Genomic DNA, 111,411 nt, shown 5'->3' with positions numbered 1-111,411 from the left:
GACGCTTCCATCACATCATGAGGTACCATGGCGCGCGCGGCAGTGAAGAAGATCGAAACCAGCACGAGCTTGCTCGAAGCTGCCAAGAAGGTGTTGCGCCGCGCCGGCTATGCCGGACTTTCCACTCGCGAAGTCGCTGCAGAAGCGGCCGTGCCCCTAAGCCAGATCCACTACCATTTTGGCTCCAAGCAGAACATGGTTCTGGAGCTGTTCGAGTATCTCAATGCTCAACTGCTCGACCGGCAGAACAGGCTGTTCGAAGATCCATCGCTAAAACTGTCCGAGCAGTGGTCCCGCGCCTGTGACTACCTCGATGAGGATATCGCTTCGGGCTACGTGCGGGTGCTGCAGGAGCTGATCGCGGTGAGCTGGCATGACGCGGAAGTAGCAAAGGTGATCCGAGCCGGCCTCATGGGCTGGATCGACCTGATCGTGGGCGTGGCACGGAGGACCGAACAAATGATCGGGCCGCTCGGCCCGTTCTCGGCCGAAGAGGTCGGCGCGATCGCCGCCTCCAGTTTCATCGGCGGCGAAAGCCTGTTCCTGCTGGGACTGGAGAAAAAAGGCTCGCCGATACGGGCGTCGCTGCGGCGCGTCGGCGACCTCATTCGGATTGCGGAAGGATCTTCACCGGAAAAAGGGTGACAGCATGCGAGCAAAGCTGGCGGACAGCGAGGGTTTCATCGCCCGCGACGGCGTGAAACTCGCTTACGAAAGCTACGGCGCCGGCGCGGAAACCATTCTGTTTATCCCGCCATGGAGCATCGTCCACTCGCGAATCTACAAGGCGCAGCTTCCCTACTTCAGCGAACGTTTCCGCTGCATCGCCTATGATGGCCGCGGCAACGGCAAATCCGATCGACCGGAAGACGTCACTGCCTACACGATCGACAACTACGTCGCTGACGCGCTTGCCGTGATGGACGGCCTCGAGATGGAGCAAGCTATCCTGGTCGGACTTTCGTTCGGCGGGTTGCTCGCTTCCATTCTCGCCGCCTATCATCCGACGCGTGTGCGGGCGGCCATCCTCGCCGGCACGGTCTCGACCATCGGACCTGCGCACCAGGAACGATTTGCGGCCTCGCATTTTCTCGCCGAGAGAGACAGTTACGACGGCTGGAACAAGTTCAACCGTGACTATTGGCTGACGAGTTACCCTGATTTCGCGGAGTTCTTCGTTCGCAACATCTGCAGCGAGCCGCATTCGACCAAACAGATCGAGGACGGGGTCGGTTGGGCTGCCGAGACGGATGGACCAACCCTGATCAAAACCGTCGAAGCGCGAAACATTCCTCCCCAATTCGATGTCAGCGCGGAAATGTATCGCAGCATCCGCTGCCCGGTTCTGTTCATCCACGGCGACAACGACCAAATTCAGCCCTATGAGCGCGCCCGGGCGGCCCACGCCGCGGTGAGCGGCTCGGAGTTCGTAACGATAGGAGGCGGCGGTCATAACCCTCTCGGCCGGTATCCGGCCAAGGCGAACGCGCTGATCACCGACTTCATCGATCGCCGGCTCGCCATCCGCCCGCCTTCACGTGAGGCCTTGCCGCACAGCGCACGCCAGAAGCGCGCCCTCTATCTTTCCTCGCCGATCGGCCTCGGCCATGGCCGCCGCGACATCTCCATCGCCCGCGAGTTGCGCAAGCTTCATCCTGACCTCACGGTGGACTGGCTGGCGCAAGATCCGGTCACGCGTCTGCTGGAGGCCGGGAACGAGCATGTCCATCCGCTAAGTGCAAAGTTGGCGAGTGAAACGCGGCATATCGAGCTCGAAAGCGGCGAACACGAATTGCACTGCTTTCAGGCGCTCCGCCGCATGGACGAGGTGCTGATCAAGAACTTCATGATCTTCCAGGACGCCGTCGAGCAAGGCGCTTACGACATCGTAATTGCGGACGAGGCCTGGGATATCGATCACTACTGGCACGAGCATCCCGAGCTGAAAACGGCAAAACTCGTCTGGTTGACCGACTTCGTCGGCTACGTGCCGATGCCGTCCGGCGGCAAACGTGAGGCGCTGCTGACGGCCGACTACAATGCCGAGATGATCGGGCATATCGAGCGGCATCCTGGCGTGCGCGATCGGGCGATTTTCGTGGGCCACCCTGAAGACGTGGTGCCACTATCGTTCGGTGCGGATCTGCCCCTGATGCGGGATTGGGTACCGAGGCACTTCGATTTCGCCGGCTACGTCATCGGCGAGCACCCCCAAACCTTCGGCAGCCGCCAATTTCTTCGCGAAGCGCTCGGCTACCGGAATGGCGAGCAGGTTTGCATTGTCACCGTCGGCGGATCGGGGATCGGGGCTCACCTGATCAAGCGCGTCTTGCAGGCCTATCCCATCGTGAAAGCCAAGCTGCCGGCGTTGCGCATGGTGGTGGTCGCCGGTCCCCGCATTGATCCGGCGTCGCTGCGTGCGCCGGAGGGCGTCGAGATACGGTCGTTCGTCGCCGATCTGGACCGGCATCTTGCTGCATGTGACCTGGCGCTGGTTCAGGGCGGGCTCACGACTTGCATGGAACTCGCTGCCGCCGGGACGCCGTTTATCTATTTTCCGCTGCGAAACCATTTCGAGCAGAACTTTCATGTCGCCCACCGGCTCCGCCGCTATGGCGCAGGCATCCAAATGGACTTCGCTTCGTCGACCCCCGATGTGATTGCCGACGCCATGATGTTGGCCATGTCGAGGCCGGATAGACCGAAACCGGTCGAAGCCGATGGTGCGAGACGCGCAGCCGCCATGATCGGTGAACTGTTGGCATGACCAGCCCGGAACCGACGCCAGTTATTTCCGATAAACATTGTTCGGATCGAACTGCCGGTCGGCATCGACGAACGTCAGCAGCGTACTGCCCCCGGCGGCGTCGATCTTGCGGTAGAAGCAGGAATGCCGCCCGGTGTGACACGCAGCGCCCTGCTGCTCGACGCGAATCCAGATGGCATCCTGATCGCAATCAACGCGCATCTCGACCACGCGCTGGGTCTGACCTGACGTCTCACCTTTTCGCCACAACGCATTGCGGGACCGGCTGAAGTACCAGGCGTCGCCGCTTTCGATCGTCTTGCGCAGCGCTTCCTCGTTCATGTGCGCGACCATCAGCACGTCGCCGGTCGCGGCATCGGTCGCCACGCAGGTCACGAGACCGGACGCGTCGAACTTGGGCTGGAAGGTCAGCCCCTCTTCGCGTTCATTGATCGTTGCGGATGTGGACACGATAGGGCCTCGCGGAGAAATTTCGGCGAGGCTACCGGTTGGACCCTCGCACTAGGGACAGGAAACGCTGCTGCTCCGCCGGGTTGTCGCGGAACATGCCGGTGAACCGGCTGGTGAACGTCATCGCGCCATGCTTGGCGACGCCGCGCACCGACATGCATGTATGCTCCGCCTCGATCAGCACGGCAACGCCGCGGGGTTTCAACACCTCGTCGATCGCGGCAGCGATCTGGGCCGTCAGGTGCTCCTGGGTCTGCAGGCGGCGGGCGAAGATATCGGTGAGCCGCGCCAGCTTCGACAATCCGACCACCCGCTCCACCGGCGTATAGGCGATATGCGCCTTACCGTAGAACGGCATCATGTGATGCTCGCATTGCGAGGTGAACTCGATGTCGCGGACCAGGACAAAATCGTCATAGCCGGCGGTTTCGCCAAAGGTGCGGTCCAGCACCTCGGCCGGGCACTGATGATAGCCCTGATAGAGCTCGTCGAAGGCTTCGACCACGCGGCGGGGCGTATCCAGCAAACCCTCGCGATCGGGGTTTTCGCCGATATAGCTGAGCAGCGTGTGCACGGCATGCTCGGCCTCGGCGCGCGACGGGCGCGGCAGGTCGGCGCGGACGGCAGCGGCCAGGAACTCGGCCGGATCGAGCTCGGCCGGGCGGGCTTCGGGGGCCACATCGGGCGATTTCACTTCGGAAGGCTTCAAATCGGAAGGCTTGCCAGGGCGGAGGGATTTGATCAATGCGTCCATGTCTTCTCCGTTCGACCGGCCTGCAGAGACCGGAGTGTCACCGGGCAGACGGGGCGGTTTTGCCGCCGGGCGCCTGAGTCCCATCCAAACACGCGGACAGCCGAACTGGTTTCCATGTCTGGTCCATGTCCGTCCGCCTACGGCAAACGGCCGGGCTGTTTTTCCGCCGTTCCTGTCCATATATAGGACGATGAAACCCAGCCGCCAAGGGCGCTCGGATCGCCGCCCGGGACACCGATTCTCATGCTGAACGACATCTACAACAAGCGGATCATTGAATTGGCGGGCAATATCCCCCGCCTCGGTCGCCTTCCCGACCCCCACGCCAGCGCCACCGCCCACTCCAAGCTGTGCGGCTCGACTGTCAAGGTCGACCTCAAGATGGACGGGCCCGTGGTCAGCGACTTCGCCCATGACGTGAAGGCCTGCGCGCTCGGACAAGCCTCCTCCTCGATCATGGCAAGCCATGTGGTGGGCTCGACGGCCAGCGAGTTACGTGAATTGCGAGAAACCGTGCGCAAGATGTTGAAGGAAAACGGCGGTCCCCCGCAGGGCAAATGGGCCGACATCGCCCTGCTGGAGCCGGTTCGCGACTACAAGGCCCGCCACGCCTCGACCATGCTGACATTCGACGCCGTGGTCGACGCCATCGGCCAGATCGAAGCCAAGGCAAAGCAGCCGGCGCAGGTGTAGGCCCAGTACTGCCGTCGTACCCCGCGAAATGCGGGGTATCCATTACGCCGGGAATTCTCGATTTATCACCACCGCCACGGCGGACTGGATCATCCGCTTTCGCGGATGATGACACCGTCTGTTGGGATGCAGCCTATTTCTGTTGCGGCTGAGCCGGCTGAGCTGGCTGCGCCGGCGCAGCGCCGCCGGTCGGAACCGCGGCTTCGGCGGTCTTGGTCGACTTGCCCGCCTGCGACTGCGCGTCGCCCTCCGTCACGGAACTGACGAAGCGATCCTGCGGCTTGGAAGGTTTTGCTTCGGCCATCGGCACCGACGCATTGTCCTGCGGGAACACATCGGCGACCGCATCGGTCGTGACCAGATTGGCCAGGCGCAACTCGCCGCGCGACAATTCGTGCAGATCTTCCCACGGCGGCACGCTGAGCGCGAGCGACAGCAGATCGCCGGTGCCGCCCATGTCGAAAGTGTATTTCGTGAGGCGGCCGATGTCGCGTTGCACGATCATCAGATCCTGCGCGCTGTAGCTGGCGGCCCTGGCGTCGTCGGCGCGATCGCCCATCCATATCTGGTGCACGCGGACATGTGCGGCGGGCGGCACGTAACGTGTCTTGCCCGACAGCAGCAGGAACACGCACATCGACTCGCAATGGGCTTCCGGCACGACGCGCACGCGTTCGCCTTGCGGGGTCTTCGTGCGCACCGTGGTGCCAACGGTCGTCAGCGCGCCGAGACTGCGGAACCGCCGGCCAAGCGCGATGGAATCGTTGACCGAGCCGCCGCTGGAATCCAGCACAATGGTCGCGCCGGCGAGCTGGCGACTCTTGGCGAATTCGTCGAACTCCCGCGGACTATCCGCTGTGACGATGCCGACGGCCGAGACCCAGCCCCTGCAATCCGGCTGGCATGCATTCCATTTGAAATGCATCGGCTGTTTGCGTTCTTCGAGGGTACCACCGGCATACGCCGAGTTACCCAGCATCGTGATCGCGCCCGGCAATGCGAGACAAAAGGCGGTGGCACCGAGAAGGGCCCAGCCGCGAATTTTCAGCGACGTCTCAAACCTCAATTTGGTTCCTTCCCCCAAGCCCCGTTTACGACTAGTGGCAATGGCCCCGTTTTAGCGCGAGATGATTCTGTCATCGATCCGTATGAAAACGGTAACTGTGCTGACGTGTGTCGTCCATAATACCTTGGCTTGGTACGCCGCATTGCAGTGCGATAATTCCTAAGTGTGGCTAAATATCTGCAGGAATTGAGTTCCTTGCTTGGGAACCCCCGCAAGACTACGTATATTGTGCTGCATGGCATCGGCAGGTCCTTCATCGTCACAGCAAAAACAATGCACGGATTGTGCCAGCATCGCCCGTCGTCTGCCGCGCAATGCGGGACGCACGCTGATATGGATCTATCGGCATTCGCTGTCGCTGCTGGTCGGCTACAACTGCCGGCATCTGCCGACATGCTCGGTGTATGGCGACGAAGCGATCGAACGTTTCGGTTTGTGGGGCGGCGGCTGGATGACGCTGGCGCGGCTGTTGCGCTGCCATCCCTGGGGCACGTCCGGGATCGACAACGTGCCGCTTACGACGCCCGCGGGTGCGCGATGGTACCTGCCGTGGCGCTACGGACGGTGGCGCGGCGTCAACGCTTCCTGAGTACGACGCTTGCAGCGATTGCGGCTTAGCGCCAGACGAAGAACCCACCGCCCCATGGCTGTGGTCCGCCCCATTGCTGCGGTCCGATATTCGCAGGCGGCCGCGGCCTGCGTGGGCGCGGTGGCGGTGGCGCCTCCGCCGACGCCGTGGCGTCGATAGCGGGCGATCCATCGTCCGGCAATCTCACCGACAGCAGCACATTCGTTTCCGGCGTGCGCCAGCGATAGCCGATGCCGAAATCGACCGGCTGTGCGCGGCGGAAGAGTGCCGCATAGGACTCCTGGTAGCGTCCCGGGAATTCGTCGATCGGTCCGAGATAGCGGCCGAACGGGAACAAGCGCCATTTCTTCGTGCCGTAATAAGTCAGCGGAATTCCTGAATCGTCCTGGATGATGGTGGCGCTGTTGTTGAGCAGGAAGTTACGCACGGTGGTGAAGTTGCCGGAGTGCAGCAGATAGGACGCGCTCTTGATCAGGCTGTTGCCGGGCGCGAGCGTCGCACAGAATTTCAGAAAACCGCTCGCCTTGACGCCGGAGTTGGAAAGATCGGTCGAGAAATAATACAGCGTCTTTTCCTGACCCTCGGGGCCAGCGAAGATGATGCGCACGCCGCGCACGGCGTTTGGCCCAGGGTTTTCGCCTGCGAAATACGCCGCGCCAGTGTCGTCCAGCGAGATCGGGCTGACCTCCCTCACAGTCATGCCCGAGCGCGCCAGGAACACGTAGAGGATCGGCAGCGTGCCGCTGATCTGGCCCGCCTGCAGATCGGTCTTCATCTGCTTGGTGATGAAGAAGCTGAAGCTCAGGATCGATTCGAGCGAGCGCTCGACATTGTAGAGCGCCGACGCGATGCCGCCGCGCGGCAGTCTTGTCAGATCGGGCACCGAGCCGACCGGCTCCAGCGCGCTCAGCACATAAGTCGACGCCTTGGAATAGAAGGCGTTCGCATAGATGAAGTCCGGACCTGAGAACATGTAGAACATGGTCGGTCGCGGCGCCGCCAGATTGGTGTCCGCCCAGGCGCGGATCCGCGACAATTGGCGCTGCTCGAGCTGGCCGAACGCGGTGTCGAAGAATTTGGCGTGCCGTTGCCAGGCAGGATCTTTGGTAAGCGGCGCCAGGGCTGAGTCCGCCGAGGGCATCAGGCCAGCGAGAAATTTCGCGGTGTCGTCCACCGTTGCGGTTTGGGCGCGGACGGCAGCCACGGCCGCCAGCAGCATGACAGCAGCAAGCATCGCCGTTCTCAGACAATGCAGCATGCTCATTCGCGGCCCGTTGCGGCCACGGCGACTTGATCTGCCCGCTTGCGGAAGACGGCGTAAATCAAGAGACCTGAAAACATGATCAAAAGACCCAGCAGCGACTGCAAGGGACGTTCGGTCAAGAGGTAGTACATCATGAACCCGGTCACGAGCAGGAAAACCACAGGGGTTACCGGGTATCCCCAGGCACGGTAGGGCCGTGGCAGGTCGGGCTGCGTGATGCGCAGCTTGATCACCCCGAGCACGGTAAAGAACGAGCAGAACAGCAGCGCGAACTGGATGAAGTCGAGCACCGCCTCGAAACTGCGCGTAAGCAGCATCAGGCTCGCGACCGTGAGCTGAAACAGAATGGCGTAGGCCGGCGCACCGCTGGCCGACCGGCCGGCGAACGGCCGCAGCACCGGAATGTCCTCGCCCATCGTCATCATGACGCGCGGCCCGATCCACATCATAGCGCTGATCGAGGAGATCAGCCCGAAGCAGATCATCGCGCCGACGATGCGGCCGCCGAGCTCGCCGAAGATGTAGCTGCCGGAGATGCGGGCGACGTCGAGCTGGCCCGCAAGCTTGTCGATCGGCGCGGTATGCAGGAACACGGCGTTGAGCGCGACATACAGCACGAGCACGATCAGTGTTCCGACCAGCATCGCCCGCGGCACGTTGCGCTCCGGCAGCCTCACCTCGCCGATAATGTAAGTTGCCGCGTTCCACCCTGAGAACGAATACATCACGAACACCAGGCTGATCGCGAACGGTGCGCTGACGATATGGCTGAAGTCGGACGCCGATGGCGCAAACGAAACCGGCTGCGCGGTGCCGATAACGAAGCCGCAGACCAGGAAGGCTACGATCAGCACCACCTTCAGGATGGTGGCGACCAGTTGAAAGGTCGAGGAGTGCCTGATGCCGGCGAGTTGCACCAGCGACACCAGCCAGACCACGCCGACGGCAAGCGCCAGAGGCGGCGCGTTGGGAAATACCGACTTGCCGTACTCGCCGAACGCCATGGCGGCGAGCGCAACCGGCGCGGCGAAGCCGACGGTTGCCGACACCCAGCCCGCCACAAAACCAAAGGCCGGGTGATAGGCCCGGCCAAGAAAATTGTATTCGCCGCTCGAGCGCGGAAACATCGCGCCAAGCTCGCCGTAGGAAAACACCCCGCACAACGCGACGATGCCGCCGACCGTCCACAGCAGCAGGATGGAAAAGCCCGAGGGGATGTCCTTGACCTGAAAGCCGAGGCTGGTGAAGACGCCGACACCGACCATATCGGCAACCACGATGGCAATCGCCACCAAGGCCGAAACGCTGGAGCCGCTGCCGGACCGCGAGCCGGGCCAAGCCGGGCTTCCCGTTTCTGATGCCGCCATCTCGGACCGTACCTTCAGCGCCCAGCCGCGAGCTCATCGTGCAGGCTGACGCTCCTCAATTCAAGCAATGTTAACAAGGGTTTAAATTGAGACACAAAATAGGTTGCATGATACCTCCAGGTGCACCGTGCCATTACTGGATTGCGAAGACATCGTGGCGGTCCCACAATCGCGACATGATTGCATGGTCTGCTCAGGGCTTCCGGATGCGGGAGTTTTCCGGACGCTTAACGTCGCCTAAACGCGTGCGAGCTTACGCCGGTTGACGGTGGATCTTGGGGCATTGGGGTGGATGGTCGGAGCTAATCCGAATTTCCCGACAGTTGATCGCGCCAGCCGGGCGACGTGTCCGGCCATGCCGCGCCGTGCGCTGCCCCTTCGATGGCACTGGGCCGCGATGGCCGCGCTGGTCGTGCCGCTATCCTTCGCCCTGGTTCAATGCGGCAACGCGCCGACCCCGGAAATGCTGGCGGCGAACACGGATGGCGCCAAATCCCGGGCCGCCAAGCCGCAGGCTTCCGCCGACACGTTCGACGACCGTTTCCCCCAGCCGCAATTCGCCGACCGTTTCCCGACAGCGGATGAAAGCCTGCCGCAAGTCCAGCGCCAGGTCGCACTGGCGCCGCAGCCGCGCGCGGTGCGTACCGAGCCGGTGCGGGTCGCCTCGCTGACGCCAACGCTGACGCTACCCCGCAATGAGCGTGAAGAGCTGACCACGCTGGTCAGCATGAAATCCTCCGCCTTTCCCTATTTCGGCACCAATCCGCGCTCGGAAGAACCGTTCCTCAACATCGTCAAAGGTGACCGCAAGGGCCATCGCAGCTACAGCGGCAAGGTCTACTGGCAGGACGAGACCTACAACGACAGCCGCGTCCTGGTACATGTGCCCGAGACGTTCGATGTCAGGAAGCCGGGCGTGATCGTGGTGTTCTTCCACGGCAACGGCGCGACGCTGGAACGCGACGTCCGCGACCGCCAATTGGTGCCGCAGCAGATCTCCGATTCAGGCGTCAACGCCGTGCTGCTCGCCCCGCAAATGGCCGTCAACGCCGCGGACTCCTCGGCCGGCAAGTTCTGGCAGCCGGGCGGCTTCAAGCGGTTCATCGAGGAGTCAGCAAGCCACCTTGCCCGCCTCCACGGCGATCCGAAGTCGGCGCAGGCGTTCGCCAACATGCCGATCGTGATCGTCGGCTATAGCGGCGGCTTCCTGCCGACCGCGTGGAGCCTCGAGGTCGGCGGCCTTTCCAACCGGGTCCGCGGTGTGTTCCTGCTCGATGCCGTCTACGGCGAACTCGACAAGTTCGCTTCCTGGATCGAGAAGAACCGGACCGGCTTCTTTGTCAGCGCATACACCCGCTACACCAAGCGGCACGATCTGGAGCTGATACAGATGCTCCGCGACAGGGGCATCACCGTCACCGAGAGCATGGACGGGCCGCTGCGTCCCGGCAGCGTCGTGTTCGTGCAGACGCCTGATGGCGTTACCCATCGCGATTACGTGACGCAGGCCTGGACCGAGCATCCGGTCAAGGACGTGCTGATCAAGATGGCCGCGACGCCGGCTTTGACCCGGGTTGCGAGTGTCCCCTACGCAAACCGGTAACGGCTTCGCCGCCGCGATTAGACCTTCCTGGGTTCAGGATCACCTGTGGGCCGTGCCAAGATGAGCCGTGCCAAGAAAAGGACGCGATACCGGATTATTTGTCATCGCTTGTTATGAGTTTCATTGATTTGACGGCGCTGATGCCGAGCGGCTCCGCGCACGTCGCCGTGACGGAGAAGCATTCTTTCCCGGACGATGGGGCCAGATGTTTGCCTCGCGGCCCTGCCATCATAGCCTATTTCGCGAAATTGCCCGATTGCAGGGGCCGAATCCCCTGCTATACCCCTGCTTTCCCGCTTACCTGCGCTCGTTCGCAGGAGTGAGCTTTAGGAGACGCCAATGCCTGACAGCAATGCACCCGCATCGGGGTTCCAATTTGGCCTTGCGAATTTGAAACCGGCCGAACCCGTGCAAAAAATCACCCTCACTTTCCCCGACGGCGCGAAGCGCGACTTCGCCAAGGACACCACCGGGCTCGACGTCGCCAAGGGCATATCGCCCTCGCTCGCCAAGCGCACGGTCGCGATGGCGCTGGACGGCGTGGTCGCCGATCTCAACGATCCGATTTCGCACGATGCGAAGATCGAACTCATCAGCCGCGAAGACCGGCGCGCGCTCGAACTGATCCGGCACGACTGCGCGCACGTGTTGGCCGAAGCGGTGCAATCGCTGTGGCCAGGCACGCAGGTCACGATCGGCCCGGTGATCGAGAACGGCTTCTATTACGACTTCTTCCGCAACGAGCCGTTCACGCCGGAAGATTTCGCGGCGATCGAAAAGCGGATGCGCGAGATCATCGCGCGCGACAAGCCCTTCACCAAGGAAGTCTGGGATCGCGAGAAGACCAAGCAGGTGTTCCGCGACAAGGGCGAGGCCTTCAAGGTCGAGCTGGTCGACGCCATTCCGGGCGACGAGCCCATAAAAATCTACTTCCAGGGCGACTGGTTCGACCTGTGCCGCGGCCCGCATATGAGTTCGACCGGCAAGATCGGCAACGCCTTCAAGCTGATGAAGGTGGCGGGCGCCTATTGGCGCGGCGACGCCAACAACCCGATGCTGACGCGCATCTACGGCACGGCATTCGCCAGGCAGGAAGAGCTCGACGCCTACCTCAAGCAGATCGAGGAAGCGGAGAAGCGCGACCACCGCAAGCTCGGCCGCGAGCTCGATCTCTTCCACTTCCAGGAGGAAGGCCCCGGCGTGGTGTTCTGGCACCCGAAGGGCTGGACCATTTTCCAGGCGCTGATTGCCTATATGCGCCGCCGCCTGACCGGCGACTATGACGAGGTCAACGCGCCGCAGATCCTCGACAAGGTGCTGTGGGAGACCTCGGGCCACTGGGACTGGTACCGCGAGAACATGTTCGCGGCGCAGTCCGCCGGCGACGAGGCCGAGGACAAGCGCTGGTTTGCGCTGAAGCCGATGAACTGTCCGGGCCATGTCCAGATCTTCAAGCACGGCCTGAAGAGCTATCGCGACCTGCCCTTGCGTCTGGCCGAGTTCGGCGTAGTGCATCGCTACGAGGCGTCCGGCGCCATGCACGGGCTGATGCGGGTGCGCGGCTTCACGCAGGACGACGCGCATGTGTTCTGCACCGAAGCCCAACTCGCCGAGGAGTGCCTCAAGATCAACGAGCTGATCCTGTCGACCTACGCCGATTTCGGCTTCGAGGGCGAACTGACAGTCAAGCTCTCGACCCGGCCGGAGAAGCGCGCCGGCACCGACGAGATGTGGGATCATGCCGAGCGCGTGATGGCCACCGTGCTGGCGGAGATTCAGGCCAGCGGCAGCAACCGCATCAAGACCGAGATCAATCCCGGAGAAGGCGCGTTCTACGGGCCGAAGTTCGAATATGTGCTGCGCGACGCGATCGGCCGCGACTGGCAATGCGGCACCACGCAGGTCGACTTCAACCTGCCGGAACGGTTCGGCGCGTTCTATATCGATGCCGACGGCTCGAAGAAGGCGCCGGTGATGGTGCATCGCGCGATCTGCGGCTCGATGGAGCGTTTCATCGGCATCCTGATCGAGCACTTCGCCGGCAATTTCCCGCTCTGGCTGGCGCCCACCCAAGTTGTGGTGACGACCATCACCTCCGAAGGCGACGAATACGCCAAGGTGGTCGCGGCTGCCGCGCGGCGGGCCGGCCTGCGCGTCGAGATCGACCTGCGCAACGAGAAGATCAACTACAAGGTCCGCGAGCATTCGCTGGCGAAAATCCCTGCCCTGCTCGTCGTCGGCAAGAAGGAAGCCGAGACCCATTCGGTCTCGATCCGCCGGCTCGGCAGCGACGGGCAGAAGGTGATGCCGACCACCGAGGCGCTGGCCGCCCTCGTCGAGGAAGCGACACCGCCGGACGTGAAGCGGATGCGGGCCGCGGCCTGATCATAATCCGTCTAAATCGGCTTCCGCTGGAGCGGCTGTGCCACTATCTCTGGCACAGCCATTTCCGACAAAAGAGACCCTTGTGCCCGACGCCCTTGAACTCCTGAAGATCCGCCGCTCGATCAAGCCCCGCGAGATGAGCGGGCCCGGCCCGACACCAAGCGAACTCGAGACCATTCTGACAATCGGCGCGCGGGTGCCGGATCACGGCAAGCTGACGCCGTGGCGCTTCGTCGTGTTCGAGGGCGACGCCCGCGCCCGGGCCGGCGATATCATTGCGCAGGTGTTTGCAAAGAAGAACCCGTCCGCCCCGGCCTCCGATATCGAGGTGGAGAAGCGCCGGCTGATGGACGCGCCGCTGGTGATCGCGGTGGTAAGCTTTACAAGGCCGCACCCGAAGGTGCCGGGGTGGGAACAGGAATTATCCGCCGGCGCCAGCGCGATGAACATCGTCACGGCGGCGACGGCGCTTGGTTACGGCGCCTGCTGGCTGACCGGCTGGTTCGCGTTCGACCGCGACGTGCTCGATGGGCTCGGATTGAAGGCGGATGAAAAACTCGCCGGCTTCATCCACATCGGCACCCCCTCGAAGCCGGCCGAAGACCGCCCCCGCCCGGCGCTGGCGGACATCGTGACGCGGTTCTAGGGCTCACGCCGCCTTCGAAGCCCGCTTATCGAACCCGGACAGCAACGCGGCGAGCTCGGATGCCGGTTTTGCTGCGCTGAACAGAAAACCCTGCACCTCGTTGCAGCCTTCGGCGCGCAGCCAGTCGAGCTGGTCCATGGTCTCGACGCCCTCCGCCGTCGTCGTGATGTTCAGGCTGCGCCCGAGGCCGGAGATGGCGCGTACGATCGCGACGCAATCGGTACGCTCGGCAAGGTCCTTCACGAACGAGCGGTCGATCTTGATCTTGTCGAAGGGAAAGCTCCTGAGATAGCTGAGGCTCGAATAACCGGTGCCGAAGTCATCCATGGATATGCTGACGCCGAGCTCGCGAAGCTGATGCAGGATCGCCAGATTGGCTTCGGTCTCGGCCAGGAAGACCGACTCGGTGATTTCGAGCTCGAGCCGCCGCGGCGACAGGCCGGAATGCGCCAGCGCCGAAATCACCGCCTGAACCAGGTTGCGGCTGCGGAACTGGACCGGCGACAGGTTGACGGCGACCTTGACGTCCTCCGGCCAGTTCACGGCCTCCGAACAGGCCTCGCGCAGCACCCACTCGCCCAGTGCCACGATCAATCCGATATCCTCGGCGACCGGAATGAACTCGGCCGGAGAGATCATGCCCTGTTCAGGATTGCGCCAGCGCAACAGCGATTCGAACCCGCTGATGCGGTTGGCGGCAATATCCACCAGCGGCTGATAGTGCAGTTCGAATTCGCCGCTCGCGAAGGCGCGGCGCAGGTCGCGCTCCATGTCGCGGCGCTTCTGCGCCTGGCGGTCCATCTCGCGCTCGAAGAAGCGATGAACGTTGCCGCCATCCGATTTCGCCCGATAGAGCGCCATGTCGGCGTTGCGCATCAATTCCTCGCAGCTTGCACCATCGCCGGGCGACAGCGCGATGCCGACGCTGGCGCCGACGACGACCTCGATGCCATCGAGGTCGTAGCGCGCGCTCAACACACTGATCAGTCGGTCGGCAAAGTCGCTCACCTCGTTCGGCGACACCTCGGAGACCAGCACGATCGCGAATTCGTCGCCGCCAAGCCGGGCGACGAGATTGTCGCCGCGAATCTCTGACTTCAACCGCTCGGCCACCTGCTTCAGCAGACGGTCACCCATCGGGTGACCGAACGAGTCATTGACGTTCTTGAACAGGTCGAGATCGACACACAGCACTGCCACGCGCCTGTTGCCGGGCGCAGCGCGTTCGAGCGCCTGGCGAAGACGCTCCTGATAGAAATCGCGGTTCGGCAGATTGGTCAGGCCGTCGTGATGGGCCATGTGAGCGATCCGCGCCTCCGCCGCGCGGCGCTCTGTAATATCGACCACGGCCACCAGATAGCCGTCGTGTCCGTCGAAGGCAACGCGCCGTCCAAACGTCAGCACATGGATTTCGCTGCCGTCGGCCTTGAGATGCCGCCAGTCGCGGCTCGAATTGTAGATGTCGCCGAGCTGCCGCAGCGCCTGGCTGTGGCTGGCCCATTCGTCCTCCGGCCAGATCTGGCGAAGCTGCATCTGCAGGAATGTTTCGCGCGCGTAGCCGTAATGGCGCACGGCCGCGTCGTTGACGCTCAGGAATTGAGTCGTTTCGGCATCGAACACCCACATCGGCATCGGATTGTTGTCGAACAGCAGGCGGAACGAAACTTCGCGTCGCTTCAGCGCCGTAACGTCGGAAACCGTCAGCGAGAGCATGTCGCCGAACACCGTCGCGCCCAGTCGCAGGCAACGGTCCTCGCTATCGATTTCGATCTGATCGCCATTGCCGCTGATGACGATGTCGCGAAGGCGACGGATCACCTCCGGCGTGCCCAGCAGGTTTCCGCCCGCGGCAAGCCGTCGCCATAACAATTCCGTCGACGGCTGCCGCAATAGCCGCGCCGCTCCCTGATTGAGGTGAACGATCTGAAAATCGGACGGGCGGCCATTCGCATCGCGAATCGCAGCCAGCGACAGCATGCCCTCGTCGGTCGCAGAGAAGATCGTGTCCAACAGATTGAATTGCGCATCGCGCTCGTTGACATAGGCGCCGATCAGGGTTCCGCCCCAGCGCGACGACGTCGGCAGCGCCAGCACGTCATAGGTCCGAACCAGCCCATCGCGCACGCAATGCGCCGTGGCGAGGTACGGACGGTCGTTCTGCAGCGCGTTGGATGCCGCCTCGCCGAGCGCGGTCGCGCAATCCGGCGGCAATGCACTTAAGGAAATGTCCCAGCGATCATCATTCAGCCATTGCTGGACGTAGCGGCCGGTGTGCGAGATGGAGAGCGTGTCGTTGTCGTTCCGAAGCAGAACGACGTGATCCGCCAGCCGGCCGAGGCTGCCGAGCATGACGTCTTCATAGCGTGGCAGCTTCTCGCCCGGACGCAACGCAGCCTGCCATTTGCGCTTCAGGACCGGGACGTCGGCGAACATCTCGGTGTTGAATTTCTCCGGCGATTTTTTCGATGATCTGGCCGCAACCATAACTGCCCCACTACGCGCGCGCCGCGCACTCAATCCTGGGGCATCCAATGCAGCCGGGTTTAAGACCGTGTAAAAAATTACGGCAGCGGTACGTCGATGCGGCGATTATGACAGTTCTAAGTTGTGCGATGGTTAGTGCGTATTAGAGACTATGACAGTCGAACGCTGAGACTTTCGAAAACGTCGTGGTCTAGCGCGCCACGACCTCGACCTCGCCGTCGACGCCGTTGACGACGTTGAAGGAGCGCTCGAACACCTTGCCTTCGTTCTTGGCAATCGCGCGGTACTCGCCTTCGGACAGCACCACGCGCGGAAACGCGCCGATCGATTCCTTGATGACGTCGCCGCCCGGCGTGATCACCGACCATGCGGTGTTGGCGAGCGCCTCGCCGCCCCTGTCGCTGACCAGCTTCAGCGTAATCACCGCCGCGCGGTGGGAGACGGTCACGTCCGTCAGCTTGCCGGCCTGAACGCGGATGTCGGAGCGGACCACCGAATTGGCATCGCCATAGTTGGAGATGATGTAGTAGGTGCCCTCCGGCAGCAGCGCGACGTCGCCCGCGGCGACGTTCGGAAGCAGCGGGGTGCGTTCGGAGCCTTCGAATTGGCTGCCCTTGTAGATCGCGAACGAAATCTGGTTCGGGGGAATCTTGCTGGTGCCGACGCGGCCTTCGATGCGCAGTCCGCCGGCCGGAAGCACGAAAGCCACGCGGTCCGTCTCGGCTTTCAGGCTCACCGCCCGCACCGCGCTGACCAGGCCGAGAGCCACATGGACGACGTAATTGCCGGGCGGCAGCACAATGTTCGGGGTCGCGCCGCGCTCCTCGCGGATCAGCTTGAACGTGCCGGTATCGTCGGGCTTGTCGGCAAATACCCGCCACACCAGCCCGCCGTTGATAACAGGCAGATCCTTACCGTAGCGCGCCGTCAGCGATAGCACCGCCTGGCCAGCGGTCGCCGCACCCGGCGGCGGTACCACCGGTGGCACGGCCGTGACCTGCGGCTGAACGATGGTCGGCTGGTTCAGCGGCGCGGGAAGCGGTGGAATCGCCCCCGTCCCCGATGGGGGCGCCAGATTCATGGCAGGCCCGGTCTGGGTGTCCGGAACCACGGCGGGCGGCACCGGTGGCGGGCGGTCCGAGAACCACTGCGCCGAGACCGGGGCCGGAAGAAGCAACGTAACCAGCGTGAAGGCGATCGCCAGCGCCGGGAAAGGCCATCTGCCCCGCCCGTAGCCTACGATACCGTTGCCGCCCGAAATCATCGCCATGCTTTTCACTTAAAACGCGGCAAATTCAAGCCTTCGTGGCCGAAGTTTGGCGAGCGGCGCTAGCTAGCGGAACCCACACTGGGACCCAATGTTAATCCAGCGGTCGTGGTCCAGTCACATTCCCTGCCTAGGCCGGCATTTCGCCGGGCATAAACCATGCATCCGGATTAGAGTGGACAATTCTGGCGCGGCCGCGCCGCGGCGGTTATCGTTGGAGCCGGAGGGCTTGCGTGTTGGATAGCTGGATGGGCCGCGGCCAAAAAGGCTCCGGTGCTGACGACAAGGTGGGGCTCGGCAGTATCCGCCGGCCGGTGATCGGACTGGCGCTGGGTGGCGGCGCCGCACGCGGCTTTGCCCATATCGGCATCGTCCGGACGCTGGTGGCTCACGGGATCATGCCCAACGTCGTGGTGGGAACGTCGATCGGCGCCGTGGTCGGCGGCGCCTTTGCTGCCGGACATCTCGACACGCTGGAAGAATGGGCACGCAGCCTGCAGCCGCGAACGGTCCTCTCCTATCTCGATATCCGCCTGAACGGTTCGGGCCTGATCGGCGGCGCCAAGCTTGCGGCCCAACTGGAGGCGGCGCTCGGCCAAAGCCTGATCGAGGATCTGCCGGTGAAATTCGCCACCGTCGCGACCGAAGTGCGCACCGGCCACGAAATCTGGCTGACCCACGGCCCAATGGTGGACGCGATGCGCGCCTCCTACGCGCTGCCGGGAATATTCTCGCCGATCCTCGTTGGCGACCGGTGGCTGGTCGACGGCGCCCTGGTCAATCCGGTGCCGGTGTCGGCGGCGCGCGCGCTCGGCGCGGAAATCGTGATTGCCGCCAATCTCTCCAGCGATGTCTTCGCGCACTCCACGACGATCTATTCCCACGGCCCGACGCCTGGTGTTTCGGTGTCGGTGATGCCGGAAGCGCTGCCCGAACCCGAGCCGCGTAAACGCGGCATCGGAAAATTCTTCTCCGCCGAGCGCACGATGAAGCGTGAATTCTTCGGTGGCGGCGGACGTCCGGGCATCTCCTCGGTCATGGTCGATGCCTTCAACATCATGCAGGACCGCATCACCCGCGCTCGGCTTGCCGGTGATCCGCCGGACCTCCTGATCTCGCCCCGCGTCGGCAAGATCGGCTGGTTCGATTTTCATCGCGCTGACGATCTGATCGCCCACGGCGTGAAAGCGGCCGAGCGGGCGATCGACTCGATCCAGGAGGCGATCCATATCCTGGCGCCGCCGCAGATCGAAGCCGAGAAGGCGCTCGAAAAGCCTGACAAGGAATAGCGTAGCATTCTCAAGCGAAGCTTGCCCTCGGACGTGATCCGAGGGTGGTCACCGGCTCACGCCAAGAAAACGCGTCAAAATAAGCTTACGCCGTCTTGATGTAGTCGCGCAGCGCTTCCTGCTCGGCCTCATATTCCTGGACACGGCGCTTGACGATGTCGCCGATCGATATCAGCCCAACCACCTTGCCCTCCTCGATAACGGGCAGATGCCTGAACTTGCCGAGCGTCATCATCTCCATGATCCCCGCGACAGTGTCGGACTGCCGGCAACTCACGACTTTGCTCGTCATGACCTCGCTGACCGGCTCCTCGAGCACCCTGGCGCCGCGCTCGCCCAACACGCGGACAATATCGCGCTCCGAAAGGATCCCCTCCACGCTTCCCTGGTTCATCACCAGCACGGCGCCGATCTTGCGTTCGCCAAGGATCTTGATCGCGGCCGAAAGCTTGGCATCCGGCTCGATGCTCGTGATCTGATGGCCCTTGGTGTCGAGAATTGAACGTACCGTCATTGTCGCCTCCCTGAATCCGTTCGTGCCCAAGGGGCCGGACTTGTTCGTGAGCTTCAATCAACAGTTCCGCGCCGGTTTCGTTTCAGGCCGCGGTTTGCAAGCGCGGCTGTCATCCACGGCAGCGGCATTGGCTTGCGTTACAACCAGTGCGGATGATGAATGAAATCGGCCCTCGCCGCAAGCGGCGATCAGACGCGGCCAGATTCGTCCGGCCATGAAGCATCCGCGGTATGCGGCGTCGCACGCGGTACCGGATCGAACAGCGAGAACAACATCAGGCCGGCGAGAAATCCGCCGATATGCGCCTGCCAGGCAACACTGGCGCCTTCCGTGCCGATCGAAATCGACCCAAGGCCGAAGATGATGTTGACGCCGAACCACACCGCCAGAAATCCGAGCACGCGCGCGTTGCGCAACGCCCGGGAAAGCGACAGCGCCGGAACCTTCGCGGCGGCATCCGCATCGCCCCGGTGGAACGAAAGAAAACTTCCCCGCACGAAGGCAAAGCGGATGGCGGCGGCCATGGCGCCGGATACCGAGGCCGAGGCGCCGATCATTGGCGCGATCGCGTGTTCATGGGTGACGAGATGTGCCACGGCGCCGGCCACGGCCGTCACCGCCATGAAGACGAAGAACCTGACGGCACCGAACCGGCGCGCCAGCGCGCTGCCGAACGGCAACAGCCACAACAGGTTGAAGCCGATATGGCTGAGATTGGCATGCAGCAGCGAATAGGTGACGAAGGTCCATACCTTGGCGCCGGCTCCGCCGGGAAAGGTGATGTTGAGTAAGGTGGAGTCGTAGCGCTTCGGAATGAAGCCGAAGACGTCGATGGTCCAGTTCTCCAGCTCAACCGGCAGCAGCACCCGCAAATGAATCGCAGCGATCAGCGCGATATAGGCCGTGAGCGCGGCCGGTAGCGTCAAGATCGGCTCGTGCGGGGCGTCCGGCGGCTCGACCGGGGATGAGTAAGACTGGGATTCCAAGGGGTCCAGGACCTTAGCTGGCGGCTTCGAGTCGTATGGGCCCAGATAGGCGGCTTTGCCCGCCCTGTGCAAGCGCACAATCGGCGGGAGCCAAGCGGATTCTGCAGTGCACGGGCCCCGGCTCCGCGTCGCACCGCCAAGGGGCGCTGCGCCGCGTCCGGGAGACTGCAAAAAAGAAAAAGGGAGAGCTCTGAGAAAGCCCTCCCTTGTCTTGCTGGCCTTTTCGCGCCCGGAGCCGGGATCACATCCCCGCCCCTCCCCGCGCGATGACCAAACTGTTTGATGCCACCTGTGTACCAACCGCGCCGGACAGATAAGCCGGCGCCGCCTGATGCGTTCCACATTACGCGCGCCGCAGCGCCACCGCCAACCTCATAGTTAATTTAACGTTAACAACGCAAAGCCGCGCCCCACGCGGCCAAATCGCGTCCCCGGCATGGACGCTGCACGGCCTGTCCTGCACAACGAACAAGGGAAGGCGTGTTGCGCAAAAGCGGGACAGATGTGTCCCGCCAAGGCAAGCCGGGGAAAAGGTAAGCATGAAACACCCATCGAGCCGCGAGTTCTTCGCCTATTGGGACGCGAAACGCGGCGACGCGCGGGCTCCGGACCGTAGCGAGATCGAACCCGGCGCGGTGCGCGAGCTGCTCGGCGACATCTTCGTGCTGTCCTACGACAACGAGGCCGGTTATCCGTTTCGTGTCGCCGGAACACGGGTCTGCGCCCTGCTCGGCCGCGACATGAAGGACTCGAGTTTCTCGGCGCTGTTCACTCCGGACAGCCGCCGCGAGATCGAGGAGATCATCAGCTACGTCGCCGAAGAAATGCTGGCGGCGATTGCCGGCCTCACCGCGACTTCGCAAGACGGTACGACGGCGCATCTTGAGTTGCTGCTGCTGCCTTTCAACAACCGCGCGCATGCGCCGATCAGCCTGACCGGATTGCTGGCGCCGTTCGAAAGCGATCTCGGCACGATCAGGGATTTCAAGGTGACGTCGTGGCGCTATCTGCATCGGCCGCAAAAATTCGTCCCGCGCGCCTTGCGCAAGCTCGCGATCGCGCGCGGGTTCATGGTGTATGAGGGCCTGCGGTAGTCACGAACCGTCGGGCATGTCGAAACGCTGCAGCACAACGCATGGTCGCGTGATCATGCTCGAAATCGACCCACAAAAAGCCTCCAAAAAAAGCACGGCCAAGCATTGCCTAAATGCGAGGCGTCAGGCAGGGTCGAACTACGACGTGGAGCCGGGCCACATCCGCTGAATGAGACGCACCGAGAGAACATCTCGGAGGCGCGTCCTCGCCGTAACCTCGGAGATCCCTAGTATGCCGTTCAAGAGACTGATGCTTGCCGCCGCAATTGCCACTGCCGCGGTGGCGACGCAGGCCCATGCCGACGCCCTCGATTCGATCATGAAGTCCAAGGTGATCAAGATCGCCGTGCCGCAGGATTTTGCGCCGTTCGGCTCAGCCGGGCTCGATCTGAAGCCGCAGGGCTACGACATCGACATGGCCAATCTGATCGGCAAGGAACTTGGGGTGAAGACCGAAATCATTCCGGTGACCAGCGCCAACCGCATTCCCTATTTGCAGACCAACAAGGCCGACCTGGTGATTTCCAGCCTCGGCAAGAACGAGGAGCGCGAAAAGGTCATCGACTTCTCGATCGCCTATGCGCCGTTCTTCTCCGGCGTGTTCGGCACCAAGGCGATCACGGTGACGAGCGCAGCCGACCTCAAGGGCAAGACCATCGGCGCCACCCGCGGCGCGATCGAGGAGCAGGCACTGACTGCCTCGGCGCCGCCGGACGCGACCATCAAGCGTTTCGAGGACAACAACGCGACCATCGCGGCCTTCGTGTCCGGCCAGGTCGATCTGATCGCCACCGGCAACACAGTCGCGGCCGCGATCGCCGAGAAGGTCCCTGCCCGCGCGCCGATGCTGAAATTCGTGATCAAGGACAGCCCCTGCTATGTCGGGCTCAACAAGAACGAGCCGGCGCTGCTCGCCAAGGTCAACGAGATCATCACCAAGGCGAAGGCATCTGGCGAGATCGGAAAACTGTCGGAGAAGTGGCTGAAAGCACCGCTGCCGCCCGGCTTCTAAGCGCACTTTTGTTTTGACGCGCTTTCTTCACGCGAACCGGTATCCACTTCGCTTGAAACGCTATGAGGCTGGGCAGTGTCCTACAAACTGCAATTCGCCGAACTGCTGCCCTACTGGAACGTGCTGCTGTATGGGCTGGTCTTCACGATCGTGCTGACGATCGTGTCGACAGTCGTCGGCATCGCGGTCGGCACTGCGGGCGCCGCGGCGCGCACCTTCGGTCCCGGCTGGCTGGGCCGTATCGTCGCTGTGTACGTGGAATTGATCCGCAACACGCCGTTCATCGTGCAGTTGTTCTTCATCTTCTTCGGCCTGCCGGCGCTCGGGTTGAAACTCAGCGAGACCATCGCCGCCTTCCTCGCCATGGTGATCAATCTCGGCGCCTACTCGACCGAGATCATCCGCGCCGGCATCGAGGCGGTTCCGAAGGGCCATATCGAGGCCGGCCTGAGCCTTGCGATGAGCAAATGGGAGGTGCTGCGCCACATCGTGCTGAACCAGGCGTTCCGAAAAATCTATCCGGCGTTGTCGTCGCAGATCATCATCGTGATGCTGGGCTCGGCGGTGGTGTCGCAGATTTCGGCGGAAGACCTCACCTATGCCGCGAACTATGTAGCGTCGCGAAACTTCCGCAACTTCGAGGTCTACCTGTTGGTCGCGCTGGGCTACCTCCTGCTGGCGATGCTGACGCGTTCGCTCTTGCGGGCGCTCGGCCGCGTCATCTTCAAGGCGAGGTGAACCATGCTGCAGTTCAGCTTCTGGGACATCCTCTCCAACCTCTTGATCGCCACGCAGTGGACCATCGTGCTGTCGCTAATCGCCTTCTTCTGCGGCGGCATCGTCGGGCTGGTGCTGCTGTTCATGCGCACCTCGCGGATCGCGCCGCTGGAATGGTTCACCAAGATCTACATCGAGTTTTTCCAGGGTACGCCGCTATTGATGCAGTTGTTCCTGTTCTTCTTCGGCATCGCGCTGTTTGGCGTCGAGGTTTCGCCGTGGATGGCCGCGACGCTGGCGCTGACGTTCTGGACCAGCGCGTTCCTGACCGAGATCTGGCGCGGCTGCGTCGAAGCGATCCCGAAGGGCCAATGGGAGGCCTCCTCCAGCCTCGCCCTCAGCTACATCGAACAGATGCGCTACGTCATCCTGCCACAGGCCTCGCGCATCGCGGTGGCGCCGACGGTCGGGTTTTCGGTGCAGGTGATCAAGGGCACCGCGCTCGCTTCGATCATCGGCTTCGTCGAATTGACCAAGGCCGGCACCATGCTCAACAACGCGACCTTCCGGCCGTTCCTGGTCTACTCGCTGGTCGCGCTGATCTATTTCTGTCTGTGTTTCCCGCTGTCCTGGTGGGCGAAGAAAATCGAAGGCCGCCTCAATGTCGCTCGTTAGCATCCGTGACGTCAGGAAGAGTTTTGGCCCGAATGAGGTGCTGAAAGGCGTCTCGCTCGACATCGCCAAGGGCGACGTGGTGGCAATCATCGGGCGCTCCGGCTCCGGCAAGAGCACCCTGCTCCGTTGCATCAACGGCCTGGAGACCTATCAATCCGGCAGCATCGTCGCTGATGGCATCGAGGTCGCCGGCGCCAACACCAACCTGCGCGAACTGCGCCGCCACGTCGGCATGGTGTTCCAGCAGTTCAACCTGTTTCCGCACCTGACGGCCGCCGAGAACGTTATGCTGGCGCCCACCGTGGTCAACAAGGTGTCGAAGGCCGAGGCCCGCGCCACCGCCGCCGAAGTGCTGGCGAAGGTGGGTCTGTCGGAAAAGATGGACGCCTATCCAAGCGAGCTTTCCGGCGGCCAGCAGCAGCGCGTCGCGATCGCGCGATCGCTGGCGATGCGGCCGAAAGTGTTGCTGTGCGATGAGATCACGTCCGCCCTCGATCCCGAACTGGTCAACGAGGTGCTGCGCGTGGTCGAGCAATTGGCGCGCGAGGGTATGACGCTCATTCTGGTGACGCACGAGATGCGCTTCGCCCGCGACGTCGGCACCAAGCTCGTCTTCATGCATCACGGCAAGGTGCATGAGGAAGGCGTGCCGAAAGAGGTCTTCGCCGCCCCGCGAACCCCGGAACTGCAGCAGTTCGTCGGCCAGGTCGGTTGAGTTTCGGCCTCAGCGTCCGGTAAACACCGCCGCACGTTTCTCGAGGAAGGCATTGCGCCCTTCCACCGCGTCCGCACTCAGACGAATTTCCGCCTGCGTTTCGATCTCGCGGCGGAACTGGTCGGCATAGGTGGCGTGTTCGCTCTCGTCGATCAGGCGGCGCGTCGCGACCAGCGCCCGCGTCGGGCCATCGGCGAGCCGGCGCGCCAACTCAAGCGCCCCGTCACGAAGCGCCGCATCGTCGAATACTTCGCGGACCAATCCCCACTCCTTCGCGAGATCGGCAGACAGCGGCTCGTTGGTCATCATCAATTCGAGCGCGCGTTGCCGGCCGACGAGGCGCGGCAACAGCCAGGTCGAGCCGAGATCGGGGACCAGCGCGATACGGCTGAACACCTGAATGAAGCGAGCCGAACGTGCGGCAACAATCATGTCGCCCGCCATCGCAAGGCTGAATCCGCCGCCCGCCGCCACGCCGTTGACCGCGACCACGACCGGCACGCGGCATTGGCGCAGCGCGCTGAACGCCGGCCAGTAATATTTCATCACGCCGGCCGCGATGTCGTCGCCCAGGATTTGCGCTGCCTTGAGGTTCTGGCCCGAGCAGAAGCCACGCCCGGCGCCCGTCAGCACCAACGCCCTCACCTGCGGATCATCGTTGGCTTCACCAATGGCAGTGGCAAGGTCCCCCAGGAGAGCGGGCGTCATCGCGTTCAGGGTGTCGGGCTCGTCCAGTATCAGCACGCGGACCTTGCCGTCGCGCTCTCGCTTCACTCCCGGCATCTATTCCTCCGCCTGCTGACGTTTTGGGGCCGGCCCGGCCGGGCCTGACAGACCCTTCTGAACACGATCGAGCAGGATCTCAACCAACTCGTGCAGAAGTGAACTGCCGCCGCCTCAAGCGGCTGCACATACCCCCTTATACGTAACCTAGCCAGCGCCAGTACGTCGCAGCAAGCAGCATCACGAGCGCCAGCGCGATCACGGTCAGCACCAGACCGGTGCGGACAAAATCGCGCGCGCTGAAGGTGTCGGTGCCATAGGCGACCATGTTCTGCGGCGCGTTCACCACCAGGATGAAGCCAAAACTCACCACGAACTGCAGCAGCATGGTCATGCCGACCACGTTGATGCCCTGCGTCGCCACGCCCTTGAGTACGGCAATGACGATCGGAATCATCGCCGAGGCCAGCGCAGTGGCGCTGGCGAAGCCAAGATGAATCACGACTAGGAACAAGCTCATCACCGCGAGAATGAAGAGCGCCGTCGCATTCTTCAGACCGAATGCATTGACGACGACGTCGGCGAGCCATGTCGCCGCGGTAGTCTGCAGCAGCGCGGTGCCGAGGCTGATGCCGATACCGAACAGCACGATCGTGCCCCATGGAATCTTCGGCTGCGCCTCCTTCCAGGTCATGATGCCGAGGCCCGGCAGGAACATCAGTGCCACCGCCGTGACGGTCGTTGTGCTGGTATCGAATTTGTGCAGCACGCCTTCGGTCGCCCAAAACCCGATCAAGGTGATCGAAAGCAGCAGCAGCTTGATCTCCGATGGTTTCATCGGCCCGAGTTCGGACAGCGACTTGCGGATGCCCTCGCGGCCGCCCGGCACCTGCGCAACTTCCGCCGGCATCATCCGCGTCATCACGAAATACAGCGCAATGCACATCAGGACGGCAAACGGTCCGGCGGCAATCAGCCAATCCAGCCAGGTAATCGTCCTGCCGAAGGCCTTTTCGATAAATCCAATGGCCACCATGTTTTGCGCGGCCGCGGTCTTGATGCCGACATTCCAGATGCTCGCGGTCTGCACCGTCGTGATCATCAGCATGCCGGCAAAGGCGCCGCGCCTGTTGACGCCAAAGGCGGCGATGATGCCAAGCGTGATCGGCACCAGGCAGGCCACGCGTGCGGTGGTCGATGGCACCATCAGCGCGATCACGAAGCCGACCACGATGGTTCCGATCACGACATTTCTGGTTTCGGTACCAACCCGCGACAGGATGGTGAGCGCAATGCGCCTGTCGAGCCCCGTTGCCGTCATCGCCGCCGCCAGGAATAGCGCCGCCGCCACCAGCACCAGCGCAGTGTTGGCAAAGCCGCTGAACGCAAGACCAAGCGCTGCGCTCGTGCCCATCAGCACCTTGGGATTGGCCACGCTCGGCGCCAGCCCGAGCAGGAATGCCATCAGTGCGGCGATCACGACCGCCGATACTGCGTAGTCGATCGCTTCTGTCATCCAGATAATGACGGCGAAGCCGAGAATGGCGAGCATGCGATGGGCCGCGATCGGCAAACCCGCAGGCGTCGGTAACAGGAGAATGGCGGCAAGCACTGCAACGGCCAGCAGCAATCCCCAGTTGGTCCTGATCCAACTCTGGCGGCCGTCGCCTACGACAGTGTCGCCTATCCGTTCTACGATGGCCATGCGCGCTCCTCCCCAGAACAGCACAATCGACCGGGATCAGCGCTGCCGTTTTGCGCTGGATCAAGCAGCTAATGACCCGCACTGACACGGACTGCCCTCCGGCGGAGCCAACCGGGTTTCTCGCGTCTTTTTGATCTCGCGCAAAGTGCCGCTAGCCCGGCGTCCTTACCTATGTGTAACGCGCCGAGGATTTCCCAATGCGAAACGCTCCCAGCCTGTCGATCTCACCGGAAAAAGTGTTCTTTGTCGTCGCAAAGTCGCGTCAATCCGACAGTACGGCGACCGAGCTCGATGCCAATTCAGCATCTGCCGACGACGACGCCGTCCACGGCTTTGAGGATCACAGCAGAATAACCGATCGCTCGGAGCTCTCCGGCTTCATTCGCGGATTGAATGTGGATGAGCAGGTCGATCTCGTCGCCCTGATGTGGCTCGGCCGCGGCGACGGCGACCTCGACAGTTGGAGAGACCTGCGCTCGGAGGCTTCGCGCGCCCACAATAGCCGCACGGCGCGTTACCTGATCGGGACACCGATGCTTGCCGATTATCTGGAAGAGGCCCTGTCGCAGTTCGGCAAATCCTTTGAGGACTTCGAAGCGCCGCTCTGACCCTGTGCGACCCCAAATTATCCAGGAGCATTAAAAATGACCAAGATGAAGATCGGCACCGGCGACTGGATCGTTGTCTGCGACGGACGCAAGGCACTCATCCTCGAAAATCTCGGTGATCGCGTGTTTCCAAACCTGCACGCCAAGGAAGTGTACGAGCAGACGGACCTCTCCACGCATGCGCAAGGAAGCGACGCTCCCGGTCGCATACAGCAGTCGAACGGCAGCGCGCGAAGCTCGATCGAGCAGACGGACTGGCACGATGAGCTGGAGCGTTCATTCCTGAAGACTTTGGCGGACCGGTTGGACGCTGCCGTCACGACCGGCGAAACCTCGGCCCTGACGATGGTCGCCTCGCCCCGTGCGCTGGGCATGATAAGGTCGGATTACTCGGCGGCGGTTCGGAAGGCGCTTCACGGGGAGGTCGCCAAGGACCTGGTCAAGATGCCGGTCTATGAGATCGAGAAGCAGCTTTTGGCGTGAATGGCCGGAGGCCCTGTTGTAACGCCGCAACGGAATGGCGGCGGCATGGCCCATGCATGGTGAAGACCCGCGTTTGATGCAACCGGCGCTAACACATCGTTAACCCTGCCGGCCTTAGGGTCTTCCTGACGCCGAAGGACCGGCTGTCTGGTGGCGAAGATGTCGTTTGCGCAAAAGAAAACTACCACTGTGCCGTCCGCGGAGGAGCGGCGGCGCTTCCAGCGCGTCAAGGTTCACTTGCTCGGCCGCTACATGCTGCCGGATCGTCGCGAATTTCCTTGCCAGATTATTAACATGTCGCCGGGTGGACTGGCGCTGCTGGCGCCCGGCATCGGCAATGTCGGCGATCGCGTGATCGCCTATCTCGACCATATCGGCCGCGTCGAGGGCAAAATCACCCGCATTATCGACAACGGCTTTGCCATGACGGTCGGCGCCACCGCGCGCAAGCGCGACAAGCTCGCCGCCCAGCTCACCTGGCTCGCCAACCGCGATATCCTCAATCTGCCCGAAGACCGCCGCCACGACCGCATCGTGCCGCGCAACCCGATCGCGCTACTGACCCTCGAGGACGGCAGCAAGATGACCTGCCGCATCATCGACCTGTCACTGTCGGGCGCCGCGATCGCCGCGGAGAACCGTCCGCCGCTGAAATCGCTGGTCATGCTCGGCAAGGTGCAGTCCCGCGTGGTGCGAAACCTCGAAGAAGGCTTTGCGCTCGAGTTCGTCCACGAGCAAGTCGCCGAGACGCTCGAAGACGCGGTTACCGCGCGGTAAAGCGCCAGCCGCCAAAAATCCCTGATTTTTCAGCCCCAAAGGCGGTATCCGCGTTACCGGATGCCGCCTTTTGGCTGTCCGGCCCCGGCCAAAGTCGGTTAACGCGGGGCGCTTTAGCCCGCGCATCCCCTGCTATTGCAGCGCCACAGACGTTAATCCGTAAAATTTGAATCAATAGCAGTTGTTTCAAATTTTATTCGAATTCGATTCAAGTATAGATCGAATTCACCGCTAGCTTTACTAGTATTCACGTCAAATGTACTTGCCTGACTTAGCGGCGGCGCAAATCCTTTGTGCGAAACGTGGTCCCAACAAGAAACGGGGGCCACGATGTTGTTCAGGGGACAGGGGAAGGGACTGGCGGTCATCGCCGTCCTGATAGGGATGAACGCTTCGATGAGCGTCTCGGCGAAAGCCGGCGACGTGCTCTATGCCAGCCTGGGCGATACCGCGCGATCGCCGATCGGCTGGGTCGAATTCTGCGCCGAAAACGTGGGCGAGTGCCGCGGCGGCGCTTCACAGCCGCGCGACATCGTGATGTCGCAGACGGCGTGGCGGGATCTGCTGCGGGTCAACAAGTGGGTCAACGAGGCCATCAAGCCGATCACCGACATGGATCATTGGGGCGTGATCGAGAAATGGTCGTTGCCGACGGACGGTTACGGTGACTGCGAGGACTATGTGCTTCTGAAGCGCAAGATGTTGATCGACGCCGGATGGCCGCGCGAGGCGCTGCTGATCACGGTGGTGCGCGACAAGAAGGGCGAAGGCCACGCAGTGCTGACGGTGAAGACCGACAAGGGCGAGTTCGTTCTCGACAACCAGAACGAAAACGTCCTGGCCTGGACCGAAACCGGCTACCGCTTCGTCAAGCGTCAGTCGCAGAGCGACCCGAACGTATGGGTCTCGCTCGGTGACAGCCGCCCGGCGGTCGCCACCGCCTCGTCACGCGATCGATAACGAGAGAAGGAATTTACCAACCCGCGACCCGGTCACATCCCCACCCCTCCCCGTCCCAGACCGGTTCGCGCGCGGCCAGGCTTCCCCCAAAGCCTGGCCGCAACTTTTTCGGGGTGGTGGTCGCTTGTGACCTACGCCGCCAGCGCCACGCGTGAGGTGGATTTTTGCCGCATCGGCTTGCCGCCGGGTGGTCCCGACGGTTTGGGGTCGAGCATCGAGAGCGCTTCGAGCACCTCATCGATCGTCACGATTCGGCTCGTGCCCGCCAGCTCGCGCAGCGCAGGATTTGAAGCGACCGCCGCCGCATCTGAAGCCCAGGACGCCAGGATCGCGCGCTTTTCGGCGAGCGAAAGCGTCCTGTCGGCGACCACGTCGCGCGGGTGATCGAACACGGCTCCCGGATGCAGCACGGCATTCAGATCAAACACATTATCTGTCTGGTCGATCATCAGCTTGTCCTCCCCAAAGATGGACACGCTTCCCGCCCGACATGTTCGGGCGGGAGCCTTTGGTCCCTTTGCGAGGCGTGGCGGGCTTTAAGCCGCCTTCGCCTCGATCTGCTGAACGTTGCTGGGCGCAGCGCCATCGATGGCAATGCGGCGTGGCTTCATCGCCTCCGGGACTTCCCGGAACAGTTCGATCCGCAGCAGGCCGCGCTCGAACGACGCGCTCTTCACCTGCACATGATCGGCAAGGCTGAACTGGCGCTTGAAGGGACGCGCGGAGATGCCCTGATAGAGATATTCGCGCTGGTCCTTCTCGGCCTTGCGGCCTTCGATCGTCACCGTGTTCTGCTCGGCGGTCACGGAGATCTCGTCGACTGCGAAGCCGGCGACGGCCAGCGAGATCTGATAGCGGTCTTCGCCCAGCCGCTCGATGTTGTAGGGAGGGTAGTTATCCTCGCCGGCGCGTTGCGCGGTTTCGACGAGGTCGAAAAGGCGGTCGAAGCCGATGGTCGAGCGCCAGAGGGGTGAGAAATCGTATGTGCGCATAGCCAAATCCTCCATGGAGCAAGTTGGATACGAGCGGCACCGGACACGACCGGTGCCCGTCTCAAGGCCGGGCCCATCAGGCGCCCGGACCGCCGCCCAGCGGCGGCAGCAAAAAAATTAGAAAACGGCCTTTTGGTTTCAAGGGGGACCTACAAAAATTTTGGCCGCCTGCTGGCTCGTCCCAAACGATGTGCAATGATGGCCCGGCCTCATCAGGAGAGACGCCGTGGCCCACCGCGAGATCGACGCCATCCGCGCCTTGCTGGGCTCTAAGCCGCGGCCTGTCGGATGGTCAGAGCGGCGGCAGCGCCTCGACGAGGTCGGATCGACCTGGCCGGTGGCATCCGACGTGGAATGCCAGCCAGTCGATTGCGACGGCGTTGCCGGCGAGTGGTCGATCGTATCAGGCAGCGAGAAGTCGCTGGTGCTGCTGTATTTCCACGGCGGCGGATACTGCTCCGGCTCGATTGTCAGCCACCGCCGCCTGGTGACGGAGGCCGGGCGCGCCGCGGGTATGCGGACTCTCGCGATCGAGTACCGGCTTGCCCCTGAACATCCCTACCCCGCCGCCCATGAAGACGCGCTAACAGTGTGGCGTTTCCTGCGCCGGCAGGGCATTGCGGCGACGAGCATCGCGGTCGGCGGCGACAGCGCCGGCGGTAACCTGACGCTCGGGCTGATCAACCGGCTGCGCGCGGCAGGCGAACCGCTGCCCGCCTGCGCCTGGCTGCTTTCGCCGTGGACTGATCTCACCATGTCCGGCGAAACGCTGGCCACCAAGGACGCCATCGATCCGCTGATTCACAAGGCCTATCTGGTTGAACTTGCGGACGCCTATACGCCGCCATCCATCGATCGCCGTGATCCGCTGATCTCGCCGCTATTCGCCGATCTCATGGGCATTCCACCAGTCCTGATTCAGGTCGGATCGGCCGAGACGTTGCTGGCCGACGCCACGCGGCTTGCCGAGGCCGCGGGGGCGGCCGATGTCGATGTGACGCTGCAGATCTGGCCACACATGATCCACGCCTGGCCGGTCTGGAACGCCCATCTCGAAGACGGGCGCCGCGCGCTGGCCTGTGCCGGGCAATTCCTCCAGTCGCACGTCCGATAGAACCTGAACACCCAGCTCTCGCTGGTCGCGGCAGAAAAGCCTGATTCCCAAGGGTTTGGCCGGAATCCCTCACCCGCCCAGCAAATCCCGGGTTTTAGCGGCAGCGCGCCTGTGCTATTTGAGGGGCATTGAAATCACGTCCGGATTTGGAGTCGCATGCTCGAACTCGCCCCCCGGAGTGCCAGCCCCGTCGCGCGTTTCGGCGGTCAGCCGATTGGGATCGCCGCTGCGGCTCTCGTCATTGTCGTGCTTGGAGTAAGCTTTATCGCCCTGTGGCGCGCCTATACGGGCAGCGCTCCCGAGACCGATCGCGCGGCCGCGACCCGCCAATTGCAGGCGCGCGCCGCGCAAGCGTCCGAGCAACTTGTCGAGAAGGCCAAGGGCTTGGAAGCGACCCAGCAGGAATCGATCGACCAGTTGCAGGTGGTGCAGGATCAACTGCTCACCGTGCGCCGCCTGCTCGCGGCTCAGCAGGCCGACACCAGGAAGCTTTCCGAGCAGGTCGGAACGCTGACGGAAGCGATCGACGGCTTACGGCAATCCTTTGCCAGCGCGCAGGCCTCCGAACCCACCGCCGCTCCCGCGCCGCGCAAGCGATCAGCCAAGGCCAAGCCCCGCTCGAACAGGGCAGCAAACCGCAGCCGCGCCAAAGGGCGCGGCTGACAGGACTGGACGACGGCTGGCGATGATGCCCCGCTCAGGGGCTGATGCCAGCACGCCCTTGCTGGAACATTTTTCCACTTTGTGAACTGGTTCACATATCCCCGCGAGAATCCCGGGCATCCTGTAATTCACCGGATGGCGTGAGCCGATTTCAATATCCGGGGCTGGCAAGGTCGTTGACGGTATACTGCGTCGACGGCCTTGTTCTTTTCGGGGCTTCCGTCAACTACCGCAGCCACATGATCTTCAATAGCTGACCGACGCCTGCAATGACACGCGCCAGGCCCCGGCGCGGCTGTGCAGCCCGTCGGTCAGCGCCCTCGCCGCCAGCAGCTTGGAGTTAAAGTTCGACCCGGCCGCAAAGTCGAATCCGGCCCCGATTGACGACAGCGTGGTGTCGCGCCGGAAAAACAGATCGCGTCCCCAGCCGACATCGGCCAGCAGGAACGGCGCCAGCATGCCCGGCATCCAGGAGAGCATGCTGGGAATCGAGGCGTAGAGCGAATTGCGCAGGATCAGGGCCTGGTCGACAACGCCGTCTTCGGTCACATAACCGCGCACGGCGCTCATCCCGCCGAGCGCGATGCGTTCGGTATCCGGTAGCGGCTTGGACGAAGCGAGCACGGAGACTTCCGATTTCAGCGACAGACCCTTCGGTAGCGGCGTCACGCGGCCAAACTCGAGGGTGACGAAATTGGTTTGCACGTCGGTGACGCGTCCATTGGTGAAGGCGCTCCAGGCTTGCGAATTGTTGCCGGACAGAATGGCTCCGGGATTGGACTTGAAGCGGATATCGAGGTTGTTGGTGCCGAGATTGTCCGACCAGCGCCCGTTCCATCCGACCACCAATTGCGCGACGTCGGCGCTGCCCTCCGCGACCCGCGTACCATCGAAGATGGTGGTGCGGAGCTGGTGCTTGAGTTCGACGCCGCCAAGCAGATCGCCGGCCGCTGGTGGCAGTAAATCGGACAACGCGGTTCGAACGATTGCCGATGCCTGACTGGTTTGAGTCTTTATCCGGAATAGATTGTTCGGCCGCTCATTGGTCAGTACGTGATCGCCGACGACTTCGAGGCTCGTGCGCAATCCGAGCGGGGTAAGCAACCGCCCCGCCTGACTGACATACTTGGCGTCGTCGGGCCGGCTGAACAGTCCGTCGTCGACCCAGAAATTGCTGCTGCCGGTGAGTTGATAGGACGCAAAGATATCGGCTGATGGCGCCGCGCTGCCGCCGACATAGTAGCGATTCCGTTCGGTCAACAGCGTGCCGCTGTTGGCATAGCCGGCGTAAACCTGCCATGGCTTGCGATCCGTCACCTGGATGTTGACGTCGGTCATGCCGAGGTCCTTGCCGGGGCCGAACACCGCTTCGACCTGCCGGAACGGATTGCGGTTGGCCCAGTCGAGGTCGGTCTCAAGCTTGCGGGCGTCGATTTCCTGTCCGGGGACGAGCCGGATGCGGCTTTGCGGGTAGCTCTCGGGTGCCGCCCCCGTAACCTTGATGCCGGCAACCTTGAAGAGGATCACGCGTAGCTGGAGCACGCCGGACGATACTTCCTGCGGCGGCAGCGTGACCGATACGAACGGTCGTCCGGCCTCACGGTAAGCCGCAGCCACCGCCGCCTGTACTTCGGCAATCAGCTTGCGGCTCAGCGGCCGATCGAGAAACGGCGTGAGTGGCTCGCGGACCGCGGCTGCGTCGATGCCGCTGGCCTGATCGACATCGATGCCACTCGCGCCGCTTCGCGGCTTCACGCTGGCATTTGGCCCGATCAGGACGATGGCATGAACGTTCACGCCGAGCGGCGTTGCATCATCGCTCCTAAGCAGATCGTCGGTGCCGATCTTGATCGCCGGTGTGCGACGTGGCGGCTCCGGCGGCAGATTGCGCTCCACCACCTGCGCCTGCGCGACGCCGCCAGATGCGATTGCAAGAACGCAGACCATCAGCAGCGCGCAACGCCTGCCGACTCCGTGCTCATGACGCGCGGACGTTCGCACTCGTGTCGCGCGCGATCCGAAATGTCTGGTGAGTGCCAGCATCATGATCACCGGAGCCTGTCAGAGCTTCGGGATATCGACATGTAAGTTCGCATGAGGCTGCACGTTCCGACGTTCTGTCGCACACGGCGAACAATGAATAAGTCAACCAATATGGTTTATGGATTAAGAACGGTTTAAGGTTGAGTTCCACGTGTGGCAGAACTGCAGCGTGTACGGTTGAGTTACTCACGATTTCACCAACTACTGCGTGTACCGAGACCATCGCCCGTGTACAGCCGCCCGCCCAGCGGTTAGCGTCACGCTCAACTTCAATTGTCGACAAAGGCTGGCAGGCGATCGCGATCGTTCATCGCGCCGACGAAACGGGCGCGTGTGCCAATCCGCCGGTTGTTGGGATGGGGAAGCTCGAGGCACTGCCGGGATTTGCAGATGATCGCGGGAGACGATGGCTCGGCGCTGACGGGCTCACGCATCTGCTCGAGCGGCTGCGGCGCAGGCAGAGGCACCCGCGATTTCACATAGGAGCCGAGCCCTGCAGTCGGCACGCGAGTGGGCGTTGACGCAGCGACCGCTGGCGTAACCGTGAGGTTCGCGCCAACAAAGGTGAAGGCGTAATTCGATGAGGCCGCCAGCGTTCCCTGCGTGATCCCGTAGATGCCAGCATCGCTGGAGACTGTCGCCGACGTTGCCAACGCGCCCGCCAGCGCGTCGCCATTGACGAGGCCGAGGCCACCGACCTGATAGGTCAGCGCGGGATTGGCATCGCCATAGGCACGGCTCTTGGCGTCGGCCGTCACCGTGATGGCGCGCGGCGTGACCGTCAATGTGCCAGGTGCATCGACAAAACGATAGGCCTGCCCCGAGACGCTGACGGCGCTGCCGCCACTTGCGCTGATTGCATAGGTGCCGACGTTCGAAGTCGCCGTCGCCGCCGTCGATACCGAAAGGCCGGTGATGATCGCGGCGGCATCGCCGGCATGCAGGCCATAGATCGAATAGGTCAACGCCGGGTTGGCGTCGCCATAGACACGCGATGCGTTGTCGGGCGCGACTCTCAGCACGTAGTTGACGCCGTAGAGCTGCGGATAGTAGCCGATGCTCGGCGCCGACCAGACGGTTGCGAAATCCCAGCCCGCGTAGGTCGACGCATAGTTTGCCGGATTCTGCATCTGGCTGGAGGTGAGGCCAGTGATGCCGGCGCTGCTGCCGCTTCCGACCGCATTCACCCTTCCGGACGTATCGGTGTCCCAGTAGGACGACGTGATGGCCCCGGTGCCGGTAACCGATCCGACCAAGCCGCCGGCGGCTGCGGCGCCGGATGTAGAGACCGCATTCGCAGCGCCGATCGCGTACGTCTGCGCGACCGTGCCTGTACTGCCGTGGTTGCCGATCAATCCGCCGGCCATCGCTGATCCGGCGGTGGAGGTAGCACTGGCCGCACCGGTCGCGTAGGACTGTGTGACGGTGGCAGCACCGACGAGCCTACCGATCAATCCACCCGCTGCCGTGGTGCCGGCAACCGACGTCGCGCTGGCCGCACCGGTCGCGTAGGATTGCGTCAGCGTAGCCGTGCTGCCGTTGCTGCCGATCAGCCCGCCCGCCGAAGTGGACGTCGCCGCTGCGGACGTGGATGCAACGTCTACGGCACCGGTCGCATAGGACTTCGTAACGACTCCGGAGTTGCTGCCGACCAATCCGCCCCCGAATACGGAGGCGAGGGTCGCCGACGTAACGGTGACGGCTCCGGTCGCGTAGGAGTTGCTGACGGAAGCGCCTACCGGGTTGATGCCGAGCAGCCCGCCCCCGAAACCTGTAGCGGTCACGGCTCCGGTCGCATAGGAATCGGCGATGGTCGACCCACTGCTGTTGTATCCGACCAACCCGCCGACCCCCTGGCTGCCGCCACTAACCGCTCCGGTGGCATAGCTCCTGAAGATGCTGCCGTTGTTCTGACCGGCGAGGCCGCCGGCGCGCGTGCCGCCGGTGCCGGCCATCGCATTGCCGGTCGCGTAGCTGTCCTGGATCGTGCCACCGTTATTCCATCCCGACAGACCGCCCATGGAAGAACTGATGGCGGTCGTTCCGGCGACGGTGACGGCTGCCCAGCTAATGGCAAGGCTTCCCCCATTCTCACCCAGGAGTCCGCCGCCGTAACTGTTCGCCGTGACGGTGCCGGTCGCGGAAGCATTGCTGACGGACCCCTTCGCCAGGCCAGCCAAGGTACCGACGCGCGCCGCGCCAGCGATGGTTGCGGTCTGCAAGCTCACATTGCGTAGCGCGGCGCCGGCTGAGGTGTATCCGAAAAGACCGACATAGTTAGTCGATGGCCGGTTGATCATCAGGTTTGAGATCACATGACCCTGCCCGTCGAAGTTGCCGGTAAACTGGTTGGACAAATCGCCGATCGGCGAGAAGCCGGCCGACGACCACATGCCGGGATATTTTCCGCCGACCGCCGCAAGCGCGGGACCGAGATCGATGTCGCTGGCCAGTGTGTAGCTCGCGCCGAGATTCATCGCCATCAACTGAAGCTGGTGCGCGTTGGTTATGGTGGTTTGGTATTCCCAGCGGCCGAACGGCCTGGTCTGGCCGTCGACCATGAACCAGCCGGTCGTGTCCGTTCCCGGAAAGCTGAAGCTGCCGTAGGCGCTCTGCTTGAAGGCGTAGTTGGCCGCGGCTGATTGCGCGGGGTCGCTGGTCACGGCCGTCACGCTGCCCGAGCCGCTGCCGATGCCGGACGCCTGCCCGCTCGTATAAGTGTCCCAGTAGGACGCCGTGACGGAGCCGCCGTTGAAGCCGACCAGCCCGCCGACATAGCTCGGGCCGCTCACGGCGCCCGTCGCATAGATCTGTGAAATCGAGCCGGCGGTCAAGTTGCCGCCGAGATTGGTGACATTGTTCAGCCCAACGGCGCCGCCAACGTAGAGCGGTCCGCTCACGGCGCTGTTCGAATAGGCATTCGACACGGTCTGAAAGTTGTAGCCGACGAGACCGCCGGCGCCGGCCTCGGTGGCGGTGACCGATCCGCTCGAGTAGACATTCGTGACCGTCCCGTAGTTCGAGCCGACGACCGCGCCGACAGCCGTCCTTCCGGTTACGGTCGCACCGATGACGCCGACATTGCTCACCGTGCCGGCAGTGCCGAGATAGCTGATCAGCCCGACGTTTTGGGTTATCCGATTGATGAAGAGGCCTGAGATCGTGTGGCCCAGGCCATCCAGGTTTCCGTTGAAGGTGACGCCGGCACCGATCGGCTCGAAACCGGCGCCGCTATTCCAGCCGGACGTGATGCCGGCATCGATGTCGCGGCCGAGCGCATAGGTGCCGGCCAGGCTGTTCTTCATGTTCTGCAGGTCGTAGACGGTGTTAACCAGCATGTAGGTGTTGAGCGTGCCGCCGCCGGTGACGTTGCCGCTGAAATTCGTCTGCGTCGGCGCCGTATACTTAGTGGCGTTGACGGTCGAATTGCTGCCGGTCGGATTGTAGAAGATCGAGACTATCCCCGCCGTCGATATCTGGCCGCCGCCGAACGTCGCGGTGCCGGTGCCTGTGCCGGCATTGTCGGCGCGCAGCACGACACCGCCGCCGCCGGTGCTCGCGATGTTGGCGTTGACCGCGATGTTGCGATAGGCGCTGAGCGTCAGCGTCGCGTCGGTCGACCAGTTGATGCCGCTTGCCACGGTGATGTCGCCATAGCCGCCGGTGCCGGACGCGTTCGTCTCCTGGGTAACGTTGCTGCCCGCGTTGAGCGTGGTCGCGATGGTGCCGGCAAGCGTCGCATCGATCGTGAGATCGACGGGATCGAGCAACCAGGTGCCGCCGCGGCCGGCATTGATGCTGCCGCCATTGAAGTTGAGCGTATGCCCCGAGGTCTCAATGAAGCCGCCGCGCAGACCATTGGCACTGATCGCGCCGGCAAACGACGTTGTGCCGTCCGACCACACCACCACATTGCCGCCCACGCCCGATGTGCCGTCTGCGGTGATCGTCGCACCCGCCTCGACCGTCGTGGTCTGCGCATTGGTGATGGTCTGCGGCAGAAACTTCAGCATGGCGTCCGATCCGCCGGCGCGGTCGCCACCGATCACCACGGTGCCGCCCGATGTTCCGCTGGCGTTGATCCTAGCGCCTGACGTGAGCGTGACATCCTTCCCCGTCACTACGACGGTGCCGCCTGCGCCGCCGCGGCCTTTTGCAGTGATGGTGCCGCCAACCACGACCTTGTCGGCGCCGACGACGACGTCGCCGCCGGTAAACGCGCGCCGCCCGGCGACGGCTGCGCGCGCCGGCGCAGCGTCTGCCTGAATGCGCCGCGCTACGACCTTCTGCGTCACGTTGACCGAACCGCCCTCGGCGGTGAGGAAAATTCGTCCGCCCTTGCTGGCAAAACCCGTTGCCGAGATCGCACGCCCAGTGTTGCCCGCGAGCGCATAGACGTTGCCGCCATTGGCGCGCAATTCCACTTCCGCGGCGCGGACGGCGCCGCTGTTGCGGATCTCGCCATTCTGCGCCGGACGCCGCACCAGCACCTTGCCATTGCCGAGCGAGCCGTCACTCAGCAGCACCTCACTGCCGGAGGCCATCGCGGCGGTGCCATTGCGCGCGGTCAGCGAGCCGTCGTTGCGAACCTGGCGCGCGATCAGTACGACGTCGCCGTTCGAAGACCCGATCTTGCCGAGATTAACGACCGAGGCCTTGCTATTGCCGCTGAAGGTCAGCGATCCGCCGGCGCGGAAGTCCGCATCCCCAACATCGAGCGTCGAAGCGACGAAACTGCCGCCGGTCTTGACCACGCCGGTCGGTCCGACCACGATTCCCGACGGGTTGACGAGATAGACCGAGCCGGTCGCGGACACCACGCCGTTGATCGACGACGGCACATTCCCGGTCACACGGTTGAGTGTCGCACCGCTGCCGTTGTTGAATTGGACCTGGTTGCCCTGCCCGACCGAAAAGCTTGACCAGTTGACGATGCCGGTGCGGCTCGATTGGGCAACTGTCAGATTGGTCGGCGACGTCCAGCCGATCGCAACGTTCCCGCTCACCACCGTTCCGCCGGCGGGCAGCGATTGCGCCATCGACGGCTGCGCGCAACCCAAGCCCCACAGAAGCACGATCGAGCTGGCGGAAGCTCGAAAATCGCTGGTGCACGACTTGATGGCCGATGAGAGACCCGACGCAAATGAGACCATCAATCGAACCACCATCCTCGACAGGGCGCGGCACTGCAGGCTTCCCGCCTCCCCAAGTTCTTTGTCAGATATGCAGCGGTTCCATGCACGCGCGGCAAAGTTCCATATGCTTATCTAAGGATGTATCAATTAATATGCGCAATTTATCGGAAAATTGCGATGGATGGCTGGTGATGGCAGGCAGCAGGGATCGCGCGCAGTACACGACTGCGCGCGATGTTGTCGAAGTCGACTATTCTTGCCGTGTCACAAGCGCTGTCCTGTGACCGGACGTCGCTCGGGCATGGTTTTTAGCAGCCGCGGCAAATGCCCTTTATCTTCCGATCGACCGTCTTGTTTTCTTCGTTGATCACAGCGTCATCGGTTGAACTGCCCTGTCTGGCCGAGCCGGTCGTCACGCCCCGGCCTGACGACTGGGCGGTGCCGGCGGTATTGGTGCCAGGCGGGGGCGGCTGCGCGAGTCCGGACGGATTTGCCGCGCCGCTCGGACCGGCATTGTTCAACCCACCGGGAGTCGTGGGACTTGGCGACACGCCCGTGACACCTGGCGTACCCACACCGGCCGAGCCTGCGCCCGGAGAGCCTGTGGTGCCGGGGCTGCCGGAGGACGCTCCGCCGACGCCCTGTGCAAATGAAGTGACCGGCGATATCAGGATTGTGATTGCCGCGACAGCAGCGGCTGCAGAAGCCAGCTTCATCGGAAAATCTCCTTTTGAGAAGCAACGACAGCGCCCTGGCCTTGTTCCTGCCGGAACGATTCCACTGCCGGATCATTCATTCACATCCGCTCGACGGCCGGAGTGGCCACGCTTTGCGCAAATTGATCGCCTTCGACGACGACACGCACGACAAGCTGAAACAGCTTGCACGTGACCGGATGGCGACATTTCAGGAACTGGCTGACGAAGCCTTTGCGGACCTCTTGAAGAAGCACGGCATCCCCATCGACCTCAAGGACGCGCTGCGGAAAAGCGCAGCCGCTTCGAACGCAGCGATGCCGAAAAGAACCAGATCGAAAAACCGAAAGGCGGCATCATGAATTCCGACCCCGACCCTTTCGAGCAAGGCCAGCGCGCCGCGCGCCAGAACATTCCGGCGGAAGCCAATCCATATCGGGATGGCAGCGAGGAGCATGCGCTCTGGGCCGCCGGCCATGAAAAGGTCGCCGGCCCTCGCGAGGCGAACAAGGGCGACGGTATCTGAGCAACGCGCTCGCGCCAACACTCGATTTGCTGCGAGGGCTCAGCCGATCTTCTTCAGTCCGTTTTTGAACCGCGGCCCGTTGAGCGCGTAGAATTTCGCAGCACTTCCCATCGCCGTCACCTGCTCGGGCGACAAGGTGCGGATCACGCGCGCGGGCGAGCCGATGATCAGGGAATATTCGGGATATTCCTTGCCTTCGGTGATGACCGATCCCGCACCGACGATGCTGCCGCGGCGTATCTTCGCGCCGTTCATGACGATCGAACCCATGCCGACCAGCGCGTCGTCTTCGAGCGTGCAGCCATGCAGGATGACGTTGTGACCGACGGTGCAGTTCTTGCCGATCGTGAGCGGAAAGCCGCGGTCGGTATGGCAGGTGGAATTGTCCTGCACGTTGGAGCCCTCGCCGATCTCGATCCACTCATTGTCGCCGCGCAGCACCGCGCCGAACCATACGCTGGCCGAATTCAGAAGGCGCACCTTGCCGATCACGACGGCGGTGTCTGCGATGAAATAGTTTCCATTTGCGGGGAATTCAGGCCCCTGTCCGTCGAGTTCGTAGATCGCCATAACAAAAGGTCTCCGTTAGAGCGTTTTCGAGCGAAGCATGCCTCGGACTTGATCCGAGGGTGGATCCCGGTTCGCGTGAAGAAAACGCGTCAAAACAAAGTCTGGAGCTCCGTTCCGATTCAATCGGAACGGAAGAGGCTCTGGCGGAGACCTTGGCACAGCCCCAGGCAGCGGATCAAGCGAACAGGCCGCAAGCCTCAGGCCAGCACGCCCGCGGCTCGCAGCGTCATCAGGAAGAACGTGCCGGACATCAAGCTCCAGAAGCCTGAAAGCACGGTCGCCATCATCACGAATTCGAAGCGGCGGCGCTCGATCTTCGCGCCGCGCAGCGTGTTGCGCATGATGATGAAGGGTGCGGCGAAAACCAGAAACGGCACGGCCGCAAATGTCTTCGGCGCCACGCCTTCCCCAAGCAGCCCGAATCCCGCCGGCCGCGCTGCCATCGCCTGATAGCCGCTGGCGAGCGCGCCTGCGAGCGCAAAGCCGATGCACAGGGAGAACAGGGAATTCAACGCATCGGGCGACATGACAACTTCCCGTACTCGACGAACCGTGCCCTGCTTTCGCAAAATTGGCCGGCGGCCGCCACAGTATCCTTAAGGAAAGGTTAACAGCGAACCGCCGGGACCTCGTTTGCGCATGGCTGCAGGGCCCGGACTCCCGTGAAATCATGCGGAAATCGCGCTGCCCATGGCATATTCGCGGGATGATTCGCGTAAGCTCTCGGGATCGTGCCCGAGCCTCGAACCCGACCGATGCCTCGTTCATGACCCTGCTTTCGACGGCCCAGCACCTTGCCCGCGACACCCACAGGGATCCGCGCTCGCAAATGATGCTCATCATGGTCGTGGTATCCATCACCGCGGGCGCCATTGCCTTCGTCGCTTATTTGCTGTGGCCAACCTGGGTGGCGCGGCCCGCCAGCGCTCCGGGCCGGTTGCCGGTCAGCGTCGGCGCCACGCTCTTCAACGTGCCGACAGCAGCGATCCGCCGCAAGATCCAGCGCCACTCCGGGCCGCAGGAGCGGGTCGATCTCAGTTTCGTCTTCCCGTCGCTTGAACCGCCGGATGCGCCGAAGCACGTCAGCGCCGATACGATCGAAGAGAAGGTGCAGCCGATCGACCGTATCTTCCTGTCGATATCGGCTCACCACGACACGCTGGCGCCGGACACACGGGTGCGCACGATCTATCCGCGCTACCTCGAACAGAGGGCGACATCGATCGACGACGGATTGACGACGCGCGCCTTCCGCGACGGATCGCCCTACGCCAACGAGGACCTGTTCTCCGCCGGCGCACCGAGCCTCAACGCGCGCTGCACCCGCGACGGCCTGACTCCCGGCATGTGCCTGAGCGAGCGTCGCGTCGACGGCGCCGACCTGACGTTCCGCTTTCCGCGGAGTTGGCTGTCGCATTGGCGCGACGTCGCGAACGCGATGGACCGTTTGACCGCGCAGATGCGCGGGCCGAAGGGCTAGCGGCGGAGCGAATCGTCAACGTCCTTGCGGCGCCCGGCCGAGTCCAGCGCGATAGCGTAAACATAGGCATATCTGGCCTGTGCCGGATCGAGTTCACTGGCACGCCGAAGTTCACGCAGCGCTTCATCGGACCGCTTGGCGCGAACGAGGGCAAAGCCAAGCGCGTGGTGCAGCCCCGCATCTTGCGGCGATGTCTCAATCGCGGCGCGAAGCACCTTGCTCCCCTCGCCGTCGCGCCCGGCTTGCCGCAAGAGATGGCGGTCGAGATTTGACCACGCAGGCGTCCCCTCCGCGAGCTTCAGAGCAACGCCAGCCCTGTGAGCGTCAGGGAGGTTGTCGAAAATCTACGCCGCATGAGGCCTTCCCTGATCCCCTGTGCATTATCAATGGTTCAACGAGCGGCCCAAAATGAACTGCCGGATGCACCCAGGCTCAGTTCGGGCGCCTCTTCTTGCTCGCGCCGACGAGGCTTATTGCGGATGCTGCGTTAGGGCCGTCGGTCATCTGAAGGCAGACGAGCAGATCAACATAGCTTTCGTTGCCGGCCGCCGCAGCCTCGCCGTGGCAGCGAGCCTGGATCGAAGCGGAATATCTCGACCAAATCGGCGCCAATTGCTGTTGGGCCGAGTGCTCGTCGCTCATGCACTTGTCGAAGCTTTGCGGCAAGGCGAGCCCCATCGCCTTGTCGGCATCTACGGAACCTCTGCAGGTAGCCGCAACGTCAAGTTTGGGTACCTGGTCGGAGGCCTGGACCAGCAGTCCAACCCCTGCCGCAAGTCCTAGAATGGCTGCATGCATGGCAATTCCTTTCCGGAAAAAGCGCGGTCACTCGGCTCTTCCGTGTGCAGCTATCGCTGCAGCGGAAGAGCCGGCAACAACTTAATAGCAAGGCGGATATGGATAGTAGCCACACCTCGGCCGAACTACCGGCGCAACAACGGCGCCGCCAACGACTGCTCCGCCAACGACGGCGCGCCGGGTAGTCCGCCTCGCTACGCCAGCTACGCTGCCGGGAGTCGCAGGACGACCTACCCGTGCTTGAGCCTCCTCTACACCAAATGAAATTCCGCCCTTCGACGGTGGTTCAATTGTCAGGAATGTTGCCGAAATCAGAGCAATTGCAGTTGTCGCAGCAAGCCTTGAAGCAGATACTACATCGACTGGGGTGCTTCCAAGTTTCTTTCCAAGCAGGTTTTCGTCGGGCTACTACTATCAGCAAATCACGGACGATTTTGGCCAGCACCCGCTGTTGGGCGGTTTCCGGTCGCGCGTCGTCGGCCTCGGCCCGCAAGTCGGGTTTCTTTTCCCGGTCGGGGACCTGCAGGGATATCTGAATCTCAAAGGCTACGGTGAGTTCGCCGCCGAAAACAGGCCGTCCAGTTGGAACACCTGGTTGACGTTCTCGATTTCGCCAATGGCTCCCGCGGCCATGACGCCGAGCCGGCACCTGGTGAGGAAGTAGATCAAGCCGAAGCGCATGGGCGGCGCGGCTGCGCCCTCACCCGACGTCGGCGAGATCTTCCTCGAGGATCGCCATCTGAAACTGGAACGAGCGATCGTCGTCCTCGTCATCGACGAACAGCACGCCGATGAACTCCTCGCCGATATAGACCTCGGCGGAGTCGTCCTTTTTCGGCCGCGGCACGACGCGGATCTTGGGATTGCCGAATACGCGCTTGAGATAGGCGTCGAGCTTCCTGACTTCCTGAACGTCCACAGCAGTCTCCAATCGGATTCTCTAAATTTCCGGGAGGTTTTTAGGACGAGACGGCGCAGACTACCAGCCGTAACTTCACAAATACGGCTGGCAGAATGTGTGGAAAATCAAAGCCCGATCGCGCCGAGCATCTGATCCATGGTGCGCGACGGCTCCGCGCAGCCGGCCTCGCCCACGATCTTGGCGGGAACGCCGGCCACCGTGACATTGTGCGGCACCGGCTTGACCACCACCGAGCCCGCGGCAATGCGCGCGCAATGGCCGATCTCGATATTGCCGAGAATTTTGGCGCCTGCCCCGATCAGCACGCCGCGCCTGATCTTCGGATGACGATCCTCGTTCTCCTTGCCGGTGCCTCCGAGCGTGACACCGTGCAGGATCGAAACGTCGTCGTCGATCACGGCGGTCTCGCCACAGACGAAGCCGGTCGCGTGATCGAGAAAAATGCCGCGGCCGATTTTGGCGGCGGGGTTGATATCGGTCTGAAACACCGCCGACGAGCGGCTCTGCAGATAATAGGCAAAATCCTTGCGGCCCTTTTGATAGAGCCAGTGCGCCAGGCGATGGGTCTGCAGCGCGTGAAAGCCCTTGAAGTAGAGCAATGGATCAATGAAGCGCGAGGTTGCGGGATCGCGGTCGTAGACCGCGACCAGATCGGCGCGGAACGCGTTGCCGAGATCGGGCTCGTCACGCAGCGCCTCGTCATAGGTCTGCCGGATCAAATCGCCCGATAGCGCCGAGTGATCGAGCCGCTCGGCGAGACGATGCACCACCGATTCCTCCAGGCGGTCGTGATGCAGCACGGTCGAATAGATGAAGGATGCAAGCTCGGGTTCGCGGCGGACGATGTCCTCCGCCTCGCCGCGGATGCGGTCCCAGATCGGATCGAGTGCGGCGAGCTTCGACGCTTGCGGATTGACCTGATGCACTGCCATGATTGCTCTCGCAAATTCCCTGATTACGTTGCTATTATAGCACGGCGGGCGGACTTCTGTCCCGGGCAGGCGCAGGTCAGCGTAAACCGCCTCCGAATGCCGTGGGGGTTAGTTCAAGGTGGTCAGCGGTATCAGGAAATCAAGCCGGCGGGCCTGCGACTATTGGTGAATTTCGGCGGACCTGCCATTCGGCGGATGCTGCCCAAATGGGGGGAAGCCACATCAGCACGCAGATTTTGCGGGCGCGTACCGCTGCGAATTCGCGCTCGGCCTGGATCGCCGCCATCGCCATCCCATTGATGTTGCTGGCCCCTGCCCTGTGGAATGGCTATCCCCTGCTCCAGTGGGACACCGGCGGCTATCTGGCCCGCTGGTACGAGGGCTACCTGGTCCCCAGCCGCTCCACCACGTTCGGCCTCTATCTTCACTTCGGCGAGGATTCGAGCTTCTGGATCAACCTCGGGATCAACGCGTTGGCGACGCTGTGGATCCTGCAGTTAACGCTGCGCGTGCTCGGTATCTCCGAGCCGTTGCGGCTCCTGGCCATGAGCTTCGTGCTGGCCCTGACCACCTCGCTGCCTTTTCTTGCCAGCACGCTCCTGACCGACATTTTCGCCGGGTTATCGGTGCTTTCGCTGTTCATCCTGGTCGTGCTTGGCGAGCGGACTTCGATCCCGGAAAAATGCCTGCTGTTCGGCCTCACCGCTTTCGCCGCAGCGACCCATAGCGCGACGCTCGCGGTGCTGCTCGGACTGTGCTGCGTCGGCTGGATCGCGCGTCCCTTTCTGCGCGGGCGGATTTCCGTTTCCGGACTGACGCAGGGCAGCCTGACCATCGTCGCCGGAGCTGCGCTGTTGCTGTCGACCAATTTCGCATTATCCGGGAAGCTGGCGTGGACGCCGGGCGGTTACGGCGTGGCGTTCGCACGGATGCTGCAGGATGGCATCGTCGCGCAGTATTTGCGCGATCATTGCCCGAAGCAGAATTTCAAGCTGTGCCCCTATCGAGACAAGCTGCCGGCCACCGCCGACCAGTTTCTGTGGGGCAACAGCATGTTCAACACGCTTGGCCGCTTTCAGGGACTGAACGACGAGATGCGCTTTATCGTGTTGCATTCGCTGGCCGAATATCCGGCCTGGCAGGCCAAGGCGGCGGCCATCGCCACCGCGCAGCAATTCGTCTACGTCGGGACCGGCGAAGGCACCGACGGCTGGCTCGGCCATACCTACGGCATCATCGAGCGCTTTCTTCCCGCACAGGTAAAGCCGATGCGCGCGGCGCAACAGCAGCGCTGGCACTTCGACTTCACCGCGATCAACCGGATTCACATTCCCGTTGCGCTGGCGTCGATGCTGCTGGCCCTCATCCTGTTCGGCCGCGGCGTGCTGCGCCGACCGTTCGACGATCTCACCTTGCTCGCCGGCACGGTCTCGTTCGCGCTGCTCGGCAATGCTTTCGTCTGCGCCGTGATATCCGGTCCGCACGATCGCTACGGCGCGCGGCTGGGGTGGCTTGCGACCACGGTGGTGCTGATCGCGACCATCAGGCAATTCGCCGGTGAAGACGCGCGCGGCCGCTCATTGCCGTCGCGACAGGAAATCGATGACACCGACCTTGTAGACCTTGTCGCCGACGGCGCGCATGTGATCGCGGTTCGGAATGTCGAGCACCTCGGCGCCCGGAATGATCCTTCCGAGCGCCGCGGCTGAGCCGGCGATTTCATCCCTGGTGCCGACCGCAATCAGGACCGGCACGCGGATCCCGGCGGCTTCATCCGACGTCATCAGCCGCCGCGAGCCGCGCAGACAAGCGGCGAGCGCGCGGTGGTCGGATCGCGTCTGATCGGCGAAGGCGCGAAAGGTGCGGCCGACCGGATCGGTGACGTCCTCCAGCGACGGCGCTTCCAGCGCGATCGCCACGTTCTCGCCGGGACCGCCGCCCTCGATCAGTCCGATCCCGATGCCGCCGAGAATCGCCGAGCGCAGCCGCTGCGGCTGCTCGCGCGCCAGGATCGCCGTCATTCGCGATCCCAGCGAATAGCCCATGATGTCGGCGCGCTCGATTCCCAGATGATCCAGCAGCGCAATGACGTCGCTTGCCATGATCGCAATATCGTAAGCAGCGGAATCGTAGAGCTTTTCGGAATCGCCATGGCCGCGATTGTCGAGCGCGATCACGCGGCGGCCGTCCTTCCTCAGATCGGAAACCCAGGTGGGATAAACCCAGTTCACGTTCTTGCTGGAGGCAAAACCATGCACGAGGACGATCGGATCGCCCTCGCCTTCGTCGAGATAAGCAATTTCGACAGCGCCGTTGTGAAAACTCGGCATCATCAGTTCCATTTTTCGGGGGATCGGAAATGGGCGGCCTTGCAATGACCGCAAGTCTAGCCGCGTGCGGCAGCGCCCGCCAGCGCCGGGGCGGCCGGCAAGCATGCCGCCGCCGCCTCCTTTCTCAAGCGCCGCGCTTTCTTGCGGCGAAGCCACGCTTGGGTCGCCCGCTCGGTGGTCGCCTTGATCGACGACAGAAATCCGAACAGCGCCAATAGCGCACCGAATACCCACATCGTCAGATTGAAAGCGCCGGTTGCCAGCAGCAGCGCGCCGCGGCCGAGCACCTTCAAGATCGCGCGGGTCTGGCCGCCCTTGGATTCGGCAAGCCGCGCTGCGCGGGCGATGTCCTTCGGTCCTTGTGCGATGCGCAATGCGTCGAGCGCGCCACGCGTGCCGGCCTTTTCGCCGACGCGTCCGACATCTTTCGCCAGCCGCACCAGCGCGCCGGCTTTCTCGGCGCGGAACGCTGCCTTGATTGCGCCGATGGTCTGGCCCGGCCGCAGCACCGAGCCTTTCGCGACCGCCTGCTGCAGGACCGGCGCATCGACGACCTCGCGCGCCGAGCGGCCTGCCCATTGAGTCAGCCCCTCGCCCAGCCGTCCGACCTTGCGGGCACTCTTGACCATGCTGAGGCCGGCGCGCAGCGGACCGACACCGCCGACGGAGACGTAGGTCGCGGCGGTCACCGCGAGGCCGACCGTCGCAAGGCCCAGCACCAGCCGGTCCACATCCTCGCCCGTCGCGAGGTGCTTGCCTTCGCGAACAACGTCCCTGATATCGCCGTAGACGAAGAGATCGCCGGCAACCGTACCCGACAGGCTTGCGACATCGTCGGCATTGCCGACCACGAAACCCGTGGCAAAGCGCTTGGCAAGATGCGACGCCGAACCTGCCTCGGTAACGGCATCGCTGACGCGCTTCGATAGTTCGTCGCTGACGCCAATGCGTTTGTCGCGGGCGAGTTCAAGGAAGCTGTTGGCGAGATCGGAATCGCCCTCCGCGAGCGCTGCCTCGATATGGCTGGCGACCAGCGCCTGGTTGGCCCGCAACGCGGAGTTGATCTGGATGTCGGACAGTGTCGCGGGATCGTCCTGCGCGGCCAGAATGGCGCCGGCCTCGCGGGCGTGCGGCCACAGCGCCGCGCACACCGCCACGCTGAGCGCCAGGCATCCCAGCGCCCCTGCCAAAGCCGAACCGAACCGCAATCGCCTCATCCAAAAAAGTCCAATGTTTTCGTCTTTCTCAAGATGGTATGCCGTTTTTAAGACACAACTGCCCCGACGAAAGAAGGGCTTTTCTCCGACGACAAGATTGTGTCGAATTTGCATGAGCAAATGTGCGGCGGGGACATCCCGAATCGGCTCTAGGAATCATCGGCACCCCCCACTATGGTGCGCGGCATTTCGAAGCTGCCGCGTCGCGTTGACTGCGTGCGCTCATCGTTGAAATCCAAGGTGAAGCTGATGTCCGACCATGTCGTCCCGCATTTCCATAACGACGCCGGAGCGTCGGTAATCGAGATCGGCTCGCGGGAATTCATGTGCGTGGGCGCCAAGCCGCCGTTCGATCATCCCCACGTGTTTCTCGACCTTGGCAACGACAACGAGATCATCTGCCCCTATTGCTCGACGCTGTACCGCTTTGCCCCCGACCTCGCCGCAGGCGAAGCCCGCCCGCCCGAATGCGTCCTGAGGGACAAGGTCGCCTGACCTTTCGGTGGCCGCCGCGCGCACCATCATCGTTGCTGGTGCCGGGATCGGGGGACTGACGGCAGCGCTTTCGCTCGCAGCCAAAGGCTTTCGCGTCATCATTCTGGAAAAGGCCGAACGGCTGGAGGAAGCCGGCGCCGGCCTGCAGCTTTCGCCCAACGCCAGCCGGATCCTGGTCGACCTCGGGTTGCGGTCACGGCTAGCGCCACGCGCCGTGACACCCGAGGCCATTAGTATCGTGAGCGCGCGTGCGGGCGGTGAGATCGCCCGCCTGCCGCTCGGCGAGGCCGCCGGCCATCGCGCCGGAGCGCCCTATTGGGTGATGCACCGCGCCGACCTGCAAGGCGCCCTGCAGGCGGCGGTCAACGACCATCCGGACATCGACCTGCGGCTCGGTAGCCAGTTCGAAGACGTGACCTCGCACGCCAAGGGGCTGACCGTGGTGCAGCGCCGCGGCAATGCACGCCAACAGGAGTTGGCGGTGGCGCTGGTCGGCGCCGACGGCATCTGGTCCGCGGTGCGGAACCATTTGTTCCCGGAGGCGCAACCGCAATTTTCCGGCCTGATCGCCTGGCGCGGAACCCTCGATGCGACCACGCTGCCGCGCGAATATACCGCCGCCCGCGTGCAGCTCTGGATGGGGCCGGACGCGCATCTGGTCGCCTACCCGATTTCGGCTGCGCGGCAGATCAACGTGGTCGCTATCGTGCCGGGAACCTGGAACAGGCCGGGTTGGAGCGCACCGGGCGATGCCAACGAACTGAAGAACGCGTTCGCCTCGCAGCGCTGGCCGGCGACCGCGCGGATGCTGATTGGGGCCGTGGACGAATGGCGGCGCTGGGCGCTGTTCACGCTGCCCGATATCGGCGAATGGACCGATGGCGCAATCGCGCTGCTCGGCGACGCCGCGCACGCGATGCTGCCGTTTGCCGCGCAAGGCGCGGGAATGGCGATCGAGGACGCCGCCGTGCTCGCCAAATGCTTGAGCGAACACCCCGGCGATCCTATTGCAAGCATCCCGGCGGCACTGAAGCGTTATGGCCGGCAGCGGCGCGGCCGCGTGCTGCTGGTGCAGCGTGTGGCCCGACAACAGGGACGCATCTATCATCTCACCGGTCCGCTGGCGCTGGCGCGCGACCTCGCCATCAAAGCGATGGGCCCGGAGCGCATGCTGGCGCGGCAGGACTGGATCTATAATTGGCGGGTGTGAGCGAAGTTCGAGGGCTGCAACCGGCAACGTTCTAATTTGCCGACTGGCTTGCCTTCGTACGGCCCTTGGCAACGGGAGCCGCGATCGATGGCGGGACCGGCGCCGGCCTGGCTTCCGGTTTCGGTTCCTGGCACCTGTTCTTCTGCCAGGCCTCATCGGCCAGCTTCGACTGTCCGCGCAACGCGATGTAGTCGTTGCGATAGGCGAGCTCCGCCACCACGGGACCGGCGACGCCGGTTTCGGCCTTGGTCATCAGCCCCTGCAACTCCGCGGTGCGCGCCGCGAGGGTCTTGCGCTCGGTCTCGAGCTGCTTGCAATCGTACAGATCGTATTTGGCGGGATCGGCAAAGGCCGGCGAAATGGTGTCGCTCATGCCGGCGCAACCGGACAGGCCGGCGCCGAGCGCAACCAGCGCCAACGCCGCGAGGCTGCGCGAGAGTAACCGGCGATGGGACAGCGAGTTGGGCATCGGACCTTCGTTACGTGGATTATCTTGAGATTGCCTAAAGCTCGCCGCAGGTAAACACCCCAAGTGTCCGCATTGAGGCTTTGCTTCTGCGCCCCCGCTCACTTAAAGGTGGGGAGCGTTTGGGCCGGAGGTTATCCCCAATTTCACTTCTCCGGAAAACGCGCTAAGTATCTGATCTTCTGGTGAAAGCGGGCGTGGCGAAATGGTAGACGCAAGGGACTTAAGCATTTGAGTGCTCTTGGGGAAACCCAAGCTGTAGAACTGCTCAAATTCGGGGAAACCTTTCAAATGGCAATCCCGAGCCAAGCGCCCGAACCTAACGGTTGGTGCGAAGGTGTAGAGACTAGACGGGCAGCACCTAAAGGCGCGAACGCACCAATGGTGAAGGTATAGTCCAGACCACAAACGAGCCAGCGCGGATGCCCACGCTGGCGAGGCGGCGAAAGCCGTAGCTGGTAAGAAAATCCCTCGGAGGGTGACCTCTGTGCCGGTTCGAGTCCGGCCGCCCGCACCACGCTTCGCCCTGACGGGCTACGCGTGGCGCAGCCACGCTGAGACCGTCAGGGCGAAGCGTGTCCGGCGTAGCTTGAGCGCAGCGAAAGCGAAGACGGACTGGTGAGGCAAAGGGGGCACATGCCGCAAATCCATCTGTTCGAAATGCGCCGGCTGGAAATGCTGAGCAACACCATCTTCGGCGTTGCCATGACCCTGCTCGCCTATGACCTGCCGAAAGCCTCTAGTTTTACGCAAGCGCCCGACTGGCACGACGTGCTTCGCGTCTATGCCCAGCCCATCATAGCGCTGACGATCAGCTTCGTCGTCGCCGGCCTGTTCTGGTTCAGCCATCATCGGCGGCTGGCGATAGCGCCGGAAGCCGGCCGCGGCGTGGTGTTCCTCAATCTGTTCTTTCTGCTGTCGATCATCATCCTTCCGGTGACGAACGGCCTCTACGGCAGCTACTGGCTCGATGGCGTGGTCGCGGTGATCTATGGGATCCACCTGACGGTGATCGCCTCGCTGAACGCGCTGTTGTGGGTTCTGGCGCTGCGGGGACGCAGCGATCCGCAATTGCTGGTGACGGCGCTGTTTCCGGTTGTCGTGTTCGTGATTGGTATCGGTGCAGCCTTCGTCGCACCAAGTGTTGCGCATTTCATCTGGTGCGTGGCGTTTCTGGCACCCTTTGCGGGCTGGCTCGCGGCGCGGCGCGCGGGTTAGTCTAGCGCACCTTCGCCTTGCTCAGCGTGAGCAGCCGGCTCGCCTCCTCCGCAATCGTCCGCTCCATCTTTTCCTGAAATTCCTTGCGCGGCAGGCCCGGCGCGATCGCCGGCAGGAAGGACAGCGTGATGGTGCCGGAGTGCATGATCAGAGTCTTCTTGCCCCAAAACAGTCCGGAATTGCACGCCGCCGGCACGACTGATACGTCGAGGTTGGTGTAGAGCGCCGAGATGCCAGCGGACTGGAATCTCATCGGCTCATCGATCGCCTGGCGGGTGCCTTGCGGAAACAGCAAGACCTGACGGCCCTCGCCGGTCGCGCGCCTGGCTTCATCGACCATCTGGCGCAGCGCATGGCGGCCCGCCGAGCGATCGACCAAAATCATCGGATAGCGTGCGAGGAACCAGCCGACGAACGGCACTTTGCGCAGCTCTTTCTTGGCGACGATGCTGGCGTCCGGGAAAAGCGCGCAGAGCGCCGCGGTTTCCCACAGCGACTGATGATTGCAGGCGATGATGCAGGGACCGTCGGGCACGTTCTCGCGGCCCTGCACCGTGTAATCGAGGCCTACGACATGCTTCATCAGAAACATGATGCCGTTGACCCAGACCTGCGAAACCGCGCGCACAGTCCGGCTGCTGGCATTGAACAGCCACATGAACGGCACCGTCAGCGACACGGCGAGCGTCAGGATTACCACCGCCGTATCGAATATGATCGATCTCAAATAGTGCAACGATTGTCCCCTTGGGCATCCGGTCGCGCCTCCCAATACAGCACTTTTCGGCCGTTGCACAATTCCGTCATCGGCCGGCCGGAATTGGCTCGTTAGGTTCGCCGCATGCTGGCGTCAGAGCAAATCACCATCGCGCCGCATCTTGTGTTCGACACCATCACCGCCGGCACGCCCGGCGCGCCGCTGGTGCTGCTGCTGCACGGCTTTGCGGAATCGATGCATTGCTGGCGCGCGCAGGTGACGGCGCTTGGCGATATGGGCTATCGCGCCGTGGCGCCGAGCCAGCGCGGCTACTCGCCGGGCGCGCGGCCCGATCCACGGGAATTTTCGCACTACCTGATCGACCGCCTGATGGACGACGCCACGGCGATTGTGGCGGCTGCCGGCTATGGCAACGCGCGGTTTCATCTGGTCGGCCATGACTGGGGCGGCAGTATCGCCTGGGGCATCGCCGACCGCCATCCCGAGCGGCTGGCGTCGCTCACCGTTCTCTCCCGGCCGCACCCGAACGCATTCAACCGCGCGCTGGCAACCGACGGCGAGCAGGCGCAGCGCTCAAAGCATCACAAGGCGTTTTTGGAGCCGGACGCCGCCGATGTCGTGCTCGCGAACGATGCCAAATGGCTGCGCGAGCGTCTCGCCGCCAATGGCGTTCCCTCTGATGCGATCGAGAGGCATCTTGCCGTGCTCGGCAACAAGGACGCGATGGAAGCGGCGCTCGCCTGGTATCGCGCACGCGGCGCGATCCGCGGCCCGCTCGGTCCGATCCGCGCGCCGACGCTCTATGTCTGGGGCAACGCCGACGACACCGTCGGCCGCGCCGCCGCCGAAGGCACGGTGGATTTCATCGCCGCGCCCTATCGATTCGAGGTGCTGCCCGGCATCGGACATTTTGCGGCGGATCAGGCGCCGGAGCATGTATGCGAATTAATGCTGGAACATCTCGCCGCGCATCCGGTGTGAGGAACGCACTGCCCATAAAAATGTTGTCATGCACAAAATGGAGCATGACAAATGGCCGACGAACAACACCAGGACAAGCCTGCCGCCACCAGGCGCAAACCGCCGCGGAATGAGCGGCCACCGCAACCGCAGCCGCAAATCCAGCCGCCGCTTCTGAGCGATGGACCCGAACTGATGCGCGACAGCCACTGCTGACGCGGACGGTATCTGAACAAACGAAAACGCGACGGAGGACAACCTCCGTCGCGTTTTTTGTTGTCCGACTTGAACCACCGCGGGCGCCCTACTCGCTCTTGTCGATGTTCCAGAACACCGGAGTGGCCGGACCGTCGACGATGCCCGTGAGCGATTTGCGCCAACCGCTCGGGATCAGATATTGGCCGAGCGGGATGTAGATCACCTGTTCATAGGCCTGCTTCTGGATGTCGGCAGCGATCTTCTTCTGCTCGTCCGCCGAGCCGGAGCGCGCGAACTTGTCACGGAGCTCTTCGATCTTGGCATCTTCGGCCCAGCCGAACCAGCCGCCGTTCTTGCCGCGGCCACTGACCGAAGCGTTGCCCACGGGATTGGAGACGTCGGCGGCGACCCAGTTCGTGAAGAACATGTTCCAGCCACCCTCCTTCGGCGGCTTCTGGCTGGCGCGGCGGGTCACCACGGTCTGCCAGTCAGTGGCTTGCAGGTCGACCTTGAAGCCAGCTTCACGGAGCAATTGCGCCGCAACGATCGGCTGCGCCTTCAGCGTCACGACGTCGCCGGGCGCCATGATCACGATCGGCGTGCCGTCATAGCCGGACTCGGCAAGCAGCTTCTTCGCCTCCGCCATGCCATTGCCCTTGACCAGGCTCTCGGCACCGACGTCGCTCGCCAGCGGCGTGTCGCACACAAAGATCGCGCCGCAGAGCTTCTGATACTTGGGATTGCCAACCAGCGCATCGAGCACGTCCTTCTGCTTCATGGCCATGAAGGCGGCGCGGCGAACCTTGACGTTATCGAAGGGTGGATGAAGGTAGTTCATCCGCCCCAGCGTCTGGAAGCCGAACTTGTTGAGGACGTCGACCTTGATGTCCTTGTTCGCCTCGAGCACCGGCAGCAGGTCGAACGGCAAGTTCTCCATGAAGTCGACGTCGCCCGACTGCAGCGCGTTAACAGCGGTCTGCGCGTCCGGCATGGTGATCCATTCGACGCGATCGACCTTCACCACCTTGCCGCCGGAGGTCCAGCTCGGCGGCTCCTTGCGCGGCACGTAATCCGGATTCTTCTCATAGACCGCCTTCACGCCCGGCTGGAACTCGGCCTGCACGAACTTGAACGGACCGGAGCCAACCTGCTCCTTGATCTGCTGACCGGCCGGTGTTTCCGCAAGCCGCTTCGGCATCATGAACGGGGTGTAGGACGACGGCTTGCCGATCGATTCCAGCACCAGGCCGTAGGGCTCCTTCAGTTTCAGCGCAAAGCTCTTGGCGTCGATCGGCTCCAGGCCCGCGACGAAATCCATCAGCTTCTGGCCCATCGTGTCGTTGCGGCCCCAGCGCTTCAGCGAGGCGACGCAATCCTCCGCCGTGACCGGCTGGCCATCATGCCACTTCAGGCCGTCGCGCAGTGTGAAGGTGTAAGTCAGCTTGTCATCTGAGACTTTCCAGTCGGCCATCTGCGGCTGAATCTTGAAATTGGAATCGGTCGCCAGCAGCGTGTCGTAGACCATGTAGCCGTGGTCGCGTGTGATGTAGGCGGTGGTGAACCCGGGATCGATGACGCGCAGGTCCGAATGCATCACGGCGGTGATGGTCTTCTTGCTGGCGGCCGTGGCCTGCGAAGTCGGGCCCAGCGACGTCAGCGCCGCCGACAGCGCAAGCACCGACAAAGCAGTCGCTATCGTGGGACGTTTCCAACGCATGATGTGGAACATTCGATCTCCTCCTGACGTGAAACTGTTCAAAGTCCGCTGATTCATTATGCATGCGGTTCGTTATTTGGGCGAACTAACACGCTGTAAATCCTGACTATTTGAAGACTTGCATCAAGCGCGCGGCGCGTCAATCCGCTTTGAGGTGACCACCGCGCTGCGGATACCGCGGGACACGCGTTCATGTTTCACTTTACAAATCCGCGCGAGATCATTCTCGTACACCTCGGGGCCGGTGCCCTATCGGTCGAAACCCAAGATTAAGAAAACCAAGAGAAGTCCATGAACCCAGCCAATCTTCCCTTTGATTCCGAGGCCATGCTGCAGGGGCTCCGCGGCTGGGTAGAGTGCGAAAGCCCGACCTGGGACAAGGCTGCCGTGGAGCGCATGCTCGACTTCGCCGCGCGCGACATGGCGATCATGGGTGCGACCATCGAGCGCATCGCCGGCCGGCAAGGGTTTGCCGGCTGCGTCCGCGCCCGCTTTCCTCACCCGAAGCAGGGCGAGCCCGGCATCCTGATCGCCGGCCACATGGATACCGTCCACCCCGTCGGCACCATCGAAAAGCTGCGATGGCGGCGCGAAGGCAACAAATGCTTCGGCCCCGGCATCTTCGACATGAAGGGCGGCAATTACCTCTCGCTGGAAGCGATCCGGCAACTGGCCCGCGCCGCGTTCACGACGCCGCTGCCGATTACGGTGCTGTTCACCCCCGACGAGGAAGTCGGCACGCCCTCGACCCGCGACATCATCGAGGCGGAAGCCGCGCGCAACAAATACGTGCTGGTGCCGGAGCCCGGACGGCCCAACAATGGCGTCGTCACCGGACGCTATGCGATTGCGCGCTTCAATCTGGAGGCCGTCGGCAAGCCGAGCCATGCCGGCGCCACGCTTTCTTCCGGCCGTTCCGCGATCCGCGAAATGGCACGCCAGATTATCGCGATCGACGGCATGACGACCGAAGATTGTACGTTCTCGGTCGGCATCGTGCATGGCGGCCAGTGGGTCAATTGCGTCGCCACCACCTGCACCGGCGAAGCGCTGAGCATGGCCAAGCGCCAGGCCGATCTCGATCGCGGCGTCGAGCGCATGCTGGCGCTGTCAGGCACCAGCAACGACGTCACGTTCACGGTAACCCGCGGCGTCACCCGCCCGGTGTGGGAACCAGATGCCGGCACCATGGCGTTATACGAAAAGGCGCGCGGGATTGCCGCGCAGTTGGGCCTCGAACTGCCCCATGGCAGCGCCGGTGGCGGGTCCGACGGAAATTTCACCGGCGCCATGGGCATCCCGACGCTCGATGGCTTAGGCGTCCGCGGCGCCGATGCGCATACGCTGAACGAGCATATTGAAGTAGACAGCCTGGCCGAACGCGGCCGGCTGATGGCGGGGCTACTCGCGACGCTGGAGTGATGAGTGCAACTGTCATTCCGGGGCGATGCGAAAGCATCGAACTATGGGGCGCTTGCGCCCCGAGAATCTCGAGATTCCGGGTCTGGTGCTAACGCACCATCCCGGAATGACGAAGAGAATGAAGCGCGCGCTCTTACGCACAGTCGCCTAGCTGCATCGCAAAAAACGCAGGCGCAATGGCACGGGACTTGCTGAAATGCTACGCTGGTGGCGCGGAAACCAGGTCTAAGGGCGGCGCTGCCCAATTCACCTACAACTAACGGATCAAGATGCTCGGATATCTGCTTCGTCGCATTCTCGCCGCCATTCCCGTGATGGGCGTGGTGGCGCTGTTTGTGTTTCTCCTGCTGCGGCTGACGCCCGGCGATCCCGCCGCGATTCTCGCCGGCGACAACGCAACGCCCGAGCAGCTCGAGCGCATCCGCACCTCGCTCGGCCTCAATGAGCCGCTCTACACGCAATTCTTCACCTGGATCGGCAAGCTGCTGCAAGGCGACCTCGGCGTGTCCTTGATCTCGAACGTGCCCGTCTTGAAGATGATCAGTCAGCGCGTCGAGCCGTCGATCTCGATTGCCCTTTCCACGATCATTCTGGCTATTGTCGTTGCGGTGCCGCTCGGCGTGATTGCGGCGTGGAAGCACGGCACCTGGATCGACCGCTTCGTGATGGGTCTGTCGGTGGTCGGCTTCTCCGTGCCGGTGTTCGTGATCGGCTATGTCCTGATCCAGATCTTTGCGATCGACCTGCGCTGGGTGCCGGTGCAGGGTTTTCGCAGCATCACGGCCGGCTTCGGTCCGTTCTTCGAGCGCATCATCCTGCCGACCTGCACGCTGTCGTTTATCTATGTCGCGCTGATCGCGCGCATGACGCGGGCCGCAATGCTGGACGTGCTAGGTGAAGATTACGTCCGCACCGCGCGCGCCAAAGGCATCAGCGAGACCGGCGTGCTGCTCCGCCATGCCCTGCGCAACGCCGCCGTGCCCGTCATCACCGTGATCGGCACGGGATTCGCGCTGCTGATTTCCGGCGTCGTCGTCACCGAGAGCGTGTTCAACCTGCCCGGCATCGGCCGCCTCACGGTCGATGCGGTGCTGGCGCGCGATTATCCCGTCATCCAGGCGATGATCCTGTTGACGTCGCTGATCTATGTCACCGTCAATCTCCTGATCGACGTCGCCTACACCCTGCTTGATCCCAGAATTCGTTATTGAGGATTCGCTACTGATGGCGATCGAAACCCTTCCCGAACCGTCAATCCCTGTCACTACGCCGTTCCGGCCGAGACTTGGATTCCTCACGGCGACGCCGATCATCGCGACCGCCACCGTCTGCCTCGCACTCGTCATCGCGATGGCGATCGCAGCTCCCCTGCTTGCGCCGCACGATCCGCAATTGCTGGCGCCGGCACAGCGGCTGAAACCATCAAGCGCGCAGTTCCTGCTCGGCACCGACGCGTACGGCCGCGACGTGCTCTCGCGCATCATCTATGGCGGACGGATTTCGCTCCTGATCGGCCTGGGTGCTGCGGTCTTCTCGATCGGCATCGGCCTCGTGATCGGCCTCGTCTCCGGCTTCTTCAAATGGGTCGACGCCGTGATGATGCGGGTGATGGACGGCTTGATGGCGATCCCTTCCATCCTGCTCGCGATCGCCGTGGTGTCGCTGTCGGGCGCCAGCCTGATGACCGTGCTGGTTGCTATCACGATTCCCGAAATTCCACGCGTGGCGCGGCTGGTGCGCTCGGTCGTGCTATCGGCGCGCGAGGAGCCTTATGTGGAGGCCGCGATCTCGGTCGGCACCAGCCTGCCCAAGATCATGTGGCGGCATCTGATGCCGAACACGGTGGCGCCGCTGATCGTGCAAGGCACTTACGTCTGCGCTTCCGCCATTCTTACCGAGGCGATCCTGTCGTTCCTCGGCGCCGGCATCAGCCCGGAAACGCCGACCTGGGGCAACATCATGGCCGAGGGCCGCGCCTACTTCCAGGTCAAGCCGTCGCTGATCTTCTGGCCGGGGCTATTGCTGTCGATCGCGATCCTCAGCGTCAACCTGATCGGCGACGCCGCCCGCGATGCGCTCGATCCGCGCATGAAACAACGGGAGGCGGGGAAGTGACGGCTTCAATACAATTGAAGCCGTCATCCCGGGGCGATGCGAAGCATCGAACTATGGGGCGCCCTTGCGCCCCTGAGGATCTCGAGATTCCGGGTCCGGTGCTGGCGCACCATCCCGGAATGACGAACCCTGAACATTGTCGCTACGCTCCTCGCAATGACGGTCGACGAAACTGAAATGAAAAACATCATTCTCGACATCGACAACCTCGTCGTCGGCCTTGGCAAAAATCCTTCCGGCCAGCGCATCATTGACGGCGTCTCGCTGCAGGTGCGTGAAGGCGAAACCCTCTGCGTGGTCGGCGAAAGCGGCTCCGGCAAATCGGTGACCTCGCTGACCGTGATGGGGCTGTTGCAGAAAGGCGCGCTGGTGCCCTCGGGCGGCAGCGTCAAGCTGGTCGGCGAGGAACTACTCACCGCCACCGACAAGCGCCTGCGGCAGTTGCGCGCCACACGGATGGCGATGATCTTTCAGGAGCCGATGACGGCGCTCAATCCGGTGGTGCCGGTCGGCCGCCAGATCGACGAAGTCTTGCGCGCCCACACCGATCTCGACGCCCGTGCCCGCCGCCAGAAGATTTTGGCGATGATGGAGCATGTCCGATTGCCGGACGTGGAGCGCATCTTTGCCTCCTACCCGCACCGGCTGTCGGGCGGACAGCGCCAGCGCATCATGATTGCGATGGCGCTGGTGCTCGAACCGAAACTCCTGATCGCGGACGAGCCGACGACTGCGCTCGATGTCACCACGCAGAAGCAGATCCTCACCCTCATCCGCGACCTGCAGCGCGATCATGGCACCGCCGTGCTGTTCATCACCCATGACATGGGCGTGGTCGCCGAGATCGCCGATCGCGTCGCGGTGATGCGCTACGGCCGGCTGGTCGAAACCGGCACGCTCGACAGCATTTTGCGCACGCCGACCATGGAGTACACCCGCAACCTGCTCTCGTCGGTGCCGAGCCTGGTGCCGCGGGCGCCGCGCGCGGAGACCGAAGAGCCGGTGGTGCTGGAAGCCAACGAACTGGGCAAGGTCTATCGCGAGCGTTCCTTCCTCGGAAAGACACGCGAAGTCGCCGCCGCCAAGGACGTCACCCTCACTTTGCGCAAGGGCCGCACGCTCGGCATCGTCGGCGAAAGCGGCTCGGGCAAGTCGACGGTGGCGCGCTGCATCGTCCGCCTGATCGATCCGACCTCCGGCGGCGTGCGACTCGCGGGCCGCGAAATCTCCGAGCTGTCGCGCCGGCTATTGCAGCCGCACCGCAAGAAGATTCAGATCATCTTCCAGGACCCCTACCGCTCGCTCAATCCGCGCGTGACCGTCGGCGAAACCATTGCCGAGGGCCCGATCAATTACGGCATGCCGCGTGCGGAAGCGCTGGCGAAGGCGCGCGATCTGCTCGAACTGGTCGATCTGCCGGCCGATGCAGTGTCGCGCTACCCGCATCAATTCTCCGGCGGACAGCGTCAGCGCATCGCGATTGCGCGCGCGCTCGCGCTCGACCCCGACGTGCTGGTTGCGGACGAAGCGGTTTCGGCGCTCGACGTCTCAGTGCAGGCGCAGGTGCTCGAACTGCTCGACGAAATCCAGAAGCGGCTGGGCATTGCATTGTTGTTCATCACCCATGATCTTCGCGTCGCGGCGCAAATCTGCGACGACGTCGCTGTGATGCAACATGGCCGGATCGTCGAACAGGGCCCGGCCGCGCAGGTGCTGACCCACCCGCAGCAGGCCTATACAAGGGCATTGCTCGATGCCGCCCCCGGCCGCGGCTGGGATTTTGCCAATTTCCGACCGGTAGAGGTCGCGGCGGAGTAAATCAAGCTCACCGTCATTCCGGGGCGATGCGCAGCATCGAACTATGGGGCGCCCCTTGCGCCCCTGAGAATCTCGAGATTCCGGGTCTGGTCCTTCGGACCATCCCGGAATGACGAACTCTCGAATCCATCGCCTTGCTTCGCGTAGCTATTCCGTACCACGCGGCATGCAAAACGGAATTGCTTCACTCCTTGCGCTTGCCACGATGTCCCGCTTAACGTCCCCCAACCAAAAACATTGGCTGAGGCACTATGACCCGTATCGCCGTCGGCGGCTTCCTGCACGAGACCAACACTTTCGCGCCGACCAAGGCGACCTATGCTGATTTTGTTCATGGCGGCGGTTGGCCGGCGATGGCGCATGGACCTGATGTCCTCAAGGTCATGCGCAAGATCAATGTCGGCCTTGCCGGCTTTGTCGAAGCGGCCGAAGCCAATGGCTGGGAGTTGGTCCCGACCATCTCCGCAGCCGCCAGCCCGTCTGCGCATGTCACGACCGATGCCTTCGAGCGCGTCATGAAGGAGATGGTCGACGGCATCGCCAATGCCGGGCCGATCGATGCCGTCTATCTCGATCTGCACGGCGCCATGGTGACCGAGCAGCATGACGATGGCGAAGGTGAAATCCTCGCGCGCGTGCGCAAGGTGATCGGCCCCGATCTGCCGCTGGTCGCAAGCCTCGATCTCCATGCCAACGTCTCGCCCGAGATGGTCGCGCACGCGGATGCGCTGATCGCCTACCGCACCTATCCCCACGTCGACATGGCCGACACCGGCCGCGCCTGCGCCAAACACCTCGCGCTGCTGCTGAGGACCAGGCAGCGCCTTGCAAAAGCGTTCCGGCAACTGCCGTTCCTGATTCCGATCTCCTGGCAATGCACCAACGACCAGCCGACGAGGGGCATTTACGAGCAGCTCGCGGCGTTCGAAAGCGCCGCGGTGCCGACGCTGTCCTTTGCACCGGGTTTCCCGGCTGCGGATTTTCCCCATTGCGGGCCGAGCGTGTTCGCCTATGGCAGGACGCAGGCCGACGCGGACGCCGCCGCCGACAAGATCGTCGCGCTCGTCGAGGGCCATGAAGACGATTTCGACGGCCGCATCTATTCGCCCGATGATGGCGTGCGCCTCGCCATCGAGCTTGCGAAAACGGCGAAGAAGCCGATCATCATCGCCGATACCCAGGACAATCCCGGCGCCGGCGGCGATTCCGACACCACCGGCATGCTGCGCGCCCTGGTGCGCAACCACGCGTCCCGCGCCGCCACCGGCGTGATCTACGATCCGGAGTCGGCCAAGGCGGCGCATGCGGCGGGCGTCGGCGCCACCGTGACGCTGGCGCTCGGCGGCAAATCGGGCATCCCGGGCGATGCGCCATACAAGGAAACGTTCGTCGTCGAAAAATTGTCGGACGGAAAATTCGTGGCGCCAGGCCCCTATTACGGCGGCCGCGACATGGACATGGGCCCCTCGACCTGCCTGCGCATCGGTGATGTCAGGGTCGTCGTGGGCTCCTACAAGGCGCAGCTCGCCGATCAAGCGATGTATCGCTATGTCGGCATCGAGCCGACCGAACAGAAAATCCTCGTCAACAAGAGCTCGGTGCATTTCCGCGCCGACTTCGAACCGATCGCCGAAAAGCTTTTGATCTGCGCCGCCCCAGGCGCGATGCCGGCCGATACCGCAGCGCTGCCCTGGACGCGGCTGCGCCCGGGCATCCGCCTCAAGCCGAACGGCCCCGCCTTTGCCCCATTCGCTTCCTCACGCTCAAAATCCTCAGTCACGGGATAACCAGACATGCCCATCATCGAACGCATCGGCGGCTATGCCGAGGAACTCACCGCCATCCGCCGCGATCTGCATGCCCATCCCGAGATCGGCTTCGAGGAGGTGCGCACTTCCGGCATCGTCGCCGAGAAGCTGAAGGGTTGGGGCATCGAGGTCCATCGCGGCCTCGGCGGTACCGGCGTGATCGGCGTGCTCAAGGGCAAGGGCGATGGCGGCAAGCGCATCGGCCTGCGCGCCGACATGGACGCGCTGCCGATGGAAGAAAATACCAACCTGAAATGGCGCTCGACCATTCCGGGCCGCTTTCACGGCTGCGGTCATGACGGTCATACCACGATACTGCTCGGCACCGCGCGCTATCTGGCCGAGACGAAAAATTTTGATGGCACCGTGCATTTCATCTTCCAGCCGGCCGAGGAAGGCCTCGGCGGCGCACGCGCCATGATCAAGGATGGGCTGTTCGAAAAGTTTCCCTGCGACGAGGTCTATGGCCTGCACAACGCGCCGGATCTCAATCACGGCGAGATCGCGATCCTGCCCGGACCAGCGATGGCAGGCGCCGATTTCTTCGACATCACGATCCAGGGCTATGGCGCGCATGGCGCGATGCCGGAGCGCTCCAAGGATGCGGTAGTGATCGCGACCACGCTGGCCCAGGCCCTGCAGACCATCGTCAGCCGCAACGTCGATCCCTTGAAGTCTGCGGTGCTGTCGGTCACGCAGATCCATGCCGGCTCCGCCAACAACGTGATCCCCGGCGAGGCCAGGCTCGGCGGCACCGTGCGCGCCTTCGACGACGGCGTGCGTGCGCTGATCCGCGAGCGCATGCGCAAGATCTGCGCCGGCGTTGCCGCCACGTTCGAGTGCGAGATCACGGTCGACATCCGCGATACGTTCAGCGTCCTCATCAACGAGGAAGAACAGTCCAAGGTAGTCGAAGCGGTGGCGAAGACCGTGGTCGATCCGGCCAACGTGCTCACGCGCTCGCAGCCGAAGATGGGGAGCGAGGATTTCGCTGACATGATGCAGGTGGTGCCCGGCGCCTATTTCTGGATCGGCCACGACGGCTCGGTGCCCGTGCACAATTCCGGCTACGTCCTCGACGACAAAATCCTGCCGATCGGCGCCAGCATGTTCGCCCGCATCATCGAAACCCGTTTGCCGGTAGGTTAGCATGCATAAGCCAGCCCCCGAGGAAGAGGTCACCTCGCTGCATGACCTCTCCGCCACCGACCTGATCGCCGGCTATCGCGCCAAGCAGTTCTCTCCCTCGGAAGTGCTGGAGGAGGTGATCGAGCACGTCGCGGCCTGGGAGCCGCACATCAAGGCGCTCTATCTGTTCGATCCCGACCGCGCGCGCGCGGTAGCGAAGGCGTCGAGTGACCGCTGGCAGAAGGGTGAGCCTGTGAGCACGCTCGACGGCGTGCCGGTCACGATCAAGGACAATATCGCCACCAAAGGCCAACCGATACCGCTGGGCGCGGCCAGCGTGAAGCTGGTACCGGCAGAAAAGGACGCGCCGCCCGCCGCACGGCTGCGCGAAGCCGGCGCGATCATCTTCTCCAAAACGACGATGCCAGATTACGGCATGCTGTCGTCGGGTCTCTCCAGCTTCCACCCCCTCACCCGCAACCCCTGGGACCCCAGCAAGAATCCAGGCGGCTCTTCTTCCGGCGCCGGCGCGGCGGGCGCGGCCGGCTACGGTCCGCTGCATCTGGGCACCGACATTGGCGGCTCGGTGCGGCTGCCGGCCTGCTGGTGCGGTCTCGTCGCGCTGAAGCCGAGCCTCGGGCGCGTTCCGATCGATCCGCCCTATGTCGGCCGGGTCGCAGGTCCCATAACCCGCACCGTCGATGACGCCGCGTTGATGATGTGCGTGCTGGCGAAGCCGGATCGCCGCGACGGCATGAGTCTGCCGGCTGACAGCAGCATCCACTGGAAGACGCTCGACAAGTCGCCGCGCAAGCTGCGCATCGGCCTGATGCTCGATCCCGGCGTCGGCCAGCCGCTCGAGCAGGAAGTGCGTGACGTAGCCGTCAACGCCGCCAAGGCGTTCGAATCCGCCGGCGCGATCGTCACCGAAGTCAACGGTATCCTGACGCGCGAGATGCTCGACGGGCTCGACAATTTCTGGCGGGCCCGGTTGTGGGACGATCTCTCAAAGCTTTCGCCCGAGGAGCGCGGCAAGACGCTGCCTTACATCCACAAATGGGCAGAAGCCGGCGCCAAACTTTCGGGTGTCGACGTCGTCAGGGGTTTCAACGCCACCATGGCGATCCGCGCCGCGGCAGCAAAGCTATTCCACGAACTCGACTACGTGATCTCCCCGGTGTCGCCGGTGGTGAACTTCCCGGCCGAGTTCGCAGCACCGATCAACGATCCCGACAGACCGTTCGAGCACATCTGCTTTACCGTACCGTGGAATATGGCGGAAAACCCGGCGCTCTCGATCAATGGCGGATACGACGCCAAGGGATTTCCGATCGGCGTGCAGATTATCGGCCGCCGCTTCGACGATCTCGGCGTGCTCGGCATGGCCAAGGCATTCGAGGGCCTGCGCGGTGCGCAGCGGCCGTGGCCGTCGCCGCCGGGCAAGTAACCACCGCCGCGCGCCGATCGTCATGCGCGGGCCTGACCCGCGCATCCATCTTCTTCAAGAGGATGGATTGCCGGGTCAAGCCCGGCAATGACGAGATAGAATTCAAGAACAAGCATTGCAGGAAGGAACACCCCATGGCGTATGAGACCATCACGTACGAGGTCGACGATCAGATTCTCACCATTACGCTGAACCGGCCCGACAAGCTCAACGCCTTCAACGGCACCATGCAGCACGAGCTGATCGACGCCTTCGACGCCGCCGACAAGGACGACAATGTCCGCGCCATCATCGTCACCGGCGCAGGCCGCGGCTTCTGCGCCGGCGCCGATCTTTCTTCTGGCGCCAACACGTTTGACCGCGACGCGCGGCGTGGCCCGGTGAAGCGGCTCGCAAGCGGCGTAGTCGATTACAGCGATCCCATGGTGCGCGATGGTGGCGGCCAGGTGACGCTGCGCATCTTCAAGTGCTTAAAACCGGTGATCGCGGCCGTGAACGGCCCCGCCGTCGGCATCGGTGTCACCATGCAGCTCGCGATGGATATCCGCATCGCGTCGGAGGCCGCGCGGTTCGGCTTCGTGTTCTCCCAACGCGGCATCGTGCCGGAGGCGGCCTCAAGCTGGTTCCTGCCGCGCATCGTCGGCATCTCGCAGGCGCTGGAATGGTGCTATTCGGGCCGCGTATTCCCGGCGCAGGAAGCGCTCGCCGGCCGTCTCGTCAGCAAGGTGGTGCCGCCGGACGATCTGCTGCCGACCGCACGCGCACTCGCCAAGGAATTCGCCACCAAGACCGCGCCGGTCTCGGTGGCGCTGATCCGGCAGATGATGTGGCGAATGCTGGGCGCCGACGATCCGATGGAAGCCCACAAGGTCGACAGCCGCGGCATCTACGCCCGCGGCCGCTCGGAAGACGTCAAGGAAGGCGTCGTGTCATTCCTGGAAAGGCGCCCGGCAGAGTTCAAGAACAAGGTATCGAGCGACATGCCCGACTATTTCCCGTGGTGGACGGAGCGGGAGTATAAATAAGTGCGGTCATCCTACCTGACGCTGTCGTCACCCGCGAAGGCGGGTGACCCAGTAATCCGAGACGATCGTAATTGAGCTGAAGAGCCGCGGCGTACTGGATGCCCCGCCTTCGCGGGGCATGACGGGAAACTACCCCATCACCAGCGCCACCCTGCCGATCGCCTTGCGGTCGATCAACAGCCGCATCGCTTTCGCGTAATCCTCCAGCGGCAGCCGATGCGAGACGTTGGGACGGATTTTTCCGGCCTCCGCCCATTCCGTCAGCGCCTTGATCCTGATCTTGCCAAGCGCGGGATTTCTCCGCACCGCTTCGCCGGCACGGACGCCAAGCACGCTGGCGCCCTTGATCATCAACAGATTGGTCTTGGCAAGCCCGATGCCGCCGGTGAAGCCGATGACCAATAGCCGCGCGCCCCAGTTGATGCAGCGCATCGAGTTCTCGAACGCCTCGCCGCCGACGGGATCGAACACCACGTCGGCGCCCTGCCCGTCGGTGATGCGCTTGACGGCATCACGGAACGGCTCCTTGTCGTAGCGCACGAGATGATCGGCGCCCCTCGCTTTGGCGATTGCAAGTTTCTCGTCGCTTGACGCGGTCGCAATCACGGTGGCGCCGAGCATCTTGCCGATTTCGACGGCGGCAAGGCCCACGCCGCCGCCGGCACCATGCACCAGCAGCACCTCGCCGGCTTGAAGCTGCCCGCGATCGATCAGCGCGTGATAGGCCGTGCCGTGGCCGGCCAGGAACGTCGCGCCTTCGGCGTAGTCGAACGTCGACGGCAGGCGCACGAGCTGCGAGGGCACAGCCACAGCCTCATCGGCATAGGCGCCGTGCCGCATCTTGACGATCACCCGATCGCCCACCGCAACGCCTTCGACGTCATTGATCTCGACGACATCGCCCGCAGCTTCGACACCCGGCGTGAACGGCAGTGGCGGCTTGAGCTGATATTCGCCCGCCGCCATCAAAATATCGGGGAAATTGATCCCGGCGGCGCGAATGGCGACGCGCGCCTGCCCCGGCGCCAGCGGCGGGGAGGCAAAGGTTTCCAGGCGCAGCTTCTCGGGCGAGCCGAGTTCGCGGCAGACGACGGCTTTCGGCATCAGGCGGCCCGTGCTTTCAGGCGCTCCAACGCCTCGCGGATCAGCGGCATCCGGTCGTTGCCGAAGTACATGTCGGTCTTGCCGACGAAGATCGTCGGCGAACCAAATCCGCCGCGCGCCATCACCTCGTCCGTGTTGGTCTTGAGTCGGTCCTTGATCGCCTGCTGGCCGATGCCGTCGAAGAATTTGACGGGATCGACACCGACCTTCTGGCATATCTCCGTCAGCACCGAATCCTTTGAGATGTCCTTGTCGTTGCCCCAATAGGCCTCGAACACGGCGCGCGCGAACGGCACCATGCGTTCGCCAGGTTCGTGGCCGAGCCAGATGCAGCCGCGCATCGCCTTGACGCTGTTCACCGGAAACACCGTCGGCGGCATCTTGATCGCAAGCCCCGCGGACCGCGCCCAGTCGGCGAGGTCCTTCTTCATATAGCGCGCCTTCAACGGCACCGGCGTCTCGCGAGCAGCATAGACGCTCGGGTTGACGGTGTTGAAGATGCCGCCGACCAGGATCGGCCGCCAGCTGATTTCTACGCCGAGTTCTTTGGCGAGCGGCTGGATGTTGTGAAAGGCGAGATAGGTCCAGGGGCTGGAGCAATCGAAGAAGAATTCGAGCATGGGGTTTCCTTTTGTTGGTTCTCGATCCTCATCCTGAGGAGCGCGTCTTCGCGCGTCTCGAAGGATGAGGGCACTGGAGGGGCCTCTCCTCCGCGGCGGCTGCCTTGCGGCCTACCGAAAGCCCCAGTTCCTCTCCGGTATGATCGAGATTTTCCAGGCAATGGCGACTTTTGTTGTTCTGTACCTTGACCATAAGACATGGCAGACAGACGCTCAATCAGAACCGACCGGGAGGCTCCCATGCTGTTTCCAACCACGATCGCAGGCTCCTTGCCGAAGCCGGAATGGCTGGCCGAGCCGAATACGCTGTGGGCACCCTGGAAATCAAAGGGTGACGAGCTCGCCCGCGCCAAGCGCGACGCTACCATGCTGGCGGTGAAGCTGCAGGAGGATGCCGGCGTCGATATCGTCACCGAGGGCGAGCAGGCCCGCCAGCACTTCGTCCACGGCTTTCTGGAGAAGGTCGAGGGCATTGATTTCGCCCACAAGGTCGAGATGGGCATCCGCAAGGACCGCTACAAGGCGATGGTGCCACAGGTGACAGCACCGCTGACGCTCAAGGGGCGTGTCCATGCGGACGAGGCCCGTGTTGCCCGCACCCATACCACGCGCAAACTGAAATTCACCCTGCCCGGTCCGATGACCATCGCCGACACCGTCGCCGACCGATATTACGGCGACAAGGTCAAAATGGCGTTCGCCTTTGCCGAGCTGCTCAACAACGAGGCCAAGGCGCTGCAGGCCGACGGCGTCGACGTGATCCAGTTCGACGAGCCCGCCTTCAACGTCTTCATGGACGAGGTCTCCGACTGGGGCATCAAGGCATTGGAGCGGGCAGCCGAAGGGCTAACCTGCACCACCGCCGTCCACATCTGCTACGGCTATGGCATCAAGGCCAACACCGACTGGAAGCAGACGCTGGGCAGCGAGTGGCGGCAATACGAGGATATTTTCCCGGCGATCGCCAAGAGCCCGATCCAGCAGGTCGCGATCGAGTGCCGCAACTCGAAAGTGCCGTTGGATCTGCTGGCGCTGCTTCCTGGCAAGGTCATCCAGGCCGGCGTGATCGACGTTGCCAGCGACACGGTGGAGACCGCGGAAGACATCGTTCAGGTGATCGAGGCGGTGTCGAAATTCGTGCCGAAGAGCAACATCGTCGCGACCACCAATTGCGGCATGGCACCGATGCGGAGAGATATCGCGGAGGCGAAGCTAGCCGCGCTCGGCGCGGGTGCAAGGCTGGCGCGGCAGAAGTTGGGGTAATGTTCCCTCTCCCGCTTGCGGGGGAGGGTCAGGGTGGGGGCTCTCTCCGCGAGCGCTATTCGTGGAGAGAGCCCCCACTCCAGCTCTCCCCCGCAAGCGGGAGAGAGGGCCCACCGTGCAAGCAGCATCACCTTCGCTTCAACTCGCGCTTGGATGCAGTACCGGGCGATACCCAGCGCTCAACGCGCGCAATGTTGATGGCGGCGTCAGTAGCAGGGCGTCCTCCCTCGCGTCGTCCATCGTTCGATATCCCACCATCGACCATTGCAGTGCCCTGCCCTGCAGGACCAGAAAACTTTCGGCGCCTTGCTGCACCATCGCGCCGTCAGGCAATTGCGCCACCGGCACTGGCAGCGGATGCAGCCGCTTCTTGCCGCGCTCCAGCCGCTCACCATGCAGCACGGCATCGATCTGGCGCGCGCGAATGTTCTTCACGCCATTGCCCTCTTGCCAGCAGCTACGAAAGCGGTTGGCGTCGTCGCGGCGGCAGAAGAAGCATGGGCGGTGCCCGGCGGAGAAGGCGGTCGCCTCGTCGAGAAAGAACAGCTCGGTCCAGCTCCGCTGACCCATCACGGGCCGCCGCCAACCTCTGAACTCGCAGACGCACGTGATCCAGGCCGGGCTCGACCAGCGCTTCTTCAATAAAGTTTTGGTCGCGGGGTCGTGGATGATGCCGCGGTTACCGGTGAACATGCCGCGATGCGGGGTGGCGATGATGTCGCCGGTGGGAGTGACGCGGTTTTGCAGGGGCATCTGTGGCTACCGTCATTCCGGGGCGATGCGCAGCATCGAACCCGGAATCTCGAGATTCCGGGTTCGCCTCTTCGAGGCGCCCCGGAATGACGAACACCTCACGGCCGGATCGGCGGCTGGTACGACAACGCGGTATCCCAGGGAAAATGGATCCAGGTATCCTGCGACACTTCGGTGATGAAGGTATCGACCAGCGGCTTGCCCTTCGGCTTGGCGTAGACGGCGGCGAAATGCGCGTCGGGAAGCAACTGGCGCACCATCCGCCCTGTAGCGCCGGTATCGACGAGATCATCCACGATCAAGAGCCCCTTGCCGGTGCCGCCGCCGAGTTTGGCGACATCGGGGAAGACGCCCTTGAGCACCTGCAGGTCGCCCTGGCTGGTGTGGTCGTAGCTGGCAATGCACACCGTATCGATGATGCGAATGCCGAGCTCGCGCGCCACGATGGCTGCCGGCACCAGCCCGCCCCGGGTAATCGCGACGATCGCATGAAACGGCCCGACCTCGTTGAGCCGCCAGGTCAGCGCCCGGCAATCCCGGTGAAACTGGTCCCAGGACACCGGAAAGGGCCGTCCGGCTCGTGCCTCGGCGCTCGGTTCGTAATTGTTGTCTGCCACGCTGCTTCGCCTGCCTGTCTGCTACCGGGTGGTGACGTTCAATGCCGCCAGCATCTCCTTCACCGCGGCCATCGCGGCGTTGAGCTTGTCGGGATCGCGCGAGCGGACGACGAGGTTGGTGTTCGGCTTCTTGTCCTCGTCCATGAACGGATAGCTGCCGATGATGGTGTCGGGATGGGCGATGGCAATCTCCCGCAACGGCCCCCCGATATCACCTTCACGGGCATTGGCCCGCACCGAGTCCGACAGCATCCGCACCCCCGATTTCAGCTTGGGCGCGACGATGTCCATCATCGCCTGCATGATCGAGGGGATGCCGGCCATGACTATTACATTGCCGAGCTTGAAACCGGGCGCCAGGATGGTGGCGCTCTGGATCAGTTCGGCGCCGTCGGGCACACGCGCCATGCGCAGCCGCGCCTCGTTCAGATCCTGCTCGCTCCATCGCTCGCGGAAGCGCGCCACCACCTCCGGATGATGACCGATCCCGACGCTGAAAGCCTTGGCGACGCTGTCGGCGGTGATGTCGTCATGTGTCGGTCCGATGCCCCCGGTGGTGAAGACATACGTGTAGCGATTCCGCAGTGCATTAAGGGCGTCGACAATGTCGGTCTCATCGTCGGCGACGATGCGGACCTCCTTGAGGTCGATCCCGATATTGGTCAGGTATTCGGCGATGAACCCGATGTTCTTGTCCTTGGTACGGCCGGACAAGATCTCGTCGCCGATGACCAGAATACCCGCCGTGACGATCTCGCTCATGACTTCTCCCCACCTGCCCCGTACTTTGCGCAAGCAACGCATTGAAGTCACGGGGGTTTGCTGCCGAAATAAGCACCCGGCAGCCCTTTTTTAGGGCAGCACGGCCGGCTACCCACACGAAATGCCGCAAGCCAATGCATATCGCGCTGGCCCGAGCCTTGCTACCATCCCGTGAACTCATGCACCGTGCCGCATGGCTTCGAGAGATAGTCGGGATTTATGGCAGTTGCCTTCGATGAAATGAACGGGCCCGGCGGTGACCTCCGCTCGGCCTATCGGGAGCTCTCCCGCTGGCTGAAGGAGACTCCTCCGGATGCCCTGGAATATCGCCGTCAGGAGGCGGAACTGTTGTTCCGCCGGATCGGCATCACCTTCGCGGTCTATGGCGATGCGGAGGCCCAAGAGCGGCTGATCCCCTTCGACGTGATCCCGCGAATCATGTCGGCGAAGGAATGGGCTGTTCTGGAGAAGGGCTTGAAGCAGCGGGTGCGCGCGCTCAACATGTTCCTGCGCGACATCTATCACGGCCGCGACATCCTGCGCGCCAACATCATTCCCGATGACCTGATCTTCCAAAACCCGGTCTTCCGTCCCGAGATGAACGGCCAGAGCGTGCCGCACGATGTTTATGTGCACATCGCAGGGATCGACATCGTCCGGGTCGATGCCGATAACTTCATCGTGCTGGAAGATAACGCGCGGACGCCCTCGGGCGTCTCCTACATGCTGGAAAACCGCGAAATCATGATGCGGCTGTTTCCGGACCTGTTCGCCCGCCACCGCGTAGCACCTGTAGAGCGATACCCGGACGAATTGTTGTCGGCGCTGCGCTCGGTGGCGCCGCTCTCCGCCTCGGCCGAGCCGACGGTCGCGCTGATGACGCCGGGCGTCTACAATTCCGCCTATTACGAACACTCTTTCCTTGCCGACAAGCTCGGCATCGAGCTGGTCGAGGGCCGCGACCTCATCGTCAAGAACGACGAGGTGTTCATGCGCACCACCGAGGGGCTGAAACGCGTCGACGTGATCTACCGCCGCGTCGACGACGATTTCCTCGACCCCCTCACCTTCCGCCCGGATTCGGCGCTCGGCGTGCCCGGGCTGATGTCGGCCTATGCCGCCGGCAATATCACGCTGGCGAACGCGGTCGGCACCGGGATTGCCGACGACAAGGCGATCTATTCCTACATGCCGGAGGTCGTAAAGTTCTATCTCGGCGAAGAACCGATCCTGAAGAACGTGCCGACCTGGCGCTGCCGCGAGCCGAAGGACCTCGCCTATGTGCTCGACAATTTGAGCGAGCTGGTGGTGAAGGAAGTGCACGGTTCCGGCGGCTACGGCATGCTGATCGGCCCGGCCGCGACGAAGGCGACGATCGAGGCGTTCCGCGACAAGCTCAAGCGCGAGCCGGAGGGTTTTATCGCCCAGCCGACGCTGGCGCTCTCGACGTGCCCGACCTGCACCGCCTCCGGCCTCGCGCCGCGCCATGTCGATTTGCGCCCGTTCGTGCTGACCGGCAGCAAGCACGTCACTATCGTGCCGGGCGGACTGACGCGGGTGGCGCTGAAGGAAGGCTCCCTGGTGGTCAATTCCAGCCAGGGCGGCGGCACCAAGGACACCTGGATACTGGACGAATAGAGGGCGAAATTTTCGTATGCTGTCGCGCACCGCCGAAAACCTGTACTGGCTCGCCCGCTATGTCGAGCGCGCCGAATATATCGCGCGCACCATCGATGCGACCTTGCGAGTCACCGCGCTTCCCGCCGCCTATATCGGCAAGACCAATGAGTGGGAATCGGCGCTCTTGACGGCCGGGGTCAGCGCAAGCTTCTACGAGGCCTATCCGGAAGCCACCGAGCAGAACGTCGTCGAATATCTGGCATTCTCGCCTTCCAATCCCTCCTCGATCAAGAACTGCATCGAGGCCGCCCGGCTCAATTCGCGCTCGGTGCGAACCGCGCTGACATCGGAGATGTGGGACACCATCAACTCGGCCTGGATCGAATTGCAGGAGGTCTGGGGCAAGGGCACATCGAGCCGCGAGGAACTGGCGCGGTTTCTCCGCTTCGTGCAGGAGACCTCGCTGCGGTTCGACGGCTCGGCCTACCGGACCATGCTGCGCAACGACGCCTACTGGTTCTCGCGGCTGGGGCTGCATCTGGAGCGCGCCGACAACACCGCGCGCATTCTCGACGTTAAATATCACGTGCTGCTGCCCGAGGAGGAGCACGTCGGCGGTCCCCTGGACTACTACCAGTGGACCTCGATCCTGCGCTCGGTCTCCGCGCTGACCGCCTATCACTGGGTCTACCGCGAGACGCTAAAGCCGTGGCTGATCGCCGACCTCCTGATCCTCAACGACACGCTGCCACGCTCGCTGGCGAGCTGCTACAGCAACCTCGTCCGCAATCTCGACCAGATCGGTGTCGCCTATGGTCGCCAGGGCGCCGCCCAGCGCCACGCCCGCGGCGTCCGCAACCGGCTTGAACACAGCCATATGGACGATATCTTCCAGCACGGCGTCCATGAGTTCATCCAGGAGTTCATCGCGGACAATTCGCGGCTCGGTGAGATCATCACCAAGCAGTATTTGATTTGATGTCGTCATTCCGGGATGGCGCGCAAGCGCCAGACCCGGAATCTCGAGATTCGCGTCCCGGAATGACAGCAGAAATAACGGTAAGCCATGCGCCTGCGAATTGCCCACTCCACCAGCTATCGCTACGAGCCGCCGGCCACGGGCGTGATCCAGATCCTGCGGATGACGCCCGGCAGCCATGACGGGCAGTATGTCGCCGAATGGCAGATCGATGTCTCGACCGACTCTCGCCTCGACATGCACCAGGATGCGTTCGGCAACGTCACGCATGTACTTACCCACGGGCCGATCACCGACCTCACCATCCATGTCGAGGGCCTGATCGAGACCCATGACACTGGCGGCGTGCTGCGCGGCACCGACGAGCGCTTTCCGCCGAGCCTGTTCCTGCGCCAAACCGCGCTGACCGAAGTCAATCCGGCGATGGCGACCTTTGCCCGCGAGCTACGGTCGGAATCCGATGGGGACGTGCTCGGTTTCCTGCATGCGCTGATGGTGCAGATCAACGAGCACATGACATTCGACGAAGACCCCACCCACTCGGGCACCTCGGCGGCGGAGGCGTTCGCGCTCAAACGCGGCGTTTGCCAGGACTATGCGCACATCTTCATCGCCTGCGCCCGATCCGGCGGCGTGCCGGCCCGCTTCGTCTCCGGCCATTTCCTGCGCTCCGACGGCATGATTCACCAGCAGGCAGGCCACGCCTGGGCGGAAGCTTACGTGCCCGATCTCGGCTGGGTCGGCTTCGATGCCGCCAACGGCATCTGCATCACCGACGCCCACGCCCGCGTCGCGATCGGGCTCGACTATCTCGGCGCGGCCCCGGTACGCGGCACCCGCTACGGCGGCGGCACGGAAACGCTGACGGTTGCGGTCAAGGTCGAGCAGGCCGGGCGGCCGGGGCAATGGCAAAGCCAGTCGCAGTCGTAGGCCTCCCCACGTCGTCATTCCGGGGCGCGCGGAGCGCGAGCCCGGAATCCATCGCGACATCAGCTCCGCGGCTAAATGGATTCCGGGCCTGCGCCTGACGGCGCATCCCGGAATGACGGTCACTTATCCAGCCACACGTCCTCGAACCGCAGATCATTATACTGGCTGTTAGCGTGCGGCCGGAAATTCTTCACGTGAGGCTGCCAGCAATTGCCGGCCGAGGAGTGCAGGATGATCGGCCGCGCGGCGTCCTCGACCAATAGCCGTTCAATCTCCCGGACGAGATTCCTGCGCCTTTCCTTGTCGAGCTCGCGCGAGTGCGCCAACCGGGGCGACCATGTTCCGGCGATCCGCTGTTCCGCCCGCTACCGGAGGCCGGCAATCCCAAGGCGCAAACCCAGATCGGGACCATGTACCGCAGGGCGAGGAGGTCTTACCCGCCGGGCGCATGCCGCGCCACGGGGAATTGGGGTTGGATGGCCCCTCGAAATTGGCTACTAGTTGGCGCCGAAAAATCAGGCGCGTTCGGGGATCGGGAATGACCTATTGCTGCGGAATTCTGGTGCGGGACGGTCTCGTCATGATCGCAGATACCCGCACCAATGCCGGCCTCGACAACGTCTCGACCTTCCGCAAGCTCCATATTTTCTCAAAGCCCGGCGAGCGCATCATGGCGGTCGCCAGCGCCGGCAATCTGGCGATCAGCCAGTCGGTGCTGTCGACGCTCACCGAGGGCATGGAAGATCCGCACACCGGCGAGCTCGAAACGCTGATAAACGCGCCAACCATGTTCCAGGCCGCGCAACGCATCGGCCGCGCCATCCGCGCCGTGCACGCCACCGAAGGCGAGGCGCTGCGATCCGAAGACGTCTCCTTCGACGTCTCCTTCCTGTTTGGCGGCCAGATCAAGGGCTCGCGGATGCGGCTGTTCATGGTCTACACCGCCGGCAATTTCATCGAATGCACCACTGACACGCCCTATTTGCAGATCGGCGAGCACAAATACGGCAAGCCGGTGCTGGACCGCGCGATGCATTATGACGTCGAACTGTATGAGGCGCTGAAGACCGGCCTGATCTCGATGGATTCAACCATGCGCTCCAATCTCGGCGTCGGCTTGCCGATCGACGTGCTGGTGGTGCGCGCAGATGCCTGCGAGGCCGACCTCAACCACCGCATCGAGGCCGGCGAGCCCTACTTCCACGACCTGCGTTCGCGCTGGTCGGCGGCCTTGCGGGCGGCACACCAGAATATTCCGAGACCACCCTACAAATCCGAAACAGAAACCAAGAACTGAAGGCGAGGAAACAATGGCCGAAGCAACCAACAAGATCGCGCTCGTGACCGGTGCCGGCACCGGCGTCGGACGCGCGGCGTCGCTGGCGCTGATGAATGCCGGCTTCACCGTGGTGCTGGCCGGACGTCGCATGGAGATGCTGGAAGAAACCAAGAAGCTCGGCGACAACGTCGGCAAGAGCCTGTGCGTTTCCGCCGACATGACCAAGCCCGAGTCGATTGCGGCCCTGTTTCAAAAGGTCAAGGACACCTATGGCCGGCTCGATGTTCTCTTCAACAACGCCGGCATGGGCGCGCCGCCGGTCAATTTCGAGGATCTGAGCCTCGAGCAGTGGCAGGCGGTGGTGAACACCAACCTCACCGGCCCGTTCCTGTGCACCCAGCATGCCTTCCGCATCATGAAGGACCAGACCCCGCGCGGCGGCCGCATCATCAACAACGGCTCGATCTCGGCGCACGCGCCGCGGCCGTTCTCGGCGGCCTATACGTCGACCAAGCACGCGATCACCGGCCTCACCAAAGCTTCCAATCTGGATGGCCGCATGTACGACATCGCGGTCGGCCAGGTCGACATCGGCAATGCCGCGACCCCAATGACCGACCGCATGGTCGCCGGCCCCGGCGTGATGCAGCCTGATGGCACGATGAAGCACGAACCGCGCATGGACGCGAAGGCCGTCGGCGATGCGGTTGCCTACATGGCCGGCCTGCCGCTTGATGCCAACGTGCTGTTCATGACGGTCATGGCGACCAAGATGCCGTTCGTCGGACGGGGCTGACTTTCGTGTCCCGGGCGCGGCGCACCGCGTCCGGGACACGAGTTGGGCTTTCACAAATCGACAAGGTTGGCATAATCGCTCCCCAGGGTTTTCGGGGGATTCATGCTGCAACTGCAATCGGCGTTTGGCGTGCTGGCGTTGCTGGCGATCGCATGGGCATGCGGCGAGAACCGCCGCGCCGTATCGCTCCGTCAGGTGGCGATCGGGCTGGCCGTCACCATCGTCACCGCGCTGGTGCTGCTCAAGCTGCCGCCGGTCGCAAAAGCCTTCGGCGCCATCAACGACGCCGTCGGCACGATCGCGGCAGCTACCCGCGCCGGCACTTCCTTCGTGTTCGGCTATCTCGGCGGCGGCGCGCTGCCGTTCGATCTCAAGGCGCCGGGCGCGGATTTCATCCTGGCATTTCAGGCGCTGCCGATCGTGCTGGTCATGAGCGTTCTGACCACGCTGCTGTTCTACTGGCGCGTACTGCCCCCGATCGTGCGCGGCATGGCGTGGCTGTTGGAGCGCACGCTCGGCGTCGGCGGCGCGGTCGGGCTATCGGCCGCAGCCAATATCTTTCTCGGCATGGTCGAGGCGCCGCTGTTCATCCGCCCCTATTTGGCGCAGCTTACGCGCAGCGAATTGTTCCTGGTGATGACCGGCGGCATGGCCGGCATCGCCGGCACCGTGCTGGTGCTCTACGCCACGTTCCTGGCACCGCTGATCCCCGATGCGGCCGCGCATTTCGTCATTGCGTCGGTGTTGGGCGCGCCGGCCGCGATCCTGATCAGCCTGATCATGGTGCCGGAGACTTCCGACAAGCGCACTGGCGGCTCGCTCGGAGATCCCGACATGCATGCGTCCTCGACCATGGATGCAATCACCAAGGGCACCGCGGCCGGGCTCGAATTGCTGCTCAACATCGTCGCGATGCTCTTGGTGCTGGTGGCGCTGGTTTATCTCGTCAATGCGGTCCTCGGGCTGTTGCCCGAGATCGGCGGCGCCAAAATTTCGCTACAGCGGCTGCTGGGGCTTGTGATGGCTCCGGTGTGCTGGCTGATGGGCCTGCCCTGGCCGCAAGCCGTCACGGCCGGAAGCCTGATGGGCACCAAGACCGTGCTCAACGAGCTGATCGCCTATCTCGACCTCTCGAAACTCGGCACGGACGCGCTCGACCCGCGCTCGCGGCTGATCATGCTCTACGCGATGTGCGGCTTTGCCAACTTCGCCAGCCTCGGCATCATGATCGGCGGCCTCGGCACCATGGCACCGGATCGGCGCGAGGAGATCAATGCGCTGGGATTGAAGTCGATCGTGTCGGGTACGCTGGCGACGTGTTTGATGGGGGCAGTGGTCGGGGTGATGACCTAGCCGTCGTCCTGTCATTCCGGAGCGCGCGGAGCGCGAACTCTGGTGCGCAATTGCGCACCTAAGAATCTCGAGGTTCTCAGGTGCGCAATTGCGCACCATAGTTCGATGCTTCGCATCGCCCCGGAACGACGTGCATGCCGCACTAACCCGCCAATTCCACCGTCTTGAACTCCGCCGGCAAAATCACCTCCAGCAACTCGACGTCATCGGAATAATCCATGATCAGATGCTTGATGCGCGGCGGCTGGGTCCAGGCGCTGCCTTCCTTCATCAGCGTCTCGCCCTGCCCCTCCATGTAGGTCTTCACCCAGCCCTTGAGCACATAGACCATCTGGAATTCGACGTCGTGGTAATGCAGTTTTGAAACTTCCGCCGGGTTGCACGGGCCGATCAGGCGGATGACATGCGCCTGCGCCAGGCCGTGCGTGGCGTCGGCAATCCCGAGGTCGCGGTACTGTGCGTAAGCGCGCAAGCCGTCGGCCTTGAAATCTTCTTCGCGGTGATGGCTGATGGCGATGCGCTGCTTCGGCCGTGCCCTCCTGGCCGGTTTGGCCTTCGACACGCGTCCCTTGGATTTGAGAGCCTTGCGGGCTGGGGATTTGGCTGCCGTCTTGTGGCCCGACCATTTCTTCTTCACGGCGGGCTGCGCCGCGGGTCGTGACGCCACTTTCTTTCTGGCCATTGTCTCCTCCTTTTTTGTTTATCGCCGGAGGCTAACACGAATTCGCCTGCGTAGGGTGGGTTAGCCGAAGGCGTAACCCACCGCAGGGCCGCGGCATGCGGAAGCATGGTGGGTTACGCTGCGCTAACCCATCCTACAGCATCGCAATCAATGCAGCCTGAACACACCGTCGACTGCACGCAACTCAGCCGGCTTGATCAGCCTGGAATGCGCGACCGTTACGGAAAACAGCGGGCCGTCAAGCTTTTCCTGCCAGAACGCGAGGAAGTCCTTCAGCGCCGGGAATTTCGGAAACAGATCGTAGTTCTGCCAGACATAGGTCTGCAGCAATGAAGGGTGATCCGGCATCCGATACAGAATTTGCGCCGTCGTCAGCCCATAACCCAGCACCTGCTTCCGGAAGTCGTCGGAAGCAACTCCAACCCGCGAGACCATGCCAAACCTCCATTGCTGGAAGCGCATTTCACGTGGTGGCCACACACCGAGCCACCCCGGCGGAGATGCGCTCACATGAGAGAAATGTGACGCACGATACCAACCCATCACAAGCCTAAATGTTTAATGAATTGTTGAAAATTCACGCGTTAGCAGCAGCTTACCGCACGTGCTAATGCGGGGTCCCAACATCCCGCCGCCCGGTTAATCATGATTAATGAAATTGGCAGGCGACATATTTGAGTGCCAATTTTTCTGCTAGAAGCCCTTGTCCCCCGAAGAATACTGGCCTAAATCAGCCGCAGCCGGATTGGCACTCGCTGGTCCGGACTGCCAAAATTCCAGAATTCTACAACATTCCCAGACGTTTAGGAGGACTGCATGAACTTCCGTCCGCTTCACGACCGCGTCGTCGTCAAACGCATCGACGCCGAAGAGAAGACCGCTGGCGGCATCATCATTCCGGACAGTGCCAAGGAAAAGCCCTCCCAGGGCGAAGTCGTCGCCGTCGGCCCGGGTGGCCGCGACGAAGCCGGCAAGCTGATCCCGATCGACCTCAAGGTCGGCGACCGCGTGCTGTTCGGCAAGTGGTCGGGCACCGAGGTCAAGATCGACGGCCAGGAACTCCTGATCATGAAGGAGTCCGACATCATGGGCGTCCTCGACGTCACTTCCGCCAAGAAGAAGGCCGCCTAAGACATCGCCTGCCACGCTCACCTTGGGGAGCGCCCGCAAGGCGCCTCCCCGACAGGGTGAGAAACAAAGATCAACTCAGGGAAACCAAATATGTCAGCCAAAGAAGTTAAATTCGGCGTCGACGCCCGCGACCGCATGCTGCGCGGCGTCGATATTCTCGCCAACGCCGTGAAGGTCACGCTCGGCCCGAAGGGCCGCAACGTCGTGCTCGACAAGTCGTTCGGCGCTCCCCGCATCACCAAGGACGGCGTCACCGTCGCCAAGGAGATCGAGCTCGACGACAAGTTCGAGAACATGGGCGCGCAGATGGTGCGCGAAGTCGCCTCCAAGTCCGCTGACGCGGCCGGCGACGGCACCACCACCGCAACCGTGCTCGCGGCTGCGATCGTCCGTGAAGGCGCCAAGTCCGTTGCCGCCGGCATGAACCCGATGGACCTGAAGCGCGGTATCGACCTGGCGGTGGAAGCCGTGGTCGCCGACCTCGTCAAGAACTCCAAGAAGGTCACCTCGAACGAGGAAATCGCCCAGGTCGGCACCATCTCCGCCAACGGCGACGCCGAAATCGGTAAGTTCCTGGCCGACGCCATGAAGAAGGTCGGCAACGAGGGCGTGATCACGGTTGAGGAAGCCAAGTCGCTCGAGACCGAACTCGACGTCGTCGAAGGCATGCAGTTCGACCGCGGCTACATCTCGCCCTACTTCGTCACCAACGCCGACAAGATGCGCGTTGAAATGGACGACGCCTACATCCTGATCAACGAGAAGAAGCTCTCCTCGCTGAACGAGCTGCTGCCGCTGCTCGAAGCCGTGGTGCAGACCGGCAAGCCGCTGGTCATCGTCGCCGAAGACGTCGAAGGCGAAGCCCTCGCCACCCTCGTCGTCAACCGCCTGCGTGGTGGTCTGAAGGTCGCGGCCGTCAAGGCTCCGGGCTTCGGCGATCGCCGCAAGGCCATGCTGCAGGACATCGCAGTGCTGACCGGTGGTCAGGCGATCTCGGAAGATCTCGGCATCAAGCTTGAGAACGTCACGCTGCAGATGCTCGGTCGCGCCAAGAAGGTGATGATCGACAAGGAAAACACCACGATCGTCAACGGCGCCGGCAAGAAGGCCGACATCGAGGCGCGCGTGCAGCAGATCAAGGCGCAGATCGAGGAAACCACCTCGGACTACGACCGTGAGAAGCTGCAGGAGCGTCTGGCCAAGCTCGCGGGCGGCGTCGCCGTGATCCGCGTCGGCGGCGCGACCGAAGTCGAGGTGAAGGAGCGCAAGGATCGCGTGGATGACGCGATGCATGCGACCCGCGCGGCGGTTGAAGAAGGCATCGTGCCCGGCGGCGGCGTCGCCCTGCTCCGCGCCACCGAGCAGCTCAAGCGCCTCAAGACCCAGAACGACGACCAGAAGACCGGCGTCGAGATCGTGCGCAAGGCGCTGTCCGCGCCGGCCCGCCAGATCGCGATCAACGCCGGTGAAGACGGCTCCGTCATCGTCGGCAAGATCCTCGAGAAGGAGCAGTACTCCTACGGCTTCGACTCGCAGAACGGCGAATACGGCAATCTGGTCTCCAAGGGCATCATCGACCCGACCAAGGTGGTCCGTGCGGCGATCCAGAACGCGGCTTCCGTCGCGGCTCTCCTGATCACCACCGAAGCCATGATCGCCGAACTGCCGAAGAAGAACGCCGGCGGCCCCGCAATGCCCCCCGGCGGCGGCATGGGCGGCATGGACTTCTGATCCGACGAAGTCGTCCCGGAAGCGGTGCAGCGCGAAGCGGTGCACCGCAGAGCCGGGATCTCGCTCCACAAATGCAAAACCCCGGCAGAAATGCCGGGGTTTTTGTTTGGGCGGAACCGGACCGCAACGGCGCGGTGTTTCTGCAACGTCACGCTGAAGCAAAACCTTCCCGCCGCTTGAGATATCCCGGTTATGCACAGCGCTGCGTAAAATATACCAGCGTATGCGTTGACAACTTCAAAAAAACTTTGAGCGAGAGTCGCAAACCGAACCGACAGTCCCGCTTCGCCTAGGCAAAGTAACGTCGAGGGCTGGATAAAAATCCTCATCCACAAATCTGATCGAACGCGGAGCGTGAGCTCTCGTGACGCAAGCGAACGTCGCGAGGAATGCTTTCGCTTGGAAAGGTGATGTTGCCGTGAGTGAAAGCGAAATGAAAGCCACGCCGAACGGAACGCATATTTTCGGAATGCCGTGGTTGGACTTCTCGAAGATCGCCGCGCCTGGCGCGGTTAGTGAGCTTACCGAGCGGGGCTTCGCCCGCGCACGTGAAGGCTGCGAAAAAATCAAGGCCGCTTCGGAGGAGATGACGGAAGCGCTGCGCGAAAGCTATTCGAGCAATGCGAGGAGCGCGACCGATTACGGGCTCAAGCTGTTCGAAATCTCAAACGCCAATGCCGCCTCCACGCTCGATTTCTTCATCCATCTGTACGGCAGCAAGTCAGCTACCGACGCCCTTACCTTGTCCGCGGCACAAGCGCGCAAAGCGTTCTACACCGCTTCTGACCAGAACAGGGAATTGTGGGTGCTTGCCCAGAAGCTTGCGACGGAAACGGGTGAGCCGATCAGGAAGCACTTCACCAAGGTTCTCCACCAAGCCGGCTAAAGACCGGCATTCAATCACACCCGAGACTACGTCAAGGAGGGATCCGGCCGGTTGGAACGAGTCCAAGCGATGAGCATGCGGCCCACTACCCGATGCTCGATCAGACGCGGTGCGCGATGCCCCCCAAAGTAACCCGCACCGACAAGTGGCGCACTCCAACCGGCCGGTGCTTTTTTCAAACAAGAAGCCAATCTCAAGGGAGGGCGATATGGGAATGGTCATGGTCAAATGTCCGCGGACCGGACATGCGATTCCCACCGGCATCAAGACTGATCGCGAGAGCTTTAGCCGCAGCGCGGTGTTTTTCTCACGGACCCGTTGCGTGATCTGCCACACCGATCACGCCTGGTTTGCCCGTGAAGCCTGGGTCGACGAGCCGAGCGCCCGTGTGCGGCATCGCAGCGCCAGCACCCCGGCGTGAGCGTCGACACAGATCAAGTGATGATCGCGATGGAGGGGCGCCATGGCGCGCATGCAAGTCTCAACCGACACATCGACCTGGCTGCTGCAGGCAAAGGAATTTCTTGACGAGGCACGACGGCTGAAGCCGGGCCCTGAGCGCGACGAGCTGCGCCAGACAGCGAAGGTGCTGCGCGAGATTGCGAAGCTCGAGGCGACATCCGAGTCAGCGCTCGAACGTGATCGGCCGCAGAGAACCTGATCTGGCGGAGAATCCACCCTTCGATGTGCGTTCCGGAATGCCGCAGCAGCAAGTCGCGACGCGGAAGGTCGAGCGGTCGCTGAAACGCGCTCAGATGACTCCGCCCGATTTAATTCCCGGAATCCGCCGATCTTCGGGCAGAACCGCCGCGCGAGATCTGGCCGAATGGAGCGCGAACATCTCCTCGACTTCGAGATGCATGACGTTGTGGCATTCGCACGCGACCGCCGCGAGCCGCGCCGGATCGATCTCGATCAGGCCTCGTCGATCGGACTTGATCGCTCCGCACGCGCGCAACTTGCGCATCAGGAGCGTCACCGTCGTGCGTCGTACACCGACTATTTGCGATAGCGCCTGCTGGGTGAGCGGGAGCACATCATGGTCGACGCGGTCGCGAAGCTGGAGCAGCCAGCGAGCCATGCGCGCCTCGACCGGGTGAAGCGCATTGCAGGCCGAGCCGAGCTGAAGCTGCATCAGCATCGCCCTGACGTGAATCTGGACCGCGTACCGGATCGCGGGGCTCCGGTTGAAAGCGGCGTGAAATCGCGATGCGGGGATCCGAAAGGCGGTGCCTGCCGCACGAACGATCGCCGTCATATCTGAAGGCGACGGTCCGAGCACCGAAAGCATGCCTACTGCCCCCTCACGCCCGACTACGGCGGAGGCGACCGTGTGTCCGTCCGCCATGTCGATCATTAGCGAGATGGCGCCGCTATGAGGGAAGTAGACGTACTCGATTGCGTCACCCGCCCGCGAAAGGACCGCGTCCTGATTGAGCGCGATCGTCTCAAGCTCGGGCTCCAGCAAATCGAAGTCCGACGCCGGCAATGTTGCAAGAAGGCGATTTCCCATTCCGCGGCGAGGCATCACCGCGGGGAACCCAGGGTAAGGCTTCCGCGATCATCGCCATTTGGCGCGTCGGAGAACGGGAGCTTTAACGCAAGTTCAAATCTGCTTTCTGTATGCGCACTCAAACACACTCTCATTCTAATAAAACCCAAATACTCGGCCGCGAGGCGGACTGCTCGCAGCTCCCCAAGAAGTTAGATGCAAATGGGCCGCCGGACGCAACCGCAAAATGTGCATGGGTAACACCGTAAGCTTACGGGGGACGTACGGTTCCAATTCCGGCGCACGGCAGACAAGGCAAATCACTTCTGATTTTCAGAAATCGCATCAAGCCCCGGGATCGAAAATATTTCGCTTAACGTGCAGGGCAAATCAGTCGCATAACTCCGTCCGTCTCACCCATTGAGGGGCGCTCGCGATCGTCACGAACGTGCGGTGAGATGCGATGGACGCTGATGGCGCAGATGACGTAGGCGCCTGACGCGTACGGCGAAGTCGTGTGGTTCGGGCGCCGCGGTGCTGGCGTTAAGTTTCACGGGGTATCTCGTGGGGCGACGGTGGCAAAAGAGCCGTTCGCCGGGGAGAGCTCGAAGTAAGCCGTAAAGCCATTGCGCAGGGAAGGCCGGGATGCTCCCGCTGTACCTGTATGCTCGTGTGCGCTTTTGCTTTGCGCAATTGCACACGAGACCGCGGGTGCAGCCAGCACCCGGTCTTCCCTGCGCCCTCTGAATGAGAGGCGGGAAGTTGATGGCAAACCTCGGACGCAATGCGCCGCGAGATCGCGAAGTCATATTCAGTGTGTCGTCCCTGCGAACGCAGGGACCCATAATCACAAGTGCGAATTGGGAAATGAAGCTGGAGCCCGCGATCGTATCAACAACCACGAGCAGTGGTTATGGCTCCCTGCGTTCGCAGGGACGACATCCGATGTCGGGCTCTTGGGTAATGAAATCAAATCCGTCCTCGTCACTGCGAGTAGCCGAGCGACGACTTGTCCGCATCCGCCTATTGGACCTTCACCAGCACCGCGAGCCGACGAATCCCCTTGTTGCGATAGGCGTCGAGGAACGCATAGTAGTCCTTGAACGACACGCAGCCGTTGGACTGGCCGCTCGGCCCGAGCATGTAGCTGTGCGCGAGCAGCCCGTCGCGGCCGAAGATTTTTTCTTCGCCGCCGATCGGCGTCAGCCGCAGCGCCGGCACGCCGTGAAACAGCGCCTCGCGCGGCTTCAGTTCGTAAATATGCGGCGGCGTCACGCCCTGCATCCGCACATGCGAATATTTGGGATCGTCCATCTTCGAGCCCAGTCCCGAATGCGCCTCGAGCTGGGTTCCGTCGGGCAGATAGACCTTGCGCGCGGTGATGTCATAGACGGCGGTCTGGCGATCATAGGGCGGCGAGCCGCCCATCATCGGGTTCTGGCTTCGCGTATCGATGATGCTGCCGGTGACGTTGGCGTCGGCGGACGCGAAAGCGAGCAGCGAGTTCTGCGAAGGCTGCTTGCCCCACAGTTTTTCAACCATGGTCTGCTTGTCGTTGGAAGCAATCGACATCACGGCGGCCTTGGCGCGCTGCGCCATGTCGCGAACGGTGGAGCCGGATGCCTTCGCGGTCTTGGCTTCGGTCTCTGCTGGCGCCGGCGCAGGTGCGTTCAAGGCGAGCTTGGTGGCAGGAGCGGAAATCTTCGGCTTCGCCGCCTCCACGGCCTTCGGTGCTTGAACGGCTTTCGGCGCCTCGGCCGGCGGCGAAGCTTCCGCCAGTTTCGTCGGTTCGACGGGCTTGAATTCGGCTGCTCTCGAGGGCTCGCCTTGCGCGGCGGCGGCTGCGAACCTTTCGTTGAACATCAACGAACTCGCGACGTTCTCCGGGGCGGGCATCACCAGCGACTGCTGCGGCAGCGAGGCGAAAATCTCATTGAAGGCCGGCCGCACCGCATGCGCAGCGATGGTGCTCGGGTTGTTGGCGGCGGGCGCCTCGAAGCCCGCGGTGTTCACGGATGGATAAACGCTGGCGCCGAGCACGTTGGTGTAGACGGTCCAGGCGCAGCCCAGCACGAGGCCTGCGATCGCGACACCGCCGAGAAAATATTGGGGAATGCCTTTGCGGGAGGATTTCCCGCGGCTGCGGGCCGCAGGACCGAACGCACGCGTACGCTTACTCATTCACACAACGCCCAGAACAACAATTCCACCAAGTCCCCCTTTGATGCCGCGTCCGGATATGTCCCCGGGCAGCATCTCGCAGAGGCTCCGAGCGTCATTAAGGCGACTTTTAGTTAAATCCGGCTTAAACGCGGGCGGATGTAAGGCGGGCTCAAATCCATGGAACTATTGGAGAAATTTCCCCGCAATGATGCTGGCGTCGGTCCCAATCAGGGACACCTGGCGGTGACGTAACAACCGGATGTCCCATAACGGGCCAAGTTCGGCCTCAATCCATGATTGATCGAACCCGTTCTCGCCCGCCATCGCCACGGCGAACGGACGCCGCGTGTGCTAATAGCTCAGCCGCGGATACCAATCCTTGCCGCGCCCTTCCGGCGTAGTGTCCAAGATGGTCCACAGCGGATCGAAGTCGGGCGCGCCGCGCGGGTCCTGTCCGGGATCGGCGGTCGACGGTCCCATTTCAGCGGACCAGAAATGGCGGATGCTGCCGTCACGGCGGGTGAACACGGTGTAGCCGGGCGCATCGGCATCCGCCGCGCTGACGTAGTCGCGCGTGTAATCGCCCGACGCATCCGAATAGATCCTATGCCGTGTCCAGCCGCGCGCCTTCTTCGCCTCGATCAATCGCGCGATCGGCGAACGCGCCACGAACACGAAGGCGATGCGCTGTTCGAGGTCGGGCAGCTTGCCTTCCCAGGTGCTCATGAAGGACGTGCACATCGGGCACGGCTGCTCGCGCTGCGGGCCGAACATGTAGCTGTAGATCACGAGCGTCTGCTTGTCGCCGAACAGGTCCGACAAGGTCGCCTTGCCGCCCTCGCCTTCGAACACATAATTCTTCGTCACCGCGCCACCCGGCGGCAACGCCCGGCGCAATTCGGCGACCCGTTCGATGTGACGGCGCAGTTCGATCTCCTTAGCCAGCAATTGTTCGCGCGCACGGCGGTATTCGGTGCTCTCGTTGAGAAAGCGCACGTGGCTCGTGCTCGCGAGCTCGACGGCGGGTTTCAGTGCGGAACTGGACATGGCAAACACCTCCGTTGTGGGCGAGTGGTTACAAGACGTTTCGCCACCCGTCGGTCCGACACCTACGCACCGGAAAAACTTCGATGTTCCGGTCGCCGTTTCGGTCCATTTTCGAGCCGTTTCTGCGCTGATTTACCGGATCTTTTTGCCGAACTGCCGACTTCGCCGAACCTTACCCGCCGAAGGCAGACATACTATCGTCTACCACTGGCTTTGCATTGGATCGCGGCGCTTGATACGGTACCGTATCGCCCTGCTCCTCTGTTTCGCCGCACCCCAAAAGGGAGCCGCCATGACAATGCTGGCACGCGCCGGATCGACCGCCTTCGCAGGCGTGCTGCTGTTCGCCGGACCTGCGGCGGCGCAGCCGGCAAAATCAGGCTGCACGTCCGCACCGACGGCCCAGGGAACGCAAACGCTGCATTGCCAGAACGCGATCACGATCGTGGCCGAAAGCGGCGCGAAGTTCGAACTCAGGGATCGCAACCGTGATGGCCAGGTCGATTCCGTCGAACTTAGTAACAAGGCCCTGCTGCTCGAAGTGCCGAAGAAGCCGGGCCGCGTCAGGTTCGAGGTGATGACGCCGCAGGCGATTGCCGCGGTGCGTGGTACCAAATGGACGGTGGACGCCGAAGGCGTCAAGACATCGGTCTTCGTCGTCGACGGCCGCGTGCGCGTGGCGCGGCCCGCCGGCCGCGGCAGCGTCGTACTCGGCGCCGGTGACGGCGTCGATGTCGAGCCGTCGGGCGAGTTGATCATCAAGCGCTGGCCGCCTGCGCGCGTTGCGGCCCTGATGGCAAGATTGGGACAATAGAAGCGAGCGAATGAGCCGTCGACGCCTTCATATTCTGGTTGCGTTGCTTTGCACGGGATTGTGGGCAGGCGCGATATGGCTCGGCCATTCGGCCGGCCATTTGCGGTTTCTCGACCGGCTCGAGTCGGCATTGACCGACGTGCGCACGCTGGTGCGCGGCGTGAAGGCACCGCCGGACCTCGTCACGATCGTGGCGATCGACGACACCGTCGTCAAACTCGTCGGCACCTATCCCCTGCCGCGCGCAGAGATAGCCAAGATCGTCGAGGCGATCACGCGGCTGGAGCCGAAAGTCATCGCGATCGATCTCCTGCTGATCGACAAGGGACCCGCCGATGGCGATGCGGCGCTCGCGAAATCGCTCGCGGCGGGTCCGACGGTGCTTGCAGCGGCTGCGGTATTTTCGAACACCGTTCAGCCTTCCACGGAAAACGATGGACCACTGGCCCGCCTGCCGAAGGCCAGCCGCTTCCTGCTGCCGCTGCCGTCATTCGCCGACCGCGCCGAAGTCGGTATCGCCAATGTTGCGACGGGCCAGACCGGCACGCCGCTCTCGGTCCCGATGCTGTTCCGGACAGACGACAAGATCGAGTTGTCGTTTCCGCTCCGTGTTGCATCCATCGCGATGGGCCAGAAGCTCACGATCGAGCCCGACCGCCTGCTGTTCGGCGACCGGCCGATCATGACCGCTTCCGACTACTCGCTGCCGATTTCCTATTACGGCCCGCGCCACACCATTCGCACCGTCAGCGCCGCCAGTCTGATCGACGGCAGTATCGACAAGGAAGCCATTCAGGGCCGCATCGTCGTCATCGGCGCGACGGCAACCGGCGCCGGCGACTTCTTTCCGACGCCATTCGATTCACTGATGCCAGGGGTGGAAATCATTTCCACCGCGATCACGCATCTGGTCGCCGGCGACGGCATCGTGCGCGACCGACCGGTTCGCATCGTAGAGGCCATCACGACGATCCTGCTCCCGATGCTGCTGGTCGGTTTGCTGGTGTGGCGGCGAAATGTTGGCCTCCTCACAGTCAGCGCGGTGATGCTCGCATGGGCGGCCGCGAACACAGTTGCTTTCGCGCACGGCATATGGCTCGACGCCGCAACGACATTGGCTGCAGCGGTGCTGCCGGTCGTCGTGTTCGGCGCGTTGCAATTGTGGTCGGGCCGGCGCAGCGCGCAGCATCTGGCCATACAAAACAAGCTGCTCGAGCAATTCCAGACGCCGGGCCTGCAGCAATGGCTGAGGCGCGATCCCGATTTCCTGCTGGCGCCTGTCCGGCAGAATGCCGCCGTCGTCTTCGTGGACCTCTCCGGATTTACCTCGCTCAGCGAGACGCTGGATCCGGATGCCACGAGAGGATTGCTGAAGGAGTTTCACGCCCTGGTCGACAAGGAAGTGACGCGATGCGGCGGCGTGATCACGAGCTTCCTGGGTGACGGCGCCATGATCCTGTTCGGCCTACCGGAGGCGGCGCCGGATGATGCGGCGCGCGCGGGGCAATGTTCGATCGCCCTCTGCGTCAAGACCGAACGCTGGATCGCAGCATTGCCGCCGCAGATCGCGGTGCGGATCGGCTTCAAGATCGGCGCGCACTTCGGACCGATCGTCGCCTCGCGCCTCGGCGGCCGCAGCCATCAGCACATCACCGCAACCGGCGACACCGTGAACGTGGCGAGCCGTCTGATGGAGGTCGCGGCCCGCCACGATGTCAGGCTGGCGCTGAGCGATACGCTACGCGTTGCGGCCGAAGGCGCCGGCGCCCGGCTGAAAACCGGGAGCCTTGCCGGCCCCGTCGAGGCGCAGATTCGCGGCAGGTCGGGCACCCTCACGGTATGGCTGTGGCACGGCGAACATCCCACGATGGATCAACGTACGCATCCCGACGCCGCGGAGTGAGACCGGCTTCGCGGCCTACCGCAATTCCGGCGGCGGCGTGCGGTCAAACACGTCGCCCCTCGGACCTTGCATGAGATGAAGCGCATAGGTCTCGATCACGAGCGGGCCGCGCTTGCGTTCGACCTCGCCGATCTTATCGACGCGGGCGAACTTGTCCTGCAACGGAGCATCGTCTCGGAGGACCTCGCGGACATAGAGCAACGGACCGGCGAGTTGCACCGCGTCGGGCTCGCCGATGTTGACCCAGCGGAAGCGCTGGCTGTGCTGCGCCACGCAAGTGCCCTTCGGCAGATGGAAGGCGAGCCAGCCGGTGGTGCCGTAATCCGAGGCGAGCACGCATGTGGCTCCCGTTCGCGCCCTCGCCGCTTCGATCGCTGCGGCAGTTTCGCGCCAGCCGATGCCGATGCTGCGCACGGTGGCATCGCGGCGATAACCTGACAGCACGCCGCTGTTGGCCTGTACGACCAGCAGCACGAACATCAGGACGCCGGCCGGCACGGCCCAGCGCCGGCAGAAATCGACCAGGCGCTGCCAGCGCGGCTTCCACTCGACCAGATGCGCGGCGACGGCTGCAGCGACGACGAATGCAGGATAGACCGGTGCAAACCAGTTGGCCTCGACGCGGGCATGCAGCGAATGCCAGACGAAATAGGCGACGATGATCCAGAACATCACGTTGACCAGCGCGCGCGCCGGCAGCGCGCCGGCCCGGCGGCGGAGAAGCGCGTAGAGACCCATTGCGCCGAGGATCCAGACCAGCGGCGTCGCAAACGCGATCTGGGTCGGAATCAGTTCAGCAATATAGATCGGGCGGAAATCCTCGATCCGCGCCCGCCCCATCTGCTTGATGAAGGAAACCCAGTGGTGCTCGGCGTTCCACAGAATGACCGGTGCAAACAGCGCTAGCGCAACGAGCCCGCCGAGATAGAGCCAGGGCGAGACCAGCCAGTGCCGCAGCTTGGGAACCGCGATCAGCCAGATCAGGATGGCGGGTCCGAAGAATAGCGCAGTGTATTTCGACAGCAGCGCGCAGCCGGCCGCTGCGCCTACCGCCAGCCACCACGCGCCGCGGCCGGTCTGCAGCACCTTGGCGAGCGCAAACAGCAGGAGACTGGACGCCACCAGGAGCGGCGCGTCCGGCGTCACGATCATGGTGCCGACGGCGGCCATCAGCGTGATGTTCAAAAGGATCGCAGACGAGGCCGCCACGCGCCGGCTGCCAAACAGGATGGCGCCGGCCTGGTAGATCGCCCAGCTCATCGGCAGCGCCAGCAGGATCGAGACCAGCCGCACGCCTAACTCGGTATCGCCTGCGATCAGGGTGCCGAGCCGGATCACCACGGCAACCATCGGCGGATGATCGTAGTAGCCGCCGGCAAGATGCTTCGACCACATCCAGTAATAGGCTTCGTCGAAGGTGATCGGCGTGAACGCCGCGGCGATCAGGCGTAGCGCGATCAGCCCCAGGATGGCCAGACCCGTGTTGAGGGCAACCCGCGCCTCGCTCGGATTCATTTTCGAGCCCGTCCGCCGCCCGTCGTCCCCGCGAAAGCGGGGATCCAGTACGCCGGGAAGCCTGCGATCAACCCGATAGGCGGCGGCGTACTGGGTCGCCCGGTCAAGCCGGGCGATGACAGCGAAGTGTGAGCCGCGCGCGTCATCCCATCACTCTTCACGCGAACCGGGTATCCCCCGGATGACGTCCGAGGGCATGCTTCGCTCGAAAAACACTATCCGTCATCGCTTGCGCCAGACGAACAGACCGGACATTGCATAGTTCCAGACCACGCCCATCAGCGCGCCGGCAAGCCCCGCGAGCCACCAGATCGGTTCCTGCTCGAAGATCGAGAACGCCACCCCGACATTGGCAAGCAGGCCGACGCCGCACACCAGATAAAACAGAAGCAGCCCGCGCAGGATCGCAAATCCCTTCAGCCGCTGGTCGCGATAGGTGAGGAAATTGTTCAGAACGAAATTGCTGGTCATCGCGACCAGCGCACCAATGGCCTGCGCCTCAGCAAACCGGGCATTGAAGATTTCGTGCGCGATGAACAGCGCCACGAGATGTACGACAAGGCCGGTTGATCCGACCATTGCGAACAAGAGGAAACGCAGCGACACCACGTCGTGGGTCAGCTTCGCCAGCACCAGGCCGAGAAAATCCAGCGCCACCATGGAATCGAGCTTGCTTTCGCCGTGCTGGCGCGAACCGAAGGAGTAGGGAATTTCGATGGTGCGCAAATTACCCTGCGCAGAGGCGACAATATCGAGCAGGATCTTGAAGCCCTGGGTCGAGAGCTGCGGCGCCAGTTGCTCGAAACGATCGCGGCGAATCATGAAGAAGCCGCTCATGGGATCGGCGATCTCGACCTTCAGCGTGCGCTTGGCGACCTCGGTCGCAAGCTGACTGGCGCCTGCCCGCTGCTTGTTGAAACTGTCGGCGCTACCGCCCTCGATATAGCGGCTGCCGACAACCAGTTCCGCCTCGCCGCTCCGCAGCAGCCCGACCATCTTCGGCAGTTGCGCTTCGTCGTGCTGCAGGTCTGCATCGATCACCGCAGCATAGGGCGCGCTCGATGCCAGGATACCCTCGATGCAGGCACCCGACAGTCCGCGTCGCCCGATCCGGCGGATGCAGCGGACGCGGGAATCCTTCCGCGCCAGCCCCCGCACCACTTCCCAGGTTCCGTCGGGGGAATTGTCGTCGACAAAGACGACTTCCCAGGCGATGCCGGCCAGTGTCGCCACCAGCCGCCGGTACAGCACCGTCACGTTGTCGCGTTCGTTGAATGTCGGGACGACCACCGAAAGCTCAGGCAAACCGGCCTGCGACGGGGTTTCGGGGCCCGGTTTGATGGCGTCATTCATGGGAGCCAGCGTATATCCGCAGCCGCCTCACATGCCAAGGCGGGGTTCCGGAACAGCCACTCAATCGGGGAAAACGGCCTAAGGAAGAGCCCAAAATGCCAACGACCACGAACAGAGGCGCGCGTACATCCGGCGCAGCCAAACTATTCATGGTCGTCCCAGCGCCGGAGCCTTGAAGCGTCAACGTCGCCGTTAGGTTCGATATGGGAACACCGCCCGCGTTCCGCAAGGGGCGGTCCGGTTGTCCTAATTCGGTACTTCCCGAATCACCGGCCCGCGCGGCGCTGGCGCAGCAGGAACCGGCTGCACCTGTACCGGCGCCGATTGCTGGACGCTGGCCGGTTTGGCGGGCTTTCCATATTGGCCGATCGGCCCGTAGGCGACTGCAACCACCATCACGATCGAGGCGACGATGGCTCCCAAAAGACCGGCGAATGACTGCGAATTCATACTCAACGTTCCCCTACGCCTGACCGGGAACTGATATCATGGAAAAAGCGCGCGGAGGAATAGTGCTAGCGTCGACTATCGAGAAAACCCGCCACCAGACCGCTTTTCAAAATCTGACCACGCGAGTGCCCCGCAACTGACAAGCAAGAACCGCGATTAGATCGCAAACATGGCGGAGTCTCGACCTTTGATTTGACAGGGAATAGGGGAAGCAGATGTCGAATACCGATCAGGGCAAGCCGACCGGGAAATCCGGACGGCGCAACCGGAAGGGAGAGCGGGGCAAAAAGGCCGCTCCCCAAGAGAACCCGACCGTGAGCCCAACAGCGAGCCCGGCGCCGGTTGAATTGCAAAGCCCGGATCAGGATCCGCCGCTGCAGCCGGAGCCGGCTCACGCGGAAAGCCCGAAGGTCGATCAGCCGGCCGTCGACGAACCAGCCGTCGCCGCACCGCCCGAGCCGGAGCCGACCGCGGCGCCCTCGCCGGCCGAGCCCGCGCCAGCCGAGGCTGCATCGATCCCGTCCGCGCCAGTCGAACCCGCGGCGGAGCCTGCGCCGGTCAGCCTGCAGACCATCGCGAACGCCTATCGCGACTACACAAGGAAATCGCTCGAGGATTTCGGGTCCTTTGTCGAGCAGCTCAGCGGCGTTCGCTCGCTCGACAAGGCGATGACCGTTCAAAGCGAATTTGTGAAGCGGGCTTATGAGACGTCAGTGGCCGAGTCACAGAAGATCTGCGAACTCCACACCAAACTCGCCAAGCAGACCCTCGAACAACCCTTCAAGGGACTGACGGGTACTATGCGGGCGCCGCACGGCAAGTCCTGAGGTTCACGTGGTCCGGCGCAACCGGGTGGAAGTACAAATGGGTGGAAGCAAAAGGCTCCGGTTTTCCGGGGCCTTTTTTCAGAGGACCACGCCTATGAGCCTGCGCCCTGGCTCTGGTCTCGTCCGCTGCGACAAACTGGCCAATCACGGCCGGTTTGGCTAACATCGCTCGGAGCCCTCCCCCTTTCCGAAGAGTCTTCCCGTGAGCAAGCCCTCGAAGTCGACCGCAACCAGCAGCGGCAGCATCTATATCGGTATCGGCGGCTGGACCTTCGAGCCGTGGCGCGGCGTATTCTATCCCGAGAAGCTGGCGCAGGCGAAAGAGCTGTCCTACGCCGCCTCGAAGCTGACCTCGATCGAGATCAACGGCACCTATTACGGTTCGCAGAAGCCGGAGAGTTTTCGCAAATGGGCGCGTGAAGTGCCCGACGGCTTCGTGTTCTCATTGAAGGGACCGCGCTTCGCGACCAATCGTCGTGTGCTGGCGGAGGCCGGCGATTCCGTAAAGCGCTTCTACGATTCCGGCGTGATGGAGCTTGGCGACCGGCTCGGCCCGGTGCTCTGGCAATTCGCGCCGACCAAAAAATTCGACGGAGCCGATTTCGGCAAATTCCTCGAACTGCTGCCGCGCAAACTCGATGGCCGCGTGCTGCGTCACGTCGTCGAGGTACGGCATGACAGTTTCTGCGTGCCCGAGTTCATCGCATTGCTGCGACAATTCGAGACGCCGGTCGTGTTCGCCGAGCACGGCAAATATCCCGCGATCGCCGACGTCGTCAGCGACTTCGTCTATGCGCGGCTGCAGAAGGGCAATGACGAGCTCAAGACCTGCTATCCGCCGAAGCAGCTCGACGCCTGGGCCAAGCGCTTTCAGGCCTGGGCCGCCGGTGGCGAGCCCGACGACCTGCCGCGCGTCGACGATGCCAAGCCGAAGAAGATGCCGCGCGACGTGTTCGCGTATGTGATCCACGAGGGCAAGGTGCGAGCGCCTGCGGGTGCTATGGAGCTGATCGACCGCGTCAAATAATCAAACGCTCAGTCGAGCTTGATGCCGGCCTCGCGGATTAGCTTCGTCCAGCTCTCGTATTCGGACGCGACGAAAGCATCGAGCTTGTCGTCAGACAGGTCCCACGGCTCCCCGCCGCTCTTCTCGAAGCGCTCCTTCAGCTCTGGCAGCGAGGCGCGGATTTCCCGGCGCAACTTGGCGATGACCTCCGGCGGGGTCTTGGCAGGTGCAAATATCCCGAGCCAGGAATCGACATCGAGGCCGGGGACACCGGCTTCCGACATCGTCGGCACGTCGGGAGCCAGCGCGCTGCGTTTCGACGACAGCACCGCAATGCCCCTCGCCTGCCCGGACTGCACGTAAGGCAACCCCGCGGCCATCGAGTCGAAGAACAGGTCGATGCGGCCGGCCAGCAGATCGGTGAAGGCCGGCGGAGACCCCTTGTAGGGCACCTCCAGGAATTTGACGACGGCAGCCTTCATGAAGGCAGCCGCTACCAGTTGCTGACCGGTGCCGACGCCTGCCGTCGCGACGGAGATCGAGCCCGGGTTGGCCTTTGCGGCAGCCACGATGTCCGCCAGCTTGCCGTGCGGCAAATCCTTGCGGCCGACCATGACGTAGCCGAATCTGTAGACCAGCGCGACCGGCACGAAATCCTTGCGCGGGTCGTAGCCGAGCTTGGAATAGAGCGCCGAATTGAATGCCATGTTGGAGAGCCCGCCGACCAGCAGCGTGTAGCCGTCCGGCTCGCTCTGGCTGGCGGCCTGCGTGCCGACGACGGTGCCGGCGCCGGGCTTGTTCTCGACCACGAAGGCCTGCCCCATCCGCTTCGACAGCGCGTCCGCCACATGCCGCCCGACCAGATCGTAACTGCCGCCGGGCCCGATCGGCACGATGATCTTCACCGGGCGATCGGGATAACCGGTCTGTGCGTGCGCTGCGGCAATGCCGCTAGCGAGAAGCGCGAGCAGTGCGAAGATCTGGCGAAATCGGTTCATCGTGGTCCCCCCAGAGATGAGGCCTTCGACAGGCTCTTTCCAAGGACTATGCGACATGCAGGGTTCGGCAGCAACGCGGGATATGGAAATCGTGAGCGCACTACCCTAGCTTTCCCTGATCGCGGATAAGCGCACCGGATATCGACATGGCCCGCAAGACCAAACGCCTCTTCACCATCGGCTATGAGCAGACGCCGGCCAAGGCGGTGCTCGACGAGCTGGAAGCCGCCGGCGTCAAGCTTTTGGTTGACGTGCGCGCGGTAGCGGCGTCGCGCCGGCCCGGCTTTTCCAAGAATCAGCTCGCGGCCGGCCTCGATGAGCGCGGCATTTCCTACCTGCACTTGAAGGGGCTCGGCACGCCGAAGAGCGGCCGCGAGGCGGCGCGGAGCGGCAAGTTCGATTTGCTGCACAGGATCTATTCGGCCCACCTCAAGACGGCACAGGCGAAGGAGGAGCTCGACGAGCTGTCGGCGCTGGTGCGGAAGTCGGGTCCGGTGTGCATTTTCTGCTACGAGCGCGACCATACGCATTGCCACCGGCAATGGATCGCCGAGATCATCGAGGACCGAGACGGCGTGAAGGTGGAGAATCTGATCGCGCCGCAGGTGTAGCCTCCCGCCGTCATTGCGAGCCAACGGGTCGCGCGAATGCGCGCCCGATGACAGGCTCCGCGAAGCAATCCACTTCTCTCCACGGGGATAGATGGATTGCTTCGTCGCTTGCGCTCCTCGCAATGACGACGCGGCAACGTCTTGGCCATCATCCCTTGCCGTCAAGACGGAACGTTCCTTCCATCATTTTCACGCAAGCGCCGCCGACATGAATCGAAGCAACCGCGCCATCGTTCTTGCGGACGCGCGTTAGCAAGAGGCTCGGGCGCCCCATGTCGACGCCTTGGCCAATCTTCAGATTCAGTTCGCCATCTTTGACATCGCTCAGATCGGCAAGCAGCGCCGCGCAGGCGGCCGTCGCGCTGCCGGTGGCCGGGTCTTCGGACAATCCGCTTGCGCCCGGATGAAACATCCGCGCCTGCAAGTCGCATGGTCTTTCGCCGGCCGGCACGTCGCGCGTATAGAAGTAGACGGCGTCGCTGCCGTCACAGGGGAAGGTTTTTGCGAACGCCGCAGCATCGGGCCTCGCGCGCCGCAGCGCCTCGCGGGAGGCAACTTCCACCGCGAGGAAGGCCAGGCCGACCGAGATGACCTCCGGCGGATGACGGTCGATCCTGACGTCGCCAGCCGACAACGAGAGGCAGGCCGCCGCTTGTTCGACACTGACATGGGACATCCGCTTGAGCGGCTGCGGCGCCGTGAACTCGGTGCTGGCGACCTTGCCCTGATCCGTCAGAACCTCGACCGGCACGAGCCCGGCAGCCTCCTCGAACAACAGCCGCGCCGGCGGCTTTTCTGCCAACGTCGCCAGCACAAAGGCGGTGCCGACATTGGGATGGCCCGCGAAGGGGATTTCGCGGTTCACGGTGAAAATGCGAACCTGCGCGTCGTTCGCGCTCTCGCGCGGTGGCAGCACGAAGGTCGTCTCCGAATAGTTGAACTCGGTGGCAATCGCCTGCATCTGTTCGGTCGACAGCCCGCCGGCATCGAGCACGACGGCCAGCGGATTGCCGCCGAAGGCGCGGTCGGTGAAAACGTCGACAGTGATGTAACGCCGCTGCATTCTTTCTCTCCCTATGCCAACCGCCACACGGCCATCGGCCGCTCATAGCCCCTGACCTCCACCTCGCCGAGCGAAACCGCATCGCGGCACGCTTCGCCCAGCGCGTCGCGAACCGCTTCGGAGATCAGGAATTGCGAGTTGAAGTCCTTGTTGAGCGCTTCGAGCCGCGAGGCGAAGTTCACGGTGTCGCCGATCACGGTATATTCCTTGCGCCGGGGCGAGCCGATATTGCCGGCGACGACCTCGCCGAGATGAATGCCGATGCCGATGCGCAGCGGCCAACTCGCCGCTTCATTGACCCGCGCATTGGCTTCCAGCATTTCGCGCGCCGCGGCAACCGCCCGGTGTGCCGGGTCCGGCGCCTCCAGCGGGGCGCCGAACAGCGCCAGGAATCCGTCGCCGAGAAACTTGTTCACGATGCCGCCGTGGCGATCGAGAATGTCAACCAGCACCGCAAAGGCGCCATCGAGCCGCTCCACCACTTCCTGCGGCGTGCGGGTGCGCGCGCCGGCGGTGAAGCTGCGGAAATCGACGAACATCACGGCGACCCGGCGGATGTCGCTGTCGGTCTTGGCGCCCTCCGCCATCAGGCGTTCGACCACCTGCGGCGAGACGTGCTGGCCGAACAGATTGGTGATGCGGTCGCGCGCAGTCGCAGCCTTGATGCTGGCCTCGAACTGCCGCCGCAACTGGTGCCCGACGGCGCCGGCGAGCATGCCGCAGATCAGGAGGATCAGGCTGCGCGCGGCGTGATAGTAAATGCTGGGCTCGGCGTCGCCCGTGGGCGGATGATAGAAAATCGCCATGCAAAACAACTGAACGGCGGCGACCGCGCCGGTGAACGTGGAGAGCCAGAAATCCAGCCGCAGCGTCGAGAGGATGATGAAGATGAAATAAGTCATCGGGACCACGAACCCGAGCGCGGCTACCGATCCCATGGCGTTGATGTGCAGCGCCAGCGCAACCGTCGGCATCGAGGTCTCGATCAGCGCGCCGAGATAGCGCCGGAATATCGGCAGATCGCGGCCCTGCCGCATATGCCGGGTGATCGCCCCGTGCACCCAGAGCTCGAACAGCATGAACGGCAGCATAACCGAATAGAGATAGTGCGGCTTGAGATTGCCGTGCCAGACCTGGCTCACCTTCTCAGGCGCTAAAAAGTAGACGGTCCAAAGAATCGCGAACAACAGAAGGGTCGTTCCGATCAGCGCCTTGATGCGGAGCAGCTCGGTGGCCATCACCTCCTGCATCAGCGCGCGCTGGAAGTCAGCCGACACTCCCGTGTCTTGGTCCTTTTTGTCCTTACCCCAGAATCCCAGCATTGTGCCCCTTGGTCATTCCGGGATGGTCCGAAGGACCAGACCCGGAATCTCGAGATTCCGGGCTCGCCTCTTCGAGGCGCCCCGGAATGCCTGCAAAATATACCCTCAATCGAGCGTGCGACGGAAGCGTGTCACGGCGATCGTCATTGCCACCAGCATCAGTACAATGAGTGCAATCGTGTCGTATTGCAGGTTGGAAGGAGCCGCGCCCTTCAGCATGATGGCGCGGACGATGCGGATGTAATGGGTCAGCGGCAGTCCCTCGCCGAGATACTGCGCCCACACCGGCATGCCGGCGAATGGAAACATGAAGCCGGACAACAGAATGCTCGGCAGGAAGAACATCATCGACATCTGCATCGCCTGCAACTGGTTCTGCACAATGGTGGAGAAGGTATAGCCGATCGACAGGTTGGTGGTGATGAACAGCGTCGTCAGCGCCGCCAGCAGCGCCACGCTGCCGAGAATCGGCACCCCGAACAGCAGGACGCCGATGCCGACGATCAGCGAGGCCTGGACGAAGCCGACGATCACGTAGGGAATGATCTTGCCGAACATCACCTCCACCGGCTTGATCGGCATCGACAACAGGCTCTCCATGGTGCCACGCTCGATTTCGCGTGTCACCGACAGGGCGGTGAAGATCAGCATGGTCATGGTCAGGATGGTGCCGACAAGGCCCGGCACGATGTTGAGCCGCGATTCCGCGGCCGGGTTGTAACGGGCATGTGCCCTGATCTCGAACGGCATCGCGGGCGGATCGCCGATGTGAAGGTCGTGCGCGAGCGCGGTCTGCACCACTGCACCGAGCGTGCCCAGCGCGGAGCCGGCCGCGACCGGATCGGTAGCGTCGGCCGCGACCAATAGCGCCGGGCGGTCGCCGCGCCGCACGGCGCGCTCGAAGCCGCGCGGGATCTCGACCCCGAACAGCACCTTGCCCGACTGCAGGAGATCATCGAACTCCGCGACGCTGTGCACTTCGCGGGTGAAGCGGAAATATTTGGTATTCTCCAGCGCCTTCAGCACCGAGCGCGCCAGATCGCTGTCCTCCTGTATCAGCACCGCCGTCGGCAGATGGCGCGGCGTGGTGTTGATGGCATAGCCGAACAGCAATAGCTGCATGACCGGGATCATCACGATCATCGCGAACGAGACGCGGTCGCGGCGGAGCTGAATGAATTCCTTGACCAGCATCGCATAGCTGCGCCGCCAGAAGCCGAAAGCCGGCTCCCTCGCCTCGTCCACGGGATGAACAGTATCGGTTGCACTCATTGGAAATTGTCCTTTGAGCGGTTCATGAGATCGATGAACACGTCTTCCAGCGACGGCTCGCTGTCCTCCCAGCGCCATCCCCTTTTATCGCGATAAGGCGCGATGGTTGTCTCCAGCACGGACTTGTCGCGCCCCGAGACGTGCAGGCTGGTGCCGAACGGCGCCACCATGTCGACGCCGGGCTTGCCTGCGAGCTCGACCGCAAGCCCGTTGAGGTCGTCGCCGGAAACCGTGTAGGTCGACAACGCCGATTTCGCGATCACTTCGTCGACTGTGCCGTGCGCCAGCAGGTGACCGTAGGCGATGTAAGCGATCTCGTGACAGCGCTCGGCCTCGTCCATGTAATGGGTCGAGACCAACACCGTCAGGCCTTCGGCCGCCAGCGCGTGGATCTCATTCCAGAAATCGCGCCGCGCCTTGGGATCGACGCCGGCGGTCGGCTCGTCCAATAGCAGCAGTTGCGGATTGGGCAGCGTGCAGGCGCCGAGCGCGAGCCGCTGCTTCCAGCCGCCGGACAGTTCGCCGGCAAGCTGCTCCTCGCGGCCGCTCAGGCCGATCCGCCGGATCATGTCACGTGCAGCGCCGCGCGCGTCGCGCATGCCGTAAAGCCGTGCGACGAATTCGAGGTTCTCGCGCACCGAGAGATCCTGATACAGGCTGAAGCGCTGCGTCATGTAGCCGACCAGGCGCTTGATCTTGTCGGCGTCGCGGCGGATGTCGTAGCCGAGGCAGGTGCCCTCGCCGGCATCGGGCGTCAACAGCCCGCACAGCATGCGGATGGTGGTGGTCTTGCCGGAGCCGTTCGGCCCGAGAAAGCCGTAGATCGAGCCGCGCTTCACCTGCATCGAGAGGTCATGCACGACCTCGCGGCCGCCGAACGATTTCGACAGCCCGTCGACCTTGATGGCGATATCCGCGGCAGATGTCGTCGAAACCGAACTCATTTCTTCTCCGCTACCGGCGTCCGGGCGTTGAGGAATACGCTGATCGGCTGGCCGACGCGCAAGACGTCCGGCCGGTTCGGCCGCGCCTGGATCAGGTAGACCAGCTTGTTGCGCTCATCGAGGCTGTAGATGACCGGCGGGGTGTATTCCGCCGTCGTCGCAATGAAGTAGATTTTTGCGGTGAGATCGGCCGCGCAATTGTCGCAGGTCACCTTCACCTCGTCGCCGATCGCGAGCTTCGGCAGTTCTGTCTCCGGCACGAAGAAGCGAATCTTCATGTTGCCGGGCGGCATGATCGACAGCACCGGCCGTTGCGCCTGCACCATTTCGCCTTCGCGGAAATAGATCTGCTGGACGGTGCCGCCGACCGGCGCAAAGCCGCTCCGCCGCGCGAGCCTGGTCTGCGAAGTATTGACTCGGGCTTCCGCGACGCGCAACGCCGAGGTTGCCGAATCGAGGTTGGCCTGCGTGCCGGAGCCGGTCTTGCTCAGCGACGCCGCGCGGTCATAGGTCTGCTGCGCATTGGCGAGCGTCGCCTTGTTCTGATTGAGGTCGGCCTGCTGCAAATCGTCGTCGACCGTATAGAGCTGCATGCCGGGCTTCACCTCGTCGCCCTCGCGCACGTTGAGTTTTGTCACACGGCCGCTTTCGTCGGGGCTGACAAAGATCATGTCGGCCTCGACCCAGCCCTGGAAGCCCGGATCTCTGCGCTCCGTGCAGCCTGAGAGCGCGGCGGCGAGCGCCAGCGCGGCCAGGATCGCTATCGTTCGCGACGAAGTCATGCTGTTCTCCGTTCGCCAAAAATCAGATCGAGATGGACCTGAAACATTTCGAGGGCATCCAGTGGCGCATGTCTGCTGAAAAGGCTCTGCCAGATCACGGCGATGAGCGCGGGCGCCACCATGATTTGCGGAAACCGCGCCAGGTTCTTGTGTTGGATCTCGCCGCGTGCGATGCCGAGCTCGATCAGCGCGCGCATGCCTGCAAGGCCTCGCGACACCACCTCGCGGTAGTAGAAGTCGGCAACCTCAGGAAATCGTGGGCCTTCGGCAACGATCAGCCGCACAAGGTCGCCGCGCCGCGTGGCGGCCACCTCCTCGATGAAGGTTTTGGCAAACCCCTCCACCATGTCGCGCACCGATGCTCCGGGCTGCGGGGGCGTCGCCCAGAGGCGGGTGACCAGCGGCACGATGGCGGTCCGGATCAATTCCTCGAACATCGATTCCTTGTCCTTGAAGTGCAGATAGATCGTGCCCTTGGCGACACCGGCGCGTTTGGCGATGTCGTCGAGCCGTGTCGCCGCAAAGCCGCGCGCGATGAATTCGTCCATCGCCGCCGCGATGATGGCCCCGCGCCGCTCGGCGGCGCGTTCGGCGCGGCTGGAAGCCGGCTTCGGCTTCGAGGACGCCGACGCCTTCGCCCCGGTCCGGCGATTGGCCGGCTTCGGCGCAGATTTCCTGGTGGTTTTGGTGGCTTCATTCGTCATGCTCCATTTATGACTGACTAGTCAGTCATTGTCAATGCGAACCGGAAAGAGGCCTTTCACATGGGCGTGACCAAGGGTTGGAGATTCGCCGATCCCGCTGCCCGCCGAGGATGTTGCGGGTCGCCAAGGGAGCGTCATATCCCGCGTGTGTGGGGTAGCCGGCAAGCTGCGGACCTATCCACGTCATTGCGAGCGCAGCGAAGCAATCCATCCTTCAGCATGCACGGTGATAGTGGATTGCTTCGCTGCGCTCGCAATGACGGTGGATACAGTTTCGCGTTCTCGCGACGCACCGCGCCCGAGGTTTGCATCTGGTGTCCCCTCCTCGAGAACGAGGGAGCAGGGAATGCCGGGTGCTTGCTGCACCCGCGGTCTCGTGTGCAATAAGCGCAAAGAGATGCGCACACGAGCATACAGGTACAGCCGAGGCACTCCGGCATTCCCTGCGCAATGGTTTGACGGCTTATGCCGCGCTCTCCCTGGAGACGAATTCCTCTTGCCTCCATCGCTGCCGGCTTGATGGCTGATCGATCCGGTTGGATCGAACTCGCCACCGGCAGCTTGACACCAGCCACGGGCGCCAGGACCACACGGTTTTGCCGTACGCAATAACGTCGTTCATCTTGCGCGCCGTGAGCCGCTCACGAATTTGACTTCGCCCTGCGCTCACTTTGCGCGCCGACGCCCTCGCGTCCACCGCATCCCGCCTCGCGTTCGTGACGACCGCGATACGCCCCTCTTGTCGAGACGGGACGGCGGGAAATAGCCACTGATTTGGGGTGATGTGGAAGCGGAATATATTTGCGAGGCCGACTGGACGACCCAAATCAGCTTGAATCTGTTCAGCAAATTAGATTTTGCGCGCAACTGGTTTTGCGGCCACGAATGCACCGGCAACTCCGCTTCGCTGACCCGCCCTATGAGTTGGACGCGAATACTCTCAAACTTCTCAAGGTTGACTCTTCCACAGCCGTTCAGCGGATACTCATAGTGAAGGCCGATGCGATCGGAGCCGGACACGTGTAGCTGAAGTTCCTTTGGGCAGTCTTTTGGCGAATCGATATTTAGCGCGAACGGAATAGGAAACGTCGTCTTGGTATTCGGGAATACGAACGACTGAAAACTCTTCGCCACAGGGTAGCCGTTCTCTTGCACGATCTCACCGAGCGAAAAAGATAGCCACTTCTGAGGAACGACGCGAAAGCGTTGCTTTGGATTGTCGTCCGGCACGAGCTCTCCGGGCAGCGTCGTCTTGCAAGCTCCAAGCGCGGCCGTTGATATCGAGGTCACGACACATGTAGCCGCCAAAGCAAATATGGCGCTTGCGGAAACGCACGGCACGTAGTTCACGGTGGCCACCGGCGATCGGACAACGATGACGCACCTCACCCCTTGCGCATTTTGCTGAGCAGGTAGTTGTCGTAATAATTTTCTGCAATCTGCGTATAGAACAGCACTTCCTTCATGTAGGCGTCGTGGCTCTCCTTGGTCTTCTTGAACAGCGGGCTCTTCTCGGCGATCTCGTTCAGATGGTCCTGCGTGGCCTTGTAGCAGGCTTCCATGACCGGCTGCGGAAACGCGCGCAGCTCCGCGCCGTTGGCGACAAGCCGCTTCAGCGACGCAGGATTGACGCTGTCATATTTTTCGATCATCCACGCGCCGGCTGCCGAAGCGGCCTGGTTGAGGATCGCCTGGTATGGCTTGGGAAGCGCATTCCACTTCTCCTCGTTCACGGCCATGTGCAGCATGGCCCCGCCTTCCCACCAGCCGGGGAAATAGTAGTATTTCGCCACCTTGTAGAAGCCGAGCTTCTCATCGTCATAGGGACCGACGAACTCCGCGGCATCGATCGTTCCTCGCTCGAGCGCCGGATAGACGTCACCGCCCGCGATCTGCTGCGGCACGACGCCGAGCCTTGCGAGCACATGGCCGCCCATGCCTGCGATGCGGAATTTCAGGCCTTTGAGATCGTCGACCGTCTTGATCTCCTTGCGGAACCAGCCGCCCATTTGCGTGCCGGAATTGCCGCACAGAATCGCATGCGCCTTGAAGGGCTTCAGTGCTTCGTTGCAGAGGTCGGCGCCGCCGCCGAACGTCCACCAGGAATGCTGATGGCGATGGTTCATGCCGAAGGGCGCACCCGTCGCATAGGTCAGCGCCGGCTCCTTGCCGATGTAGAAATAGAGCGGCGTCTGCGCGATCTCGACGGTCGAAGAACTCACTGCATCAAGCGCCTGCAGACCGGGCACGATCTCGCCTGCCGCAAAGGTCTGGATCTGAAACTTGTTGTCGGTGGCGTCAGCCACGTATTTCGCGAAAGTCTGCGCGGTACCGAAGATGGTTTCGAGCGACTTCGGAAAGCTCGAGGTCAAACGCCACTTGATCTCGGGCGCGGCTTGCGCAATCGCAGGTGCCGCAACCAGCGTCGTCGCGCCGACCGCGGCGCTGCCTTTGAGGAACGTACGGCGTTTCATGATGTGCTCACTCCCTCAAATGAAAGTCGATTGGCGCGGGACAAAGCGCCTTTCGCGTCCGTTTGATCTCATCATAACGGACTTCGAGGCATGCGTGGAAGCACAACCTCACCTTGGTCAGGCGAATTGCCGCTTGAACCGCCTCAATCGGAGCAGCATTATTTATTCCAGGGGTGCCGTCTCCAGAGCGCCCTCTCCTGGGAGGTTACCGATGAAAGCATTCACATTGGGTGCGGCGATCGCGCTTGCGTTTTCCGCCGCTGCCTACGCGCAAGCACCAACCTGGACCGTTCCGTCCGAAAGCCAACGCTGTCCGTCGAAATGGGGCGCGGCCGACGAGCGCGGTTCGGCCAATCACCAGAAGCCCGCGGCCGTGATGAACGCGGCGAAGCTGATCAAGACCGGCGAAGTGATCGAGCTCGCGCACGTGCTCGGTCCGAGCATGGCGTTCTTCGGAACGCGGCGCTTCGACATGCATACCAAGCGCACGTTCATGAACCAGTTCTCCAACATGCGCGGTTCGAACGAAGAGATCATCATTACCGAACTTGGCCAGGTCGGTACGCAGTTCGACGGCTTCGCGCACCAGACCCATCTCAATAGCTGGTACAATTGCCAGAAGGTCGACGAGAACTCAGATCGCACCGGTTTCAAGAAGTTCGGAATCCATAATGTTGGCACGCTGTTCACGCGCGGCGTGCTGATCGACGTCGCGGGCTTCAAGGGCGTCGAGATGCTGGGCGACAATTACGAAATCACCGTAGAGGATCTCGAGGGTGCCCTGAAGAAGCAAAACCTGACGCTGCAGCCCGGCGACGCGGTGATCATTCACACCGGCTGGGGCAAGCTCTACGGCAAGGACAACCCGCGCTACGTGAAATCCTGCCCGGGCATCGGCGTGCCGGCCGCGCTCTGGCTGGCCGCAAAGGACCCGATGCTGCTCGGCGCCGACAACTGGCCGGTCGAAGTTGCGCCCAACCCCGACAAGCAATTGTCGCTTCCGGTGCACCAGATCGCGCTCGTGGTGAACGGCATCCATCTGTTGGAGAATCTCAAGCTCGACGAGCTCGTGCAAAAGGGCGTCGGAGAATTCGCCTTCGTGATGCAACCGCTCAAGATTCAGGGCGGCTCGGGCTCCACGGTGTCGCCGATCGCGGTGAGATAGCGGCTTATGACGGGCCACGTTTGCTGAAGTGCAACTGCGTCAAGAGCGTCGATCGAGCTTCGGTTCTGATCGAAACCAGAACCGAAGCTCGGGATTTCTGTTGTGGCGCATCTGTTCACGCCAACCGGGCTACTCCTCAGTCGGGCCCGGAAGGAGACGGCGAAGGCGCTGAGCTTCGTGCCACGTCGCAAGACCCTCCTTCCCAAGGTGAGCGAGCCTGGTTGCCAACTGCACGAGGATGAGTGTGATCATGGCTGCCGGCCCGCTTTAGCAAGCAGACGCCCGGTCTGATGCTCGGCGTCGTCAGTCGGTTTGAACCCGCGGGCGGCAAGGTACTGCGCAACGACACGGTTAGCCCGCCGCTGACGGGCTTCGATTTGAACGCGCAACAATCGGGTGAAAAACGAGGGCTTTCCGGTCGGGGCAGAAAACCAGGCCCCAGTGGTGAGTACGTTCGCCATGGATGGCTCCTTTATCGGAGTTGTCCTTGGGCGAATTTCCTTCCCTGAAACGAGACATAGGTATTGGTACCAGCAAATGCGAGACCAAATACCTCGCACTCATGCATCAATTTTGCACCTCGCCGCGCAAAATGCCCGGCGCAATCACATGGCTGTAATATCAAATACGCATGTCCGCCGACCCAGGCGAATCATCGATGCCGCGAGATCACTGAGCGGAGTGTGTGAGTCGCGAGCGCTCACTTCGCAAACGGGTTCACCCAGCCTCCCCGGCCCGCCGGCGCGCGCGGCGGATAGGCCGTCTCGAGATAGGTCAGGACCTTTTCGCGATCCCCGTCGTCGAGCGGCGGCATGTTGTGGCGGCGGATCATCAGGTTGATCGAATCCTCCCACTGCGCGCGCGTCATGCCCTGCTGCGCCACCAGGCGGAAACCGTGGCAGGCGGTGCAGGCGTAGAAGGTCTCGTCGCGGCCGGGACCTGCGGGAAACTCCTCCGGACTTTCCTCGCGTGGCGCAAAGCTTGTCTGCGCCATGGCCGGCACGATCCAGAGCGCGCCGGCCATCGCGAACCACACCAAGCGCTGCATCATCCGACCAGCACGGCGATGCGGTGCATGGCGTTGCCGCCATAGCCTTGCGGATTCCAGAAGCCGGCCTGATGCGGCTGCATCGCGCCTTTGGAATCGGTGGCGCGCGCCCAGATCTCGAAATAGCCGTCACTCGGCAGTTTCAAGGTCGCGGTCCAGCGCTGCCAGTCATACTTGTTCTTCGGCTTCTCGAGCGTGGCCCGCTGCCAGCTCGCGCCGAAATCGGTGGAGATGTCCACCTGCTTGACGGTGAGATCGCCGGCCCAGGACGCCCCGCGCAGCTTCAGCTCCTTGGTGCCGGCCGCGAACTTGGCTCCGTTGGCCGGATTGGTGATGATCGAGCGCACCGGCATCGATTCCAGAATGCGGAAGTTTGCCGGATCGGCCTTGCCGCCGGGCACCATCGGCTTGATGGGGGTGCGATAGGAAAATTCGGTCATGCCGGGGCCGTCATGCTCGCGGTCGCGGATGGTAATGCGCGTCAGCCATTTCTGCGAGGCCGAGCCCGACCATCCCGGCACGATCAGGCGCACCGGTCCGCCATGGATGTTCGGCAGCGGCTTGCCGTTCATGGCCCAGACGATCATCGTGTTGGGGTCCATCGCCTTCTCCAGCCGCACGCCGCGCGAGAGGCTCGGCTTATTGGCGTCGCCGGACAGATGAAGATCGGCCGCATAATGTGCGGTGTACTTTGCTGATGGCTTCAGCCCCGCCTTCTTGAGCAGATCGGCGAGCGGCACGCCGGTCCATTCGGCGCAGCCCGCCCCGCCATTGGTCCACTGGTTGCCGCGCGCCGGCGGCGAGAATCCCGAACGGCCGTTGCCGCCGCATTCCAGCACCATGCGCCGCGTCACGGCCTTGTATTTCGATTTCAACTCGCCGAGCGTGATCTCGAGTTTGTTGTTGACCTCGCCATCGATGGTGATCTTCCAGGCGTCGGGATCCTTCGCCGCCTCGGGGATCTGCCCGTTGTTGCGGATGTAGAATTTCTCGATCGGCGTGGTGTCGTCGTCGAGCAGGCTTTCCGGCGTCTCGGCAACCAGCGGCTTTTCGCCGAGCACGACCAGCCCCTCGCTCTTGCCGGGATATTTCAGATGTTGCGGTCCCTTGGCCGGCGCGGGCGCGGCGGCCGACGGGGGCGGAGCGGCCTGCGCATGGGCCTGAGGGATTCCGCCGCCGTTGCGGGTGAGCGGCATCGCGCCTCCGATGACGGCGCCGATCGCAGCCAGTCCTGAACTGCCCAAAAATCTGCGCCGGCTGGTATTGAAATTGTTGCCATTGGGCGCATCGCACCCGGTCTCCCTCGCCATGATATCCTCCCTCATTGCCCTATGCCGGGCTTTTTGGCCGCAGTTCCCTTCGGGAAACCCGGCTGGCGGGAGTATTCGCGTTTTGCGGCCTTGCCGCAAGACGGCCTGGAGGAGCCGCCGTGCGCTAATCTGCGCTCGAGGCGTCCGGCATTTGGCGTCAATTTGCCGCTCGACACGGCCCACAAACCTTGCGAGATTCGCATGATGCGACCGCCGCACAAGAAAAGGCGGGACATGCTTGTCGTCAGACTTGCATTGCTCGCAACTTCTGTACTGGCAGCAATCATCATCACCGGTCGCTGAGGGGCAGTATCGTCGTCTATCGAGGCATCGCCCGATAGCCGCCAAGTCAAAGTTGGAAACAGCGGAGACCTGCCATGACTAGTATCCAAGAAGCTCCGAGCAAGCTCGTTCTGAAAGCAGGCTCGACCACGGTTACGTTCGACAAGGATTCCGGCAAGGCGATACTGCAGCAAAAAATGCTGCTGTGGAACAAGAAGCCCGTCGAGTTCCCGCTCTCCGAAATCGACGACATCGCGGTGAAGTCGGACGTGGACAGTATGTCAGGCGCACCAATCCACCACAGCGTCATGCACAGGCGCAATGGCGAGATCACCGTCCTGACAACCGAGGAAGCCAAGGACGCCGCCGAGACGGTCAAGAAGCTGCGTGGATTTGTCGGGCTGCAGAGTTGAGGCGCAGGACGGTTGCCGCTCGGTGTTCCGCTCTTGTGCGGACACGACGGCGCGATGTCTGACGGCACCATTTCTGCCATTGGGAGGAGCTGACATTGTCCCCGCTCCCCCGATGGGTGTCCGCTGGCGAAGGAACACGCAGTCGGAACGATGTCCGTTCGTCGGGGCTTGTAGCGGTGTGACCGAGATGCCCGCCTCTTAGGATCACACGGTCACATCCAAGGAGTACCAACATGACCCCACACATCTCCGAGGAACTTTCTACCAGATTGATCGACTGGAATCCCTTCGTAATCGTGGGCAACACGACGCCACCTCGAGATCCTGATGAAGACGAGGAGGACGAAGAGGAAGAGGACGAAGAAGAGGGCGCAGACGAAGCGCCGGTCATACGCGAGCCGGACGAAGACTAAGCGAGATGCCTGCGCATCAAAACGAACGCCCGCCGGCCGCTCTGAACTTATCGGTCGACTGCTCTAGATATGAAACTTCAGCCCGTCGACGACTTGTCGATCTTGCGCTCGGCGCGCATCGCGAGGCCGACCAGGTTGAGCTCAGCGCGGATCACCGCCCTCACCACCTCGCGGTTGGCGGGCATCACGCGTGATCTTGACCATTCGTGGCCGAAGCGCACTTCATCAGAAGCCACGCCCGGCTCAGCCCAGGCGCACGCCTGTTCTCAGCGTGTATCGATCCTGTAAGCCACAACAGTGCCTTCCATCATCATCGGGATCATGACGGTACCATCCGGCCCCATCCCGAGATCGGCGCTCCCCTTCGCGAGCGGAAGGAGGCGCGTCGCTGTGCCATTGCTCGAGATGCGGAACAGCCCGCCGGTCATCCAATCGGTGACGAGATAGCCGCCCTTGCCATCGGGTTCGACGCCGTCGAGATTGCCGACTGGCGCCGAGCTTCCTAGATCGGACACTTTCTTCGTCGCGAGATCGACCGTCTTCATGTGGCCGGGCACCTTCGTCGAAAAGTCGGGAGCCATTTTGCCCCACGACGCGACCACAAGCCGGCCCTCCTCGACGAGAAGCCCGTTCGGATTTTCGAGCGCGTCATCCTGCATCAGGAGAGACAGCTTGCTGCCGTCGAGCACCCAAATGCTGTTTGACACCATGTCGGAAACGTAAATCCGTCCACTCTTGTCAGCCGCGAGGTCGTTCAAAAATTTGGATCCGGGTGCCTC

Annotated in this window: 110 protein-coding genes and 3 pseudogenes (1 of these 113 running past the window's edge); 57 read left to right on the top strand and 56 right to left on the bottom strand. The window is 63.1% G+C overall.

The features are described 5' to 3' along the window. The first annotated feature begins 27 nt into the window (after positions 1-27). Entirely contained in the window at positions 28-645 is a 618-nt protein-coding gene (locus LMTR3_RS27200) for a TetR/AcrR family transcriptional regulator (RefSeq protein ID WP_065748056.1), read from the top strand. Between the two features lie 4 nt (positions 646-649). Then, on the top strand, positions 650-2,767 hold the full coding sequence (locus LMTR3_RS27195) for an alpha/beta hydrolase (RefSeq protein ID WP_065748055.1): 2,118 nt from the start codon (positions 650-652) through the stop codon (positions 2,765-2,767). A 21-nt stretch (positions 2,768-2,788) separates the two neighbouring features. On the opposite strand, the gene hisI is transcribed toward LMTR3_RS27195, so the two are convergent. Both hisI and folE read right to left on the bottom strand, forming a co-directional pair. Further along, positions 2,789-3,217, bottom strand: a complete 429-nt coding sequence (hisI, locus tag LMTR3_RS27190) for a phosphoribosyl-AMP cyclohydrolase (RefSeq protein WP_065748054.1) — start codon at positions 3,215-3,217, stop codon at positions 2,789-2,791. A 31-nt stretch (positions 3,218-3,248) separates the two neighbouring features. Next, positions 3,249-3,971 (bottom strand): GTP cyclohydrolase I FolE, encoded by a 723-nt coding sequence (gene folE, locus LMTR3_RS27185; RefSeq protein ID WP_065748053.1) that lies wholly within the window; start codon positions 3,969-3,971, stop codon positions 3,249-3,251. A 243-nt stretch (positions 3,972-4,214) separates the two neighbouring features. On the opposite strand from folE, the gene LMTR3_RS27180 reads away from it, so the two are divergent. Then, entirely contained in the window at positions 4,215-4,664 is a 450-nt protein-coding gene (locus tag LMTR3_RS27180) for an iron-sulfur cluster assembly scaffold protein (protein ID WP_065748052.1), read from the top strand. Between the two features lie 133 nt (positions 4,665-4,797). Here LMTR3_RS27180 and LMTR3_RS27175 read toward each other — a convergent pair whose 3' ends face one another. Next, positions 4,798-5,730, bottom strand: a complete 933-nt coding sequence (locus tag LMTR3_RS27175) for a COG3904 family protein (protein WP_065748249.1) — start codon at positions 5,728-5,730, stop codon at positions 4,798-4,800. 235 nt (positions 5,731-5,965) lie between these two features. Between LMTR3_RS27175 and yidD the strand changes: the two genes are divergently transcribed. Next, the gene (gene yidD / locus LMTR3_RS27170; RefSeq protein WP_065748051.1) at positions 5,966-6,319 is read left to right on the top strand and encodes a membrane protein insertion efficiency factor YidD; all 354 of its coding nucleotides are present in this window, start codon (positions 5,966-5,968) and stop codon (positions 6,317-6,319) included. 25 nt (positions 6,320-6,344) lie between these two features. Here the strand turns inward: yidD and LMTR3_RS27165 are convergent, their stop codons facing one another. Together LMTR3_RS27165 and LMTR3_RS27160 are read right to left on the bottom strand one after the other, a co-directional pair. Further along, positions 6,345-7,577 carry a hypothetical protein gene (locus tag LMTR3_RS27165; protein WP_141686826.1) on the bottom strand — a complete coding sequence of 411 codons (1,233 nt, stop codon included), beginning with the start codon at positions 7,575-7,577 and terminating at the stop codon, positions 6,345-6,347. Positions 7,578-7,579: 2 nt separating this feature from the next. Beyond that, positions 7,580-8,950: an APC family permease gene (locus LMTR3_RS27160; protein WP_065748050.1), complete on the bottom strand. Its 1,371-nt coding sequence runs from the start codon at positions 8,948-8,950 to the stop codon at positions 7,580-7,582. 292 nt (positions 8,951-9,242) lie between these two features. Between LMTR3_RS27160 and LMTR3_RS27155 the strand changes: the two genes are divergently transcribed. From LMTR3_RS27155 to LMTR3_RS27145, 3 genes are all read left to right on the top strand, one after another. Then, on the top strand, positions 9,243-10,553 hold the full coding sequence (locus LMTR3_RS27155) for an alpha/beta hydrolase (protein ID WP_065748049.1): 1,311 nt from the start codon (positions 9,243-9,245) through the stop codon (positions 10,551-10,553). Between the two features lie 339 nt (positions 10,554-10,892). Further along, positions 10,893-12,938: a threonine--tRNA ligase gene (gene thrS, locus LMTR3_RS27150; protein ID WP_065748048.1), complete on the top strand. Its 2,046-nt coding sequence runs from the start codon at positions 10,893-10,895 to the stop codon at positions 12,936-12,938. An 82-nt stretch (positions 12,939-13,020) separates the two neighbouring features. Continuing rightward, positions 13,021-13,584, top strand: a complete 564-nt coding sequence (locus tag LMTR3_RS27145; protein WP_065748047.1) for a nitroreductase family protein — start codon at positions 13,021-13,023, stop codon at positions 13,582-13,584. Between the two features lie 3 nt (positions 13,585-13,587). On the opposite strand, the gene LMTR3_RS27140 is transcribed toward LMTR3_RS27145, so the two are convergent. Continuing rightward, positions 13,588-16,068 (bottom strand): putative bifunctional diguanylate cyclase/phosphodiesterase, encoded by a 2,481-nt coding sequence (locus LMTR3_RS27140; protein ID WP_065748046.1) that lies wholly within the window; start codon positions 16,066-16,068, stop codon positions 13,588-13,590. A 190-nt stretch (positions 16,069-16,258) separates the two neighbouring features. Continuing rightward, positions 16,259-17,332, bottom strand: a complete 1,074-nt coding sequence (locus LMTR3_RS27135; RefSeq protein ID WP_065748247.1) for an RgsD C-terminal domain-containing protein — start codon at positions 17,330-17,332, stop codon at positions 16,259-16,261. Positions 17,333-17,568: 236 nt separating this feature from the next. On the opposite strand from LMTR3_RS27135, the gene LMTR3_RS27130 reads away from it, so the two are divergent. Then, positions 17,569-18,624, top strand: a complete 1,056-nt coding sequence (locus LMTR3_RS27130) for a patatin-like phospholipase family protein (protein ID WP_065748045.1) — start codon at positions 17,569-17,571, stop codon at positions 18,622-18,624. Positions 18,625-18,709: 85 nt separating this feature from the next. Here LMTR3_RS27130 and LMTR3_RS27125 read toward each other — a convergent pair whose 3' ends face one another. Together LMTR3_RS27125 and LMTR3_RS27120 are read right to left on the bottom strand one after the other, a co-directional pair. Beyond that, positions 18,710-19,138 (bottom strand): CBS domain-containing protein, encoded by a 429-nt coding sequence (locus LMTR3_RS27125; protein ID WP_065748044.1) that lies wholly within the window; start codon positions 19,136-19,138, stop codon positions 18,710-18,712. Positions 19,139-19,326: 188 nt separating this feature from the next. Further along, positions 19,327-20,124 carry a rhomboid family intramembrane serine protease gene (locus LMTR3_RS27120; RefSeq protein ID WP_245320007.1) on the bottom strand — a complete coding sequence of 266 codons (798 nt, stop codon included), beginning with the start codon at positions 20,122-20,124 and terminating at the stop codon, positions 19,327-19,329. A 539-nt stretch (positions 20,125-20,663) separates the two neighbouring features. On the opposite strand from LMTR3_RS27120, the gene LMTR3_RS27115 reads away from it, so the two are divergent. From LMTR3_RS27115 to LMTR3_RS27095, 5 genes are all read left to right on the top strand, one after another. After that, positions 20,664-21,218 (top strand): PAS domain-containing protein, encoded by a 555-nt coding sequence (locus LMTR3_RS27115; RefSeq protein WP_065748043.1) that lies wholly within the window; start codon positions 20,664-20,666, stop codon positions 21,216-21,218. Positions 21,219-21,450: 232 nt separating this feature from the next. Next, on the top strand, positions 21,451-22,230 hold the full coding sequence (locus LMTR3_RS27110; protein ID WP_065748042.1) for a transporter substrate-binding domain-containing protein: 780 nt from the start codon (positions 21,451-21,453) through the stop codon (positions 22,228-22,230). A gap of 75 nt (positions 22,231-22,305) precedes the next feature. Beyond that, entirely contained in the window at positions 22,306-22,968 is a 663-nt protein-coding gene (locus tag LMTR3_RS27105; RefSeq protein ID WP_065748041.1) for an amino acid ABC transporter permease, read from the top strand. A 3-nt stretch (positions 22,969-22,971) separates the two neighbouring features. Further along, positions 22,972-23,622 (top strand): amino acid ABC transporter permease, encoded by a 651-nt coding sequence (locus tag LMTR3_RS27100; protein WP_028349152.1) that lies wholly within the window; start codon positions 22,972-22,974, stop codon positions 23,620-23,622. Then, a complete protein-coding gene (locus tag LMTR3_RS27095) occupies positions 23,609-24,337 on the top strand; it encodes an amino acid ABC transporter ATP-binding protein (protein ID WP_065748040.1) in 729 nt (242 codons plus the stop codon). Before LMTR3_RS27100 ends, LMTR3_RS27095 begins: the two co-directional genes overlap by 14 nt. Before the next feature lie 9 nt (positions 24,338-24,346). Here LMTR3_RS27095 and LMTR3_RS27090 read toward each other — a convergent pair whose 3' ends face one another. Continuing rightward, positions 24,347-25,120: an enoyl-CoA hydratase-related protein gene (locus LMTR3_RS27090; protein ID WP_065748039.1), complete on the bottom strand. Its 774-nt coding sequence runs from the start codon at positions 25,118-25,120 to the stop codon at positions 24,347-24,349. A gap of 136 nt (positions 25,121-25,256) precedes the next feature. Further along, on the bottom strand, positions 25,257-26,765 hold the full coding sequence (locus tag LMTR3_RS27085; RefSeq protein WP_065748038.1) for a DASS family sodium-coupled anion symporter: 1,509 nt from the start codon (positions 26,763-26,765) through the stop codon (positions 25,257-25,259). Between the two features lie 197 nt (positions 26,766-26,962). Here LMTR3_RS27085 and LMTR3_RS27080 point away from each other — a divergent pair, with 197 nt between their 5' ends. From LMTR3_RS27080 to LMTR3_RS27065, 4 genes are all read left to right on the top strand, one after another. Beyond that, positions 26,963-27,373: a DUF3775 domain-containing protein gene (locus tag LMTR3_RS27080; protein ID WP_065748037.1), complete on the top strand. Its 411-nt coding sequence runs from the start codon at positions 26,963-26,965 to the stop codon at positions 27,371-27,373. Between the two features lie 36 nt (positions 27,374-27,409). Then, the gene (locus tag LMTR3_RS27075; RefSeq protein WP_065748036.1) at positions 27,410-27,856 is read left to right on the top strand and encodes a host attachment protein; all 447 of its coding nucleotides are present in this window, start codon (positions 27,410-27,412) and stop codon (positions 27,854-27,856) included. Between the two features lie 159 nt (positions 27,857-28,015). Further along, on the top strand, positions 28,016-28,633 hold the full coding sequence (locus LMTR3_RS27070; protein WP_057843932.1) for a PilZ domain-containing protein: 618 nt from the start codon (positions 28,016-28,018) through the stop codon (positions 28,631-28,633). Between the two features lie 330 nt (positions 28,634-28,963). Next, on the top strand, positions 28,964-29,593 hold the full coding sequence (locus LMTR3_RS27065; protein ID WP_065748035.1) for a transglutaminase-like cysteine peptidase: 630 nt from the start codon (positions 28,964-28,966) through the stop codon (positions 29,591-29,593). 131 nt (positions 29,594-29,724) lie between these two features. Here the strand turns inward: LMTR3_RS27065 and LMTR3_RS27060 are convergent, their stop codons facing one another. Then, positions 29,725-30,042 carry a hypothetical protein gene (locus LMTR3_RS27060; RefSeq protein WP_065748245.1) on the bottom strand — a complete coding sequence of 106 codons (318 nt, stop codon included), beginning with the start codon at positions 30,040-30,042 and terminating at the stop codon, positions 29,725-29,727. An 87-nt stretch (positions 30,043-30,129) separates the two neighbouring features. Further along, positions 30,130-30,585 (bottom strand): Hsp20 family protein, encoded by a 456-nt coding sequence (locus tag LMTR3_RS27055; protein ID WP_065748034.1) that lies wholly within the window; start codon positions 30,583-30,585, stop codon positions 30,130-30,132. Between the two features lie 226 nt (positions 30,586-30,811). Here LMTR3_RS27055 and LMTR3_RS27050 point away from each other — a divergent pair, with 226 nt between their 5' ends. Together LMTR3_RS27050 and LMTR3_RS27045 are read left to right on the top strand one after the other, a co-directional pair. Continuing rightward, complete coding sequence (locus LMTR3_RS27050; RefSeq protein WP_065748033.1) at positions 30,812-31,699, top strand: alpha/beta hydrolase; 888 nt, start codon at positions 30,812-30,814, stop codon at positions 31,697-31,699. Between the two features lie 156 nt (positions 31,700-31,855). After that, positions 31,856-32,362: a hypothetical protein gene (locus tag LMTR3_RS27045; RefSeq protein ID WP_065748032.1), complete on the top strand. Its 507-nt coding sequence runs from the start codon at positions 31,856-31,858 to the stop codon at positions 32,360-32,362. A 246-nt stretch (positions 32,363-32,608) separates the two neighbouring features. On the opposite strand, the gene LMTR3_RS27040 is transcribed toward LMTR3_RS27045, so the two are convergent. From LMTR3_RS27040 to LMTR3_RS27030, 3 genes are all read right to left on the bottom strand, one after another. Then, positions 32,609-34,309, bottom strand: a complete 1,701-nt coding sequence (locus tag LMTR3_RS27040; RefSeq protein ID WP_065748244.1) for a ShlB/FhaC/HecB family hemolysin secretion/activation protein — start codon at positions 34,307-34,309, stop codon at positions 32,609-32,611. Between the two features lie 365 nt (positions 34,310-34,674). Next, a complete protein-coding gene (locus LMTR3_RS27035; RefSeq protein WP_065748031.1) occupies positions 34,675-39,558 on the bottom strand; it encodes a beta strand repeat-containing protein in 4,884 nt (1,627 codons plus the stop codon). A gap of 290 nt (positions 39,559-39,848) precedes the next feature. After that, entirely contained in the window at positions 39,849-40,256 is a 408-nt protein-coding gene (locus LMTR3_RS27030; protein WP_065748030.1) for a hypothetical protein, read from the bottom strand. 113 nt (positions 40,257-40,369) lie between these two features. On the opposite strand from LMTR3_RS27030, the gene LMTR3_RS27025 reads away from it, so the two are divergent. Next, complete coding sequence (locus tag LMTR3_RS27025) at positions 40,370-40,597, top strand: hypothetical protein (protein ID WP_065748243.1); 228 nt, start codon at positions 40,370-40,372, stop codon at positions 40,595-40,597. Further along, complete coding sequence (locus LMTR3_RS38685; RefSeq protein WP_176721996.1) at positions 40,594-40,761, top strand: hypothetical protein; 168 nt, start codon at positions 40,594-40,596, stop codon at positions 40,759-40,761. The genes LMTR3_RS27025 and LMTR3_RS38685 overlap by 4 nt, the downstream gene beginning before the upstream one ends. 39 nt (positions 40,762-40,800) lie before the next feature. On the opposite strand, the gene LMTR3_RS27020 is transcribed toward LMTR3_RS38685, so the two are convergent. Beyond that, positions 40,801-41,331 (bottom strand): gamma carbonic anhydrase family protein, encoded by a 531-nt coding sequence (locus LMTR3_RS27020; protein ID WP_065748029.1) that lies wholly within the window; start codon positions 41,329-41,331, stop codon positions 40,801-40,803. A 197-nt stretch (positions 41,332-41,528) separates the two neighbouring features. Beyond that, complete coding sequence (locus LMTR3_RS27015) at positions 41,529-41,858, bottom strand: DUF6949 family protein (RefSeq protein WP_065748028.1); 330 nt, start codon at positions 41,856-41,858, stop codon at positions 41,529-41,531. Between the two features lie 239 nt (positions 41,859-42,097). Here LMTR3_RS27015 and LMTR3_RS27010 point away from each other — a divergent pair, with 239 nt between their 5' ends. Then, positions 42,098-42,811: a hypothetical protein gene (locus LMTR3_RS27010; protein WP_065748242.1), complete on the top strand. Its 714-nt coding sequence runs from the start codon at positions 42,098-42,100 to the stop codon at positions 42,809-42,811. Here the strand turns inward: LMTR3_RS27010 and LMTR3_RS27005 are convergent. From LMTR3_RS27005 to LMTR3_RS39485, 3 genes are all read right to left on the bottom strand, one after another. After that, a complete protein-coding gene (locus tag LMTR3_RS27005; RefSeq protein WP_349643821.1) occupies positions 42,808-43,026 on the bottom strand; it encodes a tetratricopeptide repeat protein in 219 nt (72 codons plus the stop codon). The two genes, LMTR3_RS27010 and LMTR3_RS27005, sit on opposite strands and share 4 nt — an antisense overlap. Before the next feature lie 217 nt (positions 43,027-43,243). Next, positions 43,244-43,609 (bottom strand): hypothetical protein, encoded by a 366-nt coding sequence (locus LMTR3_RS27000; RefSeq protein ID WP_065748026.1) that lies wholly within the window; start codon positions 43,607-43,609, stop codon positions 43,244-43,246. Positions 43,610-43,690: 81 nt separating this feature from the next. Next, positions 43,691-43,906 carry a hypothetical protein gene (locus tag LMTR3_RS39485; protein ID WP_245320020.1) on the bottom strand — a complete coding sequence of 72 codons (216 nt, stop codon included), beginning with the start codon at positions 43,904-43,906 and terminating at the stop codon, positions 43,691-43,693. 54 nt (positions 43,907-43,960) lie between these two features. Between LMTR3_RS39485 and LMTR3_RS26995 the strand changes: the two are divergent. Beyond that, positions 43,961-44,273, top strand: a pseudogene (locus LMTR3_RS26995) (transporter); the annotation flags it as partial. Between the two features lie 36 nt (positions 44,274-44,309). Here LMTR3_RS26995 and LMTR3_RS26990 read toward each other — a convergent pair. Together LMTR3_RS26990 and cysE are read right to left on the bottom strand one after the other, a co-directional pair. After that, positions 44,310-44,528: a DUF3126 family protein gene (locus tag LMTR3_RS26990; protein WP_025590201.1), complete on the bottom strand. Its 219-nt coding sequence runs from the start codon at positions 44,526-44,528 to the stop codon at positions 44,310-44,312. 107 nt (positions 44,529-44,635) lie between these two features. After that, positions 44,636-45,463, bottom strand: coding sequence for a serine O-acetyltransferase (gene cysE / locus LMTR3_RS26985; protein ID WP_065748024.1), 828 nt, complete (start codon positions 45,461-45,463; stop codon positions 44,636-44,638). Positions 45,464-45,669: 206 nt separating this feature from the next. Between cysE and LMTR3_RS26980 the strand changes: the two are divergent. Further along, positions 45,670-47,025 (top strand): annotated as a pseudogene (locus LMTR3_RS26980) (hypothetical protein); the annotation flags it as partial. A gap of 15 nt (positions 47,026-47,040) precedes the next feature. Here the strand turns inward: LMTR3_RS26980 and LMTR3_RS36830 are convergent. Next, entirely contained in the window at positions 47,041-47,793 is a 753-nt protein-coding gene (locus LMTR3_RS36830; protein WP_084029856.1) for an alpha/beta fold hydrolase, read from the bottom strand. Positions 47,794-47,849: 56 nt separating this feature from the next. Next, entirely contained in the window at positions 47,850-49,010 is a 1,161-nt protein-coding gene (locus tag LMTR3_RS26975; RefSeq protein ID WP_065748022.1) for a hypothetical protein, read from the bottom strand. A gap of 249 nt (positions 49,011-49,259) precedes the next feature. Here LMTR3_RS26975 and LMTR3_RS26970 point away from each other — a divergent pair, with 249 nt between their 5' ends. Next, positions 49,260-49,505, top strand: a complete 246-nt coding sequence (locus tag LMTR3_RS26970) for a zinc-finger domain-containing protein (protein WP_065748241.1) — start codon at positions 49,260-49,262, stop codon at positions 49,503-49,505. Positions 49,506-49,512: 7 nt separating this feature from the next. Beyond that, positions 49,513-50,715, top strand: coding sequence for an FAD-dependent monooxygenase (locus LMTR3_RS26965; protein ID WP_065748021.1), 1,203 nt, complete (start codon positions 49,513-49,515; stop codon positions 50,713-50,715). A gap of 31 nt (positions 50,716-50,746) precedes the next feature. Here LMTR3_RS26965 and LMTR3_RS26960 read toward each other — a convergent pair whose 3' ends face one another. Further along, positions 50,747-51,184 (bottom strand): twin-arginine translocation pathway signal, encoded by a 438-nt coding sequence (locus tag LMTR3_RS26960; protein WP_065748020.1) that lies wholly within the window; start codon positions 51,182-51,184, stop codon positions 50,747-50,749. A gap of 633 nt (positions 51,185-51,817) precedes the next feature. On the opposite strand from LMTR3_RS26960, the gene LMTR3_RS26955 reads away from it, so the two are divergent. After that, on the top strand, positions 51,818-52,399 hold the full coding sequence (locus LMTR3_RS26955) for a TMEM175 family protein (protein WP_065748019.1): 582 nt from the start codon (positions 51,818-51,820) through the stop codon (positions 52,397-52,399). A 1-nt stretch (position 52,400) separates the two neighbouring features. Here the strand turns inward: LMTR3_RS26955 and LMTR3_RS26950 are convergent, their stop codons facing one another. Beyond that, positions 52,401-53,135 (bottom strand): lysophospholipid acyltransferase family protein, encoded by a 735-nt coding sequence (locus LMTR3_RS26950; RefSeq protein WP_065748018.1) that lies wholly within the window; start codon positions 53,133-53,135, stop codon positions 52,401-52,403. 105 nt (positions 53,136-53,240) lie between these two features. Here LMTR3_RS26950 and LMTR3_RS26945 point away from each other — a divergent pair, with 105 nt between their 5' ends. Both LMTR3_RS26945 and LMTR3_RS38680 read left to right on the top strand, forming a co-directional pair. Further along, positions 53,241-54,098: an alpha/beta fold hydrolase gene (locus LMTR3_RS26945; RefSeq protein WP_065748017.1), complete on the top strand. Its 858-nt coding sequence runs from the start codon at positions 53,241-53,243 to the stop codon at positions 54,096-54,098. A gap of 51 nt (positions 54,099-54,149) precedes the next feature. Continuing rightward, positions 54,150-54,293: a hypothetical protein gene (locus tag LMTR3_RS38680; RefSeq protein ID WP_176721995.1), complete on the top strand. Its 144-nt coding sequence runs from the start codon at positions 54,150-54,152 to the stop codon at positions 54,291-54,293. Positions 54,294-54,381: 88 nt separating this feature from the next. Here LMTR3_RS38680 and LMTR3_RS26940 read toward each other — a convergent pair whose 3' ends face one another. Beyond that, positions 54,382-56,004, bottom strand: a complete 1,623-nt coding sequence (locus tag LMTR3_RS26940; protein WP_065748016.1) for an ABC transporter substrate-binding protein — start codon at positions 56,002-56,004, stop codon at positions 54,382-54,384. 279 nt (positions 56,005-56,283) lie between these two features. Here LMTR3_RS26940 and LMTR3_RS26935 point away from each other — a divergent pair, with 279 nt between their 5' ends. The 8 genes from LMTR3_RS26935 (at position 56,284) to LMTR3_RS26900 (ending at position 66,755) form a co-directional block, all read left to right on the top strand. Next, complete coding sequence (locus LMTR3_RS26935; RefSeq protein WP_065748015.1) at positions 56,284-57,414, top strand: M20/M25/M40 family metallo-hydrolase; 1,131 nt, start codon at positions 56,284-56,286, stop codon at positions 57,412-57,414. Between the two features lie 269 nt (positions 57,415-57,683). Then, on the top strand, positions 57,684-58,625 hold the full coding sequence (locus LMTR3_RS26930) for an ABC transporter permease (RefSeq protein WP_065748014.1): 942 nt from the start codon (positions 57,684-57,686) through the stop codon (positions 58,623-58,625). A 13-nt stretch (positions 58,626-58,638) separates the two neighbouring features. Next, the gene (locus tag LMTR3_RS26925; protein ID WP_057843901.1) at positions 58,639-59,529 is read left to right on the top strand and encodes an ABC transporter permease; all 891 of its coding nucleotides are present in this window, start codon (positions 58,639-58,641) and stop codon (positions 59,527-59,529) included. Between the two features lie 177 nt (positions 59,530-59,706). Continuing rightward, positions 59,707-61,347 carry an ABC transporter ATP-binding protein gene (locus LMTR3_RS26920; RefSeq protein ID WP_141686823.1) on the top strand — a complete coding sequence of 547 codons (1,641 nt, stop codon included), beginning with the start codon at positions 59,707-59,709 and terminating at the stop codon, positions 61,345-61,347. Between the two features lie 251 nt (positions 61,348-61,598). Beyond that, positions 61,599-63,134, top strand: coding sequence for a M81 family metallopeptidase (locus tag LMTR3_RS26915; protein WP_065748012.1), 1,536 nt, complete (start codon positions 61,599-61,601; stop codon positions 63,132-63,134). Between the two features lie 6 nt (positions 63,135-63,140). Beyond that, positions 63,141-64,304 (top strand): M20 aminoacylase family protein, encoded by a 1,164-nt coding sequence (locus LMTR3_RS26910; RefSeq protein ID WP_065748011.1) that lies wholly within the window; start codon positions 63,141-63,143, stop codon positions 64,302-64,304. A 1-nt stretch (position 64,305) separates the two neighbouring features. Continuing rightward, positions 64,306-65,730: an amidase gene (locus LMTR3_RS26905; RefSeq protein WP_065748010.1), complete on the top strand. Its 1,425-nt coding sequence runs from the start codon at positions 64,306-64,308 to the stop codon at positions 65,728-65,730. Between the two features lie 134 nt (positions 65,731-65,864). Further along, positions 65,865-66,755: a crotonase/enoyl-CoA hydratase family protein gene (locus tag LMTR3_RS26900; RefSeq protein ID WP_065748240.1), complete on the top strand. Its 891-nt coding sequence runs from the start codon at positions 65,865-65,867 to the stop codon at positions 66,753-66,755. Between the two features lie 129 nt (positions 66,756-66,884). Here LMTR3_RS26900 and LMTR3_RS26895 read toward each other — a convergent pair whose 3' ends face one another. Together LMTR3_RS26895 and LMTR3_RS26890 are read right to left on the bottom strand one after the other, a co-directional pair. After that, positions 66,885-67,859, bottom strand: coding sequence for an NADPH:quinone oxidoreductase family protein (locus LMTR3_RS26895; RefSeq protein ID WP_065748009.1), 975 nt, complete (start codon positions 67,857-67,859; stop codon positions 66,885-66,887). Beyond that, entirely contained in the window at positions 67,859-68,479 is a 621-nt protein-coding gene (locus tag LMTR3_RS26890) for a 2-hydroxychromene-2-carboxylate isomerase (RefSeq protein WP_065748008.1), read from the bottom strand. Before LMTR3_RS26890 ends, LMTR3_RS26895 begins: the two co-directional genes overlap by 1 nt. Positions 68,480-68,719: 240 nt before the next feature. On the opposite strand from LMTR3_RS26890, the gene LMTR3_RS26885 reads away from it, so the two are divergent. After that, complete coding sequence (locus LMTR3_RS26885; protein ID WP_065748007.1) at positions 68,720-69,742, top strand: methionine synthase; 1,023 nt, start codon at positions 68,720-68,722, stop codon at positions 69,740-69,742. A gap of 138 nt (positions 69,743-69,880) precedes the next feature. Here the strand turns inward: LMTR3_RS26885 and LMTR3_RS26880 are convergent, their stop codons facing one another. The 3 genes from LMTR3_RS26880 to LMTR3_RS26870 all read right to left on the bottom strand — a co-directional run bounded on the left by LMTR3_RS26880 (position 69,881) and on the right by LMTR3_RS26870 (position 71,874). Beyond that, positions 69,881-70,495 carry a hypothetical protein gene (locus LMTR3_RS26880; protein ID WP_065748006.1) on the bottom strand — a complete coding sequence of 205 codons (615 nt, stop codon included), beginning with the start codon at positions 70,493-70,495 and terminating at the stop codon, positions 69,881-69,883. Between the two features lie 98 nt (positions 70,496-70,593). After that, positions 70,594-71,112 carry a xanthine phosphoribosyltransferase gene (gene gpt, locus LMTR3_RS26875; RefSeq protein ID WP_065748005.1) on the bottom strand — a complete coding sequence of 173 codons (519 nt, stop codon included), beginning with the start codon at positions 71,110-71,112 and terminating at the stop codon, positions 70,594-70,596. A 21-nt stretch (positions 71,113-71,133) separates the two neighbouring features. After that, complete coding sequence (locus LMTR3_RS26870; RefSeq protein WP_065748004.1) at positions 71,134-71,874, bottom strand: competence/damage-inducible protein A; 741 nt, start codon at positions 71,872-71,874, stop codon at positions 71,134-71,136. A 219-nt stretch (positions 71,875-72,093) separates the two neighbouring features. On the opposite strand from LMTR3_RS26870, the gene LMTR3_RS26865 reads away from it, so the two are divergent. The 3 genes from LMTR3_RS26865 to LMTR3_RS26855 all read left to right on the top strand — a co-directional run bounded on the left by LMTR3_RS26865 (position 72,094) and on the right by LMTR3_RS26855 (position 75,403). Further along, positions 72,094-73,512 carry a circularly permuted type 2 ATP-grasp protein gene (locus LMTR3_RS26865; protein WP_065748003.1) on the top strand — a complete coding sequence of 473 codons (1,419 nt, stop codon included), beginning with the start codon at positions 72,094-72,096 and terminating at the stop codon, positions 73,510-73,512. A gap of 16 nt (positions 73,513-73,528) precedes the next feature. Beyond that, a complete protein-coding gene (locus LMTR3_RS26860; protein WP_065748002.1) occupies positions 73,529-74,473 on the top strand; it encodes an alpha-E domain-containing protein in 945 nt (314 codons plus the stop codon). 87 nt (positions 74,474-74,560) lie between these two features. Beyond that, entirely contained in the window at positions 74,561-75,403 is an 843-nt protein-coding gene (locus tag LMTR3_RS26855; RefSeq protein WP_065748001.1) for a transglutaminase family protein, read from the top strand. A gap of 119 nt (positions 75,404-75,522) precedes the next feature. Here the strand turns inward: LMTR3_RS26855 and LMTR3_RS26850 are convergent, their stop codons facing one another. Then, positions 75,523-75,729 carry a hypothetical protein gene (locus tag LMTR3_RS26850; protein ID WP_065748000.1) on the bottom strand — a complete coding sequence of 69 codons (207 nt, stop codon included), beginning with the start codon at positions 75,727-75,729 and terminating at the stop codon, positions 75,523-75,525. 212 nt (positions 75,730-75,941) lie between these two features. Between LMTR3_RS26850 and LMTR3_RS26845 the strand changes: the two genes are divergently transcribed. The 3 genes from LMTR3_RS26845 (at position 75,942) to LMTR3_RS26835 (ending at position 78,831) form a co-directional block, all read left to right on the top strand. Further along, a complete protein-coding gene (locus tag LMTR3_RS26845; protein WP_028349888.1) occupies positions 75,942-76,700 on the top strand; it encodes a proteasome-type protease in 759 nt (252 codons plus the stop codon). Positions 76,701-76,713: 13 nt separating this feature from the next. After that, complete coding sequence (locus LMTR3_RS26840) at positions 76,714-77,478, top strand: SDR family oxidoreductase (protein ID WP_065747999.1); 765 nt, start codon at positions 76,714-76,716, stop codon at positions 77,476-77,478. 102 nt (positions 77,479-77,580) lie between these two features. Beyond that, positions 77,581-78,831, top strand: coding sequence for a NupC/NupG family nucleoside CNT transporter (locus LMTR3_RS26835; RefSeq protein WP_065747998.1), 1,251 nt, complete (start codon positions 77,581-77,583; stop codon positions 78,829-78,831). Positions 78,832-78,973: 142 nt separating this feature from the next. On the opposite strand, the gene LMTR3_RS26830 is transcribed toward LMTR3_RS26835, so the two are convergent. Both LMTR3_RS26830 and LMTR3_RS26825 read right to left on the bottom strand, forming a co-directional pair. Then, the gene (locus LMTR3_RS26830) at positions 78,974-79,513 is read right to left on the bottom strand and encodes a cupin domain-containing protein (RefSeq protein WP_065747997.1); all 540 of its coding nucleotides are present in this window, start codon (positions 79,511-79,513) and stop codon (positions 78,974-78,976) included. A 147-nt stretch (positions 79,514-79,660) separates the two neighbouring features. Next, complete coding sequence (locus LMTR3_RS26825) at positions 79,661-79,948, bottom strand: usg protein (protein WP_057833772.1); 288 nt, start codon at positions 79,946-79,948, stop codon at positions 79,661-79,663. Positions 79,949-80,329: 381 nt separating this feature from the next. Here LMTR3_RS26825 and LMTR3_RS26820 point away from each other — a divergent pair, with 381 nt between their 5' ends. From LMTR3_RS26820 to LMTR3_RS26800, 5 genes are all read left to right on the top strand, one after another. Next, on the top strand, positions 80,330-80,644 hold the full coding sequence (locus tag LMTR3_RS26820) for a co-chaperone GroES (RefSeq protein ID WP_028349896.1): 315 nt from the start codon (positions 80,330-80,332) through the stop codon (positions 80,642-80,644). 90 nt (positions 80,645-80,734) lie between these two features. Continuing rightward, positions 80,735-82,375, top strand: a complete 1,641-nt coding sequence (groL, locus tag LMTR3_RS26815) for a chaperonin GroEL (protein WP_065728695.1) — start codon at positions 80,735-80,737, stop codon at positions 82,373-82,375. Positions 82,376-82,739: 364 nt separating this feature from the next. Further along, positions 82,740-83,261 (top strand): phasin family protein, encoded by a 522-nt coding sequence (locus LMTR3_RS26810; RefSeq protein WP_245320006.1) that lies wholly within the window; start codon positions 82,740-82,742, stop codon positions 83,259-83,261. A 208-nt stretch (positions 83,262-83,469) separates the two neighbouring features. Continuing rightward, the gene (locus LMTR3_RS26805) at positions 83,470-83,682 is read left to right on the top strand and encodes a hypothetical protein (protein WP_065747996.1); all 213 of its coding nucleotides are present in this window, start codon (positions 83,470-83,472) and stop codon (positions 83,680-83,682) included. A gap of 42 nt (positions 83,683-83,724) precedes the next feature. Continuing rightward, the gene (locus LMTR3_RS26800) at positions 83,725-83,922 is read left to right on the top strand and encodes a hypothetical protein (RefSeq protein ID WP_065747995.1); all 198 of its coding nucleotides are present in this window, start codon (positions 83,725-83,727) and stop codon (positions 83,920-83,922) included. 90 nt (positions 83,923-84,012) lie between these two features. Here the strand turns inward: LMTR3_RS26800 and LMTR3_RS26795 are convergent, their stop codons facing one another. From LMTR3_RS26795 to LMTR3_RS26785, 3 genes are all read right to left on the bottom strand, one after another. Further along, on the bottom strand, positions 84,013-84,789 hold the full coding sequence (locus tag LMTR3_RS26795) for a Crp/Fnr family transcriptional regulator (protein ID WP_065747994.1): 777 nt from the start codon (positions 84,787-84,789) through the stop codon (positions 84,013-84,015). Positions 84,790-85,776: 987 nt separating this feature from the next. Continuing rightward, the gene (locus tag LMTR3_RS26790; RefSeq protein WP_084029826.1) at positions 85,777-86,934 is read right to left on the bottom strand and encodes a DUF2778 domain-containing protein; all 1,158 of its coding nucleotides are present in this window, start codon (positions 86,932-86,934) and stop codon (positions 85,777-85,779) included. Positions 86,935-87,267: 333 nt separating this feature from the next. Then, positions 87,268-87,963 (bottom strand): DUF899 family protein, encoded by a 696-nt coding sequence (locus LMTR3_RS26785; protein WP_065747993.1) that lies wholly within the window; start codon positions 87,961-87,963, stop codon positions 87,268-87,270. A 292-nt stretch (positions 87,964-88,255) separates the two neighbouring features. Between LMTR3_RS26785 and LMTR3_RS26780 the strand changes: the two genes are divergently transcribed. Both LMTR3_RS26780 and LMTR3_RS26775 read left to right on the top strand, forming a co-directional pair. Further along, positions 88,256-88,777: a FecR domain-containing protein gene (locus LMTR3_RS26780; RefSeq protein WP_065747992.1), complete on the top strand. Its 522-nt coding sequence runs from the start codon at positions 88,256-88,258 to the stop codon at positions 88,775-88,777. Positions 88,778-88,787: 10 nt separating this feature from the next. Continuing rightward, a complete protein-coding gene (locus tag LMTR3_RS26775) occupies positions 88,788-90,680 on the top strand; it encodes a CHASE2 domain-containing protein (RefSeq protein ID WP_065747991.1) in 1,893 nt (630 codons plus the stop codon). Between the two features lie 15 nt (positions 90,681-90,695). On the opposite strand, the gene LMTR3_RS26770 is transcribed toward LMTR3_RS26775, so the two are convergent. From LMTR3_RS26770 to LMTR3_RS26760, 3 genes are all read right to left on the bottom strand, one after another. Next, positions 90,696-92,195 carry a glycosyltransferase family 39 protein gene (locus LMTR3_RS26770; RefSeq protein ID WP_065747990.1) on the bottom strand — a complete coding sequence of 500 codons (1,500 nt, stop codon included), beginning with the start codon at positions 92,193-92,195 and terminating at the stop codon, positions 90,696-90,698. Positions 92,196-92,417: 222 nt separating this feature from the next. Continuing rightward, complete coding sequence (locus LMTR3_RS26765) at positions 92,418-93,548, bottom strand: glycosyltransferase (protein ID WP_065747989.1); 1,131 nt, start codon at positions 93,546-93,548, stop codon at positions 92,418-92,420. Between the two features lie 246 nt (positions 93,549-93,794). Continuing rightward, positions 93,795-93,998: a hypothetical protein gene (locus LMTR3_RS26760; protein WP_065747988.1), complete on the bottom strand. Its 204-nt coding sequence runs from the start codon at positions 93,996-93,998 to the stop codon at positions 93,795-93,797. Between the two features lie 215 nt (positions 93,999-94,213). On the opposite strand from LMTR3_RS26760, the gene LMTR3_RS40380 reads away from it, so the two are divergent. Together LMTR3_RS40380 and LMTR3_RS26750 are read left to right on the top strand one after the other, a co-directional pair. Next, positions 94,214-94,825: a phasin family protein gene (locus LMTR3_RS40380; RefSeq protein WP_065747987.1), complete on the top strand. Its 612-nt coding sequence runs from the start codon at positions 94,214-94,216 to the stop codon at positions 94,823-94,825. A gap of 202 nt (positions 94,826-95,027) precedes the next feature. After that, a complete protein-coding gene (locus LMTR3_RS26750) occupies positions 95,028-95,852 on the top strand; it encodes a DUF72 domain-containing protein (RefSeq protein WP_065747986.1) in 825 nt (274 codons plus the stop codon). 8 nt (positions 95,853-95,860) lie between these two features. On the opposite strand, the gene LMTR3_RS26745 is transcribed toward LMTR3_RS26750, so the two are convergent. Next, positions 95,861-96,829, bottom strand: a complete 969-nt coding sequence (locus tag LMTR3_RS26745; protein ID WP_065747985.1) for a Bug family tripartite tricarboxylate transporter substrate binding protein — start codon at positions 96,827-96,829, stop codon at positions 95,861-95,863. A gap of 146 nt (positions 96,830-96,975) precedes the next feature. Here LMTR3_RS26745 and LMTR3_RS26740 point away from each other — a divergent pair, with 146 nt between their 5' ends. Then, entirely contained in the window at positions 96,976-97,440 is a 465-nt protein-coding gene (locus LMTR3_RS26740) for a DUF488 domain-containing protein (RefSeq protein WP_065747984.1), read from the top strand. Positions 97,441-97,588: 148 nt separating this feature from the next. Here LMTR3_RS26740 and LMTR3_RS26735 read toward each other — a convergent pair whose 3' ends face one another. From LMTR3_RS26735 to LMTR3_RS26705, 8 genes are all read right to left on the bottom strand, one after another. Beyond that, positions 97,589-98,503: a PhzF family phenazine biosynthesis protein gene (locus tag LMTR3_RS26735; RefSeq protein WP_065747983.1), complete on the bottom strand. Its 915-nt coding sequence runs from the start codon at positions 98,501-98,503 to the stop codon at positions 97,589-97,591. An 11-nt stretch (positions 98,504-98,514) separates the two neighbouring features. Continuing rightward, complete coding sequence (locus LMTR3_RS26730; protein WP_065747982.1) at positions 98,515-99,825, bottom strand: adenylate/guanylate cyclase domain-containing protein; 1,311 nt, start codon at positions 99,823-99,825, stop codon at positions 98,515-98,517. A 105-nt stretch (positions 99,826-99,930) separates the two neighbouring features. Next, the gene (locus LMTR3_RS26725) at positions 99,931-101,097 is read right to left on the bottom strand and encodes an ABC transporter permease (RefSeq protein ID WP_065747981.1); all 1,167 of its coding nucleotides are present in this window, start codon (positions 101,095-101,097) and stop codon (positions 99,931-99,933) included. Beyond that, complete coding sequence (locus LMTR3_RS26720) at positions 101,094-102,041, bottom strand: ABC transporter ATP-binding protein (protein WP_065747980.1); 948 nt, start codon at positions 102,039-102,041, stop codon at positions 101,094-101,096. The genes LMTR3_RS26725 and LMTR3_RS26720 overlap by 4 nt, the downstream gene beginning before the upstream one ends. Then, the gene (locus LMTR3_RS26715) at positions 102,038-102,823 is read right to left on the bottom strand and encodes an HlyD family secretion protein (protein WP_065747979.1); all 786 of its coding nucleotides are present in this window, start codon (positions 102,821-102,823) and stop codon (positions 102,038-102,040) included. Before LMTR3_RS26715 ends, LMTR3_RS26720 begins: the two co-directional genes overlap by 4 nt. Then, on the bottom strand, positions 102,820-103,527 hold the full coding sequence (locus LMTR3_RS26710; protein ID WP_065747978.1) for a TetR/AcrR family transcriptional regulator: 708 nt from the start codon (positions 103,525-103,527) through the stop codon (positions 102,820-102,822). Before LMTR3_RS26710 ends, LMTR3_RS26715 begins: the two co-directional genes overlap by 4 nt. Before the next feature lie 666 nt (positions 103,528-104,193). After that, entirely contained in the window at positions 104,194-104,757 is a 564-nt protein-coding gene (locus LMTR3_RS37995; RefSeq protein ID WP_141686822.1) for a hypothetical protein, read from the bottom strand. Between the two features lie 155 nt (positions 104,758-104,912). After that, entirely contained in the window at positions 104,913-106,001 is a 1,089-nt protein-coding gene (locus LMTR3_RS26705; RefSeq protein WP_065747977.1) for a TRAP transporter substrate-binding protein, read from the bottom strand. A 211-nt stretch (positions 106,002-106,212) separates the two neighbouring features. Here LMTR3_RS26705 and LMTR3_RS26700 point away from each other — a divergent pair, with 211 nt between their 5' ends. After that, positions 106,213-107,166 (top strand): cyclase family protein, encoded by a 954-nt coding sequence (locus LMTR3_RS26700; RefSeq protein WP_176721994.1) that lies wholly within the window; start codon positions 106,213-106,215, stop codon positions 107,164-107,166. Between the two features lie 248 nt (positions 107,167-107,414). Here the strand turns inward: LMTR3_RS26700 and LMTR3_RS26695 are convergent, their stop codons facing one another. The 3 genes from LMTR3_RS26695 to LMTR3_RS26685 all read right to left on the bottom strand — a co-directional run bounded on the left by LMTR3_RS26695 (position 107,415) and on the right by LMTR3_RS26685 (position 109,524). Beyond that, positions 107,415-107,627: a hypothetical protein gene (locus tag LMTR3_RS26695; RefSeq protein ID WP_065747975.1), complete on the bottom strand. Its 213-nt coding sequence runs from the start codon at positions 107,625-107,627 to the stop codon at positions 107,415-107,417. Between the two features lie 239 nt (positions 107,628-107,866). Beyond that, a complete protein-coding gene (locus tag LMTR3_RS26690) occupies positions 107,867-108,217 on the bottom strand; it encodes a hypothetical protein (protein WP_065747974.1) in 351 nt (116 codons plus the stop codon). Continuing rightward, positions 108,214-109,524, bottom strand: coding sequence for a sulfite oxidase (locus LMTR3_RS26685; RefSeq protein ID WP_065748237.1), 1,311 nt, complete (start codon positions 109,522-109,524; stop codon positions 108,214-108,216). Before LMTR3_RS26685 ends, LMTR3_RS26690 begins: the two co-directional genes overlap by 4 nt. A gap of 377 nt (positions 109,525-109,901) precedes the next feature. Between LMTR3_RS26685 and LMTR3_RS26675 the strand changes: the two genes are divergently transcribed. Both LMTR3_RS26675 and LMTR3_RS26670 read left to right on the top strand, forming a co-directional pair. After that, positions 109,902-110,219 carry a hypothetical protein gene (locus LMTR3_RS26675; RefSeq protein ID WP_065747972.1) on the top strand — a complete coding sequence of 106 codons (318 nt, stop codon included), beginning with the start codon at positions 109,902-109,904 and terminating at the stop codon, positions 110,217-110,219. A 233-nt stretch (positions 110,220-110,452) separates the two neighbouring features. Continuing rightward, positions 110,453-110,632, top strand: a complete 180-nt coding sequence (locus LMTR3_RS26670) for a hypothetical protein (RefSeq protein ID WP_065747971.1) — start codon at positions 110,453-110,455, stop codon at positions 110,630-110,632. Positions 110,633-110,695: 63 nt separating this feature from the next. Here the strand turns inward: LMTR3_RS26670 and LMTR3_RS37990 are convergent. Then, positions 110,696-110,811 (bottom strand): annotated as a pseudogene (locus tag LMTR3_RS37990) (DUF2000 domain-containing protein); the annotation flags it as partial. Between the two features lie 87 nt (positions 110,812-110,898). Beyond that, positions 110,899-111,411, bottom strand: partial view of an SMP-30/gluconolactonase/LRE family protein gene (locus LMTR3_RS26665; protein WP_065747970.1) — the 3' portion only. 354 nt of this gene lie beyond the right edge of the window; only the last 513 of its 867 coding nucleotides appear in the window; its start codon lies beyond the right edge, outside the window; its stop codon occupies positions 110,899-110,901.

The organism is Bradyrhizobium sp. LMTR 3 (genome assembly GCF_001693485.1).
Classification (GTDB): domain Bacteria; phylum Pseudomonadota; class Alphaproteobacteria; order Rhizobiales; family Xanthobacteraceae; genus Bradyrhizobium.
Note: the sequence above shows the minus strand (reverse complement) of the source record. Positions and strands in the feature narration are given on the sequence as shown.

Bases quoted from the DNA above. Each gene is read 5' to 3' on its own strand.
- LMTR3_RS26805 (WP_065747996.1), top strand. From the start codon at position 83,470: ATGGGAATGGTCATGGTCAAATGTCCGCGGACCGGACATGCGATTCCC.
- LMTR3_RS26780 (WP_065747992.1), top strand. From the start codon at position 88,256: ATGACAATGCTGGCACGCGCCGGATCGACCGCCTTCGCAGGCGTGCTG.
- LMTR3_RS26715 (WP_065747979.1), bottom strand. From the start codon at position 102,823: ATGACTTCGTCGCGAACGATAGCGATCCTGGCCGCGCTGGCGCTCGCC.
- LMTR3_RS27200 (WP_065748056.1), top strand. From the start codon at position 28: ATGGCGCGCGCGGCAGTGAAGAAGATCGAAACCAGCACGAGCTTGCTC.
- LMTR3_RS27195 (WP_065748055.1), top strand. From the start codon at position 650: ATGCGAGCAAAGCTGGCGGACAGCGAGGGTTTCATCGCCCGCGACGGC.
- LMTR3_RS26910 (WP_065748011.1), top strand. From the start codon at position 63,141: ATGCCCATCATCGAACGCATCGGCGGCTATGCCGAGGAACTCACCGCC.
- LMTR3_RS26765 (WP_065747989.1), bottom strand. From the start codon at position 93,548: ATGAATGACGCCATCAAACCGGGCCCCGAAACCCCGTCGCAGGCCGGT.
- LMTR3_RS27095 (WP_065748040.1), top strand. From the start codon at position 23,609: ATGTCGCTCGTTAGCATCCGTGACGTCAGGAAGAGTTTTGGCCCGAAT.
- LMTR3_RS26720 (WP_065747980.1), bottom strand. From the start codon at position 102,041: ATGAGTTCGGTTTCGACGACATCTGCCGCGGATATCGCCATCAAGGTC.
- LMTR3_RS26740 (WP_065747984.1), top strand. From the start codon at position 96,976: ATGGCCCGCAAGACCAAACGCCTCTTCACCATCGGCTATGAGCAGACG.
- LMTR3_RS26785 (WP_065747993.1), bottom strand. From the start codon at position 87,963: ATGTCCAGTTCCGCACTGAAACCCGCCGTCGAGCTCGCGAGCACGAGC.
- LMTR3_RS27060 (WP_065748245.1), bottom strand. From the start codon at position 30,042: ATGATCGACCAGACAGATAATGTGTTTGATCTGAATGCCGTGCTGCAT.
- cysE (WP_065748024.1), bottom strand. From the start codon at position 45,463: ATGGCAGTGCATCAGGTCAATCCGCAAGCGTCGAAGCTCGCCGCACTC.
- LMTR3_RS27075 (WP_065748036.1), top strand. From the start codon at position 27,410: ATGACCAAGATGAAGATCGGCACCGGCGACTGGATCGTTGTCTGCGAC.
- LMTR3_RS26820 (WP_028349896.1), top strand. From the start codon at position 80,330: ATGAACTTCCGTCCGCTTCACGACCGCGTCGTCGTCAAACGCATCGAC.
- LMTR3_RS27135 (WP_065748247.1), bottom strand. From the start codon at position 17,332: ATGATTTCGGGCGGCAACGGTATCGTAGGCTACGGGCGGGGCAGATGG.
- LMTR3_RS27100 (WP_028349152.1), top strand. From the start codon at position 22,972: ATGCTGCAGTTCAGCTTCTGGGACATCCTCTCCAACCTCTTGATCGCC.
- LMTR3_RS38685 (WP_176721996.1), top strand. From the start codon at position 40,594: ATGAATTCCGACCCCGACCCTTTCGAGCAAGGCCAGCGCGCCGCGCGC.
- LMTR3_RS26920 (WP_141686823.1), top strand. From the start codon at position 59,707: ATGAAAAACATCATTCTCGACATCGACAACCTCGTCGTCGGCCTTGGC.
- LMTR3_RS27115 (WP_065748043.1), top strand. From the start codon at position 20,664: ATGAAACACCCATCGAGCCGCGAGTTCTTCGCCTATTGGGACGCGAAA.
- LMTR3_RS26970 (WP_065748241.1), top strand. From the start codon at position 49,260: ATGTCCGACCATGTCGTCCCGCATTTCCATAACGACGCCGGAGCGTCG.
- LMTR3_RS26890 (WP_065748008.1), bottom strand. From the start codon at position 68,479: ATGCTCGAATTCTTCTTCGATTGCTCCAGCCCCTGGACCTATCTCGCC.
- LMTR3_RS27045 (WP_065748032.1), top strand. From the start codon at position 31,856: ATGCTCGAACTCGCCCCCCGGAGTGCCAGCCCCGTCGCGCGTTTCGGC.
- LMTR3_RS38680 (WP_176721995.1), top strand. From the start codon at position 54,150: ATGGCCGACGAACAACACCAGGACAAGCCTGCCGCCACCAGGCGCAAA.
- LMTR3_RS27085 (WP_065748038.1), bottom strand. From the start codon at position 26,765: ATGGCCATCGTAGAACGGATAGGCGACACTGTCGTAGGCGACGGCCGC.
- LMTR3_RS27125 (WP_065748044.1), bottom strand. From the start codon at position 19,138: ATGACGGTACGTTCAATTCTCGACACCAAGGGCCATCAGATCACGAGC.
- LMTR3_RS27065 (WP_065748035.1), top strand. From the start codon at position 28,964: ATGTTGTTCAGGGGACAGGGGAAGGGACTGGCGGTCATCGCCGTCCTG.
- LMTR3_RS26900 (WP_065748240.1), top strand. From the start codon at position 65,865: ATGGCGTATGAGACCATCACGTACGAGGTCGACGATCAGATTCTCACC.
- LMTR3_RS26795 (WP_065747994.1), bottom strand. From the start codon at position 84,789: ATGCCTCGCCGCGGAATGGGAAATCGCCTTCTTGCAACATTGCCGGCG.
- LMTR3_RS26695 (WP_065747975.1), bottom strand. From the start codon at position 107,627: ATGGCGAACGTACTCACCACTGGGGCCTGGTTTTCTGCCCCGACCGGA.
- LMTR3_RS27070 (WP_057843932.1), top strand. From the start codon at position 28,016: ATGTCGTTTGCGCAAAAGAAAACTACCACTGTGCCGTCCGCGGAGGAG.
- LMTR3_RS27010 (WP_065748242.1), top strand. From the start codon at position 42,098: ATGACCCTGCTTTCGACGGCCCAGCACCTTGCCCGCGACACCCACAGG.
- LMTR3_RS26800 (WP_065747995.1), top strand. From the start codon at position 83,725: ATGGCGCGCATGCAAGTCTCAACCGACACATCGACCTGGCTGCTGCAG.
- LMTR3_RS26710 (WP_065747978.1), bottom strand. From the start codon at position 103,527: ATGACGAATGAAGCCACCAAAACCACCAGGAAATCTGCGCCGAAGCCG.
- LMTR3_RS27020 (WP_065748029.1), bottom strand. From the start codon at position 41,331: ATGGCGATCTACGAACTCGACGGACAGGGGCCTGAATTCCCCGCAAAT.
- LMTR3_RS27000 (WP_065748026.1), bottom strand. From the start codon at position 43,609: ATGCATGCAGCCATTCTAGGACTTGCGGCAGGGGTTGGACTGCTGGTC.
- LMTR3_RS26860 (WP_065748002.1), top strand. From the start codon at position 73,529: ATGCTGTCGCGCACCGCCGAAAACCTGTACTGGCTCGCCCGCTATGTC.
- LMTR3_RS26930 (WP_065748014.1), top strand. From the start codon at position 57,684: ATGCTCGGATATCTGCTTCGTCGCATTCTCGCCGCCATTCCCGTGATG.
- LMTR3_RS26690 (WP_065747974.1), bottom strand. From the start codon at position 108,217: ATGATGCAGCGCTTGGTGTGGTTCGCGATGGCCGGCGCGCTCTGGATC.
- LMTR3_RS26825 (WP_057833772.1), bottom strand. From the start codon at position 79,948: ATGGTCTCGCGGGTTGGAGTTGCTTCCGACGACTTCCGGAAGCAGGTG.
- LMTR3_RS27165 (WP_141686826.1), bottom strand. From the start codon at position 7,577: ATGCTGCATTGTCTGAGAACGGCGATGCTTGCTGCTGTCATGCTGCTG.
- LMTR3_RS26885 (WP_065748007.1), top strand. From the start codon at position 68,720: ATGCTGTTTCCAACCACGATCGCAGGCTCCTTGCCGAAGCCGGAATGG.
- LMTR3_RS27180 (WP_065748052.1), top strand. From the start codon at position 4,215: ATGCTGAACGACATCTACAACAAGCGGATCATTGAATTGGCGGGCAAT.
- LMTR3_RS26725 (WP_065747981.1), bottom strand. From the start codon at position 101,097: ATGAGTGCAACCGATACTGTTCATCCCGTGGACGAGGCGAGGGAGCCG.
- LMTR3_RS26670 (WP_065747971.1), top strand. From the start codon at position 110,453: ATGACCCCACACATCTCCGAGGAACTTTCTACCAGATTGATCGACTGG.
- LMTR3_RS26915 (WP_065748012.1), top strand. From the start codon at position 61,599: ATGACCCGTATCGCCGTCGGCGGCTTCCTGCACGAGACCAACACTTTC.
- LMTR3_RS26925 (WP_057843901.1), top strand. From the start codon at position 58,639: ATGGCGATCGAAACCCTTCCCGAACCGTCAATCCCTGTCACTACGCCG.
- LMTR3_RS26840 (WP_065747999.1), top strand. From the start codon at position 76,714: ATGGCCGAAGCAACCAACAAGATCGCGCTCGTGACCGGTGCCGGCACC.
- folE (WP_065748053.1), bottom strand. From the start codon at position 3,971: ATGGACGCATTGATCAAATCCCTCCGCCCTGGCAAGCCTTCCGATTTG.
- LMTR3_RS26945 (WP_065748017.1), top strand. From the start codon at position 53,241: ATGCTGGCGTCAGAGCAAATCACCATCGCGCCGCATCTTGTGTTCGAC.
- LMTR3_RS26870 (WP_065748004.1), bottom strand. From the start codon at position 71,874: ATGAGCGAGATCGTCACGGCGGGTATTCTGGTCATCGGCGACGAGATC.
- LMTR3_RS26760 (WP_065747988.1), bottom strand. From the start codon at position 93,998: ATGAATTCGCAGTCATTCGCCGGTCTTTTGGGAGCCATCGTCGCCTCG.
- LMTR3_RS27140 (WP_065748046.1), bottom strand. From the start codon at position 16,068: ATGGTTGCGGCCAGATCATCGAAAAAATCGCCGGAGAAATTCAACACC.
- groL (WP_065728695.1), top strand. From the start codon at position 80,735: ATGTCAGCCAAAGAAGTTAAATTCGGCGTCGACGCCCGCGACCGCATG.
- LMTR3_RS27030 (WP_065748030.1), bottom strand. From the start codon at position 40,256: ATGAAGCTGGCTTCTGCAGCCGCTGCTGTCGCGGCAATCACAATCCTG.
- LMTR3_RS26705 (WP_065747977.1), bottom strand. From the start codon at position 106,001: ATGAAACGCCGTACGTTCCTCAAAGGCAGCGCCGCGGTCGGCGCGACG.
- LMTR3_RS26790 (WP_084029826.1), bottom strand. From the start codon at position 86,934: ATGAGTAAGCGTACGCGTGCGTTCGGTCCTGCGGCCCGCAGCCGCGGG.
- LMTR3_RS26865 (WP_065748003.1), top strand. From the start codon at position 72,094: ATGGCAGTTGCCTTCGATGAAATGAACGGGCCCGGCGGTGACCTCCGC.
- LMTR3_RS26905 (WP_065748010.1), top strand. From the start codon at position 64,306: ATGCATAAGCCAGCCCCCGAGGAAGAGGTCACCTCGCTGCATGACCTC.
- LMTR3_RS26855 (WP_065748001.1), top strand. From the start codon at position 74,561: ATGCGCCTGCGAATTGCCCACTCCACCAGCTATCGCTACGAGCCGCCG.
- LMTR3_RS26935 (WP_065748015.1), top strand. From the start codon at position 56,284: ATGAACCCAGCCAATCTTCCCTTTGATTCCGAGGCCATGCTGCAGGGG.
- LMTR3_RS27055 (WP_065748034.1), bottom strand. From the start codon at position 30,585: ATGCGCACATACGATTTCTCACCCCTCTGGCGCTCGACCATCGGCTTC.
- LMTR3_RS26845 (WP_028349888.1), top strand. From the start codon at position 75,942: ATGACCTATTGCTGCGGAATTCTGGTGCGGGACGGTCTCGTCATGATC.
- LMTR3_RS27015 (WP_065748028.1), bottom strand. From the start codon at position 41,858: ATGTCGCCCGATGCGTTGAATTCCCTGTTCTCCCTGTGCATCGGCTTT.
- LMTR3_RS26830 (WP_065747997.1), bottom strand. From the start codon at position 79,513: ATGGCCAGAAAGAAAGTGGCGTCACGACCCGCGGCGCAGCCCGCCGTG.
- LMTR3_RS26835 (WP_065747998.1), top strand. From the start codon at position 77,581: ATGCTGCAACTGCAATCGGCGTTTGGCGTGCTGGCGTTGCTGGCGATC.
- yidD (WP_065748051.1), top strand. From the start codon at position 5,966: ATGGCATCGGCAGGTCCTTCATCGTCACAGCAAAAACAATGCACGGAT.
- LMTR3_RS27040 (WP_065748244.1), bottom strand. From the start codon at position 34,309: ATGGTCTGCGTTCTTGCAATCGCATCTGGCGGCGTCGCGCAGGCGCAG.
- LMTR3_RS27110 (WP_065748042.1), top strand. From the start codon at position 21,451: ATGCCGTTCAAGAGACTGATGCTTGCCGCCGCAATTGCCACTGCCGCG.
- LMTR3_RS27080 (WP_065748037.1), top strand. From the start codon at position 26,963: ATGCGAAACGCTCCCAGCCTGTCGATCTCACCGGAAAAAGTGTTCTTT.
- thrS (WP_065748048.1), top strand. From the start codon at position 10,893: ATGCCTGACAGCAATGCACCCGCATCGGGGTTCCAATTTGGCCTTGCG.
- LMTR3_RS27035 (WP_065748031.1), bottom strand. From the start codon at position 39,558: ATGGTCTCATTTGCGTCGGGTCTCTCATCGGCCATCAAGTCGTGCACC.
- LMTR3_RS27090 (WP_065748039.1), bottom strand. From the start codon at position 25,120: ATGCCGGGAGTGAAGCGAGAGCGCGACGGCAAGGTCCGCGTGCTGATA.
- LMTR3_RS26735 (WP_065747983.1), bottom strand. From the start codon at position 98,503: ATGCAGCGGCGTTACATCACTGTCGACGTTTTCACCGACCGCGCCTTC.
- LMTR3_RS26960 (WP_065748020.1), bottom strand. From the start codon at position 51,184: ATGCCCAACTCGCTGTCCCATCGCCGGTTACTCTCGCGCAGCCTCGCG.
- LMTR3_RS26880 (WP_065748006.1), bottom strand. From the start codon at position 70,495: ATGCCCCTGCAAAACCGCGTCACTCCCACCGGCGACATCATCGCCACC.
- LMTR3_RS26700 (WP_176721994.1), top strand. From the start codon at position 106,213: ATGAAAGCATTCACATTGGGTGCGGCGATCGCGCTTGCGTTTTCCGCC.
- LMTR3_RS26770 (WP_065747990.1), bottom strand. From the start codon at position 92,195: ATGAATCCGAGCGAGGCGCGGGTTGCCCTCAACACGGGTCTGGCCATC.
- LMTR3_RS40380 (WP_065747987.1), top strand. From the start codon at position 94,214: ATGTCGAATACCGATCAGGGCAAGCCGACCGGGAAATCCGGACGGCGC.
- LMTR3_RS26895 (WP_065748009.1), bottom strand. From the start codon at position 67,859: ATGCCGAAAGCCGTCGTCTGCCGCGAACTCGGCTCGCCCGAGAAGCTG.
- LMTR3_RS26955 (WP_065748019.1), top strand. From the start codon at position 51,818: ATGCCGCAAATCCATCTGTTCGAAATGCGCCGGCTGGAAATGCTGAGC.
- LMTR3_RS26975 (WP_065748022.1), bottom strand. From the start codon at position 49,010: ATGAGGCGATTGCGGTTCGGTTCGGCTTTGGCAGGGGCGCTGGGATGC.
- LMTR3_RS26775 (WP_065747991.1), top strand. From the start codon at position 88,788: ATGAGCCGTCGACGCCTTCATATTCTGGTTGCGTTGCTTTGCACGGGA.
- LMTR3_RS26745 (WP_065747985.1), bottom strand. From the start codon at position 96,829: ATGAACCGATTTCGCCAGATCTTCGCACTGCTCGCGCTTCTCGCTAGC.
- LMTR3_RS26675 (WP_065747972.1), top strand. From the start codon at position 109,902: ATGACTAGTATCCAAGAAGCTCCGAGCAAGCTCGTTCTGAAAGCAGGC.
- LMTR3_RS26685 (WP_065748237.1), bottom strand. From the start codon at position 109,524: ATGGCGAGGGAGACCGGGTGCGATGCGCCCAATGGCAACAATTTCAAT.
- LMTR3_RS26730 (WP_065747982.1), bottom strand. From the start codon at position 99,825: ATGCTGGGATTCTGGGGTAAGGACAAAAAGGACCAAGACACGGGAGTG.
- LMTR3_RS27160 (WP_065748050.1), bottom strand. From the start codon at position 8,950: ATGGCGGCATCAGAAACGGGAAGCCCGGCTTGGCCCGGCTCGCGGTCC.
- LMTR3_RS27155 (WP_065748049.1), top strand. From the start codon at position 9,243: ATGGTCGGAGCTAATCCGAATTTCCCGACAGTTGATCGCGCCAGCCGG.
- LMTR3_RS36830 (WP_084029856.1), bottom strand. From the start codon at position 47,793: ATGCCGAGTTTTCACAACGGCGCTGTCGAAATTGCTTATCTCGACGAA.
- LMTR3_RS26940 (WP_065748016.1), bottom strand. From the start codon at position 56,004: ATGTTCCACATCATGCGTTGGAAACGTCCCACGATAGCGACTGCTTTG.